Source organism: Rhodococcus sp. IEGM 1366 (genome assembly GCF_033142425.1).
In the GTDB taxonomy this organism is placed as follows: domain Bacteria; phylum Actinomycetota; class Actinomycetes; order Mycobacteriales; family Mycobacteriaceae; genus Rhodococcus_F; species Rhodococcus_F globerula.
In genome coordinates this window covers 201948-304406 of record NZ_JAWLRZ010000009.1, presented here as the reverse complement: position 1 = coordinate 304406, position 102459 = coordinate 201948, and the positions used below count along the sequence as shown (strand labels likewise).

Here is a 102459-nt window from a genome sequence, read left to right as displayed (position 1 = left end):
GTACAACCTCGTGTCACTCACCCTCGCAGGTGGGAGTCGGTGTCCGTGTCGCTCTGACCTGGAATAAGTTACGCGAAAATCAACACAACACCAAATCGCCTGGTCACAGCGCTGCGAATAGTTAACAGAGGGAAATACTCAGCAAGATCCCCGCTCCCCCGATGATTTTCTGCGTCTCGGATGGTCTGCATCTGTGAAAGGAACCAAACAACAGCGGTTCCACCCGACAGCAAGGAGTACCTGATGTCCCGACTGCTCTTCGTCAACATGCCTGTGAAGGATGTTTCCGCCACCCGCTCTTTCTTTGCCGGGCTCGGCTTCGAGTTCAACGACATGTTCAGTGACGAGAACACTGTGTCGATGATCGTCAGCGATGCGGCGACTGTCATGTTCCTGAACGAGCCCCGATTCGGCGACTTCATCGCGGACGACATCTGTGACACGTCGAAAGCCCGCGAAGCCCTCATGTGCATCTCTGCAGAGAGCAGAGAAGAGGTGGACAGCTTTGTCGATGCAGCCATCGCGGCCGGCGGCACCAAGTGGATGGAGCCTCAGGATCACGGCTTCATGTACGGACGTGCATTCCGCGACCTCGACAATCACGTCTGGGAGGTCATGTGGATGGACCCGGCTGCGGCAAATCCCCAGTAGTGGCGAATCCGCAGTAAGACTGCAACCGTCAGGGGTTGTGCGCGGGTTTCGCGTGCAACCCCTGATTTATTACAGCTCGGCTGGTAGACCGAACCTGGGAAACAGGCTGAGATCGAAGAAGCAGGTCACATGCGATATCCCCGACTCGGTGACGTCGAGAACATGCAGCTGGAAGGCATGGTGAATGCCGTCCTCCTGACGCATGTAGAGCCCGAACGCCGGCTGACCGTTGGCCGATGTAGGTAGTAGACGCATTGCCCCTGGCCCGTCGGCCGGGCATTTGTCCCCGATGAGCTGGCCGATCGCCTCGGGGCCGCGGTACCAACCCTCGAACGGCGGCATTTCCCAGACCGCGTCGCGCGTGAACAGCGCGACGATGGCGTCGACGTCGTAGCTCTCGAAGCTACGGACGTATTCACGCAGCAATGTTCGCGCTTCCCCGGAACTGGGTTCGATGAGAGTGTCTTCGGTAGGCGCGATATTGCTGATCTGTGCGCGCGCTCGTTGTAGAACGCTGTTGACCGCGGTCGTGGTGGTATCGAGGGCTTCGGCTACCTCTGCCGCTTTCCACTGCAACACGTCGCGCAACACCAATACCGCTCGCTGCCTCGGAGAGAGATGCTGCAGCGCCGCGATCAATGCCAACCGCACCGAATCTCGCTGCACCACCATGACGGCCGGATCGTTCACATCACCCAGCGACGAGTCGGCGATAGGTTCGAGCCAGGCGATCTCATTGCGCTCGATCAACTCGTCGGATGGATCCGAACTGGGCGCACCCAACCCTGTCGGAAGTGGTCGCTTGGCGCGCCCTTCCAAGGCGGTCAAACACGTATTCGTCGCGATACGATAAAGCCAGGTTCGAAACGACGATTGGCCGCGGAAACCGTCGAACCCCCGCCACGCGCGGATGAATGTTTCCTGGACCTGGTCCTCAGCATCATGGATGGAACCCATCATGCGATAGCAGTGCGCCAGAAGCTCTCGCCGATACGGATCGGCAAGTGTCAGAAAATCGCTGTCCAACGCCTGATCGACTGTCATTTCCTCAGACTAGTTGCCAAAGCCGAGATACACAGGAGGACTCGAGGCAACAACACATGTCATTTCCTGCCCCACAAACGAGAGGTTCCTATGCACGACACCACATCGATCAGCCGCACTTTCGACGCTATCGCTCTCAAAGAGATGGACCCAGCACTCCTTGCGCTCGCAGTCTTGGAGGCAGCGGAGCGGGCGTCCATTTCCGTCGAAGCCTTGCAGCAAGCGATGAATGTAGCCGCGCTCGCTCACATCGACCAGAACCGCAAGAACGGAATCAAAAACCCGGAGGACCCCTATATCGTCCACCCGTTGCGCAATGTTCTCAGGCTCCTCCGATACGGATGCGTCGATGCCGACGTTCTGGCGGCCACGGCTCTCCACGACACGGTGGAAGATCAACCCCGCGCCGTTATCGAACTGTTGTCCGGCCACCCGACCTCCGAAGAGGACAAATCCTTACTCCAACAGTTAGCGTCACAGGCCATTTCGAATACCTTCGGCAGTCGAGTAGCGAATATCGTTGCAGCCGTTACTAATCCGATCAACGACAGTCAAGATGGAAATACTGTCAGTTATCAGGATCATGTCGTGGCGGCAATTGAAGATCCCGCCGTATTTCTCGTCAAATTCAGCGATTTCGTCGACAACGCGGGCAGCGTGAAGCATCTCGGCGAGCCGACGCGAACAAGGCTGTCCGCCAAGTACGCCCCCCTGGTCCGGTATTTCCGCACGGGGGCAAGCACACTCGGTAACCAGTTGAATCTTCCCCAGTCCGGACTTGACGACATCACTCACCATCTCGACGAACTGGAGGCTCGACTTCCGGTTGAGAGCTCAGATCCCCGCGAGCCCGAAAGCACTTCTACAGCAACGTAACTGGCAGTCATCGCAGTGAGGCCTGGGTTGAACCCTTGCCGCGAGTCACTCGGGGCCGCGCCGGGGTAGATCCGATTAAACCTGTGAGACGCAATTTCCTTGCTCTGCATTTGCGTGGCGTTAACGTACTCGCCAGTAGTACCGACGGGTAACACTGGCCAGTAGCATAGGGCAAATTCAAAACTACTGCGCCAGAATCGAATTTGTTACCCACGAGTATTCATTTTCGGCCCCGACTCGGCACTCCGTGATCCGCATCACAACGCCGAAAGTGTCTGTGGCACAGCCAATTAAACGATAAGCGTTACCGCAGTTCACGTTGACTAATATTCTTGAATTCGCCCAGGTGACATGTGGGCGCACATACTGCATCCTTAGATAAACCAGGGACTCCCTGGAGGCAGAAACACTATGTTGCTATTTCGTGATTGGAGCGGTTCTGAGTCCATGCCACAGGCGTGACGCGTGCACTCGGCGTCACCGGACTCACGAACCCACATGGCAAACACCTGCAGATGCGTATCCGGGGGCTAGCAATTCGCATCACCGCAGTTTTTGTCACAGCAGCAGTGCCCACAACCCGGAGCAAGTCAAAACCACAGCATGACGGTATGTGACGCACGATCAGCCCATATCGCGTCGTACGCGACGTATGAATCTCATCAAGGACGGTGGCAGTGACAATGTTCAAACGAATCGCAGTGGTCAATCGAGGTGAGGCCGCAGTCCGCCTGATCAGGGCAGTACGCGAACTGAATGCTGAACACGACTACGGCATTCGCGTCATTGCACTGCACACAGAGGCCGAGCGTCGGGCCATGTTCGTTCGCCAGGCAGACGAGGGCGTAACGCTGCGCAGCACCGGGACCGGCAGCCCGTATCTCGACTACGTCGAACTCGAACGGGCGTTGCTGGCAGCCAAGGCCGACGCAGTCTGGGTCGGCTGGGGCTTTGTCGCCGAAGACCCGGCCTTCGCGGAGATCGTGGCAAAACTTGGCATCACGTTCATCGGCCCCAGTGCCGACGCCATGCGACTGCTCGGTGACAAGGTTGCCGCAAAGATCCTCGCTGAGAAGGTCGGCGTCCCCGTCGCGCCGTGGAGCGGTGGACCAGTCGACACGCGCGCCGACGCTCGTCGCCACGCACAGGCCATCGGCTACCCGCTGATCATCAAGGCTCGCAGTGGCGGTGGTGGACGTGGAATCCGCAAGGTCTGGGCCGAGGACGAACTCGAAGTTGCGCTCGAGCGCACCCAGGGTGAAGCCGAGCGTTCATTCGGCGATCCCGTCGTCTTCCTCGAACGCCTGGTCACCGACGCCCGCCACGTCGAGGTGCAGATCATCGCCGACAACCACGGCAATGTCTGGGCCCCCGGCGTCCGCGACTGCTCGATTCAGCGTCGCAACCAGAAGGTCATCGAGGAATCCGCCTCCCCCGTCCTGACCGAAGAGCAGTCGAACCACCTCAAAGAGGTGTCGGCAGAACTCGTCAAGGCCGCGGGATACCAGGGCGCAGGCACAGTCGAGTACCTCTATCAGCCCGAGAACAAGCTGTTCACGTTCCTCGAGGTCAACACGCGCCTGCAGGTCGAGCACCCCATCACCGAGGTCACCACGGGCATCGACCTGGTCAAGCTGCAGATCCTTGTTGCCAGCGGTGAGGAATTGGTCGGCGATTGCCCTCCCGCATTCGGTCACGCCGTCGAGGCTCGTCTCAACGCCGAAGACGCCGACAACGATTTTGCGCCGGCACCCGGCACCGTCCAGTTGCTGAAGTTCCCCCTCGGCTCGGGTATCCGCGTCGACACCGGAATCGCAGCCGGCGACGTCATTCCGCCCGACTACGACTCGATGGTCGCCAAGGTCATCGCCTGGGGACGCACCCGTCCGGAAGCCCTAGCACGCCTGCGCACGGCGTTGCGGGAAACCACCGTCGTACTCGACGGCGGCACCACTACCAAGTCGTTCCTCCTCGATCTTCTCGATCGTGACGAGGTCATCTCGGCGTCCGCCGACACCGGTTGGCTGGACCGCACCGGCGCTCTGGATTCCACGACGCGTCGCGCCGACGTCGCGCTTGTCGCCACCGCGATCGACGCCTACGACGCCGAGGAATCGCTAGAGCGCGCAGCATTCCTCGCGTCCGCCCGTGGTGGCCGTCCCCGCGCCAACCACGCGATCGGCCGCACGGTCGAGCTGAATTACCAGGGTCAGGCGTACAAGCTGACCGTCGGCCGTACCGGTCCGCACAGCTATCGCGTCGACGGCGATGCCGGTGATGTCGAGGTGGACGTCGATCGGCTCGGCGACTTCGAGTCACGCCTGGTCATCGGTGATCGACGTTTCCACATTGTCTCCGTCGCAAGCCCGTCGCGCTACCTCGTCGAGGTCGACGGCATCAGCCACCAGATCAGCCAGGACGACGCCGGTGTTGTCCGCGCGCCCGCTCCCGCTGTGGTTGTCGCAGTGCCGGTTTCCGTCGGTGACGACGTCGAAGCCGGTTCTACCCTTGTGGTTCTCGAATCCATGAAGATGGAAACCGCGGTTCGCGCGCCGTATGCCGGAAAGGTCCGCGAGGTCCTTGCGACGGTCAACTCGCAGGTCGACGCGGGAGCACCGCTGCTGCGTGTCGATCAGGTAGGCGACGAAGCTGTCACCGAGAAGGCTCCGCGCGTCGAATTCGATCTGTCCGCTTCGACTTCCGGTTCGGACACCCGCTCCGACGCTCTGGCCCAGCTCGAAGCTCTGACCGCGATGATCAGCGGTTACGACGTCAGCGGCAAGCATGCAAATGCGGTTCTCGCCGAGTACGACGCACTGCGCAGCGCTCTCGAGTCGGAAGATCGCGAACTGGTGCAGGCGGAACTTGCCGTTCTGACCACGTTCGCCGATATCTGCGAGCTCTCCCGCAACAAGCCCACGTCAGGCGAGACGGAGAAGGACGAGTCCGTCCACAGCCCGCGCGAGCATTTCCACACGTTCCTGCATTCGCTGGACGTCGAACGTGAGGGCGTCCCGGCGTCGTTCCGCACTCGCCTCGAGCGCGCCCTGCGCCACTACGACGTCACCGATCTCGACGATCGTGTCGCCGTCGAGGAAGCTGTCTACAGACTCTTCCTCGCGTTGCAGCGCATGGAAGCCCAGATCCCGGTCATCGCAGCACTTCTCGAAGGCTGGCTCGCAGGCGACAAGGCACCCGGTTGCTCGGCGCAGGAACTGAACGAGGTCCTCGACCGGCTGATCGTGGCAACGCAGGTGCGCTTCCCGGTTATCGGTGACGTCGCCCGCAACCTTCGATTCCGGTTCTTCGACGAGCCGCGCATCCGCAAGGTTCGCGAAGACGTGTACGACGGTGTGCGAGGAAACATCGCGTACCTCGAAGAGCAGCCGGACGCTGCAGACCGCGCCAAGCGGATCGCCAATCTCGTGGCAACGCCGGAACCGCTGCTCGATCTCTTGGGCCGCAAGATCGGTCTGGGTAGCCGTGACGGCGGACCGTTGGTCGAGGTCATCACGCGCCGCTACTACAAGATTCACTCCTTCGAGGACGTGCGGGCATTCGAGCATGTCGACCGCCGCTTTGTCACCGGCAACTTCGACCTCAAGGGTGACGGCCTCCATCTGGTCTCGACCGTGGCCGAATTCGACGCTCTCGGAACCGCTCTCGACGACGTCACCACGATCGCGCAGGACGCCCCGGCCGGTCGCGGTCTGGTGATCGACATCTACCTCGACTGGCCGAATCAGCCGGCCGACGGTGACACTCTTGTCGAGACACTCCGAACTGCGCTCTCTCGCAACGAGACCGTCAACCGCTCACGCCGCGTGACGGTCATCGTCTGCAACCCGAACGGTGATCCGGTCCGCTGGGTCACGTTCCGTCCCGTTGGCGGAGAACTGGTCGAGGACCAGATCATTCGCGACATGCACCCGTTGACCGGTCAGCGTCTCGACATGTGGCGTCTGAAGAACTTCAACGGCAAGCGCCTTCCCGCCCCGGAGAACACCTACCTGTTCCACCTCTCCGCCAAGGAAAACCCGTCGGACGAGCGTCTGATCGCGCTGGCCGAGATTCGCGACGTGACACCGCAACTCGACGACGAAGGCCGGATGGTTGCGCTTCCCGCAATCGAACGCACCCTCGCCGCGTGCCTCGACGGTATCCGCCGCGCCCAGAGCCAACGCGGCGACAAGCGTCGTCTGGCCGCCAACCGGGTTGTTCTCTACGTGTGGCCACTTGCCGACGTTCCCGCTGATCGATTCTCCGTGATCGCACAGAACGCCGCCCGCCTGACCGTCGGCGCCGGAATCGAAGAGATCACCTTGATCACGCGTCTCAAGGATCCCAAGGGCGGAGCGCCCGAAGAAGTTGCGTTGCGCTTCTCGTACCGCGCCGGCGCCGGAGTGGTCATCAACAAGACCACCCCGCCCACCGAGCCGCTGCTCCCCCTCGACTCCTACGCCCAGAAGGTGCAGAGCTCACGCGCTCGCGGCACCGTCTACCCGTACGAACTGGTGCCACTCCTCACCGGCAACAAGGGCACGTTCGTCGAGCACGATTTCGACGACGCCGGAGTTCTGGCTCCCGTCGACCGCCCGTTCGGCCTCAACAAGGCCGGAATTGTTGTCGGACTTGTCAACACGCCGACGCCTCGTTACCCCGAGGGCATGACCCGCGTCGCGCTGTTCGGTGATCCCACGAAAGCACTGGGAACTGTTGCCGAGGCCGAGTGCTCCCGCGTTGTCGCTGCCATCGACCTGGCGGAAAAGCTGAACGTGCCCGTCGAGTGGTTTGCACTGTCCTCCGGTGCCACCATCTCCATGGACAGCGGCACCGAGAACATGGACTGGGTCTCCCGCGGCCTGCGCCGGATCATCACGTTCACGCAGAACGGCGGCGAGATCAACATCGTTGTCACCGGCATCAACGTCGGCGCGCAGCCGTACTGGAACGCCGAAGCCACGATGCTCATGCACACCAAGGGCATTCTGGTGATGACCCCGGACAGCGCCATGGTTCTGACCGGCAAGCAGTCACTGGACTACTCCGGTGGTGTCTCGGCTGAAGACAACTTCGGCATCGGCGGCTACGACCGCGTCATGGGCCCCAACGGCCAGGCACAGTACTGGGCACCCGACCTCACGGCCGCGTGCGAAATCCTGTTCCGCCACTACGCGCACTCGTACCTCGCTCCCGGAGAACGCTTCCCGCGTCGGGCGAACACCGCCGACCCGGTCGACCGTGACGTGCGTAGTTTCCCGCACACCCACCCGTCGAGCGACTTCGAGACCGTCGGCGACGTCTTCTCGTCCGTCAAGAACCCGGATCGCAAGAAGCCCTTCGACATTCGGACGGTCATGCGTTCGGTGGTCGACCAGGACCACTCCGTGCTCGAGCGGTGGGCCGACATGGCCGGCGCAGACACCTCCGTGGTGATCGACGCGCACCTCTCCGGATACCCGGTCACCGTTGTCGGCATCGAGTCTCGCGCAATTCCGCGTAAGGGACACTTCCCCGCCGACGGTCCGGACACCTGGACGTCGGGAACGCTGTTCCCGAACTCGTCGAAGAAGACGGCCCGCGCCATCAACGCTGCAAGTGGCAACCGTCCGATCGTGGTGCTGGCCAACCTGTCCGGCTTCGACGGCTCCCCCGAGTCGCTGCGCAACATTCAGCTGGAATACGGCGCCGAGATCGGCCGGGCCATCGTCAACTTCGACGGCCCGATCGTGTTCTGCGTCGTCTCCCGCTACCACGGTGGCGCGTTTGTGGTGTTCTCCGGAGCACTCAACGACAACATGGAAGTTCTGGCCGTGGAAGGATCGTTTGCGTCCGTCCTCGGCGGCGCACCCGCCGCAGCGGTGGTGTTCACTCGCGACGTGAACACCCGCACCAACAAGGACCCGAAGGTTCAGCAGCTGGAATCGGATCTTGCCGCAGCGAAGGACGACACCGAAAAGGCACGCCTGCGAGTCGAACTGAGTGCCCAGCGCATCGCAGTGCGCTCCGACAAGCTCGGCGAGGTGGCAGCGGAGTTCGAGGCCATCCACAACATCCAGCGCGCCCGTGAGGTCGGATCGGTGGATGCGATCGTGCCTGCCGCCGAACTGCGTCCGCAGATCATCGCGGCCGTCGAGCGTGGCATGAAGCGCGCAGTCGCGCAGCAGTAATCACAGCAGACAGATGGCCCCCGTCGGATAAATCCGGCGGGGGCCATCTGTGTTTCAGCTCTTGTTCTCGGGCAGCACCAACCGCTCGATGACGGGCGAGGCGACGGCCGCTAGAGTCGTTGCGCCGCAAGCACATCCGATTGCCTGTGCCCAGGCAAGCGGACCGAGTGGAGTGCAACCGAGGAACTGGCTCACGACCGGGGTACTGACAAGAATGCTGAGCACTCCAACGGACCCCACAGCCGTCGCGACTACCAGTGGACTTCTCGATTCGATCAAGGTTTGGCCGAGCTGAGTACCCACCAACGCCACCAGAGCCACCGTCGACGCACGCCGCGCTCGACCGGTCATCCGGGCAAGAATCCACGCGGACAGAGCACCGGCCGCGGTTGCGCCGCCGCGGACGGCAATGGTGCGCCACAAAGCGTCTGCGTCCGTGGCCGGCGTATCGCTGCGGCCTTCGGCAGTCGGCGTACTCACTGCCAATGCCGCGGCGGGCAACGCATCGGTCATAAGATTGACCAGCAACATCTGCCGCGCATTGAGCGGAGATATCCCGGACAAGGCGCTACCCATCAAGGCAAACGCCACTTCACCCGCGTTACCGCCGAGCAGGACACCCACCGCGGAGCGCACCCGCTGCCATAACTGCGCTCCTTCGTCGAGCGCGTCGATCAGTCCACTGACCCGACCTTGCAGAAGGACGATGTCCGCGGCGCCCCTGGCGGGATCGCTTCCGCTGGACGCAACTCCGATACCCACGCTGGCAGCGCGGATCGCGGCCGCGTCGTTAGCGCCGTCGCCCACCATCGCGCACACCGAGCCACTGGACTCCAGGGCGTGGACAACCTGCACCTTGTGCTCAGGTGTCATCCGCGCGAACACAGTTCGTTCCGCAACCGCTGCCTCCTTTTCGGTGTGGGACATGTTCTCCCACTCCGAACCGGTGAGCACGTCATCCGGGTCCACGTCCAACCCCAACTCCCCCGCAACCGCTGCCGCGGTCAGTGGATGATCGCCGGTAATGACCCGCACGCCCAGTCCCCGATCGCGAAGTTCCGCGACAAGTTGCCCGGCATCGGAGCGGAGGGTGTCGGAAAGCCCGAGCAGTCCGACCGGCTCCAGATCATGTGCGCAGCACTCTTCCAGAAACTCGGGATCGTGCGCAGCACGCTGCGCGGCCGACTCGGACAGCTCACGCTGAGCCACCGCGATGACCCGGAGTCCGCGCTTTGCCATCTTCTTGACATGCCCTGAGGACACACGCTTTTTCGATGCGGCTGCATGCGAAACGAACTCGGGTGAACCTTTGAGGGCAATCCGATGCCCGATCAACGCGGCAGAATACGGCCGGCCGGATCGGAACGGCACCATCGCCGACGCTTCCGCATCCTCGAATACAAGTGGATGCGCCAAAACGTCGTCGGCTGCACTGACAACAGCCGCGTCGGTCGAGTGAAAGACCTGATCTCCACTGTTACTCAAGGCACTTCGCGCGGCAACTTCCAGAATCCGATTTCCCCGCCACCCGTCGACCCGCTCTACTGCCGCGACGTGCAGATGGTTCTCGCTCAGCGTTCCGGTTTTGTCGAAGCACACCACGTCCACACGACCCAGCGCTTCGATCGAACGCGGTGAACGTACCAGCGCTCCCACCGAGGTCAGTCTCCGCGCAGCGGCCTGCTGCGCCAGCGTGGCAACCAACGGCAGACCTTCCGGCACAGCGGCAACGGCAACAGCGACGCCACCGGTCACCGCCTGCCGTAGCGCTGTGCCACGTAGCAGTCCTAGCGCGGTCACCAACGCCCCGCCGCCGAGACTGACGGGGAGCGTTTTTCGGGTGAGATCTCGGAGTCTGTGCGTCAATCCCACTTCGGGGCCACGCTGCGGTGCCCGGACATCGACTTTGCGCGCTTCGGTCTGCGACCCCACGGCGGTCACCACTGCGCGAGCCGCGCCGGCAACGACGGTTGTGCCAGCGTAGATCATGCAGCTTCGCTCGGCCACCGGCACCCCCGGAGTGGGGTCGGTCTGTTTCTCGACCGGCATGGATTCTCCGGTCAAAGAGGATTCGTCGACCTCGAGCGAATCGACGTCGAGAAGCCGAGCGTCGGCAGGCACCACATCTCCGGATTCGAGAACGAGGATATTGCCGATTCCCAATTGATCTGCCGGAACCCGCTCGGGCTCCGACCCGTTCGATACCCGTCGCGCCAACGGCTCCTGCACCCGAAGGAGTTCACGAACAACATGTTCCGAGTGCAGTCGCTGTATCGCAGACAGAGTGGCATTGCCGGTCAATACGGAGCCCACCAGAAATGCATCGATCGGCGAGCCCAGAATTGCACTGGCCGCCGATCCCGTCGCCAGCACCGGCGTCAAGGGATCCGACAACTCGGATCGGACTGCATCCAGAACGTCACGGCCCACCCGGACCGGCGCAGCGACGCGCGCCAATCTTCCGGATCGAGTTTCAGCCGGCGCCTTCTCGTCGGGCGACGGTAGTTCGTGTAGCACTTCGTCGGTACCCAGTTCATGCCAGTCGTTACGCGAGGAACCTTCGGGTACTTCTACACCGACTGCCGAGCGCGCCAACCTGAACCCGGTCCACAGCGCGGCGCCTGCCCCGACCGTAATCGGCCCCGGCCCGCGTCCGCGTACGCCGGGAAGCATGACCAATGCACCCAGGACCGAAGCACCGCTGGATAATTCGACGCCGCGTCTCGTCGCCGCCCGCGCCGCCGGCAGAGCATGCAGCACGCGCCATACTCCGGCAAGGTCGTGTTCGAGGATATCCGCCGACGGCGGCGCCCGATCAGGCTCGGCCACACCGATCCTGAGCTCAGCGGGCCCATAGAGGCGGACTGAACTGACCACGCAGACATGTGCGCCGGCTTCCGACAGCGTCGTCAGCGCCGATTCCAAGGCCCGGTCGACGTCTCGGTCGCTGTCGCCGGGAGCCTCGAGGAGTTCGTCGAAACCGCCGCGCAGAGACCCGAGAGTGTCGACATCGAGGCTGACGGCGCGCACCCCAGCAGTCCGCAATTCTGCTACTACGGCTTGTGCCAACGGTTTTCGGGTGGGACGAACAAGCACATCCGCGCCGCCGATCCGATGCCAGCCAACAGTAAGCTTGTCGTTTCCCAGTTTTCGCCGCGAACGGTTCCAGATATGAACCCGGTCCGAGTCAGCGACACCGCGGATGTCTGCCACCCGAAGCTCCTGCGTGAGGAGTACACGCGGATCGATCAGAACTGTGTCGACCCGGTCGAGCCGCCGAGCGGCACCGGGGTCGACAACCAGCGATCCCTCGCGCTGCCACAGCTCCCTCGTCAGTACTGCGGCAAACGCCTCTCGGGAAATCTGCAACGCCCGCGGCGCCGCAACGCGCACTGCCGTCGATGCGATCTCGGAATTCTGTGTGACAGCACCGATCACAGCACCACTTGCCAACTGGGCCAGCGCTACTCGCTCCGCGTGACGCTCACCTTGCCCGCGGCTCTCACCGTCCGGCACCTCCGACGACACGGCAACACCCCACTCCTGCGATGCATTACGCAGGCTCCAGGCCTCGCCGAGCAGCAGCGACCGCATGCCGAGATCAACCGTCAACGCCGCAGGGGCCTGTGTCACCACGTCGGTCACCGACTTGGCCGATTCGAGGATCAGATCGGTCAATTCGCGCCCGAGCATACGTTCCAACTGCTGACGCAGAGCCGGTTGATGATGCAGGACCGAGACGCCGGCCGCGAGCAACGACGATCCAGGCAGGTTCGGTACCCGCGTCACCGAGCCTGCCAGTGCCGGAACAATTCCCGCGGCCGCAATGGCCGTACTGAAGGCCCGTCCGATCAATTGGCGCTCGGCCGTGGATCGAAACGGCGTGGACAGAAGTCCGGTGAGTCCGGCTGGGAACATACTCACGCCACCGGTCCCGGTTTGGTCGTATATTTTTCCGGCGTGCCCACACCTGCCACCTGCGCAGAACCCGGCGTCTGGGCGGCACCCAGTTCCGCTCTCGCAGTCTTTTCGATTTTCTTCGGCTCACCTTCTCTCTCACCGTCGTGACGATCCCGCTTACCCTCGGGACGATCCCACTGCCGTAGCACGACGGCCGCGCCACCCACGCCCAGTAGGATCGGCCACTCGACCAAACCGGCAGCACCCATCGCCGCGAGTGTGAGAACAGCCGTCGGCGTCGACTTGCTACCCGCTCGCATACCGTTGCGCATGCCACCGACGGCGCCCCGGATTCCGCCGTTCACTCCTCCGACAACGCCACCACCCACGGCTCCCACCGCACTGGTGGTCACGCTCGCCGCGCCCGTTACTACCCGCGTCGCTTCACTGACCATCGACATCGGACTCTCCTTCTCACAGTCCGTCGAACAAGGTTCATTACCAATTGGCCATACCCCACACCGCCAGAGGCAATCACGAACAGCAACGATTTCGACCCGCTCTCCGGACGCCACACCCCCTACAGGACTGCTACGCGGTACGGTTCGAACGTCGGCGAATGGCGTCGACGTTGCATCGACGGGAGTTCTGCGCAGTGGCGAAAATCGGCAGCTCGGATATCGACATTTTTCGGTTGTCCTTGGGCGGCAACCCCTTCGGGTGGACCGCTGACGAGGCGACGTCCTTCGAGATACTCGACGCCTTTGCCGAATCCGGCGCGAACTTCATCGACACCTCGGACTCGTACACCGCCTCCGCTCCGGGTAACTCCGGCGGAGAATCCGAAACCATCATCGGAAAGTGGATCACCGATCGTGGCCTCCGGGACGACATAGTCGTTGCCACCAAGGTCGGCAGCCACCCCGATTTCAAGGGGTTGAAGGCAGAAACCATCGCCGCGGCAGCGGACGCGTCACTTCGCCGCCTCCAAGCCGACCGCATCGATCTGTACTACGCACACTTCGACGATCCGAGTACACCGCTCGAGGAAACTCTCGAAGCGCTCAACGCACTGGTCGAGAGCGGCAAGGTTCGATACCTCGGAATCTCGAACTACACCCCCGAACGCGTGCGCGAATGGTTGCGAATCACCGAGGAGAACGGGTACGCGCGACCCATAGCGCTGCAGCCCCACTACAACCTGGTGCACCGGAAATCGTACGAACCGGAGCTCGCGAAGATCGCCACCGACAACAACATCAGCGTCTTTCCCTACTTTGCACTCGCGTCCGGGTTCCTCACCGGAAAGTACCGAACCCGCGCGGATATCGACGGAAGTCCCCGCGAACGCATCACGGCAAGTTACTTCAGCGACGCAGGCCTGGCGGTGGTCGACGCGATTGCCGAGATCGCCGAAAATCACACCTGTGAAATGTCGACCGTCGCTTTGGCCTGGCTGCTGACCCGGCCCGGTATCACCGCGCCCATTGCCAGCGTCAGCCGAGTGGAACAGCTTCCGGCGCTACTCGACGCACCGGATCTGGTGCTCACGTCGGATGAGCTCGACCTGCTCGAACAAGTGTCTGCAGCAGTGGGAGCTTAGGCGCAGTGACGGGAGCTTAGGCGCAGTGACGGGAGCTTAGGCGCTTCGGCGGTGCCGCGAACCCAACGCGGCGCCGTCGACAGTCCAGAACACCCAACCGTCGTAGCTCTCGATATCTCCGGAAATATGTCCGGTGACAGCATTCGCAGCAGCTGTCGGGTTGGGGAACCTTCGTCCCTCCATGGGGCCACGCATGATTTCGAGTACACCGCTCGTTTCGTCGAATCGACCGATCCAGCGGTACCCGTGGCAATCGGCGCTCACCTCGACGCGCAGATCGATCACCGGGATCTCGTCGTCGGCGGCGCTCGCACGACGCTTCTTGACGACAACCGCAGCCTTCGCGCGCTTCGGTGCTACCGGCGCTGCAACCTGGATGCTCGGATCCTTGACCGCAGCGACGCCCAGAACGTCCCAGCGGTCATGACCGTGGGCAACCCGTCCACGCGCAATTGCGTGATGCCCCGTCCGGGTGCGACCAGGGGTGTCCATCATCCACAGATCGACCTCGGACCGGATATCGTCCGCCACCTCCACCGACGGCAGCATGAAGAACTGGTGAGGCGTAATCGCAAGATCGACAAAAACCCAGAACTCGGAGCGAGTGTCGTCGCTCTCGATCGACTCGTCCTGGCGCCTGGCCTGCCAATCACCATCGAGCTTGGACCGAACCCGGACGATGCGGGTACTGCCGTCATTGCCCGTCACCTGCACCGGGTTGCGGCGCGAATGCGTCAACCGCACGGCCTGGCCCCCACGCTGGGTTACTTCGGAAATGAACGCGTTGATGCCACGACTTGCGGTGTCTTCCATGGTCGACTTTCTTGAAGCTGTTGCGCCCGGTATCGCCAGATCGGCCTGCGGGTGAGGCGCCAGCGAACAATTGTCGCGTCCAACGCCCGGCGAATCCGGCTCACGGCCGGCTACTTACCTCGACCTTACCGCGCCCTCGCTTCAACACCTAAGGTGCGGGCCGCTCGTTCCCAGAGGTCAGAAGTGCGATGTCGCCGTACAGCGCCGCACGGTGGGCGAACATCAACTCCTCGACACCGTCGAATTGATCCCCGACATAGTGCGTGTTGGCTGCCGACAACTCCCGCGATCCGGACCGCGCGAGCAGGTCGTCGATGCGGCTGTCCAAGCTCGCGGCATGTGCCACCGCGCGCTGCGAACTCAGCTGATCTTCGGCCCGGGAGACCAGGTCACCGATCCGCGCCAATGCCGCAACTCGCTCGACCAACTGATCCCACACTGCGCCGAGGGCCCGTATTCGCGACTCGATCGACGCTCGGGTTGCCTCGTCGCGCGCAAGGTCAGCGGCCTCGTCGAGTTCGGCGAGAATCGACCGCAACGCAACCGTATCCACGGATATCTGGGTGATCTCGTCGGCAAGGTCAAGTTGATTGCGTTGGACGACAAAATGATCGGAATGCCAGGCGTTCGATGACTCGATGCGGTCGTACACGTTGCCGGCCAGATAGAGTAGCGCGTCATATTTCCCGGCCAGGCCGCCGTCGTCGTGGGGCGCCAAGCCGTCGAGCACCTCGGCCACACGACGGCCGGCGTCGGCGAGGACTCCGGAACCCTCGATACTTGCCAACCGTCCGGCGAGTTTGTCGAGTGCCGCGCTCCCGCTACCGGCAACGGAGCCCAGTCCAGTAGTCGACTTCGCCGGAACCGGCGTACGCGTGAGTCCGACGAACAGGGCTTCGCGCTGCTCCACGTCGAGATGTAATCCGTCACGCCGATCCTTGCGAATAGCGCGGACGCTGCTGGCAAAATGGCGATTGGACCGAACGACCGCCGAGCGCGCGGTGTTGACGCGTTTCTCCAGGGCCTGCACACGTCGTTCCAGAACAACCTGCACCGGACCGATTCGGGCAGCGCTCAGCCGTCGACATGTTCGCGTGTACTCGTCCGTCAGGTACCTCAGTTCGGACCAACCACCGATATCCGGGAACGACCGTCCGACCGCGCGGCGATCGGCCATGATCGCCCGGGTCTCGTCGTCGACGTAGCCACCGGCCAACAACAGCGCGACTTCGGTGGACAACTCAGGGCGATTCGATTCGACGATTCCTGCTTCACACCAGGTTCGAACATGGCTGGAAATCAGGGCACGACGTTCGGCAACCGACACATCTGCACCACTGTTAACTTCCGCCCCACTGGTTCCATCACCCACCGTGACGCCGTGAATTTCTGCCATGTCAAGCCTCCCAGGTGCCGAGGTCCACTCTCCCAGAATCTCGACATCCGCGCCGATACCCCGAGTGAAAGTCGACACACCCCTGCCTTACCGTAGGCAAGTGACCTCGCTGCGATCCGCCGGAACGGCAGAGCGTCCGACGCTCCCCGCGTCGGCGATCACGCACATGACGTCACTGCTCGAGACACGGTCACCGTCATTACCCGAGTGGTTCGAGGTTGCCGAGACCTACCGATACGTTGCCCCCGCACCAACTGTTCCCGCGCTCATGGAAGCGGCGCGCACCCACCTCGAACATCGCGAGGCACTCCTTCGGCTCGCCGGCCCGCGCGGACAGTATCTTGCAGACCACAATCCTGCTTGGGCGCAATTGCGTCGGGTCGGGTCACGTCGCGACGAACTGTGGCTCTCACCCGACCCGGACGACCGCCTTGCCTGGTTCGACTACATCCGAACAGTTGACCCCGCACTCGCAACGGAAGAACTCGACATCGCGTGGGACAACGAACCCGCAGATTTACGGCGTGAGTTCCTGAGCCGGTTGAGCGTCGGCCTGGGCGAGCACGACTACGACATTCTCGAACGCGGACTCGACGATCCGTCGCCGCCGGTCCGTGAGCGTTCGATCCAACTGCTCCGCCAACTTCCCGAGTCCCCGTTTGCCGAACGTATGGCTACCCGGGCTCACACCTGGGTGCGGCTCGAGACCAAACCCCTGCGGCCTCGCCTCGTCATTCGGCTGCCCGGTTCACTCGACGACAAAGCCCCACGCGACGGTATCGAAGATGTCGGGGCCCAGTACAAGGGAATCGGCAAATGGTGGCTGCGGCAAGTGGTCACGGCTACTCCCTTGGCATTATGGGAAGCGATGATCGGTTCACCACACGACGTTCTTCGCATTCCCATCGAGAAACAATGGCACGAAGTGATGACCGAATCGTGGACCGCCGCAACAGTTCTGCAGAAGAACCCGGCCTGGGCATCGGCTTTACTCGAGCGGGACGGCCGAAACACCGACCGCCGCGTCGTCGCAATTGCACATCCCCGCGAACGGATCGCGTACATCCTTGCCGGCCATGCCGACAGCTACCTTCTCGGCGTCGACGGCAGTGCCCTGCTGGACGGCATCGACCGCCCCTGGCCTCTGGCGATTGCCCACAAACTTGTCAGCGCCCTCGAATGCGAAGCCGCCAAACACGCTGCCTCCGGCGAAGAATTGGGCATCCACTCTCGCCACAGCCATTACTCGACGCTGCGAAGCGCGCAAGCCAGGTTCCCCCTCGAGGCCGGTGCACTACTGCTGGACGCGGCCGAGCGCACTGCGTCCACCGACTGGCAACGGGCGTTCACCGAGACCGCCGCACACATCGAAGCGCGCCGAATCCGGTTGGACGTGCTGCGGGGCGGACAGTAACAAAATCGGGGCCGCACCCCGCGACTGCGGAATGCGACCCCGATCAGCTCTCGTGAAAGATCAGACCGCAGTGACCATTTCATGGTCGGCAACGCCCGCAGCCAACACACGCAAGTGATCCTCGGTGCTGCCGAGAGTGTGTTCGATGGCAACGAGCCTGCTGACGTAATGACCCACCGGATACTCCGCCGTCATACCGATGCCGCCGTGCATCTGAATTGCTTCCTGACCGATCATCCGCGCCGATCGCCCGATCTGCAACTTGACCCGAGACGCGATGACCGGATCGACCACACCGTCGGCCAGCGACATAGTCGCGTACAAACTCATGCTGCGCGCCAACTCGAGTGACACGTACAGGTCTGCTGCGCGATGCGTCAGCGTCTGGAACTTGGCCAGCGGAACCCCGAACTGCTTGCGGGTCTTGAGGTATTCGGTGGTCAGGCGCAGTGCCTCTTCCATCGCCCCGACAGCCTCGGCACACAAGGCGGCCTGCTCACGGATCTGAGCGGCCTGGATCAGCGCCGAAGCGTCGCCGCCCTCACCGAGCGCCTCGGCGGGAGTATCAGTGAACTCGACCTGCGCACCACGCAAACCGTCGTGAGTTGCGTATGACTTGCGCACCAGACCCGATGCGTCACTCTTGACCAGGAACAGGCCCACTCCGCCGCTCGGCAAGCTCGCGCTCACAACCAGGATGTCCGCAGTCCCACCGTGGCCGACCGGATTCTTGATGCCGGTGATGCTCCAGCCGTCACCTGCCGGCGTTGCCGTCGTCGCGCGCTGCGTTGCAGGCCAACGAATTCCAGGTTCCTGATCGGCAAACGCCAGGAACGTGACACCTTCGGCGACTCCAGGAAGGATGGACGATCGCTGCTCGGCGCTGCCGCCTTCGGAGATCAGTCCACCCGGCGTCACGACTGCGTCCAGAACCGGCTCGGGCGCAAGTCTGCGACCGATCTCGGTCATGACGGCACCGATCTCGACGGGACCCGCGTCCATTCCGCCGTCGTCCTCCGAGAACGTCAGACCAAGTAGTCCGACCTCCGCCAACTGCTTCCACACCTGCGGGCTCCACCCAGGCTCTGCGTCGGTAGTGGCATTTCGTTTTTCCGCGTCGTAGCTACGTGCGAGAAGATCCTTGGTGGTGTCACGAAGAAGCTTCTGTTCGTCATTGAGTTCGAAGTCCATGCCACGCCTCACAATCCGAGGATCGAGGAGGCGATGATGCTGCGCTGCACTTCGCTCGATCCGCTGTAGATGGATACCTTGCGGTAGTTCAGGTAAGCCGGGGCCGAGTGCTGTGCCCAGCCCGCCGACGCGATGTCGGTGCCCGCGTCGAACGGCAGCGAATCGGGGCCGGCGACGTCCATCAGCAACTCGGTGCTGGCCTGCTGTAATTCGGAGCCACGCAACTTCAACAAGGAGGAAGCCGGGTTCGGCTTACCGTCCGCGGACCCTGCGACAACACGCAGTTGGGTGAGCTCCAGCGCAAGCAACTCGTTTTCGAGCTCGGCCAGGCGCGCGGCGAACAAGGGGTCTTCGAGAAGCGTCCCGTTCCCGACCTTGACTTCGGCTGCACGCGCTTTTGCCTGAGCCACACGAACTTTGGAGAAACCGACGCGGGTGACGCCGGTGCGCTCGTTGCCGAGCAGGAACTTGGCGTAGCCCCAGCCCTGATTCTCCTCGCCGACCAGATTCTCGCTCGGAACGCGGACGTCCTCGAAAAAGACCTCGTTGACCTCGTAGCCACCGTCGATCAGTTTGATGGGACGGACCGTCACACCCGGCGTCTTCAGATCGACCAGGATGAACGAGATTCCCGCTTGCCGCTTGGGCGCATCGGGATTGGTGCGAACGAGGCAGAAGATCCAGTCTGCGTGCTGACCGAGCGTGGTCCAGGTTTTCTGGCCGTTGATCACCCAGTCGTTACCGTCACGGACAGCGCGAGTCTTGAGCGACGCGAGATCGGAACCTGCCTCTGGCTCCGAAAATCCTTGGCACCACCAGATATCGAGGTTGGCCGTCGCGGGGAGGAACTTCTCTTTCTGTTCCTGCGAACCGAAAGCCGCGATGACCGGTCCGACCATGTTCGCGTTGAACGCAAGTGGCTCCGGAACAGACGCCAACTGCAGCTCGTCGAGCCAGATGTTGTGCTGAACCGGAGTCCAATCCTTACCGCCCCACTCGACCGGCCAGTGCGGCACGGCCAGGCCGTGGGCGTTGAGGATTTGCTGCGACTCGACCATCCGGTCGCGCCCCAGCTCTTCCCCGTGGGCGTACGCGTTCCTGGTCGATTCAGGAATCTGTGTGCGGAAGAAAGTCCGCATTTCGTCCCGGAACGCCAGTTCCTCGTCGGTCAACGCCAGATTCATCGTGATTCCTTCGCACTCGAAACCGGATTCATGTTCGACTCGACCGTACCCCGATCGCTCACGACAAGGCTAGGACACCCGGAGAAAAGGCGGACCGAATCCGACTACACGGTTTTCAAAACCAAAAGGAACCCACCACCAGCTGGGTCGATGCTCGTTTCGACGTTCAGATCCGGGGCCAATCGCGAGAGCCGATCGAGCAACCACTCCGACGCGTCCTGGGCGTCGTCCTTGCCGGGGCAGCGTGCAACCGCGACCCGGCCACCTTTACGTTCGAGTTGCTCCACAACACCGATGATCGGCGCGGGATCAACCACGAACAACCGATCCGGCCACGCCACAACAGGTTTGACAGCACCCTTCTTGGTGTTGCACGCGCGGTGTGCGAGTCGCTCCACACCGCCCTTGGACTTGCCGCCCTTCTTGGCGGTGTTGATGCTGTCGACACTCGGGCCACGCGGATCGTTCACCGACATATCGGGGTCGACGGGCTCGTCACACAGCCAGCAGCGCCAGGATTCACGATCGCCGACTTCTTGAAGAGTAATCATGGGTAGCAACGCTACCCGTGCGCACTTTTGGCATCGTGAACAGCCAAAAGTGCGCACGTGCGGCTCCGCCGCCTAGAGGTCCGCAATCGCCTCCAGCGGCTTCGTCTTGGCCGCTCGATTGGCCGGCCACAGTGCCGCGAGCACACCGACGATGCCGGAACCGACCAGCATCAACGCAACCTGACCCCACGGAATCGTGATCTCGCCCAGGCCCTGGTCCCGGAGCGTGCTGACGAATCCCCAACCGAATCCGATGCCGAGCACCACGCCGACGGCCGCGCCGTAGACCGCGATGAGAACGGATTCGAGGTAGATCGTGCGCCGCATCTGAGCCCGCTGCATACCGACCGCCCGCAGCATGCCGATCTCTCGACGGCGTTCCACAACCGAAAGAGCCAAGGTGTTGATGATGCCCAGAATCGCGATCACCACCGCCAGCGCCAGGAGTCCGTACAAAATCGCAAGCAACGTATTGATCTGCTGCCCTTGGGTTCCCTTGAACTCCTCACGATCCTGAACCTGGACAACCACGTACTTTTCCGTGGCCTGCTCGAGTTCGCCGCGCAAGGCCGTCACATCGGCACCCGGCTTCGCTTTCACCAGAACCGCAAAATCAGGCAGGCTGGTTACCGGCATCAAGGCCTGATACGCCTCGTCCGAGACGATCCACGAACCGATCAGCTGGTTGTCCTCGAACACTCCCGCAACAACAACCGGGTACTGGGTCCCGTCCGCGCCGACCAACGTCTGCGTCGATCCGACTGTCCACCCGTTGTCGGTCGACGTGGTCTGCGAGACCATCATGTTGTTTCCGGACAGGTCGGCAGTTCCGTCGACGATGTTGTAGTCGAGCACCCCGTCGATCGGACCGTCCAACGACGCGCCCTGCTCGTCCTGTCCGTTCACGGTCGCCCGAACCCCGTGCAGCGACGTTGCACTCTGCACATCCGGGAGCGCGCGCACTGCATCGGCTGCGCCTCGCGGCACGCCCACCGCGTTGGGACCCGTCAGGATGTAATCCGCGGTCACGCCAACGTCGATCAGTGCATTGATACTCGCCTTGGCCGAAGAGCCGAACACGCCGATGACTGTCACCAGCATCAAGCCCAAGGTCAGGGCAAAGGCCGTGGCCGCGGTACGACGAGGATTGCGGACCGCATTGGTACGCGCCAGACGGCCCACCGAGCCGAACGGTTTCGCGAAGACAACACCGAGCGCACCCACGATGGGCTGCGACAGCGCAGGAGAACCGAGCAGAACTGCGATGATCAGCGCAAAGGCTCCGCCGCCGACGGTCAGCGCCGCCCCCTGACCGGTGCCCCTCGAACCGACAACCACCAGGACGACGCCGAGAACACCGAGAATTGCGCCGATCAGCGTCCGGACACGGAGCGAGTCACCGGTAGAAGCGAACTCCTCGCGCATCGCGGCAACCGGCGGAACCTTGGACGCCCGCCGCGCAGGCGCATAGGCACTGAGCGTCGTCACGACAACGCCGACAACCAACGCGACAACAACCGTCCGTGGGCTGACCTGCAGCGAGCCCTCCGGCAATCCGACGTCGAAGGCATTGAGCAACCCGCGCAAACCGTAGGCCAGTCCGATACCGGCCAGCAATCCGATGACGCTGCCGATCAATCCGACGATCAGCGCTTCGGTGACGACGGATCGGCCGACCTGAGCCCGGCTCGCACCCACGGCACGCAACAGTGCCAATTCACGCAGCCGCTGCGCCACGATCATCGAGAAGGTGTTGTAGATGATGAACGTGCCGACCAACAGAGCAATAGCGCCGAACGCCAGCAGGAAGTAGTTGATGAAGCTGAGCGCGGTATCGACCTCGGCCTTGGTCTCCTCACGGACCTCGTCTCCGGTCTGCACCTGCAAGTCCGGGAAGACCTGCTCCACCCGTTGTTGCATCTCGGTCTGCGACAGACCGGTACCGGCTACGTCGATGTAGTCGACATGCTTACCGTCCGTGAACAGGCTGCGTGCCTGCTCGTCGGTGAACAACGCTCCGATGAAACCTCCGGTGTCACTACCGGACCCCTCGTAGATACCAGTCACCGTGACATCGACGATTCCTCGCGCCGGCACCAGTATCCGAGCCTGGTCACCGACCGACAAACCCGCTTTCTCCATCGCACTCGCATTCAATGCGATATCTCCGGCAGCCTCAGGTGGGCCACCTTCCGAGTACGGATCGGGCGGTGTGATCGCCCGCTCTGCCGGCAAGTACGACGTACCGATGCTCGGAGCGCCACCTGTTTGCACGGCACCACCGTCTGCGTTGATCAGAACGATCTGTCCACTCACGGCAGGTGCCACGGCACGAACTCCGTCGATGGCTGCCAGCTTGTCGACATCCTCGATCGGAACGCCACTGGTGTTGCGATCCGGCATCGACACCCGGACGTCGACGCCCTGAGCAGTGTTCTCGAAAATCGAGTCGAACGTCTTCTGCAACGTATCCGTGAACACAAACGACCCGGCGACAAACGCCGTACCAAGCACCACCGACAACACGGTGAGCGCCAACCGCACCTTGTGCGCCGCCAGGTTACGCAACGACACCTTGCGCATCGGCGAATTGGTTATCGAAGCCATATCGTCAAGCTCCGGCTTCTACGTTGACCGGAACCTGCGGAGCATCCAGACGCTTCATCCGATCCAGAACGGAATCGGCCGTCGGCTCACGCAGTTCGTCGACAATCTTGCCGTCCGCCAGAAATACGACGCGATCCGCATACGCAGCAGCGCGCGGATCATGCGTCACGATCACCACGGTCTGACCGAACTCGTCCACCGCGGACCGCAGAATCGACAGAACCTCACCGGAGGAACGCGAATCGAGATTGCCCGTTGGCTCATCACCGAAAATGATCTCGGGCTGACCGGCTAGAGCCCGCGCACACGCAACACGCTGTTGCTGCCCACCTGACAACTCACCCGGCCGGTGATCCAGGCGGTCCTTCAAACCGAGCTTCGTCAGTACATTGTCCAACCACGCCGGATCGGCCTTGCGCCCCGCGATATCGAGCGGCAACGTGATGTTCTCGAGTGCCGTCAGCGTCGGCACCAGATTGAACGCCTGAAAAACGAATCCGATGCGGTCGCGTCGTAGCGCCGTCATCTGTTTGTCCGACAGTCCGGTCAATTCGGTGTCACCGATGAGCACCGAACCGGAACTCGCCGAATCCAGACCCGCCAGGCAATGCATCAGCGTCGACTTGCCCGAACCCGACGGGCCCATGATCGCCGTGAACTCACCCCGAGCAAAATCGGCGGATACAGCGCTGAGTGCATGCACCTGGGTATCCCCGGTGCCGTACGTCTTGGACAGGCCGACAGCGCGGGCCGCGACATCTTGGGCGTGCGAACTCATGATCGCCTTTCGTCTTCACTTCGGTGGGTCTTCGTCGGTGGAACTTCTTCGATGGAACTTCTTCGGTGGATCGAGCACCCCACAGCACGCGGGCGCCAACTGGCACTGCTCCATCCTGTCGTCTACTCGGCGCCACCGCTATCAGGGACCACCCTGATTTCCACAGGGACTCCCCTGAGTTGTCAACGGAAAACACACATGCGGACGCCAACCGCCCACTAGCCTTGTGACACACATCACTCGAGAAAGGTGGTCCGATGTCCGACGCCGCCACTGCAATCATCTTCGATCAACTCGAACACTGGGCGAGCGTCAAACCCGAAGAACCGGCCGTGACGTTCCAGGAAACCACCTATACGTGGGCCCAGTGGCACGGTCGCATCCTGCGCATCGCTGGCGCACTCGCCGAATCCGGGATCGGACCGGGAGACACCGTCGCCTTCCTGGACAAGAACCATCTCTCCTGTCTCGAAATCACTTATGCCGCTTCACTACTCGGGGCGGCAAATGCCATTCCGAACTGGCGGCTCGCCGGCGAGGAACTCGACTACATCCTTGGCGACTGCGGGGCACGCATCCTATTTGTCGGTAACGAACTCCTCCCTCAGGTCGTTGCCATGCGCGATCGCCTCACCGCCGTCGAACTGATCATCGCCGTCGGTAGCGAGAACGACGAATTCGAACCGTGGCTCGACGAAGCCCCGCCGTTGGCAACTCGTCCCGTAGTTACCGCCGACAGCACAGCCCTGATCCTCTACAGCTCCGGAACGACCGGACGCCCCAAGGGAGTTCAACTCACTCACCGAAACCTGTTCGCGCACAGCAACAATGTCCTCGAACTCCTACCGAAACACGATGACGACATATTCCTGGTCGCCATGCCGATGTTCCACGTCGGAGGAACCTGCTACGCCATCATGGCAATTCACGCAGGCGGACGCTGTTATTTCACCCGCGAGGCTGACGGACCGTCGATCTTCGCCGGCCTCGCCGCAGGCGCAAACATCGCATTCCTGGTGCCACCCGTCATCGCCGGTGTCCTGGCAGCAGGCGATCAGGCCGTCGCCGCCTTCCGCGCCTTCAAACGCATCACCTACGGCGCAGCCCCTATGCCTCTGCCTTTGCTGCGAGGAGCGCTGGCGGCCTGGCCGGACACCGAGTTCGTCCAGGTCTACGGCATGACCGAAATGGCCGGTGTTGTCACCGCTCTCATGCCTGACGTCCACCGCGACGAATCGCAAGTCGAACGCATGGCATCGGCGGGCACTGCCATTCCGGGGGTCGAGATGCGCATCGTCGATCCCGTCACTCTCGAGGACACCCCCGCCGGAACCGTCGGAGAACTCTGGTGGCGATCGGAGCAATGCACGCCGGGATATCTCAACAAGCCCGAAGCCACTGCTGAAACAATCACACCGGACGGTTGGCTGCGCAGCGGCGACATGGGCCGCGCCGATTCCGAGGGATTTGTCTTCATCGAAGATCGCCTCAAAGACATGATCATCACCGGCGGAGAGAACGTCTACTCACCCGAAATCGAACGAGTCCTCGTCGAGCACCCCGCCGTCGCCGAAGTCGCCGTAATCGGCGTACCGGACAACCGGTGGGGCGAAACCGTCAAAGCCGTGGTCGTCCTGCATGCCGACACCCAGATCGCCGAAGCCGAACTGATCACGTACACCCAGGGGCGTCTCGCAAAGTTCAAGTGCCCCACCAGTATCGATATTGTCGAGATACTCCCGAGGAATCCGACGGGCAAGATCCTCAAACGAGATCTTCGTAAGCCGTACTGGGACAACCACGAAAGCAAGCTGGTCTGAGCTCGCGTGCTGTAATGGGGTGGTGACCTCACGCCGCCCCATTACCGCCCAACTCTGCCCGTGTGGCACCGGCAATTCCGTCGCCGACTGCTGCGGCAAATATCTCGAGGGTGGGGCGTCCGCACCGACCGCTGAAACTCTCATGCGCTCGAGGTACACGGCATTTGCCCTCATGGACACCGACTATCTGAAACGGACCTGGCATCCCGATCACCGTCCCGCCACATTGGATCTGGACCCGCACCAGCGTTGGACCGGGCTCGAGATTCTTTCCACCGAGCGCGGAAGCCTGTTCGATTCCGACGGCACAGTCGAATTCCGCGCCCACTACTCCTACGGGACCGAACGCGGAAACCTCCACGAGCGCAGCAGATTTGCTCGAATCGACGGCCGCTGGCTCTACGTCGACGGCGATATCGGTTAGGTAACTCCGCGCACGCCGTCGCAGAGCCACTGACCGAGAGTCCTACGATCGAACCATGACAACGAACCGGACTAAATCAGTTGCCGCCATCGCTGCCATCATCGTGGGGGCCGGCCTGACCGCGTGCTCACAGACCGCAGAGACCACACCGACCGCCGTCACCACCTCGGTCTCCGCGACCACGAGCGCCGCAGCCGCAGAACCCGCGCCAACCGACAGCTCGGACAAAACCGCCGCAGCCGTCACAGAATCGAAGCTGACCGTCACCGACGTCCGGATCGGCTCGCACGAGAACTTCGACCGCGTCGTGTACGAGATGGGTGGAACCGGGACCCCCGGATGGCGCGTCAAGTACGTCGACGCGGCTGTTCAGGAAGGCAGCGGCAAGCCCACGGAGATTGCCGGCGGCGCAATAATCCAGGTGCTGATCGACGGTTCCGCCTACCCGTTCGACAGCGGCGTGGAACAGTACTCCGGCCCCAACCCCGTCCCCGGAATCGCTGGTGGAGTTGTCACCGAAGTCAACGGGTCGTCGGTCTTCGAAGGTGTCACACAGTCGTTCGTCGGCGTAACGGAAAAGCAGCCATTCTCGGTGACGCTGCTGACGAACCCCACGCGTGTGGTGGTAGACGTAGCCAAGTAGTGGGCTTGACCTCAAGCACACTCGAGGTTTTACCTTCGTGTCGTACCGGCCGCGTAATCTTCGTGGCCGGCGACCGAAGGGCCTGACACATGAGTATGGAAGTCACCGCGTGGAACGCGATGTACAACGCGATGCACGCGCAAGACGACAAGCGGCCTTTTTCGAAGGCGACGCTGAAAAGAATCGCGACGTTCGCGATTCCGCAGAAACGCAACCTCAGCTGGTACCTCCTTCTGAGCGTGGTGACGGCGGCACTCGCCGTCGCAACACCGGTCCTGGCAGGCCGGGTGGTCAACGCGATAGTCGGCGGCGACGCCGTCAAGGTTGTGGTCATCCTGGCGGTGTTGATTGCGATTGTGGCGATTCTCGAAGCCGCACTCGGACTGCTGACGCGCTGGCTCTCCGCGAGTATCGGCGAAGACCTGATCTTGCTCCTGCGGACCACGGTGTTCGACCACGTCCAGAAAATGCCTATCGCGTTCTTCACCCGCACGCGCACGGGAGCTTTGGTCAGCCGCCTCAACAACGACGTCATCGGCGCCCAACGCGCGTTCAGTGACACCCTGTCCGGAGTGGTCAGCAATCTGGTCACGCTGGTGATCACGCTGATCGTCATGCTCGGCATCTCCTGGCAGATCACCGTCCTCGCACTACTGCTCCTGCCGATCTTCGTGATTCCGGCCAGGCGCATGGGTGCCCGGCTGGCGGCTCTCAATCGTGAAGCCGCCAACCATAATTCGGTGATGAGCACCCAGATGACCGAGCGTTTCTCGGCGCCGGGCGCAACGCTGGTCAAACTGTTCGGACGCCCGACACAAGAGTCGGTCGAGTTCGCGGTGCGTGCCCGACGCGTGCGCAACATCGGCGTGCGGACGGCCATGCTTCAGTCCGTTTTCGTCACGGCCCTGACGCTCGTCTCAGCCTTGGCTCTAGCCCTCGTCTACGGCCTCGGCGGCTACTACGCCTTGCGCGGGCAGTTGGACGCCGGTGCCGTTGTCTCGATGGCGTTGCTGCTGACTCGGCTGTACTCCCCGCTGACGGCTCTCGCGAGCGCCCGAATGGACGTCATGAGCGCCCTCGTCAGTTTCGAGCGAGTCTTCGAAATACTCGATCTCGCGCCGTTGATCACCGAGAAGCCCAACGCTGTCGCTGTACCGGACGGGCCCGTGTCCGTCGAGTTCAAGAACGTGAAGTTCGCATATCCGTCGGCGGACAAAGTGTCCCTCGCATCGCTCGAAGAAGTGGCGATTCTCGACAGCCGCGGCGGCGAGAACGTACTCCATGAACTGTCCTTCCGCACCGAAGCCGGCCAGATGGTTGCGCTCGTCGGAACATCCGGTGCCGGTAAATCCACCATCGCCCAAATGATTCCGCGCCTCTACGACGTGGATTCGGGTTCCGTCGAACTTGCCGGCGTCGACGTCCGCGACCTCAGCGCCGATTCCATTCGCGAAACCGTCGGTATGGTCACCCAGGACGGACACCTGTTCCACGAGAGTCTCCGGTCCAACCTGCTACTCGCACGACCTGGTGCATCCGAGACCGAACTCCGCGAGGTCCTCGAGCGAGCGCGCCTCACCGCTCTGGTCGCGTCACTGCCGGAAGGACTCGACACGGTTGTCGGCGAGCGCGGCTATCGACTATCCGGCGGTGAGCGTCAACGCCTGACCATCGCGCGGTTGTTGCTCGCCCAACCTCGCGTTGTCATCCTCGACGAAGCCACCGCCCATCTGGATTCGACCTCCGAAGCTGCGGTTCAGGAAGCACTCGGTGAAGCTCTTGCCGGCCGGACAGCAGTCGTGATCGCGCACCGCCTGTCCACCATTCGCGCGGCCGATCTCATCCTGGTTGTCGAAGCGGGCCGCATCATCGAGCGCGGAACGCACACCGAACTGCTCGCTCACAGCGGTCGGTACGCCGAGCTGTACCGAACCCAATTCAACACCGGCAGTAAAGATTCCCACGATCTCGAGCCCAGCACCCTCTGATACAGAAACAGGCTACAAAAAAACAGGCGCTGCTCCCCTTGAACGGGGAGCAGCGCCTGTTAGTTTTCGAGAAGAAGATCAGCTGTCGTAGCGATCGCGTCCGCCACCACGGCTGTCGCGTCCACCACGGTCGTCACGACCACCGCGGCCGCTCGGGCGTCCCTGCGGCGGGCCGAAGTCAGGCTGCAACTGGATCAGGACGCCGGAGATACGCGTCCGTCGCAGAGCCTCGAGGGTCTCGTTGGACAGATCTGCCGGCAACTCCACGATGGAGTGATCGGGACGAATGCTGATGTGTCCGAAGTCGCTGCGACGCAAGCCGCCCTCGTTGGCGATGGCACCGACGATGGCACCCGGCACTACGCGATGACGCTTACCGACCGCGATGCGGTACGCCGCCAACTCCTGGCCCTCGGGTCCACGCGAACGCGGAGCCGGACCGTCGTCGAATCGGCGCGGCGGACGCGGTTCGCGCGGCTCACGCTCACGACGCGGCGGTGCCGGCGGCTCGGGAGCGAGCAGGAAGGCGTCGCCGTCACGCGACTGCACTGCCAAGGCGGCAGCGATGTCGATGAGCGGAACATCGTGTTCCTGGTCGTAGTCCTCGATCATCTTGCGGAACAGCGCCAGGTTCTCCGATGCCAGGCTCTCGGTGATGGAGTCACCGAACTTGGAAACACGCTGCGCGTTCACGTCGTCGACGCTGGGCAACTGCATCTCGGCCAGCGGCTGGCGGGTTGCCTTTTCGATGGACTTGAGCAGATGACGCTCACGCGGAGCGACGAACAGCAGCGCGTCGCCCTGGCGTCCGGCGCGACCCGTACGGCCGATGCGGTGGACGTAGGACTCGGTGTCGTGCGGGATGTCGTAGTTCACGACATGCGAGATGCGGTCGACGTCCAGACCACGCGCAGCGACGTCGGTGGCCACGAGGATGTCGAGTGCACCGTTCTTGAGCTGACCGATGGTCCGCTCACGCTGCGTCTGCACGATGTCACCGTTGATGGCGGCAGCGGAGTGCCCGCGAGCGCGCAGCTTTTCTGCCAGCTCTTCGGTGGCCTGCTTGGTGCGGACGAAGATGATCATCGCCTCGAAGGCCTCGACCTCGAGGACACGGGTCAACGCGTCGAGCTTGCGCTGGTGCGCGACCTGGATGTAGCGCTGCGTGATGTTCGACGCCGTCGAGGTCTTGGACTTAACCGTGATCTCGACCGGGTTGTTCAGGTACTGCTTCGAGATGCGGCGGATGGAACCGGGCATCGTCGCGGAGAACAGGGCAACCTGCTTCTCGCTGGGGGTGTCGCGGAGGATGCGCTCGACGTCCTCCTGGAAACCCATCTTGAGCATCTCGTCGGCCTCGTCGAGAACGAGGTACTTGAGGTTGGTCAGGTCCAGAGTGCCCTTTTCGAGGTGGTCGATGACACGACCGGGCGTACCGACCACAACGTGCGCGCCGCGCCGCAGGCCGGACAGCTGGACACCGTAGCTCTGGCCGCCGTAGATCGGCAGGACGTTGAGGCCGGGGATGTGCGCGGAGTACTTGCCGAATGCCTCGGCAACCTGCAACGCGAGCTCACGTGTCGGAGCCAGCACCAGTGCCTGCGTCTGCTTGATCGACGTGTCGATCCGCGACAGGACGGGAACCGCGAAGGCCGCGGTCTTACCGGTACCGGTCTGGGCAAGTCCGACGACGTCCTTGCCTTCGAGCAGCGGCGGAATGGTGGCAGCCTGGATCGGCGAGGGCGACTCGTAGCCCACGTCAGACAGTGCCTTCAGTACCCGATCATCGATGTCGAGGTCGGCAAATGTTGGGGGTTCGGGGTCACGCTCAATATCACTCATTTGACCAGCAGTTTAGCCGAAGGAGTATAGACACGAGAACCGACCTGCTGAACTATTCCGGTGCATCCGCGTTCACCGGGCGTTTCGCCTAGCGTAAGAAGCATGACAGAAGACGCCGCCAACAGCCCCTCTCGGACCGTCGTTGCCGTTGCCCAGTTCGCCCCCGACATGAACAAGGAGGCGAACCTGAAGTCACTGCGCACTCTGGCGTCCGATGCCGCTGGTCAGGGTGCAAAAGTACTGGTCGCTCCCGAGTACTCGATGTTCACGCCGCCGCGCAGCGACGAGCGCCTGATCGAGTCCGCCGAGGACCTCGGCGGAGACTTCGGAACCGGGCTGTCCGCCATTGCCGCGGAGTTCGGGATCTTCGTCGTCGCCGGAATGAACGAACGTCTGCCCAACGTGAGCAGGATCTCCAACACGCTTGTCGCGATGGACCCGCGCGGCGAATTGGTTGCCACGTATCGCAAGCTTCACCTCTACGACGCGTTCGGCTACCTCGAATCGGCAGTGATCGCGCCTGGCGAGATCGAGGACCCACAGACCTTTCAGTGCGACGGCTTCACCTTCGGCCTCCAGACCTGCTACGACCTCCGGTTCCCCGAAGTCACCCGCAGGATCGTCGACGCCGGCGCTGACGTCCTGCTCCTACCGGCGCAGTGGGTACCCGGGCCGTTGAAGGAAGACCACTGGACCACGCTGATCCGGGCGCGCGCGATCGAGAACACCATGTACATCGCCGCAGCGGATCAAAGCGCCCGCGGCGGCGCCGGTGCCAGCATGATCGTCGACCCCATGGGTGTGGTGCTGTGCTCTCTCGGCGAGCAGGTGGGTGTGGCGACCGCGCAGGTCAGCCGCAGGCGAATCGACGAGGTCCGCGAAAAGAATCCCGCCCTCTCACTGCGTCGGTTCACAGTTACCGAACGGTGACGGGAGAACCGAGTAGCGTCGAAAGTATCGGGGTCACACCTCAATCAGGACAGCTATGGCACAGTACCGAGACCGATTTGCCGCAGGCCGGGCCCTTGCTGCGATGTTCGCCCGGTCGCTGGACGCCGCGCGACTCCACGATCCCGTCGTTCTCGGACTGCCGCGCGGCGGCGTTCCTGTCGCGATCGAGGTCGCGTCGGCGCTGGATGCACCGCTCGACATCCTCGTAGTACGCAAACTCGGCTCCCCCCGAAATCCCGAACTGGCTCTCGGTGCCATCGGCGAAGGTGACACCCGCGTACTCAACCACGACGTGATTGCCGCCGAGCGGGTATCACCGCAAGCGCTGGCGCGGGTCGAAGAGTCCGAGCGAGCAGAACTCGAGCGTCGGGCACACCTCCTCCGGGCCGGCCGCCCGGCAGTTCCGCTCAGCGGGCGAACGGCCGTCATCGTCGACGACGGAATGGCGACGGGAGCGAGTGCCGCTGTGGCGTCGGCATGTGCCCGGGCGCAGGGTGCAACGGGAGTGATCGTTGCCGTCCCCGTCGCATCACCGGAATCGATCCGCCTGCTTGCCGATTCGGCCGACCGCGTCATATGTCCCTTCGTTCCGGCGATACTCGGTGGGGTCGGCGCGGCCTTCGACGACTTCCATCAGCTGACCGACTCCGAGGTCGTTGACCTGCTCGAAGGATGAAACTTCTCGACATTTCAGAAAACTTGTGTGATGTGTGCAACATTTTGCGCCTCGGTGCCGATAGCCCGTGTGGAGCAGAAACGACACAGGCATAGCGAAGTTTTCTGGAGGACATCGTGAGCATCTCGACCGATACCGTCGACGTAGTCGCAGCAGCATGCCGCGACCGATTGGGCGACCCCTCTGCATGGGTGGCTTCCGACGCCTACCGCGCGAGCCTGGCCCTGTGCATCATCGAGTCCGTGCAGTCCAGTTGCGGCCACAGCGAAGTTGCCGTCGTCGACCGGTACCTCGCCTACCGGCAAGCTCGTGAATCCTTACCAGTGACCGACGGCGCACGTGAACTCCTCCGAACCTTCGAGGAAGCGGGCAGTTCCGACCAATGGGCCGGCAAGATCGGCTCGTACAAGCGTCGATACACCGCGACCGGCGTTCCGATCGAGGCACGACACATCCAGCAGGTCGCCGAGCGCTTGCATCACCTGCACATCAACTCTGTCGAGGATCTTCTCGCTGCCGCTGATTCCGATCACTCACTCGACGCCGTCCGGCAAGCGTGGACCGAAGCGTGCGGCGACGACGCGGAAGTCACCTGGGCACATCTGCTGATGCTGGCAGGTATCCCCCACACCGATCTGGGCACCGCCGCCGACACGTTCATCAGCACAACACTCGGCACGACGGAACCTCTGACGGACGCGGCCGAGATACTCGCAGCAACCGCGGAGCAACTGGGAGTGGATTCAGACAGATTGGACTACGCAATCAGGCGCTGGCTGTCGATGCACGGGCGGTCGTTGGAGCGCGCGGCATAAGTAACCCGCAACATCGAGTAACACTAATTCCCTGGTCGGGGCCCAACTGGATCTACCGAATAGTAACGACAGTGCAAAATAACGACTAATGTGATGCAATGCACATCGAAGTTATCGGTAGTCACTGGAGGGGTCAAAGTGCGTGAGTTTTCAGTTCCACAGACGTTCACAATTCCGGAGAACGCGTCAATGGCGGATTCGGTGTTCCGGCACGCCAGCGAAGACCCCACATTCGTGCCGTTCCAGCGACTCGTCAACGGCGCGTGGGTCGATGTCACAGCAGCCGAATTCGCCAAGCAGGTCTCGGCCGTAGCGAAGGGGCTGATCGCGTCCGGAGTCGAGCTCGGCGACCGCGTCGCTATCCTCTCGGCAACACGCTACGAGTGGGTTGTCACCGACTACGCGATCTGGACAGCCGGCGGCTGCACCGTCGCCATTTACGAAACCTCTTCCCCCGATCAGGCGCAGTGGATCCTCGAGGATTCGGCTACGTCTCTGCTGATCGTCGAGACTGCCGATCACGCCACGAACATCAAGGACGTCACCGAAGCCGCCGCGGCGCTTCGTGAGGTCCTCGTCATCGAATCAGGCGCTCTCGAAGACCTGACGAGTCGCGGTGCCGCAATCACCGACGAAGAACTCGAAACCCGTCGTCACCAGGTCACGGCCGCATCGCCGGCAACGTTGATCTACACCTCCGGCACCACTGGCCGCCCCAAGGGCGTCCAGCTGACACACGCCAACTTCTACGCAGAGTCCGCCGCGTGCCGCCTGGCCATGCCGGAATCCATGGTTCCCGGCAAGAAGACCCTGATGTTCCTGCCGCTCGCTCACGTCTTCGCGCGGGCAATCTCCTTCGGCGCCTTCGACTCCAAGGTCACCGTTGGCCACACGTCGGACCTCACGACACTCCTCGAGCAGTTTGCCGTGTTCAAGCCGACCTTCATTCTCTCGGTTCCGCGAGTATTCGAGAAGGTGTTCAACTCGGCACGCCAGAAGGCAGTCGACGGCGGCAAGGGCAGCATCTTCGACAAGGCAGCAGCAACGGCCATCGAGTACAGCGAAGCGCTCGAAAAGGGCGGCCCCGGCATCGCACTCAAGCTCAAGCACGCTGTGTTCGACAAGCTTGTGTACTCGAAGCTGCGCGCGGCCCTCGGCGGCGACTGCGAACGTGCAGTCTCCGGCGGCGCTGCACTCGGAGCCCGCCTGGGTCACTTCTTCCGTGGCGTCGGCATCCCGATCTACGAGGGCTACGGCCTCACCGAGACCAGCGCCGCCATCACGGTCAACACCTCCGCCGCGCAGCGCGTGGGAACCGTGGGCAAGCCGATCAACGGTCATGCCGCTCGCATCGCAGACGACGGTGAACTCCTGGTACAGGGTCCGGTGGTCTTTGCCGGCTACTGGCACAACGAGAAGGCCACCGCGGAGTCGATCATCGACGGCTGGTTCCACACCGGTGACCTCGGATCGATCGACAACGAAGGCTACGTCTCGATCACCGGGCGCAAGAAAGAAATCATCGTCACGGCAGGCGGAAAGAACGTCGCTCCGGCCGGTCTCGAGGATTCACTCCGCGCCCACGCTCTGATCAGCCAGTGCCTCGTGGTCGGTGACGGCCAACCGTTCATCGGCGCGCTGATCACACTGGACCTGGAAACTCTGCCCGGTTGGGTCGAGCGCAACGGCCTGCCGGCCGGAAGCCCCATCGCCGATCTGATCAAGAATGCCGATCTCATCGCCGAAATCGACTCTGCGGTCGCGGACGCGAACAAGAAGGTCTCGAACCCGGAGCAGATCAAGAAGTACACGATCCTCGAGGTCGACTTCACCCAGGAGGGCGGCGAACTGACCCCGACGCTCAAACTCAAGCGAAACATCATTCACGAAGCACACAAGGGTGCGATCACGGATCTGTACGCCTGATCTCACAGCCAGCATGTGGCCCGGTTCGCCAATGATTCAGATCGTTGGCGAACCGGGCCATTTCTGTATGACTGCTCAGATACCGCGACCGGGGTTCAGGATGTTCCTCGGGTCGAAGGCGGCTTTCACCGAGAGCATCAACTCACGTTCGACGGAACCGATCATGTCGGACATGTACGGCGCCTTGAGAACTCCGATGCCGTGCTCACCGCTGATCGTGCCGTCCAGTTCGAGTGCCGCATGCACGATGTCGTCGAACGCCCCACGCGCGCGATCCTGCGCGCCCAGTTCCCCGGCGTCGAACACGATGGTGGGATGGAGATTTCCGTCTGCCGCATGACCGAAGGTTCCGATGGTCACCGAGTGCCGCTCAGCCGCGTCCTGGATACGTTCGAGCATTCGGGGCAACGCCGGTACCGGGACGGCAACGTCGTCGAGTAGCACGGTTCCCATCGCCTCGAGCGCCGGCAACGCCATGCGACGCGCGGCGGTGAACGCGTCACCTTCCTCGGGATCGTCGGTGTGGAACACCTCGGTTGCGCCGACGCGCGTGCAGGCCGCCGCGCAGTCTGCCGCTTCCTGCACGGCAGATCTACCGTCGCACTGAATGAGAAGCATCGCCCCCGCCGATTCGTCGAGCCCCATTCTCGTGAAGCGGTTTACAGCGTCGATGGTCACTGCGTCCATCAATTCCAACTGACACGGTTCGGCAACCGCGGCGACGGCCAGGACGGCCTCGATCGCTTTCTCCGCCGAGTCGAAGAACGCAACAACCGTGGTTGCAGCCGTGGGCGCGGTCCGCAGCCGCATCGTGGCTTCGACGATGACGGCAAGCGTCCCCTCGGAACCAACCAGGAGATGGGTCAGGTCCAGACCGGCCACATTCTTGCGAGTCTTTGCTCCGGTGCGAATCACGCGACCGTCGGCGAGAACTGCGGTGAGCGCCGCGACATGGTCGCCGGTGACTCCGTATTTGGCGCAACAGATACCACCGGCATTGGTGGCCAAGTTACCGCCGATACTCGAGATTGCCCGGCTACCGGGGTCCGGAACATACCAAAGTCCTTGTGCGCGAGCCGCCTCCGCAAGATCGCCGTTGATCACACCAGGCTCCACTGTTGCCGTGCGGGCCGCGGCATCTATGTCGAGAATGCGATTCATACCCGCAACGCTGAGCACAATGCACCCGTCGAGAGCATTGGCAGCACCGGCCAAACCGGTTCCTGCACCGCGGGTCACGACCGGAACGGAGAGTTCGTGGGCAACCGTCATCGTCGCGGCGACATCATCGACGGACGTTGCCTTGACCAGAGCCGCCGGAACACCGGCGGTGGTCAGCAAGGATTGGTCCCGGGAATAGGCGCCCATCCGATCGGGATCCGTGGTCGCCTTCTCCCCCAGCACTTCCCGCAGTCGGTCTCCCAACATGTCCACCGTTGTCGTCATTTCGTGTGTCCTTCGTAGAAACCTCGCACATGCTTCTCGACAAGCTGTGCCGCATAATCGGATTCACCGGCCGCAATCGCATCGGCGATCGCTTCGTGCTCCGCGAGCAGTACCCCGAGAGTGGCCGCCGAGTCCTCGACCGCCTCGAGTTCACTCATCAGATAGCCGGCGATAGACTCGCGCAGAACCGTCATCACCAGCGCAAAGGCGCGGTTCCCACCGGCACCCGCCAAGGCGACGTGAAAGTCGACATCCGCGTCGTGGAACGCGGACGCGTTGTTGTTCTCGGTGGCCCGACGCATCTCCTCGATGGCAACGCGCGCAGCACCAGGAACCTCACGGACACCGCGCAGTGCCGCGGCTTCGAGGAGCACCCGCAATTCGACCAGGTCCGGAAGCGGAACGGCACCCACCTGCACAGCCGTGCTCAACGCCGTGGCTGCAGAATCGGCTGTGTTCTCGTGCGTCACCTTGGGACGCGCTGTCGACACGGTGTCGGCACCGGTCACCAACCCTTGCGCCTGAAGTACGCGCAGCGCTTCGCGGACGGTGGAGCGGCCCACCGAAAAAGCCTGTGCCAGTTCCTGCTCCGTTGGCAAGGACTCGCCGACCGGTAGAGACCCGTCGAGAATCGCGTCTCGGAGCCTGCCGGACACCGCAAGGCTCAGCGGGATACGCGAGAGCGGAGTTATGTCCATGTCGCCGACGCTACCTCTTGCCTGCTTGTCAGACAAACTGTTTAATAGAAGTGGCCCGAAACACACAACCAAAGGTGTCGACATGACCGAAAAGCTCGAGTTGGATCCCGCAACCACCGCAGTCGTGCTCATCGAATACCAGAACGACTTCACCACCGAAGGCGGCGTCCTTCATGACGCTGTCGCCCCCGTGATGGAATCGACCGGACTACTGGCGAACACCACGGCACTGGTCGAGGCCGCTCGCTCCGCCGGCGTCACAGTTATGCACGCGCCGATCACGTTTGCCGAGGGATACAACGAGATCACCTCGCACCCGTACGGAATCCTCAAGGGCGTCGTGGACGGAAAGGCATTTGTCAAAGGCAGTTGGGGAGCCGCAATCGTCGACGAACTGACTCCACAGGACGGCGATATCCTCGTCGAGGGCAAGCGCGGCCTCGACACTTTTGCAAGCACCAATCTCGATTTCATCCTGCGCAGCAAGGGAATCCGCACGATCATCCTCGGCGGATTCCTGACCAACTGCTGTGTCGAGTCCACCATGCGCACTGGCTACGAAAACGGTTACCGCGTCATCACTCTCACCGACTGCGTCGCTGGAACCTCAGCAGCAGAACACGAGAACGCCATCACCTACGACTACCCGATGTTCTCGCACCCGGTGACGTCCAAGGATGTGCTCGACGCACTCGCCTGATTCAACGACTGTGCGCGAGAAGGAAATCGCGGCTCACCGCAGTGACGCTGGTGTGTACCTTCTCGTGCAACAGGTCGTGGCCGGCATCCTCGAATTCCCGCATCTCCACATTCGGCAGCGCCGACGCCCAGGTGCGCACCGGCTCGATCGGTGCCATCCGGTCGTCGACGCCGTGCACCACCAGAACCGGGATCCCGGAATCGGCCAAGTCCGCCCACCCGCTCTGGGCAACCGCGTTGCGCGGGATTCCACACAGGACAGCCGACACAAAATGATGATCCTGATGCGTCAGCATCGACAGCGCGGTCACGGCGCCGAGGGAATGCCCCATCACCGCCTGCGGGATACCTGGTTGCGCTTCTCGGGCGATATCCGCCAAGGTCGCGGCATCAGCGGCGAGATCGGACAACGGCGCCGCCACGCCCGGTTCCCCTTCGGACAGTCCGTGCCCGGTGTGGTCGATCGCCCAGACCTCGATGCCGGAAGACGTGAGAGCGTCCGCAAATCGGTGGTACTGACCGCTGTGTTGCCCCAGCCCGTGCAGGAACACCAGTGACATCGCCAGCGACTCGTCGCAGGAAGCGGGCCACCGCCGAAAATGGACCTGACCGCGTCGACCGTCAAAAAAGGGCATGGTGGACATTCTGCCTGGCTCACGGGCATTGCGACGTGCCTGACATGTCCAACCCGCCGTTTTGTCGGTCATCGCTGGCACAATCGCCCCTGTGTTCCTCCTCGATGATCAGATCATCTACAGCGCCAGTGACCTCTCGGCGGCCGCTACATGCGAATTCGGCCTACTGCGGCGACTCGACGCGCGGACCGGGCTGATCAAGGCGGAGGGCGTCGACGCCGATCCGATGCTGGAACGAACGTCCGCGCTCGGTCAACACCACGAGCGCGAACAGTTGGAGCGGTTCATCGCCGAACACGGCGACGGTGTGGTTGTCATGGAACGGCCCGAACACACCCGCGCCGGGCTTACCGAAGCAGCACTCGCCACCGTCGAAGCCCTACGCTCCGGTGCCCCCGTCATCTACCAGGGAACGTTCTTCGACGGCCGGTTCCTGGGGTTCTGTGATTTCCTGGTGCGCGAGGGCGATCGGTACGCGGTGTACGACAGCAAGCTGTCGCGGCACGCGAAGGTATCGGCACTCCTGCAGTTGGCCGCCTATGCGGACGCGCTGGGCCGCAACGCAATCGCCGCCTCCGACCAGGTGCATCTGATGCTCGGCGACGGCAGCACGTCGTCCCACGACATCGGTGACATCGCGCCGGTGTTCTCGGCAAGCCGAGCCAAGCTCGAGCAGGTTCTCGACGAACATCACGCTGAGGGAACACCCGCCGAGTGGCTCGACGGCCGGTACCTGCGCTGCGGACGGTGCGATACGTGCAGCGTGGAAGTCGAGAACCATCGTGACCTGCTCCTGGTGGCTGGTCTCCGGGGCAATCAGCGGATGCAGCTGATTGCCGCCGGCATCGGGTCGATCGATCAACTGGCCGTCAGCACCGAACCCGTCGACGGTATCCGCCGCGACACTCTGGACAAGTTGCGCGCGCAGGCTGCGTTGCAGTTGCGCCAGGAACAATCCGGCGAGGCCGAGTTCCACATCTACAACGCGTCCGTGCTCGGGGGGCTACCCGTGCCGGACGACGGAGACATCTTCTTCGACTTCGAGGGTGATCCCCTGTGGGCGGAGGACGGTTCCACCGACTGGGGGCTGGAGTACCTGTTCGGCGTCGTCGAAGGTCCGGCGGAGAACTACGTGTTCAAGCCGTTCTGGGCACACGACCGCGCCGGTGAACGCCAAGCGCTCGTCGACTTTCTCGACTACGTGACCGCGCGGCGCGAGGCTCATCCGGGCATGCACGTCTATCACTACGCGGCCTACGAGAAGTCCGCACTTTTGCGACTCGCCGCGCGTCACGGCGTGGGCGAGCAGGTAGTGGACACGCTGCTGCGCGAGAGTGTGCTCGTGGATCTGTATCCGCTCGTTCGCTCGGCCATGCGAATCGGGGCTCGCTCGTACAGCATCAAGAAACTCGAACCGCTGTACATGGGAGAACACGGCCGGGACGGCGACGTCGTCAATGCCGCGGCGTCCGTGGTTGCGTACTCCGACTACTGCGAGCTACGCGAGCGCGGCAAGGACGACGAAGCCAGTGAACTGCTGCAAGGCATCTCCGACTACAACGAGTACGACTGCGAATCGACTCTCCGACTGCGTAATTGGTTGGTCGATCGAGCAGCCGAACACGACATCACCTTGCGTCAGCCAACAGGACAGATCGCCCTGCCCGTCGAAGACCTCACCGAAACCGAAATTGCATTGCGTGAATTCGCCGGGCACAAAGCCGGCCCGGCGCGAACCGCCGAGCAACACGCCGCAGCCCTCCTCGCTGCGGCGGTCGGGTACCACAGCCGAGAGAAGAAGCCGCATTGGTGGGCGCACTTCGATCGCTTGTCGGCCCCCATCGAAGATCTTGTCGATGTCCGTGACGTGATGGTGGTCGACGTGCCAGACATTCAAGCAGACTGGCACAAGAACACCGCCAGGCAGAAGCCGCGACGGCACATCCAGTTGACGGGCACCCTGGGCACCGGCACGACGTTGAGCCCCGGCACCGACATGTTCGCGCTGTACGACGTTCCCTCTCCCGACGCCGTTGCCGGCGACAATCCGGCGCAGCGCGGCACCAACGGCGTGAAGATAGTCTCGGTCGAAAAATCCGGCAATCTCGACGTTGTCACCATCGAGGAACTACTCCGAGGTGACGAGTTCTCCGAGACTCCCGTTGCGTTGGCTCCCGGACGCCCTATTCCGACGGTGCCGATGGAAAAGTCCATCGCTGCAGCGGCATCAGAAGCCTGCGACGGATTGCCCGGGTTGCCGCGCCGCGCGGCGGTCGACATTCTGCGTCGACTCACGCCTCGAACCCTGTCCGGCGACGCGCTTCCACCGGTCGGCGAAGGCAACGACTACGCGTCCGCGATCACGGCTGCCGTCCTCGATCTGGACGACTCCTATGTTGCGGTGCAGGGCCCACCCGGTACCGGTAAGACGTACACCGGGGCGCGAGTGGTCAAGGCTCTGGTGGAGCAGCACCAGTGGCGTATCGGTGTTGTTGCGCAATCGCATTCGGTGGTGGAGAACATGCTGGGCGGCATAGTCAAGGCCGGCCTCGATCCGGCTCTGGTCGCCAAGAAGGGCAGCCGGAGCCGAATTGCGGAGTGGACCGACATCACGCCCCAGGAGTTCCCCCGCTTCCTGTCCGAAGCGGAATCCACTGGTTGCGTCATCGGTGGCACCGCGTGGGATTTTGCGAACACCGATCGAGTGCCCCCTGGCAGCCTCGATCTCCTTGTCGTCGACGAAGCCGGACAGTTCGCGCTGGCCAACACCATTGCCGTTGCCGTCTCCGCCCGGAATCTGTTGCTACTCGGCGATCCGCAACAACTGCCGCAGGTCAGCCAGGGAACTCATCCCGAACCTGTTGACGAATCCGCTCTCGGCTGGCTGGCCGAAGGGCACGGCGCCCTGCCGCCGGAGTTGGGATACTTCCTCGAAAAGACGTGGCGGATGCACCCCGACCTGTGCGCGCCGGTGTCGGCCCTGTCCTACGAGGGCAAGCTGCTGTCCCAGGAATCGGTAAGCGCTGCACGGAAACTCGACGGTCTGGCAGCGGGCGTACACACGGTGTACGTCGACCATTCCGGCAACTCGACGTATTCACCCGAAGAGTCTGCCGTCATCGTGACGCAGATCCGCGAACTCCTCGGCACGCCGTGGACCGATCCCAGCGAGTTCGACGGCACCCGGCCCCTGACCGAGGCGGACATTCTGGTGGTCGCGCCCTACAACGCCCAAGTGGGCACCATCGAGCGCGATCTCACCGAAGCGGGATTCACCGACGTCGAGGTGGGTACCGTCGACAAGTTCCAGGGACGTGAAGCGGCAGTCGCCATTGTGTCGATGGCAGCGTCCGCAATCGAGGACGTTCCACGAGGCATGTCATTCCTACTTTCGCGCAACCGCCTCAATGTTGCTGTCTCACGCGGAAAATGGTGCGCCATCATCGTCCGGTCGTATGCACTGACGCAGTACATGCCGACCACGCCGGCGGGGCTGGTGGAACTCGGCGCTTTCATGCGCCTGACAGCCGGCTAGCCGAAGCACTGCCCGTCGCCGCGATACGTCGGTACCGCGGTGGCGGTGCCGTCGGCATCGACCAGATTCACGTGGTCGAAACGCTCACACAATTCGCCGGCCTTTGCGTGGCGGAACCACACTCGGTCACCGATCGCGATGTCGCCGGCAACCCGTCCTGTGACCGGCGTCTGCACCTCGCCTGCGCCTTCGTTGCGGAGCAATTTCAGACCGAGTGGGCGCATCGGTTTCGGAACCCTCGCGGCGCCGGCCGGTCCGGAGGCTATGTACCCGCCGCCGAAGAGGGTGGTGACCTTCGAGGTCGGCTTGCGAACCGCGGAGAGTGCGAAGAACAGGGCGGGGTCCGGCCGGAAGGCGCGGTACCTGTCGAAGAGCGTCGGCACATACAGCCCCGAACCCGCCGTCACCTCGGTGACCACCGGATCGGCAGAACTGACTTCGAGTGATCCGGTACCGCCACTGTTCACGATCTCGAGGGTGCCCACCGCATCCGTGACCGCAGAAACGACAGCACCTCGCCGGTGCGACAGTTCCCGGGCGGAGGCCTTCTTGACCCAGCCGATCGGCGCGCTGGTGTCCGGTAGTCCGGCGATCTGCGCTTCGTAGAACATGACACCGACGACGGAAAATCCACGGGACCGCGCACGCACAGCCAGTGCGGCAACATCATTCGGTTCGCGGAGCGGAGAGCGTCGTACCCCCAGGTGAATCGGCCCGATGCGCAGGGACGCGTCCACGTCGAGGCACACCCGAATCGGCGCAGCGCCTGGCGCAGCTGATCTGATGACATCGAGCTGAGCGTCGTCGTCGATCATCAGCGTGATCGCCGTTATCGCAACCGGATCACCGGCGAGTTCGGCCAACGCTCCACGATCCACGGTGGGATATCCCATCAGGATGTCGCGGGCGCCGAGACCGACCAACCACAATGCCTCCCGCAGTGAGTAGGCCATGATTCCGCGAAAGCCACCCTGCTCGGTGAGCCCACCGCCCAGTGTTTCCTCGAGAACGGCGCGGCACCGGACCGACTTACTCGCAACGCGCACCGGTGTTCCCCCGGCCCGGCGAATCAGATCGGCAGCATTGCTGCGCAGAGTTGTCAGGTCGAGAGCGGCCAGGGGCGGGTCGAAATCAGCAGTAGCGGATGTCAGTCGATCCAGTGTTGTGGTCACGTGTGTCCCATCGTCGCGGCGTCGCGGTCAAGTCAACACCTGAATTGGACGCATGTCCATGACGGGGTCAGTGCTGCGCCTCGATCGCCTTGCCGGCGATGACCTGAACCATTTCGCCGAATTCCGCAATGGTGGCGTCGGAATCACGATCAACGAGCCAGCGCAAGACCAATCCGTCGATCATCGCCAGACTCCATCTCGCCAACGACTGCAAAGACTCTGTCCAGACAGTTCCGGAAATCGTGGCGCATTCTTCGAGAAATGCAATGGCATGCTCGTCCATGATCCGGTACTGATCGCTGGCGACGGCACCGGCACGCTCGGCCCCGAGGTTGCGGCTACGCAGAGCTTGCGCGGTGATTTCGTAGGTCAGCAACTGCCGATCAGGCGTCACCTCGATGAGCGGCCACATCCCGGTCAACCCGATGTGCAGCAGTTCCTTCAGCCCTTGGATCCCGGTCAGATCAGGCGCGTGGCGAACCTGCCCGAAGGCATGCTGGAGCGATTCGCTGAGCTGAACAATCAACGTCTCGCCCATCGCGGCGATGAGCTCCTCTTTGCTCTCGAAACAGTAGTGAACTACGCCGAGCGATACGCCCGCCTCTTCGGCTACAGCACGGACCGTCACTGAACTCACGCCGCGCTGTTCGGCAATGGAAATGGCGGATTCGATCAATTGTGTGCGGCGCTCGTCCGCCGGAAGCCTGTTGAGCATCCCATGATGTTAGAACGGAGATCGGAAAAACTAGGCACAATGCTTGCTTGGACGAACGTCCAAGTACATGATTGTCCAATGGCTTCGGATATCTGGCAGAACTGGGCAGGCACTCAAAGGGCTTCACCGCGACAGTGGGCAACACCGCGGAACACCCGTGAACTCGCAGCGCTTGTCGTCGAAGCCGCAACGCGAGGGTGGCACGTGAAGGCAGTCGGAGCGGGCCATTCCTTTACCGGTGCGGCGGTCACAGACGGAGTTCTTGTCAGCCTCGACAACTTCTCCGGGATCGAATCGATCACCCCCACCGACGACGGGGCGCTGGTGACGGTTCTCGCAGGCACGCGCCTGCGCGCCCTCAACGAGGCGTTATGGCAACGCGGGTACGCCATGACCAACCTCGGCGACATCGACGCCCAATCTCTCGCGGGAGCGCTTGGCACCGGAACCCATGGAACCGGCGCCGCGTTCGGTGGACTTGCGACGCAGATTCACGGCCTCGAAATCGTGACAGCCGACGGAGCAATCGTCACCGCGTCCGCGGATCAAAATCCGGAACTGTTCGAAGCTGCCCGCATCGGCCTGGGCGCGATCGGCATCATCACCAAGGTCACCCTCGCGTGTTCGCCTCGGTTCACATTGCGCGCCATCGAAAAACCCGACACGCTGTCCCACATTTTGGACACCCTGGACGACGAGTGCAGGACCGTCGACCACTTCGAGTTCTACTGGTTCCCCCACACCGATCGGGTCCTCACCAAACGGAACACACGCCTGCCCGGCGACACACCGTTGAAGCCCGTCAGCGCGATCCGAACCTTTGTCGAGGACGAATTCATGTCGAACACGCTCTTCGAGGGCGTCAACCGCATCGCCACCCTGGCGCCGGCCGCGATACCCACCATCAACCAGATATCGTCACGCCTGCTCGGCGCCCGGGAATTCACCGACCGCAGCTATCGGGTCTTTGCATCGCCGCGCCGCGTGAAGTTCAAGGAAATGGAATACGCCGTCCCGGTCGAACACGTCAAAGGTCTACTCCACGAGATCAATCAGTGGCTGCAAAGGACTGGAACCAACGTCGCGTTCCCCGTCGAGGTTCGTTTTGCCGCCGCCGACGACCTCTGGCTTTCCACCGCCAACGGACGCGATACCGCGTACGTCGCCGTGCACCAGTATCACCGCCGGTCCGAGACCGAGTACTTTGCCGCAGTCGAAGCGATGGCAAAGGCCGTCGACGGCCGGCCGCACTGGGGGAAAATGCACAACCGGACCATCGACGACTTACGCCCGACGTACGACAAACTCGACAACTTCATTGCTGTGCGAGACAAGTACGACGCGGATCGTGTGTTCGACAACGACTACCTACGCCAAGTGCTCGGCGCCTGAGTTCGCTTCGCTAACGCAGCAATTCCGCTTTCCGCGATTCACTGGCGAACGACGCCTTGATGGAATTGCGGGCCAACGTCTCACGTTCGGACTCGGTCAGCCCGATTGCTCGACCGAGTTCGGCGAAGTTGTCGTCGACGTACCCGCCAAAATATGCCGGATCGTCGGAGTTGACCGTCACGATCAGCCCGAGGTCGAGCATCGTTCGCAACGGATGATCCTCGAGCTTGTCGAACACCCGAAGACGAACGTTCGACAACGGGCAGACCGTCAGCGGAATCTCCTCGTCGACCAACCGCTCGACAAGCGCCGGATCCTCGAGTGCGCGGACACCGTGATCGATACGTTCAGCACCGAGGATGTCGAGCGCCTGCCAGATGTACTCCGGCGGGCCTTCCTCACCGGCGTGGGCGACCACGTGAAGCCCCTCGGCGCGAGCCCGCGCAAACACGTCCTCGAAGAGCGACGGCGGGTTACCCACCTCCGCAGAATCGAGGCCCAGACCGACAATCGGAGCCTGCAACCGGATGATCTCCGAGAAGATCTCCTCGGCATCTCTGACGGGTTGATCGCGCAGAATCGCGGCAATCGCGCTGCTGCTGAGTCCGAACTCCCGCTCACTCGATGCAACGGCGTCCATGATTCCGTCGAGAACCTCGGTCAACGGAACGCCTCGGACCACGTGCGCTTGCGGGTTGAAGAAGAACTCGGCGTGCGAGACCCCCGCAGCGGCAGCACGGCGGAAGTACGCCCGCGTGAGATCCGCAAAATCCTCGGCTGTACGCAGAACGGCCATGTTGGCAAAGTACAGATCGAGGAACGACTGCAGATCCGAGAACTCGTACCGGGACTTCAGATCTTCGATGTCCTTGTACGGCAAGTCCATTCGATTTCGCTCGGCGAGGCGGTAGATCTGCTCGGGCTCTAGTGAACCCTCGATGTGCATGTGCAATTCGGCAACTGGTGTAGCCATGTCGTGTTACCGACCCTTCCATACCGGCGCGCGCTTCTCGGCAAAAGCCGTCGCGCCTTCACGTGCGTCCTCGGATACGAAAATCGGTGCCAACAACTGCATCTGGTTGGCAAATGCCTCGTCGTCCGACCATCCGGCGGCCTTGACCATGATCTCTTTGGTGACCGTGACGGCGAGCGGACCGTTACGGCTGATGCGGTCGGCGAGATCCAGCGCACCGTCCAACGCCTGACCTGGTTCTGTCAGTGTGTTCACAAAACCGTACGAGTGCGCTTCCTCCGCTGTGAAAGCGTCTCCGGTCAAGGCATATTCCAGGGCCTTCTGATACGGAATGCGCTTGGGTAGACGGAACAATCCGCCGGCGCCTGCGACCAGACCCCGCTTGACCTCGGGGATACCGAACTTGGCTTCGCGAGAGGCAACCACCAGATCGGTGGCCAGCACCAACTCGGTGCCGCCTGCCAAGGCAAAGCCCTCGACCGCCGAAATGATCGGCTTTCGCGGCGGCCCCTCGGTGAAACCGAGACCGCGGCCCGGAACCAGTACGTTCTCGCCGGCCACAAACGCCTTGAGGTCCATACCGGCACAGAAATTTCCGCCCGCACCGGTCAGCACTGCCAACGACAGCTCGTCATTACCGTCGAGTTCTTCGACAGCTGCTGCCAATCCGTGGCTGACCGCGGCGTTGATCGCGTTTCGTGCCTCGGGCCGGTTGATCGTGATGATCAGCGTCCGCCCACGCCGCTCGGTGAGAACCTCGTCTGCCATGCATCTCCCTCTCGTAGTCTTTCGACACCGCGCATGCTCATGCTGCGTTTCGTTCGACAATACGGACGAAGCCCTCCGCATCGATCTGTGCGGTGTCATGGGTGCAGAACCAGCCCTGCATGAAACGCGACGACGTCACTTCCGGCGAATTCCAGTACCGACGCGCGACACTCGGCCCGCGGCACCACAGTTCGCCGTATCCCCCCGGTGCATCGGGGCCGTACAACGCGACTTCCATTCCGCCAAAAGCGATTCCCACGCTCCCTAAATGTGTCGAAGCCGATTCGATCGGCAAGATCAGACCTCCGCCACACGTCTCGGTCTTTCCCCAACCCATCACATGCTGAGCGGCCGGAAACGCCGCCAGTAGCTTGTCTTCCTGCTCGGCCGTTACCGGGAACCCACTGCAGTCCACCCACTTCACCGATCGCGAGGCTGCTCGCGCCGCCGGACCCACCGCAAGCAATCGTGGTTCGAGGAGATCCTCGGGGCGCCCGGTGAGAATGTCGACGGTATGGGCGGACTCACGCCAAAAATCACCCGCCACAACAACGGTGCCGCCGATCACCAACGTGGCGAGCACATGAACAAGCTCCCGGACGGATCGAAAATCGCTGTCCACCAGAAGATTCCGCACACCCTCGACGCCGTAGTCACGCGAATGCAGAAGCCCTTCGATTGTCGAGAGCACATTCTCGTTGCTCAATTCGACGCCAAGCATCGCGCCGGACGGATCCGCCGTGTACGCCAGAACCGCCAACTCGTCCGGCGCAGCACCGTCGTCGATGAACGGAACCCCGTGCGGCAATTCCCCATCGAGCACCAACACCGATCCACTGTCCGCAATCACCGCGGAAACCTCCGCGTCGCCCCACGCCATGCCGAGAGACACCGGAACCCCACCGGCCAGAATGACTCCGAGGCACGCTTCCAGCCACCGAACGCCGGCCGCAAACCGGATGGCCACCCGATCGCCGATCTCGATTCCCCGCGACTTCAACCCGCCGGCTACCCGAGACGCTTCAGCCCACAGTTCGGCGTAGGTGACCTGTTCTCCGTGCACTTCCTCGACCGCCGTTCGCCCGGCGAACCGGTGCACCGCAACGTCGAGTAATTCCGACAACGACGGATCCAACTGCCGGTAACGCAGCAGACCGTCCGTCGCCCGACTGACTCGCGTATCCGTGAGCAGCCCATTCGAACAGTGATACTCCACAAGCCTCGACCGCATCTGTACCTCCACAGACCGTGACAAACCCACACCCGCGCCATTCGACTATATGACGTGAGTCACAGGTAGTGGAGCACTCTGGCGATACCCGTGTGCTTACTTGCCTGTGTAGACGGCCTTTCCTGGACCTACATCGAGGAAGCTGCGCACAGCGCCGCGAAGGTCCTCGGTCTCGAACAGCGCCCCCGACACTGTCGGTGTCACCGCATCGGCATGAGCGATACCGCCGGAACGCCACGCCGCCACGATCTGCTTGGTCGCGTCATGTGCCCGCGTCGGCCCGTCAGCCAACCGCGCTACCAGTGCCCGCGCGGCCGCGTCGACATCATCGTGAACGGCATTGACCACACCCCACGATTCAAGCGTCGCCGCGTCGTACAGATCGCCCGTCATCACCAGTTCGCGAGCGCGTCCGGAACCCGCACGCTCGGCCAGGCGTTGCGGCCCACCCATCGACGGCGTCAACCCGACCACTGTCTCCACCAAACCGAACTTCGCCTTGGGCGCGGCAAGAATGATGTCGCAGGCCAGCGAAATCTCGAACGCAGCCGTCAGCGTCAACCCATGCGCGGCGTAGACCACCGGACACGGAAGCGCCTCGAGTGGATGGCAGATCTGCGCAAAAAGCTCGCGCCACAACTCGGCGCCCTGCTCGGCACTCAAACCGTCGAAAACATGGACGTCGACGCCGGCCGAGTTGACCTTGCCCTCGGCCCGCAGCAACACCGCGCGCGGCGGCGCAGCCGTCAACGACGCGATATCCGCGATCACTGCGTCGAACATCGCCTGATCGAACAAATTGAGCGGTCCGTGAGCAAACGTCAGCACGGCAACCTCGGCTCCGCCATCGGTGATGATTCGCTCGAGACGGGTGGGATGCGGTTCGGAAGCAGTCATGGCCGTCACCTTGCCACACCGCGGGCGACATACGATCAGGGAGTGGACGGTCTGAGAAAAGCGCTTGCCGACGTTGTGGGACAACGGTTCGTCACCGACGATCCCGATGTTCTGCGCTCCCGCTCGGTCGATCACACGGGCAGATACAGTGGACGTGCCCAGGCCCTGGTCCGCCCGGCCGACACCTCCGAAGTGGCCGCAGCACTCAACATCTGCCGACAATTCGGCGCACCCGTCACCGTGCAGGGTGGACGCACCGGACTTGTCGCCGGAACCGTGCCCGAACACGACGACGTCCTGCTCTCCACCGAACGTCTCACGACGATCGGCGAGGTCGATGCCGCCGCGGGGAGGATCACCGTCGACGCGGGAGTGACACTCGCACAAGTACATTCCGCTGCTGCCCATGCCGGACTGAAGTTCGGCGTCGACATCGCGTCGCGTGATACCGCGACAATCGGCGGTATGGCTGCCACCAACGCCGGTGGGCTGCACACGGTTCGATACGGCAACATGGCGGAGCAGGTCACCGGACTCGAAGTTGTTCTTCCAGACGGCACCACCGTGCGCCGTGAGGTAGCCGTCCGCGTCGACAACTCCGGCTACAACCTGCCGGCGCTCTGGGTGGGCAGCGAGGGAACTCTCGGGGTGATCACACGCGTCGACCTGGCACTTCACCCCGTGCCGAAACACCGCGTCACAACACTCACCGGGTTCGATTCACTGGGCGCCGTTGTCGACGCGGGACGCATTCTGCGCACCGTCGGCGGCGTCGACGCGCTTGAACTACTCGACGGCCGCGGATTGGAACTTGCTGCGAACCGACTGGGCGCCGGCGTTCCGACGGGACGCCGATGGTATCTGCTGGCCGAGGTATCCGGCGCCCACGACCCTTCGGAAGACGTCAGCGCAATCATGGACCGGATCAATCCACCGGACGCGCCCGCCGTAGCGCTCGACACGGCCGGTTCAGCCCGATTATGGTCTGCACGTGAATGTTTCGCGGAAGTCGTAGGATTGTTCGGACCACCTCTCAAGTTCGACGCGGCACTCCCCCTTGACACACTGGCGGCATTCGCGGAGTCGGCGGTCGGCGTTGTCGCAGAATACGCACCGGAAGCGATCCCGATCCTGTTCGGTCATGTGGCCGAAGGAAACATCCATCTGAACGTCCTGAATTGCCCCGACGCCGACGCCGTCTACCTCCGCATTCTCGAACTGGTGCGTCACTACGGCGGAAATATCAGTTCCGAACACGGAGTCGGCTCGCTCAAACGCAATTACCTCGACATGGCACTCACGCCGGAGGACATCGGCGCGATGTGGGCGATCAAGCGAGCCTTCGACCCCGACGACTTTCTCAATCGTGCAGTGATGTTTCCCGACTCCCTTCGGCGCTGACTACTAGACGCTGTGGACCTTTCGGCTTCGGTTGTCCTGCAGGGCAGTCAGCGCGCACCTTGCCGCACAGCGTGCCGCGGCGAGAACCACAGGATGCCTGGCTACCGTCCACGCCCGTCTGGCAATTGACGGGGCAGTCTCATTCTGCATGTCGGCGTTCGAGTTCAGTGCCCGTGGTGAGCGTGTGCGTGCTCTGACACGGGCGCGGTCGCATTGTCGGCAGTCAGAGTGAATTCGGCCGTACGCACCACTCCGTCGTGTTTGAAGTCCAAGAACAATCGGTAATCCTCAGCGCTCGGCATGGTGGCGTAGAAGGTGATTGCCGGTCCGGCCGGGGTAACACCGTCACCGGGATGGCCGTCCGGGTGGACGTGGAGATACGCGAGGTCGGAGGCGCGCAGCGCAACCAGATGCCCATAGGCGGCGAGGTAGGGCTGCAAGTCTGTGACCGGGTGACCGCCTCGGCTGACCGAGAGCGTGAGCTTCGATGTCTGGCCGGCGTGGGCTGCGCCGTCGAGGGAGACGATGTAGCCGTCGACCGTCGTGGTGGCGGCCGCAGCAGGCAACGGCCGGGGGTCATAGGCGCCGGAAACTTGTACATCCGCACTCAGCGTGATTCCGTCGCCCCCGTCAGGAGTGAAGTCAGCGAAGACCCGATACTCCCCTGCATGCGCGAAATCTACTGAAACATGCCAGGTTCCGGACGCGTCCAGTTCGGGATGCACGTGCTGGAATCCGGTCAGGTCGCGGCCGACCACGATCAGATGTAGCTGCTTGTCGTGAGTATCCGTGTACCGGATCAACGGAGATCCGGTCGCATCCACGATCCGGAACTGCAGGGGTACGCGACTGCCGACGGCCGCCTCCGACGTTGCCAATTCCAATGTGTAGCCGTTTTCGCTGAACATCTTGCCCTCCAAAGGTTGGGTCGACGGCACTTCCGTTGCCGTCTGCGTTGGGTTCTTCACTTCTTGAAGTCGAACCTGTTGCAATTTGTACCATACCCCCCTAGGGTATGCAACGAACAAAACAAATCACTCCGAATTCACTCGAAGGAGATCCGATGCGCACCTACGCCGAGCGCCGGCCGATCGAGTTCGAAAAGCGCACTATTTCTGGGTATTTCATCGATCCGCAGCCTCGATGTCGCGACGCCTCGACTATGACACTCCCAGACCTCGCAAACATGACGCATACCCCGTACCCGTAAGGAAATCAGAATGTCCACACAACCTAGATCCACCCGTAAGTGGTGGGCGTTGGCGTTGATCGCCGCCGCTCAGTTCATGGTCATCATGGACACCTCGATCATCGGTGTCGCTCTCCCCCAGATGCAGAGCGATCTCGGCTTCTCCCAGGAAGGCCTGACCTGGGTCTTCAATGCCTACGTCATCGCCTTCGGCGGGCTGCTCCTCCTCGGCGGGCGTCTGTCGGATCTGTTCGGCGCGCGCCGAGTGTTCACCGCCGGTTGGCTGATCCTGCTGATCGGTTCCGTCGTCGCCGGTGCCGCCGGCAACGTCGCCGTCGAACTTGCCGGTCGCGCAGTTCAGGGCGCAGGAGCAGCACTCATCGCGCCGTCCGCCCTGACCCTGCTGATGATGCTGTTCGGCAGCACGCAAAAGGAGATGACCAAGGCCCTGTCCATCTACGGTGCCGCGGCGCCGGCCGGCGGTACTGCCGGAGTGTTCCTCGGCGGCGCCATAACCGAATACGCCAGCTGGCCTTGGGTTTTCTATCTGAACATCCCCATCGCAGTCATCGCATTGATCGCCACGCCCATCCTGATGCCGAATGCACCGGCACGCACGGGATCGATCGACTTCCTCGGTGCACTGGCGGTCACCGCAGGCCTCGCCGTCGGAGTCTTCGGCATCGTCAGAGCACCTGACGTCGGTTGGGGATCCGGGCAGACGTGGCTTGCGCTCGCCGTCTCGGCCGCATTGTTGGGTGCATTCGTGTTGATCCAGTCCAAGCGTCGGGAACCACTGGTGCGGCTGGGAATCTTCAAGGCGCCCAATCTCGGTGCCGCGAACGTCGCTCAGCTCGTCCTCGGCGCGGCCTGGATACCGATGTGGTTCTTCCTGAACCTGTACCTGCAGCAAGTGCTCGGATACAGCGCCTTCCCCGCCGGCGCAGCTTTGTTGCCGATGACGATCTTCGTCATGCTCGGCATGATCGTCGTCGCGCCACGGGCCATGGCGCGGTTCGGTGCAAAAGCAATGATCGTCGCCGGATTGCTGGTACTGGGAATCGGTTTGGGGTGGATGTCCTTGATCCGGCCCACCGGTAACTTCTGGGTCGACGTGCTGCCGGCATCGTTGGTGGCCGCGGCCGGTATGACGCTGGCGTTCATTCCTTCACTGGGTACGGCGATTTCGGCCGCGCGCCCGGAAGAAGGCGGATTGGCTTCGGGCATCGTCAATGTCAGTTACCAGGTCGGCTCGGCTGTCGGTCTCGCGGTGATGACTGCGATTGCTGCGGTGTTCGGCGCTGATCAACTCGGCAATCCGACCGAGCTGACGAACGGGTTCTCCGCGGTGTTCTTCGGTGCCGCCGTCATCGCAGTGGTGGGCGCAGCAATCACCGCGGTCGTGATGCGGTCGACCAAGGTCGAAGAGCCTGAAACCGTTAAATCCACCGTCAATTCTTGACCAACTCCGGTGGTGGGGGGGGGGGGGGGGGCGCCCCCGCCCCCCCCCCCCCCCCCCCCGCTTCTGGTGTCGGTGAAGCAATAGGTCGATCAGTTCACGGCTTGGTCAGATCCATTCCCGGAACCGACACCGCAACATCGGCGACCGGCGGAGCGATCGGACCCTTGCCCTTTCGCTTTCCGGACCTCAGTCGTTTCTCGACCTTGGTTGCCAGGTAAGTCAGCGAAGAGTTCAAGATGATCATGATGACAGCAGCCACCATGAGCGCCGGCAGGTAGTTCTGGAACGCAGCACCCAGCTGGGTGGACTGTCGAACAAGTTCGGTGTAGCCGATGATGTAACCCAGAGCTGAATCCTTGAGCGCAACAACCATTTGCGATATCAGTGCGGGGAGCATGGTTGTGACTGCTTGGGGTAGCAAGATTGTCACCATGATTTGAGATTTGCGCATACCGAGAGCTTTGGCGGCTTCACTTTGTCCGCGGGGGAGTGAGTTGATTCCCGAGCGAACGATTTCCGCGATCACCGATCCGTTGTAGAGCGTCAAGCTCACCACGACGGCCGTAAGAGCCAAGTAGTCGAGTTTCACGATCTTGTATTCGGCAAGAACGGCGTACATGAAGATGATCAGCAGAAGCACGGGAATCGCACGGAACAATTCCACGATGACACCACTGATAATTCGCACAACGCGGTGATCGGACAATCTGCCGATTCCGAGAATTGCGCCGAGGATCAGTGCAAGCACGATGGACAGTGCTGCCGCAATCAAGGTGCCCTTGATGCCGGGAAGCAGATACGTCGTCCAGACGTCCGCCTGCACGAACGGATCCCATTTGGCGGAGGTCAGCTGCCCCTTGTCGTCGAGCGCGCGGTACACGACATACGCGATGGCGAGGGCGAGGACGGCTACGACAACCGAAGCGAATCGGTACAGTGCCCGTGCCTTCGGGCCGGGTGCGTCGTAGAGAACCGTTGCTTGCTTAGTCATCGTGCGACCTCGAATTTCTTGGCGAGCTTACCGAAGAGCAATCCTGTCGGCAGGGTCAAGATGACAAAGCCGACTGCAAAGATTCCTGCGGTCACGAAGAGTGCGGCTTCGTTTTCGAGAATCTCCTTCATCAATTTCGATGCCTCGGACACGCCGATGACGGCGGCGACGGTGGAGTTCTTGGTCAGAGCGATCAGGACGCTTCCGAGCGGTGCGATCACAGCGCGGAAGGCCTGCGGAAGAACGATGAGTCGGAGGTTCTGCAGGAAGGTCAACCCGAGGGACCGTCCTGCTTCTGCCTGTCCGGCATGGACGGTGTTGATTCCGGCGCGGATCGACTCGCACACAAACGACGCGGTGTAGACGCTCAGTCCGAGGACGGCCAAGCGGAAGTTGTTGTCGATCACGAAGGTTGACGAACTGGTCGATGCGAGGCTGATGTCGAGAGTTTGGTACAGACCGAACACACAAAAGAGCAGGATCAGGGTGAGCGGCGTATTGCGGAAGACGGTGACATAGGCGGCGCCGAGGAATCGGGCGACAGGTACGGGAGATACCCGCATCGCGGCAACAATCACTCCGAGTATCAATGCGCCGATAGCCGAGAAGATCGTGAGCTGGATCGTGGTCCAGAACGCTTCGAGGATCTGGCTTCCGTAATCGTCGAGTATTTTCACTTACGGTCTCCCCAGTTCATGGGTCGTTGTTGAAAGTGCTTGCCCAGGTGGGGTTTCCGGAAATGGAAACCCCACCTGGAATGGCTACTGCTCAGCTGGATCAGTACCGGTTGACAGTGGGCGGAGCGGGCATCGTGTAACCGGACGGGCCGACCGTCTCGGTGAATGCTTCTGCCCACGCTCCGGACGAGATCATCTTCTCGATGGCATCGTTGATCTTGCCGCGGCCTTCGGAATCGTCCTTGGCCAAGCCGATTCCGTAATTTTCGGTCGTGAACGGCTCACCGGCGATACGGAATGCACCGGGGGACTGTGCCGCGTAGCCGGCGAGAATGATGTCGTCGGTCGTGACTGCGTCGACCTTGCCGTTACGCAGCGCTTCGACGCACGCCGAGTAGGTGTCGAATTCCTGGAGCTGGACGTCCTTGGCGTAGGTGTCCTTCACCTTCTGGGCGGGGGTGGACCCAGCCACCGAGCACAGGATCTTGCCACCGTTCAGTGATTCGGGACCGGTGATGTCGGTGTTGTCCGCATTGACGAGCAGCGACTGGCCGGCGACGAAGTACGGTCCGGCGAAGCCGACCTTTTCCTTACGAGCGTCGGTAATGGAGTACGTCGCGACGATGTAGTCGACCTCGCCGTTCTGGATCAACGTCTCACGCTGGGCGGACGGTGACTCCTTGAACGTGATGTTCTCGGGCTTGACGCCCAATTCGTTTGCAACGTACTTCGCGACCTCGACGTCGAAACCGGTGTACGTGCCGTCTGCGTTGCGCAGGCCGAGTCCTGGCTGGTCGAACTTGATGCCGATGGTGAGCTTGCCGTCAGCGGCGTTCTCGCTGACCGTCTTGCTCTCCTCGCCGCCGCCGCAGGCGGTTGCTGCGAATGCAATGGCCATGATTCCGATTCCGAAACGGACGGAACGATTGATCTTCATGGAGATCCTCTCAATTGTGTCGACATTCGAACTGTGCAGTCGAGACGGGTGTCTTGTGGACGTCGGTGCAGGACTTGATCAGTGCGTGAGGATCTTTCCGAGGAAGTCCTTGGCCCGATCCGACTTGGGGTGGGTGAAGAACTCTGTCGGGTTGGTGTCTTCGACGATCTGGCCGTCGGCCATGAACAGCACCCGATCGCCGGCCTTGCGGGCGAATCCCATCTCGTGGGTGACCACAAGCATGGTCATGCCTTCCTTGGCGAGGGAGGTCATGACGTCGAGGACCTCGTTGACCATCTCGGGGTCGAGAGCGGAGGTCGGCTCGTCGAACAGCATCACCTTCGGCTGCATCGCGAGCGCGCGAGCGATGGCGACACGCTGCTGCTGACCACCGGAAAGTTGTGCCGGGTACTTGTCGGCCTGATTGGCGATGCCGACCCGTTCGAGCAACTGCAGTGCCGTCTTCTTGGCGTCTTCCTTCTTCGCCTTGCGGACCTTCATCGGTGCGAGCATGACGTTCTCGAGAATCGTCTTGTGCGCGAACAGGTTGAAGGACTGAAAGACCATGCCGACGTCGGCGCGAAGTGCGGCAAGGGCTTTGCCCTCCTCGGGGAGGGTTTTGCCGTCGACGGCGATGGTGCCTGAATCGATGGGTTCGAGCCGGTTGATGGTTCGGCACAGTGTCGACTTACCGGAGCCCGACGGACCGAGGACGATCACTACTTGGCCCTTGGGTACCTCGAGATTGACCTCTTGCAGGACGTGAAGTTCCCCGAAGTGTTTGTTCACCGAGGTCATCGAAATCATGGATGTGGAATCGCCGGAGGTAGTCGGCGTCGTCGCATCGTCGGCTTGGGTCATAACCGAGAACCTTAGGCGTAGTTTCCGTCTGTGCCCCGCATTTCGTCAGGGTTCCGCGTAACGGTAGTGAAAATTTTACGCCGTTGACGTTTATGTGGCGCTTTGTCGGTTTACCTGGGCGTTATTACACGCCGTAGTGGACGTGAGCTAGGCTGAAGCGTGTCACTGATCGACGAAAAGACCTCTACCGCGCCTGCGGCCACCACCGCTGAAGCCTCGGCAACCACCGCAGTGCCCCCTGCCCGCACTTATGAAGTGCGGACTCACGGATGCCAGATGAACGTTCACGATTCCGAACGTCTGTCGGGACTTCTCGAAGATGCGGGTTATCGCAAGGTGGAGTCCGGTGTCGATCCCGATCTGGTGGTCTTCAACACCTGTGCCGTCCGCGAGAATGCCGACAACAAACTGTACGGAACACTCGGTATGTTGGCGCAGAACAAGAAGGCCAAGCCCGACATGCAGATTGCTGTCGGTGGATGCCTTGCACAGAAGGATCGCGAGACCGTCGTCAAGCGGGCGCCGATTGTCGACGTGGTCTTCGGAACGCACAATATCGGTTCGCTGCCCGCGCTGCTCGACCGTGCGCGTCACAATCAACGGGCCGAGGTCGAGATCCTCGACGCGCTGGAGGCATTTCCGTCGACGCTGCCCGCGAAGCGTGAATCTGCCTACGCCGGTTGGGTTTCCATCTCAGTTGGCTGTAACAACACCTGTACCTTCTGTATCGTCCCGGCGCTGCGCGGCAAGGAAGTAGATCGTCGTCCGGGCGACATCCTGGCCGAGGTGCAGGCCCTCGTGAACGAAGGCGTGTCCGAGGTGACTCTGCTCGGTCAGAACGTCAACGCCTACGGCGTGTCGTTTGCCGACCCCGAGCAACCGCGTGATCGCGGGGCTTTTGCGTCCCTGCTGAAGGCCTGCGGAAACATCGAGGGACTCGAGCGCGTTCGATTCACGTCGCCGCACCCCGCCGAATTCACCGACGACGTCATCGACGCTATGGCGACCACTGCCAATGTGTGCCCGCAGTTGCACATGCCGTTGCAGTCCGGGTCCGACAAGGTGCTCAAGGCGATGAAGCGTTCCTACCGCAAGTCCAAGTACCTCGGAATCATCGAGAAGGTGCGTGCCGCGATGCCGCACGCCGCGATCACCACCGACATCATCGTGGGCTTCCCCGGCGAAACCGAAGAGGATTTCCAGGAAACCCTCGATGTCGTACGCAAGGCGCGGTTCTCGAACGCATACACGTTCCAGTACTCCATCCGCCCGGGCACGCCCGCGGCTGAGATGGAAGACCAGATCCCCAAGGACGTGGTCCAGGAACGCTACGTGAGGCTTCTGGCGGTGCAGGAAGAAGTCAACATCGAAGAGAACCGCAAACTCGTGGGCACCGAAGTGGAGCTCCTTGTTGCGGCAGGTGAGGGCCGTAAGAATGCGGCGACGCACCGAATGAGCGGTCGCGCACGTGATGGGCGTTTGGTGCATTTCCGGCCCGAAGGCAACGTGAACACCTCGATTCGCCCCGGCGACGTCGTGACGGTGGTCATCACGCACGGCGCGCCGCACCACCTCGTTGCCGACGACGGAGTGCTCACCCATCGGCGCACGCGCGCCGGAGATTCTTTCGACCAGGGCATCACGCCCAAGACCGCACCGATCGGTGTCGGTCTCGGACTGCCGAAGATCGGTGCCCCAGCCCCACAACCCGTTCAGATGGGATGCAATTCATGAGTTCAGCACACGACAACAGAACGTCGCCTTCCGGTGACGATGCCTCGTTCGAGGAATACCGTTCCGATCTCGACGCCGTCGAGCGAAAGATTGCCGGAGAAATCGATCCGGGTGTTCGAGCGATGGTTGTTGCGATTGCCGTTCTGGTGCTCGTCGGAACGCTTGCGCTTCCGCACGCTGGGGCAGCCAACGGCTGGGACGTCTTGGCGTTCAACCAGGACGCGGTTTCCGAACGAATCGCACTGTTCTCGCGACTGTATGTCTGGTTTGTTGTGATCTTCGGCATCGGATTCTCGATGCTCGCCTTGGTCACGCGTCGTTGGTCGGTGGCGTGGATCGCGCTGGCCGGTAGTGCCGTCGCAAGTGCGCTCGGCATGATGGCAATTTGGTCGCGTCAGACAATTCCCGAAGCGTTCCACGTAGCCGGACCGTCGATCGGACTTGTCATCGGCTGGTTCACCGTCATATTCCTGACGTTCCACTGGCTCAAGGTCGTCTGGGCGCGCACGACAATCCAGTTGGCTGCCGAGGAACAGCGCCGGATCGCTGCTGCGGAAGCTGAGAAGAATCAGGAGTGGAACGCCGGCTGACCCCGCGTAACGGGGCCGGCCGACGGTAAATCCTCTCAGTCGTTCACTGCGCCTTCGGCTGCGTCTGCCCACTCTTGCCACTGCTTGGCCTGAGCGCGCGCCTTCTCCGCATCCTTGGTCTTGCCGGCAGCTTCAGCCTTGGCGGCCTGCTCCTCGAACTGCGTGACCCGTTCCTTGAACTGGGCTACGCGGGCGAGGGCCTCCGGGTCGGTACGACGCCACTGTGCGTCGACGGCGTCACGGACCTTGCTCTCGAGAGCGCGAAGCCGTGCCTCGAGGTCCTGCATGCGATCACGCGGGACCTTGCCGATGGCGTCCCACTTTTCCTGCAGGTCACGCAGTGACGCGCGGGCACTGTCGAGGCCGTGCTCGGGATCGATGTTGGCGTGCGAGGCCAACAGCGCTTCCTTGGCTTTTGCGTTCTCCTCGAACTCTGCGTCACGTTCCGCGGCCGCGGCATTACGCGCTGCAAAGAAGACGTCCTGCGCGGTCTTGAACCGGTCCCACAGAGTGTCGTCAGCCTCGCGAGGGGCGCGGCCTGCGGCTTTCCACTCGGTCAGAAGATCGCGGAACTGCCCCGCTGTCGGTCCCCATTCGGTGGACGTCGACAGCTTTTCGGCGCGCTCGACCAATTCTTCCTTGGTGGAGCGGGCGCTGGCCCGGTCGCGGTCCAATTCAGCGAAGTGGGCGCCGCGTCGTCGATTGAAGGATTCGCGGGCCTTGGAGTATCTCTTCCACAGGGCGTCGTCGACCTTACGATCGATACCCCGGATGGTCTTCCACTCGTCGAGAATTTCGCGGAGACGATCGCCCGCGGTCTTCCACTGGGTGGATTGTGTACCGATCTGCTCAGCCTCGGCGGCAAGGGCTTCCTTGCGTGCAGTATTGGTTGCCCGCGACTGCTCCTTCTCCTCCTTGGCGTGAGCTGCGGCTTCGTCCGACCCGGCAACAATGTGATCGAGGCGTGTGGCAAGAGCGTCGAGATCGCCGATCACGGCTGCCGTGGGAAGGGTTTCCAGGAGCGCAACGGCTGCGGCCTTGGTTTTCTTCGCATCACCGGCACCCGAGGTCAGTCGCGCCTCGAGCAGAGTGACCTCGGTGGCGAGGTCGTCGTAGCGGCGACCGAAGTGGGCCAGCCCCTCGGCGGCGTCACCGGCCTGCCAGGATCCGATCTGGCGTTCTTCGTCGGCAGTCTTCACCCAGGCGGTGCCGTCTTCCTCGACGCGGCCGAACTTGCTCGGGTCGCTTGCCGGGGTAGTCGGTACTGCCGGCCGACTGGCAGCCGGTCCTGGCCGTGGCGCGCCTGGTCGCGGTCCACCTGGTTTCGGAGCGCCCGGTTTGGGCGTCGACGCGCTCGGCTTGGCAGCACCGGGGGTTGGTGTGCCGGGTGCCGAGCTGGTCTCTGTTCCGGTGGTGGGTTCGCTGTTCTCGGTCATCGGTCCTCGTCTCTGCCGCGCGTCACGGCTGCCTGATCGCATTCCTGGTTCCATTGAACCCGGTACTCACGTTCTACGACTATTGAATCAGGTAACAGGGTGTCAGGTTGTCACCTCGGGTTGGACTAGCGTGGCATCTGTGTTCACAGCTGCCGCACTGGTCCCGTCACCCCCACTTCTTGTTCCCCAATTGTCGGGCGACTCGGCTCCGGCCGGCGAGGTCAGGGCGGCTGTGCTCCAGGTAGTTCAGGAACTGGCAGCCACGGCGACGCGATGGATCGCCGTGGGCGCCGACACCGAGAAAGTCCTGGAAACGGCTGGAACAGCAGGCGTGGGACGGGGAGAAGTCGGGACCTTTGCCGGCTTCGGAGCTGACGTTCGCACCCGACTCGACGGCGATGCCCGCGGGCCGGTCAATCCGGAGCTGCCGTTGACTGCTCTGGTCGCGGGCTGGCTCCGCGAGCAGGCCGGGCCGGACGTGTCCGTCGATGTACACCTGATTTCAACTAACGCGTCGGTGGACGAATGCCGCACACTCGGCGCGCGGCTGCGTGAACTCCTGGACGCCGGAGACGAGCCGGTCGGCCTGCTGGTCCTCGCTGATGGAGCGTCGACCTTGACGCCCAAGGCGCCGGGCAGCTTCGACGAGCGAGCCGCGCCACTTCAGGCAGTGATCGACGCTGCGCTCGAGCAGGGTGATCGGGCGGCGCTTCTGGACCTGGATCCTGCGCTGTGCGACGAGATAGGTGCGTCGGGCCGGGCCGCGTGGCAGGTCTTGGCGTCGGTCTTCACCGAGCAACCCGACGCGGTGGTGCACTACAGCAGTGCACCGCTTGGCGTCGGCTATCACGTCGGGATGTGGCGCCGGTGAGCAAAACCGCGGATTCCAAAACTGGAGATTGTCGACCCATCGCCGTGGTCGGTCCGACGGCTGCGGGCAAGTCCGATCTTGCGCTCGATCTGGCGCAGGAGTTCGGCGGCGAGATCATCAACATCGACGCGATGCAGCTCTATCGCGGCATGGATATCGGAACTGCAAAACTTCCACCCGGTGAACGTCGGGGGATTCCGCATCACCTGCTCGACGTGCTCGATGTCACCGAGACGGCCACTGTGGCGCGGTACCAACATGACGCCATGACAATCGCGGAGCGGCTGATGGCGGAGGGCAAAGTACCCGTCATCGTCGGTGGTTCCATGATGTACGTGCAGTCACTTCTCGACGAGTGGGCCTTCCCGGCTACGGACCCTGTTGTGCGTGCGCGGTGGGAGGCTGTTCTTGCCGACGAGGGGATTGCGGCGGTGCATGCCGCGCTGGTGGCGGCGGATCCTACCGCGGCTGCGTCGATCCTTCCGACCGACGGTCGCCGCATGGTGCGGGCGCTGGAGGTGGTGGAGTTGACCGGTCAGCCCTTCGCGGCATCAGCTCCGCAGATCGGCGAACCTCGTTGGGGTACAAGGATATTGGGTGTCGATCGGGAGACGGAACAGTTGGATGCGCGTATTCGACTGCGGACGGAGTTGATGTTCGACACCGGTTTGGTCGGTGAGGTCGAGGCGTTGATCGAGCAGGGTCTTCGCGACGGCGTGACCGCGCCGCGAGCGATCGGCTATGCACAGGTGCTGGCGCATCTCGACGGTGAGTACAACCTCGCTGAGGCGCTCGAACGTACCTTCATCGGGACTCGACGATACGTTCGGCGTCAGCGGTCGTGGTTCCGTCGCGATCCGCGAGTGCACTGGCTCGACGGCGGCGCTGACGATTTGCTGGACGCCGCGCGCGCAGCTGTGCTGGGGGAAATTCGCTAGCTGTGCGGCCCGGTGTGTAACGAATCCCCGAATTCAGCTATCTTACAGTTATGGCAATCGGTCATGGCGACCAGCTGACGAAGGGTGAAGAGAACATGGTGCAGACGGCGGCGCACGCTCGAACGCCCCGCAGGCGCAAGACAACTCTGCCCTTGGTTCTTCTCCTCGTCGTGTTTCTCGCGGCGGGTGGCATCCTCGTCTACCTGGCTGTCAGTGCCGCGGGAAAACCGATCAGCGCACCATTGCCCGATGCTCCGTTCGAGGTCGGAACAGCGCCGGACCCCGGCATTGTCTGGGCTGCGGCACCGACCGATCTGCCTCCGAACACACTCGCGATCCCGGACCTCGACGTGCGGGCCGACATCGTGACCAGTGGTCTGGGCGCCAATCGCGGCATGATCCTTCCGCACCCCGACAAGGTCTCGCACTTCCTCAACGACGTACATTTCGGTGAGCCGGACGGCACCAATCTTGTTGCCGGGCACGTCGACGACGGCGACCGCACCCACGGCGCGCTCTGGCCGTTGCACCAGATCAAACCGGGAACGCCGATCTACGCCACCGACGACGCGGGCACCATGTACACATACACCGCGGCGAGTCTGAAGCTCTACGAGAAGGTGGCGTTGCCGGCCGAGTTCTTCGAGGACACGGGTGCACCGAGGCTGGTTCTGGTTACCTGCGGCGGCCCGACGGTTCCTGATCCGTCGATGCCCTCCGGATTCACTTATGAGCACAACCTGGTGGTCACGGCCTCGCCGGCGTAAGGGTCCGGTAGGTCCGGATAGGATGGCGCTCATGGATTTCAGCAAGGGTCACGGCACTCAGAACGACTTTGTCGTGCTTCCCGATCTCGATGTCGCGATCGATCTCGAGCCGGCGCGCGTCGCCGCGCTCTGTGACCGTCGTCAGGGATTGGGCGCCGACGGGATTCTGCGTGTCGCGCGGGCCGGTGCACTCGCCGATGCCGGTGTCCTGACCGAGATTCCGACGGGAATTGCCGCCGACGACTGGTTCATGGACTACCGCAACGGCGACGGCTCGATCGCCGAGATGTGTGGCAACGGTGTTCGGGTGTTCGCGCATTACCTGACTGCCTCCGGCCTCGAGAACCGTCGCGAGTTCGTGGTCGGCAGCCGGGCCGGAGCGAGGCCGGTGGTAGTTCACGCCACAGGCGCCACCGCGGGTGATGTGACCGTAGGCATGGGAACCGTCACCGAGTTGGGGACCAGCAGCGCCAGCATCGAAGGCAGGGCCTTCACCGGGCTGGGAATCGATGTCGGCAATCCGCACCTGGCCTGCGTCGAGAAGGATCTGCACGCCGAGCAGTTGGCGGCCCTCGATCTGTCCATCGCACCGGCATTCGATCCGGCGTTCTTCCCGCATGGCGTGAACGTTGAATTCGTGACGCCACTCGAAGACGGCGGCGTCAGCATGCGGGTGTACGAGCGCGGTGTCGGCGAGACGCGCTCGTGTGGCACCGGAACTGTTGCCGCAGCCGCTGCGGCGCTGCGCCACGACGGTCGCAGCGACGGCACCGTCACCGTCAAGGTTCTCGGCGGCGCGGTTCAGGTTGCGATCGACAAGGGTGTTGCCGAGCTTCGCGGACCGTCGGTTCTGCTCGCAGCCGGATCGATCAGCGATGACTGGTGGCGATCACTTGCGTGAGCTGCGTATGCCGTGCGCGAAAAGCGGATGCGCCGCTGTGAGGTTTCGTGGGAACATGGATCTTGTATGACGAAATCACATGACAATCAAGAATCCACTGCAGACGAGTCTGCAGAATCGTTTGCTGCCGACTCAGGTGCCGACTCTTCACCGGCAGGCGAGCAGGCCGAGTACACAGCCGACGAGTCCGACTACGCAGCGTCTTCCGGTTCGGGAAACCCGTCGGTTGGCGAGATGCAGCTTTCCGAGCGTGGTGCATTGCGCCGCGTTGCGGGACTGTCCACCGAGTTGGAAGACGTCACCGAGGTCGAGTACCGCCAGTTGCGCCTCGAGCGTGTTGTCCTGGTCGGTGTCTGGACCCAGGGAACTGCTGAGCAGGCAGAGTCCAGCATGGCCGAGTTGGCTGCACTGGCGGACACGGCCGGTTCAGAGGTTCTGGACAGCTTGGTACAGCGCCGCGACAAACCCGATACGGCTACGTACATCGGCTCCGGCAAGGCCCAGGAACTACGTGAAATCGTGCTCTCGACCGGCGCCGACACGGTCGTCTGCGACGGTGAATTGACACCTGCGCAGCTCACCGCGCTGGAGAAGATCGTCAAGGTCAAGGTCATCGACCGCACGGCCCTGATTCTCGATATCTTTGCTCAACACGCCACGTCCCGCGAAGGTAAAGCTCAGGTCGCTTTCGCTCAGATGGAGTACATGCTTCCTCGCCTGCGTGGTTGGGGCGAGTCGATGTCGCGCCAGGCTGGTGGCCGTGCCGGTAGCAACGGCGGTGTGGGCCTGCGTGGTCCCGGTGAGACCAAGATCGAAACCGACCGTCGACGCATTCGTGAGCGCATGGCAAAACTGCGGCGCGAGATCAAGGCCATGAAGGCGGCCCGTGACACCAAGCGGACGCGTCGATTGCGCAGTGACATCCCCGCTGTTGCCATCGTCGGCTACACCAACGCCGGTAAGTCGAGCTTGCTCAATTCGCTCACCGGGGCAGGCGTACTGGTGGAAAACGCACTGTTCGCCACCCTGGATCCGACTACTCGTCGGGCGTCGCTCGAAGACGGCCGCGAGTACGTACTGACCGACACCGTCGGTTTTGTTCGGCACCTTCCTACCCAGTTGATCGAGGCATTCCGCTCGACCCTGGAAGAGGTTGCCGACGCGAATCTGCTGATGCACGTCGTGGACGGTTCCGATGCATTGCCCACCGAACAGATCAAAGCCGTCCGGGAAGTGATCACGGACGTTCTGCGCGAGACCAATTCGCCTGCGCCTCCGGAGTTGATCGTGGTGAACAAGATCGACGCCGCAGATCCGGTGACGCTCACGCAATTGCGTGCGTTGCTTCCCGGCGCCGTGTTCGTCTCAGCCAAGACGGGCGAGGGAATTGCGGAACTGCGAGCCCACCTTGCCGAGGTTCTGGTACGCCCCGACGTGGAAGTCGACGTTCTGGTTCCGTACCACCGCGGCGATCTGATGGCCAAGATCCATTCCGACGGAACAATTCTGGAGTCGGCTCACGAGGAATCGGGAACCCGGGTTCACGCGCGCGTTCCACAGATGTTGGCATCGGCTCTGGTCGAGTACGCACCGAGTGCGTAGTTGGTCGAGTACACACCGAGTGCGTAGTTCGCGCCTCGCGACTGTCGCCGCCACCGGTGCGCTGGTGGTCCTGCTGTCCGGAAGTGCTGGAGCGCAATCGAATACACCCGTCCCGGAGACGGGTGTATTCGAGCCACTCTGCACACCGACCGATCCCGGACTCGAGGAACTCTCCGGCATGGTGGCCGTCGGCAACCGGATCTACGGGGTCGGCGACAGTGGAAACGACGAAGTTGTCCTGGAACTGGACACCGATTGTGTTGTGCGAAACCGGATTCCCGTTCCGATCGACCCGTACGACATCGAGGATCTCGCGTGGTACGACGGATCGCTGATTCTCGCGGACATCGGCGATAACCTCAGAACCCGCGAGACCGTTGCGTTCATCACGCTCGACCCCGCGTCGGGTAGCGCGTCGTTGCATCGCGCGACCTACCCAGACGGACCGCACGACGCCGAAGCAGTGCTGGTCGATCGAAGTGGCCGCGTATTCGTCGTCACGAAGGAACTTTTCGGAACGAGCAGTATCTACACACCAGCGCAGGGCCAGAGTATTTCCGCGCTGGCCGAACCCGGGCCGACACCGCTGACGCGAGTCGGAACACTCAGCACAGGGGACGGGACTGCCGCTTGGATGTTCACCGGCGGCGCGGTGTCCGCAGACGGTTCGGTGGTGGCCCTGCGGAATTATTCGGATGTCTATCTCTACCGGGTCGGAGAGAAGGGGATCGGCGCCGCACTCACCGAGGGGCAGCCGCTACGCATCCCGACGCCGTATCAACCTCAAGGTGAGTCCGTCACCTTCACGGAAGCCGGCGATCTGGTGATCGGTTCCGAGTCGAAGGGTGAAGCGCTTCCGCCTCTGTACGTCTTGCGCGGCGCAGTCGAGATGGCACTCGCGTCGCAAAACGGAGAGTCAGCGGGCGAAGAGTCGAGCAACGCAGCGGTGTGGGGCATTGCCGGCGGTGTTGTTGTGATCGCCATAGGCGGTGGTTTGCTCGTCCGCTTCCGAAGGCACAGATAGAAGCACAGTAGATAGAAACACCAAAGCCGGACACTCATACGAGCGTCCGGCTCTGGTGACGGATATTCAGGCGTCGAGATCGGCAGCAACCAACTCGGCAACCTTCTCGAGGGCGTCGATGTCGTCGGATTCGATGGTGACTTCGGCACCCTTGGCGGCGCCGAGCGTCATGATCATCAGCGCCGAGCCTGCGTCCACGGGTTCTTCGCCGGCAACGGCGAGAGTCACGGTGGCTCCAGAGGCGCCCACCGCTTCGGCGATGAGGGCAGCGGGGCGCGCGTGGAGGCCAACTGCGGAACCTACGGCAACTGTCTTACTTGGCATGAGAACTCCTCAGGGTGGTGGTGGGTGTGATGTCGATCATGCCGCAGCGGGCACGATTTCGGGGTCCAACTCGGCGTCTGTCGGGCCACTGCGGATGAACTGTTTTGCGCCGATGACCGCCAGCGCAGCTACGACGGTTCCGGCGGCGAGAGAAACCAGGAACCAGCCGATTCCGCCGACTGCGAAGAATACGAAGATTCCGCCGTGCGGAGCGCTCAGTGTGACGTCGAATGCCATGATCAGACCGCCGGTGATGGCGCCGCCGGCCATCATCGAGGGAATGACACGCAACGGGTCGGCAGCGGCAAAGGGGATGGCGCCTTCGGAGATGAAGGCAGCGCCGAGCAACCAGGCAGCTTTTCCGTTTTCACGTTCTGCTTCACTGAACAACTGGGGGCGCAGGACGGTGGATGCAAGTGCCATTGCGAGCGGCGGGACCATGCCGGCCGCCATGACGGCGGCCATGATGCGCAGCGATGCGGGGTCGTCGACGTTCAGACCGGCTACGGCGAAGGCGTAAGCAGCTTTGTTGACCGGTCCGCCCAGGTCGAAGCACATCATCAGGCCGAGGATGATGCCGAGGAAGATGGCGGAGCTACCCGAGAGTCCGTTGAGCCAGTCGGTGAGTCCGGTGGTGATCGCGGCCAAGGGGCGGCCGAGGACCAGGAACATCAGCGCGCCGACGATCATGGTGGCGAACAGCGGAATGATCACGACGGGCATCAATCCGCGGAGCCACTGCGGTACGGAGATCCGGCCGATGTACAGCGCGACCACACCGGCGATCAGACCGCCGACGAGGCCGCCGATGAATCCGGCCCCGACAAAGACGGCTACCGCGCCGGCCGTGAAACCGGGGGCGATACCTGGCCTGTCGGCGATGGCAAAGGCTATGTAACCCGCGAGCGCCGGCACGAGGAAGCTGAAGGCCAGCGAACCGATCTGGAAGAGTACGGCGCCGAGGTAGGTGGCGAGGCCGCCGTCAGGCAGGTTGGTCAGTGAGTTGTTGAGAACGATGTCCCCGGCGGGACCGGAGATTTCGTAACCGCCGAGGAGGAAGCCGAGTGCGATGAGCAACCCACCGGCGGCGACAAACGGAATCATGTAGCTGACACCGGTCAGAAGGACCTGCCGCAGGTGCGTGCCGAACCCGACGTCGCCGGTCTCGCCGTCATCCGCGCCGGCAGCGGCAGTCCCGTCCACCGTTGCCGCTGAGGGATTGTCAGCGGCGCGGAGTGCTTCGGCCAGCATCTTGTCCGGTTCGTTGATCGCCCGTTTCACTCCGGACGCCACGACGGGTTTACCGGCGAACCGCTCGCGGCCCTTCACCCCGACATCGGTGGCAAAGATGACGGCCGCGGCACTTGCGATCAGCGACGGAGAGAGCGGTGTGCTGCCGCTCGAACCCTGTGTTTCCACGTGGACCGTGACACCGGCGCGTTCACCGGCGGCAACGAGCGAATCGGCGGCCATGTAGGTGTGAGCGATGCCGGTGGGGCAGGCCGTGACGGCAACGACGTGACGCTCGGCAGCGGCAGGCGCGGCCGGTTCCGGCGGCGTCGGCTCGGCTGAGTGTTTCGCTGTGGAAACAGCGGCAGCTGCCGGCTCTGGAGTAGACGGCTTTGCCGGTGCCGGATTGAGCACCTCGTCGACCAACCGCACGATCTCATCCGGCGTCGGGGCTTCCCGAAGGGATGTGACAAATGCGGGTCGCACCAGGGCGCGAGCCAGCGACGACAGGAGCTTCATGTGTTCTGCGCCGGCGCCCTCGGGGGCGGCGATCAGGAACACCAGGTCGGCAGGACCGTCCGGGGCTCCGAAGTCGACCTTCGGATCGAGGCGCGCAAACCCCAGCGACGCCGACGTCACGGCCTCGGCGCGGCAATGCGGGATCGCGATTCCGCCGGGTAGGCCGGTGGCGGACTGCGCTTCGCGGGCCAGGGCGGCGTCGACCAGACCGTCGGCATTGTCGGCGCGTCCCGCCGCGGTCAGTCGCGCGGCCAGCGCACGGATGACGTCCTCTTTCGAGGCGCCGAGGTTGGTGTCGAGTGAGATCAGTTCTGGGCTGATGATCGGGGAGCCGGAACTGCGTGCGGTGGGTTCGGACATGTCGATTTCCTTACGGCGTCAGGCGAGTTCGGTGGGCAGGGCGGGTGCGGATGTGGCAGACGAGATCGTGACGCCTGCAAGATCGACTTGATCTGGAGTCGGGAGGGTAGTGCCGGGGAGGGAGGCGGCAGCGCTTCCGTAGGCGACAGCGTGGCGAAGGCATTCACCTGGATCAGCCCCGGCGGTCGCCGCGAGGATGTATCCGGCAAGTGAGGAATCGCCCGCGCCGACGGTACTGACCGCGACGATCGGGGGAGCGGTGGCAATCCAGGTGCCTTCGGCGGTGACCAATACGGCTCCCGCTGCTCCGAGAGTCGCGAGCACCGCGCCGACACCGCGTTCGACCAGAAGAGTGGCCGCAGCGATCGCCGGCCCCGGATCGCCTTCTTGTGCAGCATTTTCCAGGGCATTGCCGTCGACGCCGGTGAGTTGCGCCAACTCCTCGCCGTTGGGCTTGAGGAGATCCGGCGCCGTGAGCGGAAAGTTCTCGGCAAGAGCGGACAGTGGCGCGTCGGAGGTGTCGACCGCGACCTTGCAGGGGTGATCGCGCAGTGCCGCAACAAGTTCGCCGTACCAGCCGGGATCAACGCCAGGTGGAATGGAACCGGACAGCACAATCCAGCTGGCTACATCTGCTCGTGAAACGAGTTCGCGTGCCAGGTTGTCGAGTGTCGTGCCGGAGAGGGCCGCGCCAGGTTCGTTGATCTTTGTTGTGGTTCCGTCCGGTTCGGAGACGGTGATGTTGGTGCGAGCGAGGCCCTCGGTTGCGACGCCGAGGTGGGGGATTGCGCCATCTGCAAGTGTGCTGAGAAGCGGGTCGCCCGGGTTTCCGGGAAGAATCGCGAGAACCTCGAGTTTCGCCGCGCTCAGGACGCGTGCCACGTTCACCCCCTTGCCGCCCGGATCGCTGCGCGTGGAGTGGGCTCGCAGGACTGAGCCACGCTGGAGTGGTTGCTCCAGTTGCACCGTTCGGTCGATGCTCGGGTTGGCTGTCAGGGTGACGATCATGCGATGACTACCTCGATTCCCTGGTCGTGGAACTCGGACGTGTCGGTCGGGGTGATGTCCTCGTCGGTGATGAGGACGTCAATGCTGCTCAACGGCGCGAAGCTGATGAGATGCTCGCGGCCCACCTTGCTTGAATCTGCCAGTACCACTACGTGATTGGCGGCCTTGACCATTGCTCGTTTGACTGCTGCCTCCTCGCTGTCCGGGGTGGACAGTCCGTGTCCGAGGCTGATGGCATTTGTGCCGATGAAGGCGACATCGACACGCAAGGTGCCGAGCAGTCGTAGTGCGTCCTCGCCGACCGCTGCTTGGGTGACTCCGCGAACCCGGCCGCCGACGAGGATGAGCGATACCGAGTTCATCGACGCGAGTCGCGCTCCGATCGGAACGGAATTGGTGATCGCAGTGAAGTCGAGATCGGTCGGAATTTCGGTAATCATCCGACCGGTGGTGGTGCCGGCGTCGAAGAGTGCGCTACCGCCGTTCGGCGGCAGGTACGACAGCGCGCAACGGGCGATGCGGTCTTTCTGTTCCGCGCGGGTTTGATCACGTTCGGCCATGCCGGGTTCGGTGACGTGCAGTGAAGCGGTGGGTACTGCGCCGCCGTGGACGCGTCGTACCTGCCCGATTCGTTCGAGGAAGGCCAGATCGCGTCTGACGGTTTCGGTGGTGACGCCGAAGGTCTCGGACAGTGCCGCCACGGACATGCGTCCTCGCTGCGACACCATCGTGCCTATCGCTTGTTGGCGTTCTTCCGCGTACACAGTCTCTCCGTTGCTGGTGCCGGTCGTGATTCGCGGGTGCGGTGCGAGTCACAGTCAATGTTGCTTTATGTTGTTTTACGCCCGAGTGTGTTGACATGTCAAGAGTTGCGAGTAATCTTCGTCACAACAAAGCTGAACAGGAAGTCGGCGCGGCGTGGGACCTACGGTTGGTGGCCAGTCGGGCAAATCGTTTCTAGGAGGACCGATGACCGAACAGATCGATATCGCGAGTGTGCATGGAACACCGGTTGTTCCCGGAGTCGCTTACGGCCCGGCAATCTGGCCTTCCCGGCGCCCCGAGTTGATCGCAGAAGCCCCACCGCTGGACGAGTCGGTTCGGGCAGCCGCCCAGGACGATTTCATCGCCGCGGCCAAGGCGGTGGAAGGGCGACTGCTTGCCAGGGCGGCCTCTGCGACCGGAGCTGCCGCTGAGGTGCTCACCGCCAATGCGGCTATGGCAGCTGACCGGGGCTGGATCGGAATAGCGCAAAAATCCATCGCTGCCGGGGTTCCTCCGGTTCAGGCCACTATTGCGGCGACCGAACAGTTCGTGACGATGTTCACGAAACTCGGCGGGGTGATGGCAGAGCGTGTGACGGACCTCAAGGACATTCGCGATCGGGTGATCGCCGAGCTGTCCGGACTGCCGGAACCCGGAATTCCCGCCCCCGAGACGCCGTCCGTTCTGTGCGCCGACGATCTTGCGCCGGCTGACACGGCTGGTCTCGACGCGACCAAGATCATCGGGCTCGTCACGGTTCTTGGTGGTCCCACCAGCCACACCGCGATCATCGCGCGCCAACTGGGGATTCCGTGCATCGTGGCAGTCAAGGATCTCGAGACGGTTCAAGCCGGTACTCCCGTACTGATCGACGGGACCACCGGTGAGGTGATCAGCAATCCCGATGCAGACAAGGCAAAGGCGCTGGTCGAGCAGTCCAGACTCGAGCGTGAGCGGGTCAGCACCTGGGTGGGCCCAGGGCGCACAGCCGACGGTCGGCCCGTCGACGTACTGGCCAATGTCCAGGACGGCGCGGGTGCCCGGGCGGCAGCGCTCACCGCTGCCGACGGTATCGGACTGTTTCGGACCGAACTGTGTTTCCTCGGACGTGAGACGGAGCCGACGGTCGACGAGCAGGCGGCAATCTACACCGAAGTTCTGGAAGCGTTTGCGGGCAAGAAGATCATCGTCCGCACCCTCGATGCCGGGTCGGACAAGCCATTGAAGTTCGCCAATCATCAGGAGGAGGCGAATCCCGCTCTCGGTGTTCGAGGCGTCCGAATTGCCTGGCAGGACATGGGAATTCTCGATCGGCAACTCGACGCGATCGCCGCTGCAGCAGCTCGTACGGGCTCGTCGCCGTGGGTCATGGCGCCGATGATCGCGACCCCGGCGGAAGCCAAGCGCTTTGCCGAGGCCGTCCGAGTCCGTGGCCTCGTTCCCGGCGTCATGGTCGAGGTCCCGGCTGCGGCTTTGCTCGCTGATCAGATCCTCGAGCACGTCGAGTTTCTCTCCATCGGCACCAACGACTTGGCTCAGTACACGATGGCCGCCGATCGGATGTCGTCAGAACTCGCGGAGCTCACCGATCCGTGGCAACCGGCGGTGCTCGCATTGGTTGCTCGTACCGCGCAGGCCGGTCAGGCAGTCGGCAAGCGCGTCGGTGTGTGCGGAGAGGCGGCGGCCGACCCGTTGTTGGCGTGCGTTCTTGCCGGACTCGGTGTTTCGTCACTCTCGTGTGCTGCCGCGTCCGTTGCGGGCGTCGGCGCCAAGGTCGGTTCCGTCACCATGGAGCAGTGTGTCGCTGCGGCTGCCGCAGTACTTGCCACTGGCGATCCGGCGTCGGCACGAAAGGCTGCTGCACTCGCCCTGAGTTGAACCGAATGAGGTCGCAGTACCAGCACTGACCTAGTATTTCGGGCTGTGACTAAACGAGAAACGACGACCGGGGCCAGCGGAATCGGTTGGACTGTCCACGGCGACGGTAAACGAATTGCCGACGGCGCCGTGGTGCGCCCGGACGAACGGCTCAGTTGGCCCCGAACCGTCGGCATCGGGATGCAGCACGTCATCGCGATGTTCGGCGCGACACTGCTCGTGCCGACGATTACCGGCTTTCCGGTCACGACCACTCTGCTGTTCTCGGGTATCGGTACCGCGCTGTTCTTGATCATCACCAAGGGACGGATTCCGAGTTACCTCGGTTCGTCGTTTGCGTTCATCGCGCCGCTGACGGCGTCGGCTGGGTCCGGCCCGGCCGCGCAGCTCGGTGCGGTCATGGCGGTCGGTATCGTGCTGATGCTCATCGGTGTAGCCGTGCGCGTGATCGGCGGACGGGTGATCGACGCGGTCATGCCCCCTGTGGTGACCGGTGCTGTCGTGGCGTTGATCGGTCTGAACTTGGCGCCGACCGCAGCCGCGTCGTATCAGTCGCAGCCCCTGATCGCGACAGTGACGTTGTTCTCGATTCTTCTGGTCACCGTGGTCGGACCGGGCTTGCTCGGCCGGCTCGGAATCCTTGTCGGCGTCGTGATCGGCTGGGTTTTTGCCGCAATCTACGGTGGCCTCGACAGCGAGCGCGTCACTGCACTGCGCGAGGCCGACTGGTTCGGTGTCCCGAGCCTGCACGGCCCGTCGTTCGACTGGTCGGTCATCGTATTGGCGCTGCCTGTCGTGATCGTTCTGGTCGCCGAGAACGTCGGACACGTCAAGGCTGTGTCGGCGATGACCGGCAAGTCGTTGGACGACCTGGCCGGAAACGCACTCTTTGCCGACGGCCTCGCAACTACGTTGGCCGGCGCGGGCGGAGGATCAGGAACTACGACGTATGCCGAGAACATCGGCGTGATGGCGGCTACCCGCGTCTACTCGACTGCGGCGTACTGGGTCGCGGCGGCCACGGCGGTCGTCCTGGCTTTCTCGCCCAAGTTCGGCGCGCTGGTGTTCACGGTTCCGAACGGCGTCATCGGTGGCGCGACCATGGTGCTGTACGGCCTCATCGGCATTCTCGGTGTTCGGATCTGGATGGAAGCGAAGGTCGATTTCACCGATCCGGTGAATCTCACCGTGGCCGCTGCCGCACTGGTCGCCGGTATCGGCAACCTGACACTCACCATCGGCTCGGTGGAACTCGGCGGCATCGCCTGGGGCTCGATCGGCATCCTCGTCGCCTACCCGGTCATGCGCTATCTAGCTAAATTCCGTACTTCGAGTAACAGGTAACCGGTACAGTCACGAATCGTGATCGTTCGAGTCATCGACGCGTGCTCGCAGGAGTTCTACCGTCAGAACGACAGTCAGGTGGGACGAGTGGACATCCGTTCGCCCCGTGATGCATCGAAGCAGTAGGAGCTGGCGTGGAACGTACCCTGTTCGAACCGGAGCATGACCTTTTCCGGGAGTCCTTCCAGAAGTTCTTGGCACAGCATGTTGCACCTTTCCACAATCAGTGGGAGGAGCAGAACATCGTCGATCGTGGCGTGTGGGTCGAAGCCGGAAAGCAGGGCTTTCTGGGAATGGCCGTTCCCGAGGAATTCGGTGGCGGCGGTGTAAAGGACTTCCGCTACAACGCGATCATCACCGAGGAAGCCACCAAGGGTGGGTACAGCGGGCTCGGCTTCACCCTTCACAACGACGTTGTGGCGCCGTACCTACTCGATCTGTGCAACGACGAACAGAAGCAGCGCTGGCTACCGGGATTTGCATCGGGCGAGCTGATCTCCGCGATCGCGATGACCGAACCCGGCACGGGCAGTGACCTGCAGGGCATCAAGACCAAGGCAGTTCGCGACGGTGACCACTGGATCCTCAACGGGTCCAAGACGTTTATCACCAACGGCATCAACGCCGATCTCGTCATCGTGGTGGCATGTACCGATCCAGACAAGGGCGCACAAGGCTTCAGCCTCTTTGTGGTCGAGCGCGACATGCCGGGCTTCGATCGCGGGCGCAACCTCGACAAGATCGGCATGAAGGCACAGGACACCGCCGAACTCAGCTTCACCGACGTTCGGGTGCCCGCTGCCAACTTGCTCGGTGAAGAGGGAATGGGCTTCCTCTACCTGATGAAGAACCTTCCGCAAGAACGTCTTTCCATCGCAGTGGTAGCTGCCGCGGCCATGGAATCCGTTCTCGAGAAGACCATCCAGTACTGCCGAGACCGCAAGGCATTCGGCAAGTCGATCGGCAGCTTCCAGAACACCCGATTCGTGCTAGCCGAATTGGCGACGGAGACCACCGCCGTCCGTGTTCTCGTCGACAAGTTCATCGAGCAGCTCAACGCCGAGAAACTGACGGTTCAGGAAGCCGCAATGGCCAAGTGGTGGACCACCGAGGCCCAGGTCAAGCTGATCGACCGTTGCCTCCAGCTTCACGGCGGCTACGGATACATGAAGGAATACCCGGTTGCCAAGGCGTACATGGATTCCCGCGTGCAGACCATTTACGGCGGCACGACTGAAATCATGAAGGAAATCATCGGACGGTCCCTGAACCTCTGATCGAAGCAGCGACAACTATGGCCCCGGCATCAGCCGGGGCCATAGTTGGTTTTTGATCTGTACGCGTCAGATCTTGCGCATCACGGTGACTACCTTGCCGAGAATGACGGCATTGTTACCGGAGATGGGTTCGAACAGGGGATTGTGCGGCATCAGCCACACGTCCTTCTTGACCCGCTTGAATGTCTTGACCGTCGCCTCGCCGTCGATCATCGCAGCAACGATGTCGCCGTTCTCGGCGACATTCTGCTGACGCACGACTACCCAGTCACCGTCGCAGATCGCAGCTTCGACCATGGATTCACCGACAACCTTGAGCATGAACAGCGATCCCTGCCCGACCAATTCGCGGGGGAGTGGGAACACGTCTTCGACGGCTTCTTCCGCAAGAATCGGCCCGCCGGCAGCGATGCGACCCAGGACCGGCACAAATGCAGGCTCAGGAAGCGGATCGCCCGCGGCGCTACGAATCTCCGACGCATGCCTCGTCACCGAAGCGATAGCGGTGTCGGCGGCAACCTCGTCCAGTCCTCGGACATCCACCGCTCGAGGGCGATTGGGGTCGCGGCGAATGAAGCCCTTGCGCTCGAGTGTGCGGAGTTGATGCGCGACCGACGACGTCGACGTCAGTCCCACCGCATCGCCGATCTCCCGGATGCTGGGCGGGTATCCACGCTCGCTCACCGAATCCCGGATCACTTCGAGAACGCGGCGCTGCCGCTGGGTGAGAGCTTCGGCTGACGTCGCGGCAACGCCTGCCGTTGCGGCACTTGTGGAGCGATCGTCCTTCATGGCGTTGAGCCTTCCGTGTTTGCGGTGATTGCGGTGATTGCGTGTTTGGGTGATTGCTTGTCTACGAGCGGTGGATATCAGGATTATCGGCGGTGCAGTGACTATTCGGTCGAACTTTGTTGTCCCGGTCGATCTTTGTTGTCGGTGGTGCGTGGTTCTCTGTGCGTACACGTCGCCCCGGGAGTCCCAGTTCGGAATTCCCATTGTGTGACCTGACACGAATCTAGTCGCATTTGCTCGCGGTTTCAAACATCTGTTCGACCTGTGTCGCTCGAATAGAAGACTTTGTCAGTCAGACGTGGTAGAAATTCGAACATGCGTTCCATCGAACGCAGGTTCGAACCGCTAACGAGTTCGAATGAGCCGGTGTAGATCCGCGGAGGTCAAGATGGGCAACGCAGCACTGAAGTACGACGCAGCTTTCGAGTACGACCCAGCTTCTGATCAGGCACTTCCGGATCCTCGGGTGGCGCCGAAGTACCACGCGTCGTTCTACGATGCCGCGCCATACGACGAGGCCGTCGGGGCGATGGCTTACCGCGTCCGCCGCGAGACGCCGGAATTTCGCGGACGTCGTGACTCCGTTCGTGAGCCGGTTGGTGATCGCCGATTCGATCGAGATTCGGATTCTTCACGGCCACATAGCGGGAACTTCGAACACCGCAATCGAGTGGGAGTGTCGCGGGCGCCTCATATTGTCCATGTCGATCGTGTCGGTTCCGACGGCGTTGGTTGGCGGAGTATGGCCACGGGAGTGCTGTTGACGGCCGTTGCGGTGCTCGGTTTGGTAGGGCTCGCGGCTGTGTCCACAAGTGGTGCTTCGGATCCGGTCGGTGCTACCTCCGTTGTGCGCGTCGCAGCGGGTGAATCGTTGAGCGACATCGCAGCCGATATTGCTCCCGGTCAATCGGTGGGGGTCGTCATCGAGCGGATCATGGATCTCAATGCAATGAATGATTCCAGGCTGAAAGTAGGCCAGACGCTGATTGTTCCTGCCGCGCAGGGGCGTTGACGTAAGCGCAGTGCAAGTCGAGGTCTCGCAGTGCGCGGGTGATCGGCACTCGGTGGCCGGAGAAGGACCGAGCATGCGTTCGGGTGGTGTCGAACGAGTAAGCTGTGAGCTTGACAGTCACACCACCTCGGGTGGTCGCGCATCTGCTCTGTGGATCCTCCGAAGATTTGCAGTTGGTGGGAATCTTCAATTGCGGCCATTCCTGGCAACGAAGAAGGAACCGCGATGCATTGCCCGTTCTGCCGGCACCCTGACTCCCGAGTGGTCGACTCGCGTGAGGCGGATGAAGGTCAGGCAATTCGCCGTCGTCGTTCGTGTCCCGAATGTGGTCGTCGCTTCACGACTGTCGAGACAGCGGTGCTGTCAGTTGTCAAGCGCAGTGGTGTCACCGAGCCCTTCAGCCGCGAGAAAGTCGTGAAGGGTGTGCGCCGCGCGTGCCAGGGTCGTCATGTCGACAACGATTCGTTGAATTTATTGGCTCAGCAGGTCGAGGATGCCGTGCGTGCTTCCGGTTCGGCCGAGATTCCGAGCAACGAAGTGGGATTGGCGATCTTGGACCCCTTACGCAACCTCGACGAGGTGGCATATCTCCGGTTTGCGTCGGTCTACAAATCCTTCAGCTCCGCAGAAGATTTCGAGCGAGAAATTACCGATATGCGTCATCGCGTGGATGCCAAGGCGTCCGGTGAAGAAGCTGTCGCCGTCGACTGAGTCACGTCGAGGGATCGTCCTTAGATAACGCTCCGAGAACAAATAGGGCTTTTGCCCCTATTTCTCGGCGACAGACGCCTACGCTCGACGAGTACGTTCAGCGGTCCGAGTCGGAATCGCAGCATTCGGGCCGAAAGTCCGCATCTGTCGTTACGGAGGCGTTATGCCCTTGAACGGAATTCTCGCAGTAGTCAACAGCCTGGTCACGTTAGGTCTGGCCAACACTGTCGCAACAATTGGTGGCTCGGTCGCCAATGTGAACATTGTGCAGTGAACCCCTGACGGTCAGCGTTTGATCGCCTCGATTGCTTTGAGTACCCGCTTCTCCGAGACTGGAGTTGGGGTTCCCAGAGACTGTGCGAACAGTCCCACCCGAAGTTCCTCGATCATCCACGAGATGGCGTCGACATCTTTGGCGGTACGACGCTCTTCCGGCAGCGAATTCAGCAATCTGTCGTACGCGGCGTACACCCGATCGAGAACGTCCATGGCTTGGTGGTCGCGATGAGCGCTGGCAGGAAGCGCTTCGAGCCGGAATGTCGCGGCCGCCAGGTACCGGGGTAGCTCGCGTAGTCTCGCCGAACCCAATTCTGCGACAAAGCCGGGGAAGAGGAGCGATTTCAGTTGCTCGCGAACGTCTTCGGCGGCTTCTCCGCGCGATCGCTGGAGGACGACATTCAAGCGGTGTGATTGTTCGAGGATCGGAACGATCATGCGCAGTATCGCGGACACGCGCCCGGCCAACTCCGATCGGGCTGCTTTGACGAGTGCCTCGAAAGCCTCCGGTGTCCGTACCGGTCCACCTTTGGCAGCGATGATCTCGTTGGCTGCGGCTACACGGCAGTCCTCGACCAACGCTTCCAGGCTTCCGTTCGGATTCTGTCCCAGCATGAGTCGGTGTGTATTCGACAGCCCTGATGTGACTGCCTTGAGTTGGGTTGGCACCGCCGCGAGAAGAAGAGCCCGAGTGCCCTCGCGCATCGCCTGTGCCTGCGCTGCAGGGGTACTGAGAACCCGTACTGCCACACCGCCGTTTTCCGGCACCAGCGCCGGGTATCCGGTGACCTGCTGGCCGCCGATGTTCCTGGTGATGGTCGGCTCCAGTGCGCCCAGCGTCTCGGAGGTCCACACCGTCGAGGCTGCCCGCTCGGTACCGGTCGCTGCTTTGGCAACTTCCTTCTGAACTCGCGGGGCGAGTGTGCGTCGTAGCTGAGCCAGATCCTTGCCCTTGGCCAGAACTTTTCCGGATTCGTCCTCGACCACAAACGTCATTCGAAGGTGATCAGGAAGGGCGCTCGGATCAAAATCCTTCGCGTCGATGTGCGTTGCGCCCAGACGCGACAGCTCGCGCGCCATTGCCGTGAGCAGTGGTTCGGATCGTGGTTTCACGGAAGCCAGTGCTGCGCTTGCATAGTCAGGCGCCGGAACAACCTGCCGCCGGATGGTCTTGGGCAGCGTCTTGATCAATGCCGACACCAATTCGACACGCATGCCCGGTACCAGCCAGTCGAACCCGACGGGTTGGAGTTGTGCGAGGAGACCGACGGGAATGTGCGCGGTGACGCCGTCGTCGTCCTTGCCTGGTTCGAATTGATAGGTCAGTGGCAACAGCATGTCGCCCTGACGCCAGGCATCGGGGTATTCGCCGCCCAGAACCGTTGCGGCATCGGAATTCACGACGGTTTCGGGCGTGAACGTCAACAGGTTCGGGTCTTGCCGGCGTGCTGTCTTCCACCACTTGTCGAAGTGTCGCGCGGACACAGCTTCGGCGCCGACGCGTGAGTCGTAGAACTCGTAGAGCGTCTCGTCGTCGACCAGGATGTCGCGTCGGCGGGCCCGGTTCTCGAGTTCTTCGACGTTGTCGAGCAGTGCGCGATTTTCGTGGAAGAACTTGTGCTGTGTAGTCCATTCGCCCTGCACCAGCGCATGGCGAATGAACAATTCGCGCGAGGTTTCCGGATCGATCGACGAGTAGGTGACAGCGCGTCCGGTGACCAGGGGTACGCCGTAGAGCGTCACGCGCTCGTACGCCATGGCCGAACCACGCTTGGAGGACCAATGCGGCTCGGAGTAGGTTCGTTTGACCAGGTGTGGTGCCAGTTTTTCGGCCCATTCCGGTTCGATGCGCGCGGACATGCGGGCCCAGAGCCTGGTTGTCTCCACCAGTTCGGCGGCCATTACCCAGCGGGGTGGCTTCTTGAACAGGCCCGAGCCGGGGAAGATCGCAAAACGGCTTCCGCGAGCACCGAGGTAGTCGCGCTTTTCGCCTTCGCGAAGTCCGATGTGGGAGAGCAGGCCGGCCAGCAAGGATTGGTGGACCGAATTCTCGGATGCGGGAAGTTCGTTGACCGACCAGCCGAGTCCGCGAGTGATCTGACGCAACTGCCCGTGCAGATCCTGCCATTCGCGGATGCGTAGCCAATGCAGGAACTCGTTGCGGCACATCTTGCGGAATTGGCTCGAGGACAGATCGTTTCGCTGTTCGCGGAGGTAGTCCCACAACTTCAGATAGGCGAGGAAGTCGGAGTTCTCCACCGTGAAGCGGGCGTGCTTCTCGTCGGCGGCCTGCTGGAACTCGGCGGGCCGCTCTCGTACGTCCTGAATGGACAGTGCAGCGACGATGACGAGCGTCTCGTGCAGCGCTCCGTTTGTCTTGGCTTCCACCAACATTCGAGCCATGCGAGGGTCGACGGGAATCTGCGCCAGTTCGCGGCCGATCGGAGTCAGTTCCGGATGCGACGCGTCGGATCCTCGTGCGATAGCGCCCAGTTCTTCGAGTAGTCCGATGCCGTCTTTGATGGCTCGCGAATCCGGGGGCTCCACAAACGGGAATGCGGCAATATCGCCGAGACCCAGCGCCGTCATCTGCAGGATCACAGACGCGAGGTTGGTGCGCAGGATCTCCGGTTCGGTGAACGCCGGCCGGGCTTCGAAGTCCTCTTCGGAATACAGCCGGATGCAGATGCCCTCGGCGACACGGCCACAGCGACCGGACCGCTGACGCGCTGATGCCTGGGAAATCGGTTCGATCGGCAGCCTTTGCACCTTGGTGCGGACGGAATATCGCGAGATGCGCGCTGTTCCGGGATCGACGACGTAGCGAATGCCGGGAACCGTCAGAGATGTTTCGGCGACGTTGGTGGCCAGGACAACTCGTCGGCCGGTGTGCGGAGAGAACACTTTGTGCTGTTCGGCTGCCGACAGGCGTGCATACAGTGGAACGATTTCGGTGTTGCGAAGCCTGCGGTCGCGCAATGCATCTGCGGTGTCACGAATCTCGCGTTCACCAGACAGGAAGACGAGGATGTCACCCTCGCCCTCTGCGCTGAGTTCGTCAACAGCTTCGCAGACGGCGTCGACCGGATCTCGGTCGTAGCTGATATCTCCGGATTCGACAGTCAATGGGCGGTAACGCATTTCCACCGGGAAGGTTCGCCCGGACACCTCGACGATCGGCGCGGGCTTCCCGTCGACGGCAAAGTGCTGAGCGAACCGCTCGGGGTCGATGGTCGCCGAGGTGATGATGACCTTGAGGTCGGGTCGGCGGGGGAGTAGCTGCGCCAGATACCCGAGGATGAAGTCGATGTTGAGGCTGCGTTCGTGAGCCTCGTCGATGATGAGAGTGTCGTAGCGGCGCAACATCTTGTCGCGCTGAATCTCCGCAAGCAGAATGCCGTCGGTCATCAACTTCACGTACGTGCGGTCGGAAACTTGATCGGTGAATCGCACTGTGTAGCCCACGGCGTCGCCGAGTTCGGTGTCGAGTTCTTCGGCTATTCGCTCGGCGACCGTTCGCGCGGCAAGGCGCCGGGGCTGAGTATGGCCGATCAGTCCGCGAACTCCGCGTCCCAGTTCGAGGCAGATCTTCGGGATCTGAGTGGTCTTGCCAGAACCTGTCTCGCCGGCGACGATCACCACCTGGTTTTCGGAAATCGCGCGGGCAATGTCGTCTTTGCGTTGACTGACCGGCAGTGCCTCGGGGTAGGACACTGCGGGCACGTTCGCCGAGCGTTCGGCCAGCCGGATGCGCGCGGATTCGATCTCCTGGGCCAGTGTGGCCAGGTTCTCCGGCGTGCGGGCGCGGTCGAGTTTGCGCCGCAGACGGTTCTCATCACGGAATGAGACTTCGGACAGGGCGCGTTTCAGGTCGCTTCGTCGTGGTGAGAGCGGGGCCGGTGGTGTTGTAGACATGCTGACGGACAGCTTATCGAACGCCGGGAAATCTCACTCCCGCAGCGTGCGTTGTGACACGATCGGGCAGTGACGACATTTGCGACATCCACTCCGATGGCGGTACGCATTCTCCGCCTTGCGTTTGCGGTCTACGGGCTGACCGCCTTGTTATGGATCCCGCTACGCAACGCCGAGGGATTCTCCCTGGTGAACTACCTCAGCTACTTCACTATCGAGAGCAATATCGCCGCAGCCGTCGTACTGATTGTCGGAGGGCTGCGGGATCCGCAGTCGCGCACCTGGCAGACGGTTCGAGGCGCCGTGACGCTCTACATGGTGATCACGGGCATCGTCTACGCGGTGCTGCTCTCGGATGTCGATGTGACGCTGAACGACACCTGGATCAATGTCGCCCTGCATCAAGTACTGCCGTTGGTGATGCTTGCCGACTGGGTGTTTTCGCCCTCGCGCCACCGCATCTCCGAAGGGTCGGCGTTGACGTGGCTCGCCTTTCCCGCCCTGTACGCCGTGTATTCGCTGGTTCGTGGAGCGATAGTCGACTGGTACCCGTATCCCTTCCTCGATCCGCGAGCCCATGGTTACGTAGCCCTGGTGATCGGGCTTGTCGTGCTTGCCGTGGCAATGGCGCTGATGGCGCTGGCGGTCAACGCCGTCGGCAAGCTGGGGGCGCGGTGGCGGTACGGCGACGCCGACCGGGACTCTGTCGCGATGTGAGATGTGGACCGCGGGCTGCTACTCCGCCGGAACTTCCTGCAGTCCGAGAGTGTTGCCGCTGGCAAGAACCTGATCGAGACGGTCGATGTTGGGGTGCTTGCCGCGGTTCGCGCGGGCATCGTCTGTGTGCTCGGCAAAAATCGCCAGCGCAGCCGTTGCGGCCTCAGGAGTGATTGCGCCGTAGACCTGGGCGAGGTGGTTGTAGACCTTGACCGAACCGGATTTGCCCGGCTTGTTCTCCACGGTGTCGATGACGGTGCCGTCGGTGTCGAGCACGTTGATGGCGGCGAGGTGATCGATCGAGGGGAGGGCAGCAAGATTCTCGGCAAAAGTCATGGTGATGAGATTACGTGCCCAGGGCGGCGATCCCCACGCAGGGCAGCATCACGCGGGGGACGATTTGTGGTGTCGATATAGTTGCTGCACATCGTGTGCACACCAGCATCGTTGGTATTCGTTTGGACTCGAAGGGGAAAAAGATGGCTTCGGCACTGTGGCACGGGTTCGCGGATATGGGCGCGGTCGAGAAGAACGGCGCATTTGTCGTCTCTCGTGGTGAAGGCGCGTACATCTGGGACTCGCAGGACAATCGGTACCTCGACGCAACTGCCGGGCTCTGGTTCACGAATGTGGGCCACGGCCGCACCGAGATCGCCGACGCCGTTGCCGCTCAGCTGTCGAAGATCGCTCACTTCTCCAACTTCGGCGATTTTGTCCCCGAAACCACGCAGGCACTGGCTGAGCGGCTCGCGAAGATCGCGCCGGTTGCAGGCAGCAAGATCTTCTTCACCTCCGGTGGTTCCGATTCCGTCGACACCGCAGCGAAGTTGGCGCGTCGGTACTGGCATGAGGTCGGCCAGCCCGACAAGAACATCATCGTCGGACGCCAGAAGGCCTACCACGGAATGCATGTTGCGGGAACAGCTCTCGCCGGTATCCCCGTCAATCGCGAGGGGTACGGCGAGCTGATGGCCGATGCTGCCACCGTCGGCTGGGACGACGCCAAGAGCCTCCTCGAACTGATCGAGAAGGTCGGCGCGAACAAGATCGCCGCATTCTTCGCCGAGCCCATCATCGGTGCCGGCGGCGTGTACCTTCCGCCCGAGGGATACCTGGCCGAGGTCCGAGACATCTGCCGTGAACACGACATACTGTTTGTCGTCGACGAGGTTGTCACCGGTTTCGGTCGTATCGGTGGCGAGTGGTTTGCATCCACTCGCTTCGATCTGCAGCCCGACATGATGACCACAGCAAAGGGTTTGACCTCCGGATACGTTCCGATGGGTGCCGTGTTCATCGCACCTCGCGTCGCCGAGCCGTTCTACAACGGTGCTTGGTGGCGTCACGGCTACACCTACGGCGGGCACGCCGGAGCGGCAGCTGCAGCCATGGCAAACCTCGACATTCTCGAGCGTGAGAACCTCCTCGCCGAGTCCAAGCGGCTCGAAGCGTCGTTGCACACGCACTTGCAGCCGCTGGCCGAGCATCCGCGGGTTTCCGAGGTCCGCAGTGGGCTCGGGGCCGTCGCCGCCGTTCAGCTGGCAGACCCGGCCGAGGCACTGCCGTTCGTGAAGACGCTGCGCGAGCACGGAATTTCAGGTCGCGCGGCAGGTCAAGGAGCTATGCAAATTTCCCCGACGTTCGTGATGACGGACGATCAGGTGGCCGAGATGGCTGCGGGAATCCTCGCCGCTCTCGGATAAATTTGCGAACTAGCTGCGGCGTCGGAAGAGTTTCTTCATCCGGCGCCGCAGTGTGCTCGGTACCGGCTCCAGTTCGATAGTGTCCTGCTCTGACGCCCTGGCGTACGCCTGCGTGTATCGCTCGTGGAGGACGGAGCGAATCTCGTCGGGGGAGTACGCCCGACGCGCACGCTCGTTCCGCACAGCGAGGACTCCGGTGGCCGCGACCCCCATAGCGCCGGCGAGGCCCACGAGCTTCCATATGTGCGAGGCACGAAGTGTCATGCCTCTAGGCTAAAGGTTATGGACCGACGATCACGCTCTCAGGTGACCCTCGACGAGGCAGCCAGTGTCACCCGCACTGGCGATATCTGGATCTTCCGCGGAGATTCCACGGCCGACAAGGCAATTCAGACGCTCACTAACAGTCCGGTCAACCACGTCGGCATGTCGGTGGTGATCGACGATCTGCCACCGCTCATGTGGCATGCAGAGCTCGGTCATTCGTTGCAAGACATGTGGACCGGTCGTTTCCAGCGTGGCGTTCAGCTCCATGATCTGAAGGCCGCCGTGCAGGTGTGGGGAGCCAAGTACGGGCAGCAGGGTTGGCTTCGGCAGCTCGACACCCCGGTGACCCGTGAACAAGAGGATGCGCTGCTGCGCACCATAGCCCGCCTGGACGGCACGCCGTTTCCCTCCACCGCCAAGCTCGCGTCACGATGGTTCGGCGGGCGCGTCCCGAAGTTCCGGAAGAAGCCCGAATCGCCTGCGTCGGGCATCGAAAGTGCCTACTGCGCCGAGGTTGTCGCGCAGACGTACGAGGCAATGGGCCTGATGGTGGGAAACCGTCGCATCAACTGGTTCGATCCCGGCAAGTTCTGGAGCGGCGATCAACTGCCGCTTGCACCCGGAGTGGCACTCGGCGACGAAATTGCCGTGACGCTCAGCGCCGCAGACCTCGAGGCAGGACGGAATCCGGCAGGGCAGTCACAAAGTTCGTGACTGCTCGGCAACCACGCGTCCGCCCACTTCGAGCCATCCTTCGGGTGAGTAGGTGGTGTGCAGGATCGATCCCCGTCCCTGGGTGATCCGAAGCGATTTTCGCAGGTGATCAGTGATGCGCAGGGCTGCCGAGCCGGTAGCTTCGTCCTCGGGGATTCCCGTTTCCGGAGCGAACATCCGTGAGCGGATGGACGATTCGAGTTTGTCCTGCCACGCCCACAGGTAGGAGTGATCGGTTTCGTAGTCCGACGGAACCGCGTCGATTACGTCATCCACCGTTTCCAAGGGGTAGAGAGCAAACTCCGGTGCCCATTCGGCGCGGGCGCGAACCCATGTGAGGTTACTGCTGCGGCGTACGTCGAGTTCGCCGGCGGGGACACCGAGTGTGGTCACCGGCCGTGCCTGATCGTGCAGCCACCAGGTGAGGCCGACCGTGGGATGACCGGCAAAGGGGAGTTCTGCTGCCGGAGTGAAGATCTGGGCACTCGCCCGAGCGGCGCCCACTTCGGGGAGATCGACAAAAATCGTTTCGCTGTACCCGAGCGTCGCGGCGACTTCTTGCCGTTCGGATAGTTCGACCAGTGATGCGTCGACAATCCCGAGTGGGTTGCCGTGCTTTCCGTTCTCGTCCGTGAAGACCCGGACCACACTCACTTCGATGCCCATCGGTCCAGGGTAGCGCGCCGGAAAAACGAATAAACCCTCCCCACCATGGAAGGCGGGGAGGGTCTTTCGTCTACTGCGTCGGTCTGGGATCAGACCTGTGCGGCAGCGAGGATTTCATTGGCCTCGACAGCCTGCGCGACACCCATGACGATGGAACCGGCACGGATCGCTTCGAAGATGACCTCGCGGGAAACGCCTTCCTGACGGAGGGTGTTCTCGTGAGCTTCGAGGCAATGGTTGCAGCCGTTGATCGCGGAAACCGCGAGCGACCACAATTCGAAGTCGGCCTTGTCGACGCCCGGGTTGCCGATGATGTTCATCCGCAGGCCCGCACGAAGGTCGTCGTACTTACCGTCAAGGTAGCCCTTGGTGCGGTAGAAGACGTTGTTCATGCCCATGATCGCCGCTGCGCCGAGCGCTGCGTTGTACGCCGCAGCGGACAGGTTGTCTGCCGCCTCGGCTGCGATTTCCTTGAGCGTGGTCGCCGACTTGGTTGCAGCGGCCGTTGCGAGGAGGGTGCCCCACAGCTGCTGCTCGTTCAGAACCGTGGTGCGCGCAATGGAACTCAGGTTGAGCTTGAGATCCTTGGCGTACTCGGGAAGCGAATCTTTCAGGTTGTCGACGCTCATGATCAGACGCTCGCGTTCAGCAGCTCGCCGGCGTTGATCGTCGGGTCGCCCTTCTTCCAGTTGCATGCGCACAGCTCGTCGCTCTGCAGAGCGTCGAGAACGCGGAGAACCTCGTCGACGTTACGGCCGACGGAACCGGCTGTGACGGAGACGAACTGGATCTCGTTGTTGGGGTCGACGATGAACGTCGCGCGGTCTGCAACGCCGTCAGCGTTGAGGACGCCGGTGGCCTCGGCAAGCTCGCGCTTGAGGTCCGAGAGCATCGGGAAGGGGAGGGTCTTGAGCTCGTCGTGCTGTGCACGCCACTGGAAGTGAACGAACTCGTTGTCGACGGAAGCGCCGAGAACCTGTGCGTCGCGGTCTGCGAACTCGTCGTTCAGCTTGCCGAATGCTGCGATCTCCGTGGGGCACACGAACGTGAAGTCCTTGGGCCAGAAGAAGACGATGCGCCACTTGCCTGCGTAGTCGTCGCTCGTGATCTGAGTGAAGTAGTCGTCGGGCTGCTGAGCGTCGACCTTGGAGAGGTCGCCGCCGATAACGGCCTTCAGGTTGTATGCCGGGAACTGGTCGCCGATTGTCAGCAGAGCCATATGTCTCGTCCTCCTACTTGTCTTGTGAACAGGTTTTTCTCACACGCACGATCACGAATGTTTGTGATCGAAAGTTCTCGATACCGTCGAAGCGGGTCTCACCGTCATGGTGCGTGACCGGCGCTTTTTGGTATGAGTCCATTCTGCATCAAAGTGGTCAAAAGGTAAAGGTGATAGGTGGCACTACACTGATAGCCATGGCTGATCAGACTTATCAACCTTCCTTGTCACAGCTGCGTGCCTTCGTATCGGTGGCCGAACATCGGCACTTCGGCACCGCCGCAGCACGTTTGAGTGTGAGCCAACCCACACTCTCGCAGGCGTTGGCCGCACTCGAATCGGGCCTCGGCGTGCAATTGATCGAACGCAGCACCCGGCGTGTCCTCGTCACAGGCGACGGTCAGCGCCTTCTCAGCCAAGCGAAACTGATTCTCGAGGCTGCCGACGGATTTGTCGCGAGCGCCGCCGGAATGGGGGATCGATTGGCCGGCCCACTTCGGATCGGGCTGATTCCCACTGTCGCGCCGTACATCCTGCCGTCACTGCTGCCGGCATTGCGGACGTCCATGCCAACGGTTGCACCTCACGTCATCGAGGACCAAACCGCACGACTGCTCGACTCGCTCCGCTCCGGTGCCCTCGATCTGGCCTTGCTCGCCCTGCCGGCTGGTGCGCCTGGGTTGATCGAGATACCGCTCTACGACGAGGATTTTGTTCTGGTCGTCCCAGCAGACCACGCACTGGCAGGACGCAGCGATCTCACCGCTGACGTCCTCGACGAACTGCCCTTGCTGCTTCTCGACGACGGGCATTGCCTGCGGGACCAGACACTGGATCTGTGCCGTTCCGTCGACGCCCACCCGCTCTCCGGGGATACGCGGGCAACATCCTTGGCGACGATCGTGCAGTGTGTTGCCGGCGGGCTCGGGGTGACCTTGGTCCCTGAATCGGCTGTGCCGGTGGAGAGTCGGCGGGGTGAACTCGCCACGGCGACATTCACCGCACCCGCCCCTGGTCGGACTATCGGACTGGTATTTCGCTCGTCCAGCGGCCGCGCCGAAGGGTTCAGGCAGTTGGCGGAGCTGGTGAAATCCGTGGCGCCGGGGCAGCCGATCCCTCAGTGACACTGTCATTGAGGCCGGAACCAATACTGTTTGATTCCCTCAGATCAGTATTTGACGGGTTTGGCATCCGGAAACCCCGGAAGAAACTCCGGAGCCTTGTGGAAATTCCACATCTCTCCGGGTTCAATGGTCTTGGCGTCGAATGTAGCCGGATTGGCCTCGAGGATTGGCCGACGAGGTGCAGTGTTGCTGTTCAGTCGGCGAATAGGCCTATTTCGTATTCGCGGTTCTCTGTTATCTCGATGGGTTTACAAGTGTATTTCGCGAACTCGAGTACTTTGTCGAGGGGAACGCCACTCTGACGGGAAATTTGGAGTCGTGTCGTCGATCCCGAGGATTTCCTTCACGATCTCAACAGCCATATCATGCAGAGCGTAATCTTTGACTAATCGATTATTTCCATTGTCGAAAGCTTCGAGATGCCACATGTTTCACTTTCCATGTCTGCGGCTGGCGTCGGCGGGTTTAGTCGGGCGATCCGGCATTGGAGTCGAAATCGCCTAGATGCGTGCCGTTCTTACAGTACTCAGTCAGCGAATAGTCCAACGAAATATTCGCAGTTTTCGATTACGTCGATAGGTTCGTGGGTGTACTTCGCGAACTTGAGAACTTTGTCGAGTTGAACGCAACTGAAACGTGCGACGACGGGTAGATCGAAGTTGTTGTCGTCGATGCCGAGGATTTCCTTCACGATCTCGGCAGTCATGTCGTGCAAGAGGTATTTTTCGGTGCGAAATTCGGTCTCGTTGTCGAAAGCTTCGAGGTACCACATGTTTCACTTTCCTGCTCGACGACTTGGTGCGGCGCGGATGGTCTGGCCGCATCAATTGAACTTGTCGGGTTCGAGCTGACAATCGAGGCCCAGGCTCGGTTCAATCCGTTAGATCTGAGACTTCAAACTCACTATTTCGGTCTATCTTGAAGGGTTCGTTAATGTATTTAGTGAACTCGGGCACTTTGTCGAGGGGTACGTCATTCTAGGATCCAGACGGGTAAGTCGAAGCCGCTGTCGTCAACGCCGAGAATATCTTTCACGATTTCGGCAATCATATCGTGCAAAAGGTAGATCTCGGTTTGTAATTCGGCGTCGTTGTCGTAGGCCTGGAGATGCCACATAAACTTCTCTCCTGGTTTGCGGGTGGAGTGGCGGGTCCGGAGTCGTGAAGTCGATCTGATGAACCGTCGGGCTCGACTGGTATTCGAACTCTCGATGGTTGTTACTCAGTTAAGAATGCTACTTCGTATTCACAATTTTGGTCTATCTTGAAGGGTTCGTTAATGTATTTAGCGAACTCGGGAACTTTCTCAAGAGGTACGTCATTTTGACGTATCCCAACGGGTAATTCGAAGTCGCTGTCGTCGATATCGAGAATTTCTTTCACGATCTCAACGGACATTTCGCGTAAGAGGTACTCCCCGGCTAATAATTCAGTATCGTTGTCGAAAGCTTCTAAATACCACATGTCTCACCTTTCTGTTCGGCGGCTTGGGTCGGCGGGTTTGGTCTGTGTGCCTGTATTCGCATCGTATTCTCCTAGATGCGTGCCGTTCTTGTTGTATTTCTCGACGGCACCGTGCTGATAGTCCCATTCGTAGATGTTGCCTTTGTCATCTTTCCAGCGCTTTCGCTCGTTCATTCTCTTGACTAGTTTGGCATTCGGGAATCCGGGGAGGTGCCGCGGTGCGGGATAGTAACCGAGCGTGTTTCCTCCGCCGCCGGTGTTGGCATTGAAGGTAGTCGGGTTGGCTTCGAGCAGTGGTTGCAGCTCGTTGACCGCACCCACAGCAGCAGCCCCCGCCGCGGCGACGCCACCGACCACCGCTACGGTGACCGCGTCCACGGCGCCGAGTACCCCAACGACGCTGGCAGCGATCACACTTCCCGTCGCTCCGGCCGCGGCGACGGTACCAGCACCGAGGGTAAAGAGTGCGGTGACTGCGCCGGCCAAAGCCCCGACGATGATGGCTTTGCCGACGATGTCGAGGATCTTGCGGTGAGCCTCCTCGATTGTCTGTGCCCACTCGTCGCAGGCGGCGGCCAGTGTGTCGTACTGATCGGCGACGGCGTTGGTAGTGACGAAGACATTGTCGAGTTGAGCCAGGACCTGCGGCATCTCGTCGGAGTCGAGTTCCTCGAGGGCGACCCACGCTGTACCCGTTGCATCGTTTGCATCGCGCAACCCCTCGGCGGCTGTGCGCCACGCTCGCCCGAGTGCTTTCAATTTGTCGGGGTTCCCGTTGGGCCACATGTGTCCCTGCAGCCACGCAGTAATCAACTCCCACCCGAGCGGCGGGTCGGTATCGCCGCCGAGCGCCCCGTAAAACGCCGGCGCCGACACGGTCGGAAGCTGCAACGCCGGCCCCTCCGGGGGCTCCGGCGGGTTGGTATTCGATCGCTCGGTGTTGGCGTGGTTGACACCGGTCGCCGCGAGCAGATCGTGCAGTTTGCTGAACGCGTTGACAATGTTTGTTCCGGCGGCGACGGCATCAAATGCGGCGGGGTCATAGCTCGCGGCCCACCCGGCTCCCGCGTTGTCGGTTCCGGCGCACCCCCAATTGATTTGGAGCGTTTCACCGAGCAGGCGGATCACACTGTCAGTGCTGTTGCTGACCGTTTTGTACTGTGCCGCAGCGTCGATGAGGACTGCGGGGTCCATCGTGATCGGCGCCATCAGGGCCACATCCCACTGTTGTGTCGCGCGTTGGCGAGATAGCGATCGTGCGCGCCCCTGGCCATCGATTCGAGTTCGGACAGTGCAGTGCGCATGTCTTTCAGTTCGCGGTGCAAGGTTTCGTGTTTAGTGCGGTGGGCGTCGGCGGCATCGCCGTCCCAGTCCACGTTGAGGGCCGCGACTTCCCGTTCGACGTCGGTGATGCGGGCTTCGACGCGCATGCCGATCTGCTTCGCCCTGCCGACGAGACCGAGGATCTGCTCGGTGTCGGCAGAGTATCGGCCCATCAGAAGTCCATGTTCAGTCGAGTACCCGAAATGCTGCCGGCATTCTGGTCGTCGGTCCTTCTGTACTCGGTAGCTGCTTGATGCAGCAGGCCGGCGTCCTCGGTGAGTGCGCCCGCGACCTGCCGGGCGGAGTCGACCCACTCAGCCCACAGTGCGGCATGGGTTCGGGCGGCGTCACCGGTGTCGCCGTCGCGTGCATCTGTTCGGGATCGCAGCGCATCAGTACCTGCCAATTGAATTCTGGTACAGGTGATTTGCCGCTTTGGTGCTGTTTATCCCCACGATGGATCTACGCATTTACTGGTCCCCCCGGTCAGTGTAAATCTCGACGGAGTGTAGACGAATGTGACTGTATGCCACCAATTCGTGGTGTTGACGGAGTGCGCACGCAGAATTTTGGCAATGCGAATTTCGCCGCCGGGCGTCAGCAAAAGTGGACTCGCGACGCGTGACTACTTCGCAGCGATGACCGCTCCGGGATTGAGAATTCCTAGGGGATCAAGCGCATCTTTGATTTTCCGGTTCAACGCCATGACGTCCTCGCCCAGCTGAGCTGGCAACCAGTCGCGCTTGATCCGGCCCACACCGTGTTCGCCGGTAATGGTGCCGCCCAGTGCAATTGCGAGATCCATGACCCGACCGAATGCGATCTGGGCGCGCTCGGTCATATCGGGATCAGACGGATCGAACACGATCAGTGGATGAGTGTTTCCGTCGCCGGCGTGCGCCACGGTGCAGATAAGGACATCCAGGTCCGCGGCGATGGCTTCCACCCCCGTGATCAATCGTGGCAGCGCTCGCATCGGAACGCCGACATCTTCGAGGAGCAGATTCCCCAACGCCTGAACAGCTGGAAACACCGCCCGTCGGGCCGCAGTGAACGCATCACCCTCGGCCTGGTCGTCTGTCGCGAAAACTTCGGTGGCCCCGTTGTTTTCGCACGCTGCGACAATGCTCTCGATCTCGAGTACACCAGCGGCGCCGTGGGCATCGGATTGGGCCAGAATCAGTGCGCGAGCCTTCCGGTTGAGCCCCATCCGCACAGAATCCTCGACAGCGTTGATGCTGGCGTGATCCATGAACTCGAGCATCGCCGGACGCATTTTGCCGGTGATCGCCAAGACTGCGTCGGCAGCTTCCTCGACGGAATCGAACGACGCGACGACAGTTGAAGCGGGCGGCTGCGCCGGAATCAGACGCAAGGTGATCTCAGTGATGATGCCGAGAGTGCCTTCGCTGCCGACAAACAGTTTGGTAAGTGAGAGTCCTGCAACATCTTTCAGGAGCGGGCCGCCCAGTGACACTGCAGTGCCGTCGGCGAGCACTACCTTCAGGCCGAGCACATAGTCGGTGGTGACGCCGTATTTCACACAACAGAGTCCACCGGCGTTGGTAGCGGCATTGCCACCGATGGAACAGATCTCGAACGACGACGGGTCAGGCGGGTACCAGAGCCCATGCTCTGCGGCAGCTTTCTTGACCTCGGCGTTCATCAAGCCGGGCTGAGTTACGGCCACCCGAGCTACCGGGTCGATGGTGATCTCGCGCATTCGCTCGGTGCTGACCATGATGCAACCGTCGACGGCGCTGGATCCACCGGAGAGTCCTGATCCGGCACCGCGCGGAACCACGGGAATGCGATGTTCGGTGGCCCAGCGCATCACGGCCTGGATATCTTCGGTGCAGGTGGCCCGGACAACGGCCAGCGGGTTGCCTGCATTCGGATCGGCTGCCCAGTCTTGGCGGTAACCGGCCGTCAGGTCCGGATCGCGCAGGAGCGCACCATCCGGCAGCGCAGCGATCAGTTCTGCCAGGACCGTCGAATCAACCGAAGTCATAACTCCATCATGCGCGCAGAACTTGGGGATGCGAGGTGAGTTGGCGGAACTCCCCGCTAGCGGCCCTTCGGTTTGCCCGTGAACCGGCCACCCGAACTCTTGGTGCCGCCCGACTTGCCGCTACCCGCTTTGCCGCCGGCCTTGGCTTTGCCGCCGCTGGTATTGCGGCCCGAGACGCTCTTTGCCGTTCCGGCACTCTTGGCTTTGTGATCGGCTTTCGCGGCCTCGGCACGACGTTCCTTCGCTGCCTGCTTGGCCTTGACCGAACCCTTGATCTTCTCGGCCGGCTGACCATTGCGTCCGCGTGAACTCTGAGCGGTACGTCCTCGCACGATGCCGATGAGTTCTTCGACCAATTCTGTGGTCTTGGACTCCAGCCAAGCCAAAGCAATAGGGGACTCGGGAGCACCGGCAACAGGACGGAAAGTCAGATCCTTGCGGTGGTGCAACCGCGCCACCGAATGCGGAACAACAACAACGCCGATGCCGGCCGCAACCAACTCGATGGCGTCGGCGATCGTTTCCGGCCGCTCGGCTGCTGCCTTACCTGGACGTGTCGGCCACTCGAGGGTGTCTTCGAGAGGGTTGAGCACAATCTCGTCGCTCAGATCGGCGACGGAAATCTGGTCTACAGCGGTGAACACGTGATCTTTGGGGATCACCACGACCGGCGTCTCCGCATATAAGGAGATCGCGCTGAGCTCAGTGCGATCGATCGGCAACCGAACCAGGCCGGCGTCGGCTTCGCCCGCCCGTAGCGCTGCCACAACCTCGAGAACCGGAAACTGGATCAACTCGAGACGGACGTCCGGAAGCCGCTCGTGCCACACTCGAATCCACTTGGTCGGCGTTACCCCGGGGGCATACGCGAGTCGAAAAATTGCCGGACTATCCGCGTTGCTCACCCGGCAAGGTTACCGCCTTGGTAAAACGCGACGCGATGGCTGGCTACTCTTGTTGCATGACGTCGAACAAAACGCCCCAGACGATGAAGCCGACGACGGCTGCCAAGAAGCTGGGTGTGTACCTGGAAGCAACACCGAAAGAGTTCCAGGAAGGCGACGTGACCCGTGAAGAACTGACCGCGCTTCAGACCGAAGCTCCGGAGTGGCTGCTGGAACTGCGCCGCACCGGCCCGCACCCGAAGCAGGTCATCGCCGCAAAGCTGGGCATCTCCATCGCCGGGCTTGCTCGCGGCGGCGTCGAAGAGGCGCTCACCACGGATCAAGTTGCTGCCCTGCTGGAAGAAAAGCCCGAGTGGCTGGAGAAAGAACGCGCACTGCAAGCGGAGGTGCGCGCCGAGAACCTCCGTATCAAGGAGAAGCGCGCTTCGCGCCGCAATCAGCCGCGCAAGGCTCGTAGGGGCTAAAGCCCCCGTGCGCCTTTTTGGTAGTGCCCACTACCAGAAAGGCGCACAGGGTGTCAGCCCTCGACGATGCTGAGCTCGTCGAACACGATTTCACCCAACGCGTCGGACTCCGGGATATCGACGACACCGAGCAGTGCCCAGCCGTGATCACCTTCCGGGTCCTCGAGCACCTGACGCACTCGCCAGAACTCGCCTTCCTCGACTACCTGGAACAACGCCGGCCCACGCGCCGACGGTCCCGTTCCGATCGAGCTGTACTCCTCGAAGTAGGGGAGCAGTTGCTCTTCCCACTCGGCGGCGTCGATACCGTCGTCGAGGTTTTCCAGTTCGTTCCACTGTCGCCGCGACGCGAGGTCGATCCGACGGAACATCGCGTTGCGCACCATGACGCGGAACGCGCGCGGGTTTGCCGAGATCGGGCGCGGAATGTCGGCGCCGAATGCAACCTCTTCGGTGTCGGCTTCGGCTCCGGGGTCGGTCAGCGACTCCCACTCGTCTAGCAGGCTCGAGTCGACTTGTCGGATCAACTCACCCAGCCACTCGATGATGTCTTCGAGTTCTTCGGTGCGCGCTTCGGTGGGCACGGTCTGGCGCAGGGCGCGGTAGGCGTCCGCGAGGTAACGCAGAACCAGTCCTTCGGAGCGGGTGAGCCCGTAGTGACTGATCAATTCGGCAAAGGTCATTGCGCGTTCGATCATGTCGCGTACGACGGATTTGGGGGAGAGCGCAAATTCGGTGATCCACGGATGGCCGCCGCGGTACATCTCGAAGGCGGGGAACAGTAACTCCGCCAACGGTTTCGGCCAGGTGACCTCTTCGAGGAGTTCCATACGCTCCTCGTACTCGATGCCGTCCGCTTTCATCTGGGCAACAGCCTCACCGCGGGCGAAGTGCTGCTGACCCATCAACACCTGACGGGGGTCGTCGAGCGTCGATTCGATGATGGACACGACATCGAGTGCGTACGTATCGGATTCGACGTCGAGGAGTTCGAACGCAGCGAGAGCAAACGGCGAGAGTGGCTGATTCAAGGCGAAGTCGCGCTGCAAGTCCATCGTCAACCGCGCCATCCGGCCGTGCTCGTCCGGTTCGTCGAGGCGTTCCACGATGCCGGCGCTGAGCAATCCGCGGTACAGCGAGATCGCCTTGAGGATGTGCTTGCGCTGCGCCGGACGTGATTCGTGGTTGTCCTCCAACAGATGTCGCATCGCGTCGAAGCAATTACCCGGTCGGGCAATGACATTGAGCAGCATGGAGTTGCTGACGGAGAACCGCGACACCAAGGGTTCCGGTGATGCCGCAACCAGGCGGTCGAATGTCGCTTCGCTCCACGAAACAAATCCTTCGGGAGCCTTCTTGCGTTGAATTTTCTTGATCTTCTTCGGATCGTCGCCCGCCTTGGCGACTGCTCGCAAATTGTCCACTTCGTGTTCCGGCGCCTGCACCACGACGGTACCCATCGTGTCGTAGCCGGCGCGGCCGGCACGACCTGCGATCTGATGGAACTCACGAGCCTTGAGGTGGCGGGTGCGGACGCCGTCGTACTTGGCCAGACCCGTCAGCAACACAGTGCGGATGGGGACGTTGATGCCGACGCCGAGTGTGTCGGTACCGCAGATGACCTTGAGCAGACCGTCCTGGGCAAGGACTTCGATGAGCCGTCGGTACTTGGGCAACATGCCGGCATGGTGAACGCCGATGCCGTGGCGAACCAACCGGGAGAGTGTCTTGCCGAATCCCGTCGTGAAGCGAAATCCGCCGAGCGCCTCGGCAATTGCTTCCTTCTCCGTCTTGGAGCAGAAGTTGACGCTCGTCAGCGCTTGCGCTCGTTCGAGAGCTGCGGCCTGCGTGAAGTGCACGATGTACACGGGGGCCTGGTTGGTGGTGACCAACTCTTCGATGGTCTCACCGACCGGTGTGGTGGCGTACGAGAACATCAGGGGGACAGGGCGTTCGGTACCAGACACGACGGTGGTGGGCTTGCCGGTGCGACGCGTGAGGTCCTCGGAAAAGAAGTCCACCTCGCCCAGAGTTGCGGACATCAGTAAGAACTGGGCGTGCGGTAGTTCGATCAGGGGAACCTGCCACGCCCACCCGCGATCCGGTTCGGAGTAGAAATGGAACTCGTCCATCACTACCTGGCCGATATCGGAATCGGGACCCTCCCGCAACGCGAGATTGGCGACGATCTCCGCTGTGGCACAGATGATGGGAGCCGACGAGTTGACGGCAGCGTCGCCGGTCATCATGCCGACGTTCTCCGCGCCGAACACCTCGCAGAGCGCAAAGAACTTCTCGCTCACCAACGCCTTGATGGGCGCGGTGTAGTACGTGCGCTTGCCCTGGGACATCGCGTAGAAGTGCGCGCCGATCGCCACCATCGACTTTCCGGAACCGGTGGGTGTAGCCAAAATGACGTTGGCACCCGAGACCAGTTCCATCACAGCCTCCTCCTGGGCAGGATAGAGCGTCAAACCACGCTCGATGGTCCAGGATAAGAAGGCGTCGAAAACGGAATCGGGATCCGCGTTGTCGGGGAGCAGTTCCGTCAGCAGCACTTGTACAGGTTAGCCGCTGGCGGTGATCAGGTTGCGCTGCGCTCGTCCGAGCCCATCGCATCGAGTACCGCCATGCGTGTCGACGACGAGCCGGTGATGGTGTTTTCACCAACCCCGGCAATCAGCATGTGCCGCCAGTGCGCCTCGTCGAATACCAGTGGCGCGGTGCTCGCGAGGAACTCCTCGATCACCTGAAGGAAATGCATGGGGTCGTCGCGGAAGGGGAAGTGTCCGGATCCACGGAAAACTTCGAGTCGGGAGTTGGGCATCGCCGCATGCGCGAGGTGCGCGTGCGAGACGGGAATCACGGAATCCTCGTCACCCCAGATCAACTGAACCGGCAGATTCTCGGTCAGGTAACACCGATCGAGCATCGTGACGACCTGACCTCGCCAGTCGACTACTGCTCGCAACGTCCGCAGGTATGCCTCGTAGGCAGTGGGGTCTGGTAGTTCGGCGAGAACACGAATCAGGTCAGGAGTGTCGTGCAGCATGGTTCCCGGGCGCAGGTTCGATCCGTGAACGGCGCCGGCGAGACTACCGGCGAAACGCACGATCGGCATCGCTCCGGGAATGCGCAGAAGTTTGAGGACCTCGTTGACCACCGGCACCGACATCAACCGAAGAATCGGATGGACGTCTTTGGTGATGCCGCCGGTCGAGACCAACACGAGTCGATCGACCATGTCGGGGAACTGGTATGCAAATTGCATCGCCACGCCGCCGCCGAGTGAATGCCCGATGACACTGACGTGTTCGATGCCCAGAGTGGACAACAGATCGCGCATGCCGTTGGCGTAGGCCGCTACCGAGTAATCGGCACGAGGCTTGTCGGAGCGACCGTGCCCGAGAAGATCGGGGGCGATGACGGTGTAGTTCTTGGCCAGATGGGGGATGATCTCCGTCCACGTGGACGAGTTGTCGCCAATGCCGTGCAGGAGCAGAACTGCAGGGCCGTCGCCGGCAATGCGAAAAGCTCGACGGTAACCGTGAATCGTCCGAAACATCATCCGCGGTTCCTCGTCGGGAACTGGCCGGAGCTGCCGCGTTCGGGGTCTGCTCATGTCGCCTCCAGTATCAGCGCGTGACCGCCGTTGACTGAATCGCTCCGATTTGTTGAGCCGTCAACAAAAGTCACGCAGAATTTGAGGCTATCCGACAGATGTATCGAGAACAACATCTCAGGTAACGACGAGGTTGCGGAATGCGCACGATGTGCGCAATTCCGCAGCTCATATGTCAGTTTCGGTCGGATTCGCCGTCATCCGGCGTGTCGAACTCTCCATTGCCTGCCTGTTCGGCCAGGAACCGCTCGAATTCGGCACCGATCTCGTCTCCACTGGGAAGGTCGGCCTCACCGGCGAGCAGTGACGCCTGCTGTTCCTGCGCTGTCACGAAGGTGTCGTACTGGCGCTCGAGAGCATGGACCACGGTCTGAACTTCTTCGTTTCCGGCAATGTGCTCGTTAACCTGTTCGAGGACGCGCGCCGAAGCCTCACCCAGAGCGGCGAGTGGCAATTCGAGCCCGGACACCTCTGCCACATTCTCCAGCAAGGTCTCGGACGCAGCCGGGTAATCGGTCTGTGCCAGGTAATGGGGAACGTGAACGGAGAAACCGACGGCTTCGTGGCCGTGCTGGCTCATCCGGAATTCCAGCAGCGACGACGCACTGCCGGGAACCTGAAGTTCGCCGGACCAGCGCTGGTGGTCGCCGATCAGGTCCTTGTTCGTGGAATGAGCCGTCAAGCCCAACGGGCGGGTGTGCGGAATCGCCATCGGGATCGCATTGAGCCCGATGGTCTGGCGCACGCCCAGCTGTTCGGCGAGCAAGCGGACAGCGGTGGTGAATCGCTCCCACTTGAGATCGGGTTCCATACCGGCAAGCAGCAGGAAGGGCGTTCCCACCGTGTCACGAAGCGCGTAAAGGTTCAGAGAGGGGGCGTCGTAGTCCGAGAAGTGATCGGCCTTGAACGTCATCGTGGGGCGGCGTGATCGGTAGTCGATCAACTCGTCCACGGCAAACGACGCGACAAGTTCGGTTTCGAGGCTCTCGCGCAAATGCTTCGTCGCAAGTTTCACGGCGTGACCCGCGTCGGAGTAGCCCTCGAGTCCGTGGATGAGAACCGGGCCCTGGCCGTCGGCAGCCGACAACTGGGGCGCCGGGAATTCCAGCTCGTACATTTTCGACTGGTCGTCCATCGCAGTCCCCTTCTTTCACGGTGCTTGTTTCCAGTGTCCACTATCGGCGGTTGCCGATTCGCAGTGGAGTCGGCAGTGGAGTCGTCTTTCGCCGAGGTTCCTTTGGTGGAACGTGTCCGACGGGCTCGGGCATTCCCGAATTCCGACGCGGATGCGTTCGCCAGGAGCGAAGCGTGCGGGTCAGGGTTCGACTTTTGGGGTTCGACGTTTGGGGTTCGACACCGTCGCGCAGTGGGCGGAGATCCACGATCCGGGAGATAGGACATGGCAGAGTGACGAACAGGTACTGCCGTGGTGGATTTCTCCCATTCGGCTGCAGCCGAATGGAGGCACACGTGATGGTCGGTCGGGGATCGGGCAGGTCGAGGCTCGCAGGCGTCGTGGCTGTGGTTGCTGCGCTCGGATTGTTATCGGGGTGTTCCTCGTCGATTTCCGGGGAAGCTCAGCCTGATGCCGGCGGACAGACACCCGCCGTAGCGGGGTCGAGCGCTCCCAGTGCGGCAGGGTCGACGCCACCAAGCACAACGGCTTCATCCAAGGCTGCGCCGCTAGCGGACCTGTTGCTGACTCCTGCAGAGTTTCCGCCGCCATTCGACGCGGTAGTACTTCCCGCGCAAGCTGTTCCGATGGCCGCGCCGGATCTGGTGGGTGTTCCGCGCGGAGCAACCGTCGACCCCGCAGACTGCGCCCCACCCGAACAGGACTACGGGCCGACGGGCACCGTCATGGCTGTTGGCACCGACAATGCGAGTAGGTCGACAATCTCGGTGGAGCTCACTCGGAGTGACACCAGCCTGACCTCGTTGGAAGCGCAGACCGAAGACTGCACCTCGATGAAGGTGACCGCAAACGGAGTGACGTCGACGGTCACGACGGTCATTTTGCCGCCTTCGCCGATCAATGCCGATCAGACGTTGTCCTTGCGGCGGACGGTATCCACACCATCCTCGGCCACCGGGGACCAAACGATGTTGACGCTGATGGCCCAGGTCGGTGATGTGCGCATTGCTGTCACGCTGATGACATTCGGTGCAACCGAGCCGTCCACCGCGCCGCTGGACGAGGCTTTCACCGCCGCTGTTCAGAAGGTTCGCGCGGGCAGCTGAGAATCATGCACGACGCACCGACACTCATCACGTAGTCGGTGCCTGTGTTCGTGATTCATCCACAACAAAATTGGTTCTGCACAGCTGAGCTTCATGAGCTTCGTTTTGCCAGGTCGAGCGCCGCGGGCGGGTGGTTGCTCTTGCCATGGTTTACCCATGACAAAATCACCGTTTTCCCGGGAATTCGAATCCTCCGACGACCAGGCGCAGAGTTGGGTGTCGCGTGAGTCCGAACACCTTTCGGAACCAGGCGAGCTGATCGCTGCGATCCCAGCGTTGATGGGGTTCAGCCCCGAAGACTCCGTCGTCGCGTTGTGCCTGATGGACACCACACCAAAAACACTCGGACCGATCATGAGACACGACTACTTTCCGAACATCGGCTCCGAGCTGGCTCCGGCGATGCGCTCGGCCCTCGAGCAATTTGTTCGAGTCTGTGCGACAGAGGGAACAGTCGCGGTGATCCTGGTCATGATCGGAGACCATCCGTTGGGGGAATTATTCGACATCGCAGCGGACTTCAACGACATGCTTACCGGCAACGGCGTCGAACTCGTCGATGTGTTCGCAGTACCGGTGATCGCGAGGGGTCGCGACTGGATGAGCATCCTCGCGCCGGATCGGTATGGGCGCCTGCCCGATCCCGGTTCGTCCTCTGTCGCGGCCGCCCAGGTCCTCGGCGGCCGTGTCATCCGAGCGTCGCGGAGCGAGTTGGTGCGCTCGGTTCGTGGGCAATCGAGTAACCACGCGACGATCGGGTCGTTGATCGACCGGGGGCGCGCGCAGATCGCGTCGGCGCGGTGCGAGGCGCACTGCTCGAACGATCCCTTCGCTCAGGTGCGCCGGGAGGTCGAGGAAGTTCTGGCGTTTGTCGGGCGGATGCGGCGCGGAGTATTTCCCGACCCCAGTGAATGTGCGCACCTGGCACTGGTGTTGTCGGACGTGCGCGTTCGGGACACTGTCATGGGTCTAGCGGCAACGGAGTACGCAGATTCCGCGGAAGCGTTGTGGATGATCTTGACGCACGAACTTCCGGTTCCCGAATGTTCTTATCCCGCTACACTTCTGGGATTCTTTGCCTATGCCCGCGGTGATGGCCCACTCGCCGGTATCGCGCTCGCATATGCACTGGAAGCGGACCCTGAATACAGTCTGGCCGGCTTGCTCGACAACTCGCTGCAGGCCGGCATGCGACCGGACGGAATTCGCAGGCTGGCGGAAGTCGGACTCGACCTCGCCAGGGACTTCGACGTGAGTGCGATGCCCGAGGCGAGGTGAGTTGGACCTGGAGGACTTAAGCGTCGCAGATCTACCGAGCGGAGTGCGATGCAGAACCGAGGTCTTGCAGGAACTGCCAAGCATCCGCGACGATCACGTCGAGATCGGTGCGCGTCGGGGTCCACCCGAGTTCGGCAATTGCCTTGTCGCTGGACGCGATCAAGACGGCCGGGTCGCCGAGACGGCGTGGAGCGTCCTCGACATTGATCGGAAGTCCGGTCACCCGAGCACACGAAGCAATGACCTCGCGGACGCTGAATCCGGCACCGCTACCGAGGTTGTAGATGCGATGCTCGGACGGCGTGGACTTCTCCAAGGCGAGGAGATGGGCCTCGGCGAGATCGAGCACGTGGATGTAGTCCCGCACGGCAGTTCCGTCGGGCGTGGGCCAATCGGTGCCGAAGACCGAGATCTTGTCCCGCTGCCCCAGTGCAACCTGCAGCACCAACGGGATCAAATGTGTTTCGACAACCCGGTTTTCACCGGCAGACTTGTACGCACCGGCGACATTGAAGTAGCGCAAGCT

General features: G+C 62.3%; 86 protein-coding genes (1 of these 86 cut by a window edge). 38 read left to right on the top strand and 48 right to left on the bottom strand.

What is annotated here, in order from left to right; all coding sequences use genetic code 11:
* The first annotated feature begins 243 nt into the window (after positions 1-243).
* Complete coding sequence (locus R4P64_RS27490; protein WP_033236742.1) at positions 244-651, top strand: VOC family protein; 408 nt, start codon at positions 244-246, stop codon at positions 649-651.
* Between the two features lie 69 nt (positions 652-720).
* Here the strand turns inward: R4P64_RS27490 and R4P64_RS27485 are convergent, their stop codons facing one another.
* Entirely contained in the window at positions 721-1695 is a 975-nt protein-coding gene (locus tag R4P64_RS27485) for a sigma-70 family RNA polymerase sigma factor (protein ID WP_045069594.1), read from the bottom strand.
* Between the two features lie 174 nt (positions 1696-1869).
* On the opposite strand from R4P64_RS27485, the gene R4P64_RS27480 reads away from it, so the two are divergent.
* Both R4P64_RS27480 and R4P64_RS27475 read left to right on the top strand, forming a co-directional pair.
* A complete protein-coding gene (locus R4P64_RS27480) occupies positions 1870-2571 on the top strand; it encodes an HD domain-containing protein (protein WP_172937465.1) in 702 nt (233 codons plus the stop codon).
* Between the two features lie 683 nt (positions 2572-3254).
* Positions 3255-8741, top strand: a complete 5487-nt coding sequence (locus tag R4P64_RS27475; RefSeq protein WP_317823412.1) for a carboxyl transferase domain-containing protein — start codon at positions 3255-3257, stop codon at positions 8739-8741.
* Positions 8742-8795: 54 nt separating this feature from the next.
* Here the strand turns inward: R4P64_RS27475 and R4P64_RS27470 are convergent, their stop codons facing one another.
* Together R4P64_RS27470 and R4P64_RS27465 are read right to left on the bottom strand one after the other, a co-directional pair.
* Positions 8796-12659, bottom strand: a complete 3864-nt coding sequence (locus R4P64_RS27470; RefSeq protein ID WP_317823411.1) for a cation-translocating P-type ATPase — start codon at positions 12657-12659, stop codon at positions 8796-8798.
* Between the two features lie 2 nt (positions 12660-12661).
* Complete coding sequence (locus R4P64_RS27465) at positions 12662-13102, bottom strand: hypothetical protein (RefSeq protein ID WP_317823405.1); 441 nt, start codon at positions 13100-13102, stop codon at positions 12662-12664.
* Positions 13103-13296: 194 nt separating this feature from the next.
* Here R4P64_RS27465 and R4P64_RS27460 point away from each other — a divergent pair, with 194 nt between their 5' ends.
* Positions 13297-14244, top strand: coding sequence for an aldo/keto reductase (locus R4P64_RS27460; protein ID WP_084702989.1), 948 nt, complete (start codon positions 13297-13299; stop codon positions 14242-14244).
* 36 nt (positions 14245-14280) lie between these two features.
* Here the strand turns inward: R4P64_RS27460 and R4P64_RS27455 are convergent, their stop codons facing one another.
* Both R4P64_RS27455 and R4P64_RS27450 read right to left on the bottom strand, forming a co-directional pair.
* Positions 14281-15057, bottom strand: a complete 777-nt coding sequence (locus R4P64_RS27455) for a hypothetical protein (RefSeq protein WP_045069586.1) — start codon at positions 15055-15057, stop codon at positions 14281-14283.
* Positions 15058-15205: 148 nt separating this feature from the next.
* On the bottom strand, positions 15206-16453 hold the full coding sequence (locus tag R4P64_RS27450; RefSeq protein ID WP_239654785.1) for a hypothetical protein: 1248 nt from the start codon (positions 16451-16453) through the stop codon (positions 15206-15208).
* 100 nt (positions 16454-16553) lie between these two features.
* Between R4P64_RS27450 and R4P64_RS27445 the strand changes: the two genes are divergently transcribed.
* Entirely contained in the window at positions 16554-17867 is a 1314-nt protein-coding gene (locus R4P64_RS27445) for a DUF5691 domain-containing protein (protein WP_045069584.1), read from the top strand.
* Positions 17868-17927: 60 nt separating this feature from the next.
* Here R4P64_RS27445 and R4P64_RS27440 read toward each other — a convergent pair whose 3' ends face one another.
* The 5 genes from R4P64_RS27440 to R4P64_RS27420 all read right to left on the bottom strand — a co-directional run bounded on the left by R4P64_RS27440 (position 17928) and on the right by R4P64_RS27420 (position 24178).
* Positions 17928-19058, bottom strand: a complete 1131-nt coding sequence (locus R4P64_RS27440) for an acyl-CoA dehydrogenase family protein (protein WP_317823404.1) — start codon at positions 19056-19058, stop codon at positions 17928-17930.
* 8 nt (positions 19059-19066) lie between these two features.
* On the bottom strand, positions 19067-20242 hold the full coding sequence (locus R4P64_RS27435) for an acyl-CoA dehydrogenase family protein (RefSeq protein ID WP_317823403.1): 1176 nt from the start codon (positions 20240-20242) through the stop codon (positions 19067-19069).
* Between the two features lie 104 nt (positions 20243-20346).
* Positions 20347-20793 (bottom strand): hypothetical protein, encoded by a 447-nt coding sequence (locus R4P64_RS27430; protein WP_045069580.1) that lies wholly within the window; start codon positions 20791-20793, stop codon positions 20347-20349.
* A gap of 72 nt (positions 20794-20865) precedes the next feature.
* Positions 20866-23400, bottom strand: a complete 2535-nt coding sequence (locus R4P64_RS27425) for an ABC transporter permease (RefSeq protein WP_033236734.1) — start codon at positions 23398-23400, stop codon at positions 20866-20868.
* A gap of 4 nt (positions 23401-23404) precedes the next feature.
* Positions 23405-24178, bottom strand: coding sequence for an ABC transporter ATP-binding protein (locus R4P64_RS27420; RefSeq protein ID WP_033236733.1), 774 nt, complete (start codon positions 24176-24178; stop codon positions 23405-23407).
* Between the two features lie 257 nt (positions 24179-24435).
* Between R4P64_RS27420 and R4P64_RS27415 the strand changes: the two genes are divergently transcribed.
* The 4 genes from R4P64_RS27415 (at position 24436) to R4P64_RS27400 (ending at position 29053) form a co-directional block, all read left to right on the top strand.
* Positions 24436-25998 (top strand): long-chain-fatty-acid--CoA ligase, encoded by a 1563-nt coding sequence (locus R4P64_RS27415; protein WP_172937462.1) that lies wholly within the window; start codon positions 24436-24438, stop codon positions 25996-25998.
* A 22-nt stretch (positions 25999-26020) separates the two neighbouring features.
* A complete protein-coding gene (locus R4P64_RS27410; protein WP_033236749.1) occupies positions 26021-26422 on the top strand; it encodes a YchJ family protein in 402 nt (133 codons plus the stop codon).
* 55 nt (positions 26423-26477) lie between these two features.
* Positions 26478-27065, top strand: a complete 588-nt coding sequence (locus R4P64_RS27405; RefSeq protein ID WP_317823401.1) for a hypothetical protein — start codon at positions 26478-26480, stop codon at positions 27063-27065.
* An 89-nt stretch (positions 27066-27154) separates the two neighbouring features.
* A complete protein-coding gene (locus tag R4P64_RS27400) occupies positions 27155-29053 on the top strand; it encodes an ABC transporter ATP-binding protein (RefSeq protein ID WP_033236730.1) in 1899 nt (632 codons plus the stop codon).
* A gap of 78 nt (positions 29054-29131) precedes the next feature.
* Here R4P64_RS27400 and R4P64_RS27395 read toward each other — a convergent pair whose 3' ends face one another.
* On the bottom strand, positions 29132-30895 hold the full coding sequence (locus R4P64_RS27395; protein ID WP_033236729.1) for a DEAD/DEAH box helicase: 1764 nt from the start codon (positions 30893-30895) through the stop codon (positions 29132-29134).
* 102 nt (positions 30896-30997) lie between these two features.
* Here R4P64_RS27395 and R4P64_RS27390 point away from each other — a divergent pair, with 102 nt between their 5' ends.
* The 4 genes from R4P64_RS27390 (at position 30998) to R4P64_RS27375 (ending at position 35263) form a co-directional block, all read left to right on the top strand.
* Entirely contained in the window at positions 30998-31825 is an 828-nt protein-coding gene (locus R4P64_RS27390) for a carbon-nitrogen hydrolase family protein (RefSeq protein WP_092807304.1), read from the top strand.
* A gap of 55 nt (positions 31826-31880) precedes the next feature.
* Positions 31881-32522: a phosphoribosyltransferase gene (locus R4P64_RS27385; RefSeq protein ID WP_045069571.1), complete on the top strand. Its 642-nt coding sequence runs from the start codon at positions 31881-31883 to the stop codon at positions 32520-32522.
* Between the two features lie 116 nt (positions 32523-32638).
* The gene (locus tag R4P64_RS27380) at positions 32639-33337 is read left to right on the top strand and encodes a heme peroxidase (protein WP_317823400.1); all 699 of its coding nucleotides are present in this window, start codon (positions 32639-32641) and stop codon (positions 33335-33337) included.
* Positions 33338-33475: 138 nt separating this feature from the next.
* Positions 33476-35263, top strand: a complete 1788-nt coding sequence (locus R4P64_RS27375; RefSeq protein ID WP_033236726.1) for an AMP-dependent synthetase/ligase — start codon at positions 33476-33478, stop codon at positions 35261-35263.
* A 75-nt stretch (positions 35264-35338) separates the two neighbouring features.
* Here R4P64_RS27375 and R4P64_RS27370 read toward each other — a convergent pair whose 3' ends face one another.
* Together R4P64_RS27370 and R4P64_RS27365 are read right to left on the bottom strand one after the other, a co-directional pair.
* Complete coding sequence (locus R4P64_RS27370; RefSeq protein WP_317823398.1) at positions 35339-36709, bottom strand: FAD-binding oxidoreductase; 1371 nt, start codon at positions 36707-36709, stop codon at positions 35339-35341.
* Positions 36706-37407 (bottom strand): FadR/GntR family transcriptional regulator, encoded by a 702-nt coding sequence (locus R4P64_RS27365; RefSeq protein ID WP_317823397.1) that lies wholly within the window; start codon positions 37405-37407, stop codon positions 36706-36708. The genes R4P64_RS27370 and R4P64_RS27365 overlap by 4 nt, the downstream gene beginning before the upstream one ends.
* 82 nt (positions 37408-37489) lie before the next feature.
* Here R4P64_RS27365 and R4P64_RS27360 point away from each other — a divergent pair, with 82 nt between their 5' ends.
* Positions 37490-38107, top strand: a complete 618-nt coding sequence (locus R4P64_RS27360) for a cysteine hydrolase family protein (protein WP_141486230.1) — start codon at positions 37490-37492, stop codon at positions 38105-38107.
* Position 38108: 1 nt separating this feature from the next.
* Here the strand turns inward: R4P64_RS27360 and R4P64_RS27355 are convergent, their stop codons facing one another.
* Positions 38109-38750 (bottom strand): alpha/beta hydrolase, encoded by a 642-nt coding sequence (locus tag R4P64_RS27355; protein ID WP_317544994.1) that lies wholly within the window; start codon positions 38748-38750, stop codon positions 38109-38111.
* Positions 38751-38832: 82 nt separating this feature from the next.
* Between R4P64_RS27355 and R4P64_RS27350 the strand changes: the two genes are divergently transcribed.
* Positions 38833-42276 carry a TM0106 family RecB-like putative nuclease gene (locus R4P64_RS27350; protein WP_317823396.1) on the top strand — a complete coding sequence of 1148 codons (3444 nt, stop codon included), beginning with the start codon at positions 38833-38835 and terminating at the stop codon, positions 42274-42276.
* On the opposite strand, the gene R4P64_RS27345 is transcribed toward R4P64_RS27350, so the two are convergent.
* Together R4P64_RS27345 and R4P64_RS27340 are read right to left on the bottom strand one after the other, a co-directional pair.
* Positions 42273-43448 (bottom strand): amino acid deaminase/aldolase, encoded by a 1176-nt coding sequence (locus R4P64_RS27345; RefSeq protein WP_317823395.1) that lies wholly within the window; start codon positions 43446-43448, stop codon positions 42273-42275. The genes R4P64_RS27350 and R4P64_RS27345 overlap by 4 nt on opposite strands.
* Positions 43449-43515: 67 nt before the next feature.
* Positions 43516-44163, bottom strand: coding sequence for a TetR/AcrR family transcriptional regulator (locus R4P64_RS27340; RefSeq protein WP_033236720.1), 648 nt, complete (start codon positions 44161-44163; stop codon positions 43516-43518).
* Between the two features lie 78 nt (positions 44164-44241).
* On the opposite strand from R4P64_RS27340, the gene R4P64_RS27335 reads away from it, so the two are divergent.
* Complete coding sequence (locus tag R4P64_RS27335) at positions 44242-45555, top strand: D-arabinono-1,4-lactone oxidase (RefSeq protein WP_033236719.1); 1314 nt, start codon at positions 44242-44244, stop codon at positions 45553-45555.
* Between the two features lie 10 nt (positions 45556-45565).
* Here the strand turns inward: R4P64_RS27335 and R4P64_RS27330 are convergent, their stop codons facing one another.
* From R4P64_RS27330 to R4P64_RS27315, 4 genes are all read right to left on the bottom strand, one after another.
* A complete protein-coding gene (locus R4P64_RS27330) occupies positions 45566-46528 on the bottom strand; it encodes an adenosine deaminase (protein WP_045069556.1) in 963 nt (320 codons plus the stop codon).
* 6 nt (positions 46529-46534) lie between these two features.
* Positions 46535-47296, bottom strand: coding sequence for a crotonase/enoyl-CoA hydratase family protein (locus R4P64_RS27325; protein ID WP_033236717.1), 762 nt, complete (start codon positions 47294-47296; stop codon positions 46535-46537).
* A gap of 37 nt (positions 47297-47333) precedes the next feature.
* A complete protein-coding gene (locus tag R4P64_RS27320) occupies positions 47334-48527 on the bottom strand; it encodes a class I adenylate-forming enzyme family protein (RefSeq protein WP_317823394.1) in 1194 nt (397 codons plus the stop codon).
* Between the two features lie 96 nt (positions 48528-48623).
* Entirely contained in the window at positions 48624-49424 is an 801-nt protein-coding gene (locus R4P64_RS27315) for an enoyl-CoA hydratase/isomerase family protein (protein ID WP_317823393.1), read from the bottom strand.
* A 42-nt stretch (positions 49425-49466) separates the two neighbouring features.
* On the opposite strand from R4P64_RS27315, the gene R4P64_RS27310 reads away from it, so the two are divergent.
* The gene (locus tag R4P64_RS27310; protein ID WP_033236746.1) at positions 49467-50825 is read left to right on the top strand and encodes an FAD-binding oxidoreductase; all 1359 of its coding nucleotides are present in this window, start codon (positions 49467-49469) and stop codon (positions 50823-50825) included.
* A gap of 164 nt (positions 50826-50989) precedes the next feature.
* On the opposite strand, the gene R4P64_RS27305 is transcribed toward R4P64_RS27310, so the two are convergent.
* Positions 50990-51793 (bottom strand): hypothetical protein, encoded by an 804-nt coding sequence (locus R4P64_RS27305; RefSeq protein ID WP_033236714.1) that lies wholly within the window; start codon positions 51791-51793, stop codon positions 50990-50992.
* Between the two features lie 252 nt (positions 51794-52045).
* Between R4P64_RS27305 and R4P64_RS27300 the strand changes: the two genes are divergently transcribed.
* Positions 52046-53476, top strand: coding sequence for an MFS transporter (locus tag R4P64_RS27300; protein ID WP_317823392.1), 1431 nt, complete (start codon positions 52046-52048; stop codon positions 53474-53476).
* 94 nt (positions 53477-53570) lie between these two features.
* Here the strand turns inward: R4P64_RS27300 and R4P64_RS27295 are convergent, their stop codons facing one another.
* From R4P64_RS27295 to gluA, 4 genes are all read right to left on the bottom strand, one after another.
* On the bottom strand, positions 53571-54467 hold the full coding sequence (locus R4P64_RS27295; protein ID WP_172935332.1) for an amino acid ABC transporter permease: 897 nt from the start codon (positions 54465-54467) through the stop codon (positions 53571-53573).
* Positions 54464-55144: an amino acid ABC transporter permease gene (locus R4P64_RS27290; protein WP_033234831.1), complete on the bottom strand. Its 681-nt coding sequence runs from the start codon at positions 55142-55144 to the stop codon at positions 54464-54466. Before R4P64_RS27290 ends, R4P64_RS27295 begins: the two co-directional genes overlap by 4 nt.
* A 100-nt stretch (positions 55145-55244) precedes the next feature.
* Positions 55245-56081: a glutamate ABC transporter substrate-binding protein gene (locus tag R4P64_RS27285; protein ID WP_172935333.1), complete on the bottom strand. Its 837-nt coding sequence runs from the start codon at positions 56079-56081 to the stop codon at positions 55245-55247.
* 78 nt (positions 56082-56159) lie between these two features.
* Positions 56160-56888 (bottom strand): glutamate ABC transporter ATP-binding protein GluA, encoded by a 729-nt coding sequence (gluA, locus tag R4P64_RS27280; protein WP_080711761.1) that lies wholly within the window; start codon positions 56886-56888, stop codon positions 56160-56162.
* Between the two features lie 285 nt (positions 56889-57173).
* Between gluA and miaB the strand changes: the two genes are divergently transcribed.
* Both miaB and R4P64_RS27270 read left to right on the top strand, forming a co-directional pair.
* A complete protein-coding gene (miaB, locus tag R4P64_RS27275; RefSeq protein ID WP_219112761.1) occupies positions 57174-58676 on the top strand; it encodes a tRNA (N6-isopentenyl adenosine(37)-C2)-methylthiotransferase MiaB in 1503 nt (500 codons plus the stop codon).
* Entirely contained in the window at positions 58673-59266 is a 594-nt protein-coding gene (locus tag R4P64_RS27270) for a hypothetical protein (protein WP_033234997.1), read from the top strand. Before miaB ends, R4P64_RS27270 begins: the two co-directional genes overlap by 4 nt.
* 35 nt (positions 59267-59301) lie before the next feature.
* Here the strand turns inward: R4P64_RS27270 and R4P64_RS27265 are convergent, their stop codons facing one another.
* Positions 59302-60702 (bottom strand): DUF349 domain-containing protein, encoded by a 1401-nt coding sequence (locus R4P64_RS27265; protein ID WP_317823391.1) that lies wholly within the window; start codon positions 60700-60702, stop codon positions 59302-59304.
* Between the two features lie 139 nt (positions 60703-60841).
* Between R4P64_RS27265 and R4P64_RS27260 the strand changes: the two genes are divergently transcribed.
* From R4P64_RS27260 to R4P64_RS27235, 6 genes are all read left to right on the top strand, one after another.
* Positions 60842-61573, top strand: coding sequence for a class III extradiol dioxygenase subunit B-like domain-containing protein (locus R4P64_RS27260; RefSeq protein ID WP_095886068.1), 732 nt, complete (start codon positions 60842-60844; stop codon positions 61571-61573).
* Positions 61570-62511, top strand: a complete 942-nt coding sequence (miaA, locus tag R4P64_RS27255) for a tRNA (adenosine(37)-N6)-dimethylallyltransferase MiaA (protein WP_317823389.1) — start codon at positions 61570-61572, stop codon at positions 62509-62511. Before R4P64_RS27260 ends, miaA begins: the two co-directional genes overlap by 4 nt.
* Positions 62512-62561: 50 nt before the next feature.
* Positions 62562-63278: a class F sortase gene (locus R4P64_RS27250; protein WP_317823388.1), complete on the top strand. Its 717-nt coding sequence runs from the start codon at positions 62562-62564 to the stop codon at positions 63276-63278.
* A gap of 31 nt (positions 63279-63309) precedes the next feature.
* Entirely contained in the window at positions 63310-64179 is an 870-nt protein-coding gene (gene dapF, locus R4P64_RS27245; RefSeq protein ID WP_033234994.1) for a diaminopimelate epimerase, read from the top strand.
* A 66-nt stretch (positions 64180-64245) separates the two neighbouring features.
* Complete coding sequence (gene hflX / locus R4P64_RS27240) at positions 64246-65781, top strand: GTPase HflX (protein ID WP_092808422.1); 1536 nt, start codon at positions 64246-64248, stop codon at positions 65779-65781.
* 19 nt (positions 65782-65800) lie between these two features.
* The gene (locus tag R4P64_RS27235; RefSeq protein ID WP_317823387.1) at positions 65801-66805 is read left to right on the top strand and encodes a hypothetical protein; all 1005 of its coding nucleotides are present in this window, start codon (positions 65801-65803) and stop codon (positions 66803-66805) included.
* Between the two features lie 66 nt (positions 66806-66871).
* Here R4P64_RS27235 and R4P64_RS27230 read toward each other — a convergent pair whose 3' ends face one another.
* From R4P64_RS27230 to R4P64_RS27215, 4 genes are read right to left on the bottom strand one after another with little or no spacing between them, the layout of a single operon-like run.
* Positions 66872-67129 (bottom strand): HPr family phosphocarrier protein, encoded by a 258-nt coding sequence (locus R4P64_RS27230; protein ID WP_033234824.1) that lies wholly within the window; start codon positions 67127-67129, stop codon positions 66872-66874.
* A 36-nt stretch (positions 67130-67165) separates the two neighbouring features.
* Positions 67166-69238: a fructose-specific PTS transporter subunit EIIC gene (locus R4P64_RS27225; protein ID WP_287162422.1), complete on the bottom strand. Its 2073-nt coding sequence runs from the start codon at positions 69236-69238 to the stop codon at positions 67166-67168.
* Between the two features lie 18 nt (positions 69239-69256).
* Positions 69257-70246, bottom strand: a complete 990-nt coding sequence (gene pfkB, locus R4P64_RS27220; RefSeq protein WP_317823386.1) for a 1-phosphofructokinase — start codon at positions 70244-70246, stop codon at positions 69257-69259.
* Entirely contained in the window at positions 70243-71010 is a 768-nt protein-coding gene (locus R4P64_RS27215) for a DeoR/GlpR family DNA-binding transcription regulator (protein WP_045067396.1), read from the bottom strand. The genes pfkB and R4P64_RS27215 overlap by 4 nt, the downstream gene beginning before the upstream one ends.
* Before the next feature lie 205 nt (positions 71011-71215).
* On the opposite strand from R4P64_RS27215, the gene R4P64_RS27210 reads away from it, so the two are divergent.
* From R4P64_RS27210 to R4P64_RS27200, 3 genes are all read left to right on the top strand, one after another.
* Positions 71216-72889: a phosphoenolpyruvate--protein phosphotransferase gene (locus R4P64_RS27210; protein WP_317823385.1), complete on the top strand. Its 1674-nt coding sequence runs from the start codon at positions 71216-71218 to the stop codon at positions 72887-72889.
* Positions 72890-72934: 45 nt separating this feature from the next.
* Complete coding sequence (locus R4P64_RS27205) at positions 72935-74233, top strand: uracil-xanthine permease family protein (RefSeq protein WP_045067399.1); 1299 nt, start codon at positions 72935-72937, stop codon at positions 74231-74233.
* Between the two features lie 134 nt (positions 74234-74367).
* Complete coding sequence (locus R4P64_RS27200; protein ID WP_317823384.1) at positions 74368-75510, top strand: acyl-CoA dehydrogenase family protein; 1143 nt, start codon at positions 74368-74370, stop codon at positions 75508-75510.
* A gap of 66 nt (positions 75511-75576) precedes the next feature.
* On the opposite strand, the gene lexA is transcribed toward R4P64_RS27200, so the two are convergent.
* Complete coding sequence (lexA, locus tag R4P64_RS27195; protein ID WP_033234818.1) at positions 75577-76302, bottom strand: transcriptional repressor LexA; 726 nt, start codon at positions 76300-76302, stop codon at positions 75577-75579.
* Positions 76303-76690: 388 nt separating this feature from the next.
* Here lexA and R4P64_RS27190 point away from each other — a divergent pair, with 388 nt between their 5' ends.
* The gene (locus tag R4P64_RS27190; protein WP_051730546.1) at positions 76691-77314 is read left to right on the top strand and encodes a LysM peptidoglycan-binding domain-containing protein; all 624 of its coding nucleotides are present in this window, start codon (positions 76691-76693) and stop codon (positions 77312-77314) included.
* Between the two features lie 225 nt (positions 77315-77539).
* The gene (gene nrdR / locus R4P64_RS27185; protein ID WP_033234817.1) at positions 77540-78025 is read left to right on the top strand and encodes a transcriptional regulator NrdR; all 486 of its coding nucleotides are present in this window, start codon (positions 77540-77542) and stop codon (positions 78023-78025) included.
* A gap of 285 nt (positions 78026-78310) precedes the next feature.
* Here nrdR and hrpA read toward each other — a convergent pair whose 3' ends face one another.
* Positions 78311-82216 carry an ATP-dependent RNA helicase HrpA gene (gene hrpA / locus R4P64_RS27180; RefSeq protein WP_317823383.1) on the bottom strand — a complete coding sequence of 1302 codons (3906 nt, stop codon included), beginning with the start codon at positions 82214-82216 and terminating at the stop codon, positions 78311-78313.
* A 96-nt stretch (positions 82217-82312) separates the two neighbouring features.
* On the opposite strand from hrpA, the gene R4P64_RS27175 reads away from it, so the two are divergent.
* Complete coding sequence (locus R4P64_RS27175; RefSeq protein ID WP_033234815.1) at positions 82313-82933, top strand: Pr6Pr family membrane protein; 621 nt, start codon at positions 82313-82315, stop codon at positions 82931-82933.
* 18 nt (positions 82934-82951) lie between these two features.
* Here the strand turns inward: R4P64_RS27175 and R4P64_RS27170 are convergent, their stop codons facing one another.
* Positions 82952-83269, bottom strand: coding sequence for a DUF2322 family protein (locus R4P64_RS27170; RefSeq protein WP_033234814.1), 318 nt, complete (start codon positions 83267-83269; stop codon positions 82952-82954).
* Between the two features lie 143 nt (positions 83270-83412).
* Here R4P64_RS27170 and R4P64_RS27165 point away from each other — a divergent pair, with 143 nt between their 5' ends.
* The gene (locus tag R4P64_RS27165; protein ID WP_033234813.1) at positions 83413-84636 is read left to right on the top strand and encodes an aspartate aminotransferase family protein; all 1224 of its coding nucleotides are present in this window, start codon (positions 83413-83415) and stop codon (positions 84634-84636) included.
* Between the two features lie 9 nt (positions 84637-84645).
* On the opposite strand, the gene R4P64_RS27160 is transcribed toward R4P64_RS27165, so the two are convergent.
* Positions 84646-84900 (bottom strand): hypothetical protein, encoded by a 255-nt coding sequence (locus R4P64_RS27160; RefSeq protein WP_033234812.1) that lies wholly within the window; start codon positions 84898-84900, stop codon positions 84646-84648.
* A gap of 18 nt (positions 84901-84918) precedes the next feature.
* Here R4P64_RS27160 and R4P64_RS27155 point away from each other — a divergent pair, with 18 nt between their 5' ends.
* The gene (locus tag R4P64_RS27155; RefSeq protein ID WP_033234811.1) at positions 84919-85617 is read left to right on the top strand and encodes a hypothetical protein; all 699 of its coding nucleotides are present in this window, start codon (positions 84919-84921) and stop codon (positions 85615-85617) included.
* On the opposite strand, the gene R4P64_RS27150 is transcribed toward R4P64_RS27155, so the two are convergent.
* The 3 genes from R4P64_RS27150 to R4P64_RS27140 form a co-directional block, all read right to left on the bottom strand.
* On the bottom strand, positions 85603-86283 hold the full coding sequence (locus R4P64_RS27150) for a PhzF family phenazine biosynthesis protein (protein WP_141485961.1): 681 nt from the start codon (positions 86281-86283) through the stop codon (positions 85603-85605). The two genes, R4P64_RS27155 and R4P64_RS27150, sit on opposite strands and share 15 nt — an antisense overlap.
* An 89-nt stretch (positions 86284-86372) precedes the next feature.
* Positions 86373-86912: a carboxymuconolactone decarboxylase family protein gene (locus tag R4P64_RS27145; protein WP_317823382.1), complete on the bottom strand. Its 540-nt coding sequence runs from the start codon at positions 86910-86912 to the stop codon at positions 86373-86375.
* A gap of 2 nt (positions 86913-86914) precedes the next feature.
* Positions 86915-87502 carry a peroxiredoxin gene (locus R4P64_RS27140; RefSeq protein WP_033234808.1) on the bottom strand — a complete coding sequence of 196 codons (588 nt, stop codon included), beginning with the start codon at positions 87500-87502 and terminating at the stop codon, positions 86915-86917.
* A 197-nt stretch (positions 87503-87699) separates the two neighbouring features.
* Here R4P64_RS27140 and R4P64_RS27135 point away from each other — a divergent pair, with 197 nt between their 5' ends.
* Positions 87700-88626 (top strand): LysR substrate-binding domain-containing protein, encoded by a 927-nt coding sequence (locus R4P64_RS27135; RefSeq protein WP_092808412.1) that lies wholly within the window; start codon positions 87700-87702, stop codon positions 88624-88626.
* A gap of 526 nt (positions 88627-89152) precedes the next feature.
* Here R4P64_RS27135 and R4P64_RS27130 read toward each other — a convergent pair.
* The 7 genes from R4P64_RS27130 to R4P64_RS27100 all read right to left on the bottom strand — a co-directional run bounded on the left by R4P64_RS27130 (position 89153) and on the right by R4P64_RS27100 (position 94328).
* The gene (locus R4P64_RS27130) at positions 89153-89398 is read right to left on the bottom strand and encodes a hypothetical protein (RefSeq protein ID WP_033234806.1); all 246 of its coding nucleotides are present in this window, start codon (positions 89396-89398) and stop codon (positions 89153-89155) included.
* A gap of 200 nt (positions 89399-89598) precedes the next feature.
* Positions 89599-89742: a hypothetical protein gene (locus R4P64_RS27125; RefSeq protein WP_155276686.1), complete on the bottom strand. Its 144-nt coding sequence runs from the start codon at positions 89740-89742 to the stop codon at positions 89599-89601.
* A 350-nt stretch (positions 89743-90092) separates the two neighbouring features.
* Positions 90093-91298, bottom strand: coding sequence for a colicin E3/pyocin S6 family cytotoxin (locus R4P64_RS27120; RefSeq protein ID WP_317823380.1), 1206 nt, complete (start codon positions 91296-91298; stop codon positions 90093-90095).
* The gene (locus tag R4P64_RS27115; RefSeq protein ID WP_317823379.1) at positions 91298-91585 is read right to left on the bottom strand and encodes a WXG100 family type VII secretion target; all 288 of its coding nucleotides are present in this window, start codon (positions 91583-91585) and stop codon (positions 91298-91300) included. Before R4P64_RS27115 ends, R4P64_RS27120 begins: the two co-directional genes overlap by 1 nt.
* Positions 91585-91818, bottom strand: coding sequence for a type VII secretion target (locus R4P64_RS27110; protein WP_317823378.1), 234 nt, complete (start codon positions 91816-91818; stop codon positions 91585-91587). Before R4P64_RS27110 ends, R4P64_RS27115 begins: the two co-directional genes overlap by 1 nt.
* A 219-nt stretch (positions 91819-92037) precedes the next feature.
* On the bottom strand, positions 92038-93423 hold the full coding sequence (locus tag R4P64_RS27105) for an FAD-binding oxidoreductase (RefSeq protein ID WP_033234801.1): 1386 nt from the start codon (positions 93421-93423) through the stop codon (positions 92038-92040).
* Between the two features lie 56 nt (positions 93424-93479).
* A complete protein-coding gene (locus tag R4P64_RS27100) occupies positions 93480-94328 on the bottom strand; it encodes a LysR substrate-binding domain-containing protein (RefSeq protein ID WP_141485960.1) in 849 nt (282 codons plus the stop codon).
* 56 nt (positions 94329-94384) lie between these two features.
* On the opposite strand from R4P64_RS27100, the gene R4P64_RS27095 reads away from it, so the two are divergent.
* Positions 94385-94792 (top strand): DUF5997 family protein, encoded by a 408-nt coding sequence (locus R4P64_RS27095; protein WP_033234799.1) that lies wholly within the window; start codon positions 94385-94387, stop codon positions 94790-94792.
* Positions 94793-94845: 53 nt separating this feature from the next.
* Here R4P64_RS27095 and R4P64_RS27090 read toward each other — a convergent pair whose 3' ends face one another.
* The 3 genes from R4P64_RS27090 to R4P64_RS27080 all read right to left on the bottom strand — a co-directional run bounded on the left by R4P64_RS27090 (position 94846) and on the right by R4P64_RS27080 (position 99549).
* Positions 94846-97350, bottom strand: a complete 2505-nt coding sequence (locus R4P64_RS27090) for a DEAD/DEAH box helicase (protein ID WP_033234798.1) — start codon at positions 97348-97350, stop codon at positions 94846-94848.
* A gap of 26 nt (positions 97351-97376) precedes the next feature.
* On the bottom strand, positions 97377-98414 hold the full coding sequence (locus tag R4P64_RS27085; protein ID WP_033234797.1) for an alpha/beta fold hydrolase: 1038 nt from the start codon (positions 98412-98414) through the stop codon (positions 97377-97379).
* Between the two features lie 175 nt (positions 98415-98589).
* Entirely contained in the window at positions 98590-99549 is a 960-nt protein-coding gene (locus tag R4P64_RS27080) for a proteasome assembly chaperone family protein (protein WP_033234796.1), read from the bottom strand.
* Positions 99550-99887: 338 nt separating this feature from the next.
* Between R4P64_RS27080 and R4P64_RS27075 the strand changes: the two genes are divergently transcribed.
* Complete coding sequence (locus R4P64_RS27075; protein ID WP_116104002.1) at positions 99888-100655, top strand: DUF5642 family protein; 768 nt, start codon at positions 99888-99890, stop codon at positions 100653-100655.
* A gap of 156 nt (positions 100656-100811) precedes the next feature.
* Positions 100812-101933 (top strand): DUF4192 domain-containing protein, encoded by a 1122-nt coding sequence (locus R4P64_RS27070; protein WP_317823377.1) that lies wholly within the window; start codon positions 100812-100814, stop codon positions 101931-101933.
* A gap of 31 nt (positions 101934-101964) precedes the next feature.
* Here R4P64_RS27070 and galE read toward each other — a convergent pair whose 3' ends face one another.
* On the bottom strand, positions 101965-102459 hold the 3' portion of the coding sequence (gene galE, locus R4P64_RS27065) for a UDP-glucose 4-epimerase GalE (protein WP_317823376.1). The gene runs 489 nt beyond the window's last position; 495 of the gene's 984 nt are visible here — the last part of the coding sequence; its start codon lies beyond the right edge, outside the window; the stop codon is at positions 101965-101967.

Excerpts from the sequence above, each read along its gene's own strand:
- R4P64_RS27490 (WP_033236742.1), top strand. The coding sequence starts at position 244 with ATGTCCCGACTGCTCTTCGTCAACATGCCTGTGAAGGATGTTTCCGCC.
- R4P64_RS27485 (WP_045069594.1), bottom strand. The coding sequence starts at position 1,695 with ATGACAGTCGATCAGGCGTTGGACAGCGATTTTCTGACACTTGCCGAT.
- R4P64_RS27475 (WP_317823412.1), top strand. The coding sequence starts at position 3,255 with ATGTTCAAACGAATCGCAGTGGTCAATCGAGGTGAGGCCGCAGTCCGC.
- R4P64_RS27470 (WP_317823411.1), bottom strand. The coding sequence starts at position 12,659 with ATGTTCCCAGCCGGACTCACCGGACTTCTGTCCACGCCGTTTCGATCC.
- R4P64_RS27465 (WP_317823405.1), bottom strand. The coding sequence starts at position 13,102 with ATGTCGATGGTCAGTGAAGCGACGCGGGTAGTAACGGGCGCGGCGAGC.
- R4P64_RS27455 (WP_045069586.1), bottom strand. The coding sequence starts at position 15,057 with ATGGAAGACACCGCAAGTCGTGGCATCAACGCGTTCATTTCCGAAGTA.
- R4P64_RS27450 (WP_239654785.1), bottom strand. The coding sequence starts at position 16,453 with ATGGCAGAAATTCACGGCGTCACGGTGGGTGATGGAACCAGTGGGGCG.
- R4P64_RS27440 (WP_317823404.1), bottom strand. The coding sequence starts at position 19,058 with ATGGACTTCGAACTCAATGACGAACAGAAGCTTCTTCGTGACACCACC.
- R4P64_RS27435 (WP_317823403.1), bottom strand. The coding sequence starts at position 20,242 with ATGAATCTGGCGTTGACCGACGAGGAACTGGCGTTCCGGGACGAAATG.
- R4P64_RS27430 (WP_045069580.1), bottom strand. The coding sequence starts at position 20,793 with ATGATTACTCTTCAAGAAGTCGGCGATCGTGAATCCTGGCGCTGCTGG.
- R4P64_RS27425 (WP_033236734.1), bottom strand. The coding sequence starts at position 23,400 with ATGGCTTCGATAACCAATTCGCCGATGCGCAAGGTGTCGTTGCGTAAC.
- R4P64_RS27420 (WP_033236733.1), bottom strand. The coding sequence starts at position 24,178 with ATGAGTTCGCACGCCCAAGATGTCGCGGCCCGCGCTGTCGGCCTGTCC.
- R4P64_RS27415 (WP_172937462.1), top strand. The coding sequence starts at position 24,436 with ATGTCCGACGCCGCCACTGCAATCATCTTCGATCAACTCGAACACTGG.
- R4P64_RS27405 (WP_317823401.1), top strand. The coding sequence starts at position 26,478 with ATGACAACGAACCGGACTAAATCAGTTGCCGCCATCGCTGCCATCATC.
- R4P64_RS27400 (WP_033236730.1), top strand. The coding sequence starts at position 27,155 with ATGAGTATGGAAGTCACCGCGTGGAACGCGATGTACAACGCGATGCAC.
- R4P64_RS27395 (WP_033236729.1), bottom strand. The coding sequence starts at position 30,895 with ATGAGTGATATTGAGCGTGACCCCGAACCCCCAACATTTGCCGACCTC.
- R4P64_RS27390 (WP_092807304.1), top strand. The coding sequence starts at position 30,998 with ATGACAGAAGACGCCGCCAACAGCCCCTCTCGGACCGTCGTTGCCGTT.
- R4P64_RS27385 (WP_045069571.1), top strand. The coding sequence starts at position 31,881 with ATGGCACAGTACCGAGACCGATTTGCCGCAGGCCGGGCCCTTGCTGCG.
- R4P64_RS27370 (WP_317823398.1), bottom strand. The coding sequence starts at position 36,709 with ATGACGACAACGGTGGACATGTTGGGAGACCGACTGCGGGAAGTGCTG.
- R4P64_RS27365 (WP_317823397.1), bottom strand. The coding sequence starts at position 37,407 with ATGGACATAACTCCGCTCTCGCGTATCCCGCTGAGCCTTGCGGTGTCC.
- R4P64_RS27360 (WP_141486230.1), top strand. The coding sequence starts at position 37,490 with ATGACCGAAAAGCTCGAGTTGGATCCCGCAACCACCGCAGTCGTGCTC.
- R4P64_RS27355 (WP_317544994.1), bottom strand. The coding sequence starts at position 38,750 with ATGTCCACCATGCCCTTTTTTGACGGTCGACGCGGTCAGGTCCATTTT.
- R4P64_RS27340 (WP_033236720.1), bottom strand. The coding sequence starts at position 44,163 with ATGCTCAACAGGCTTCCGGCGGACGAGCGCCGCACACAATTGATCGAA.
- R4P64_RS27335 (WP_033236719.1), top strand. The coding sequence starts at position 44,242 with ATGGCTTCGGATATCTGGCAGAACTGGGCAGGCACTCAAAGGGCTTCA.
- R4P64_RS27330 (WP_045069556.1), bottom strand. The coding sequence starts at position 46,528 with ATGGCTACACCAGTTGCCGAATTGCACATGCACATCGAGGGTTCACTA.
- R4P64_RS27325 (WP_033236717.1), bottom strand. The coding sequence starts at position 47,296 with ATGGCAGACGAGGTTCTCACCGAGCGGCGTGGGCGGACGCTGATCATC.
- R4P64_RS27320 (WP_317823394.1), bottom strand. The coding sequence starts at position 48,527 with ATGCGGTCGAGGCTTGTGGAGTATCACTGTTCGAATGGGCTGCTCACG.
- R4P64_RS27315 (WP_317823393.1), bottom strand. The coding sequence starts at position 49,424 with ATGACTGCTTCCGAACCGCATCCCACCCGTCTCGAGCGAATCATCACC.
- R4P64_RS27300 (WP_317823392.1), top strand. The coding sequence starts at position 52,046 with ATGTCCACACAACCTAGATCCACCCGTAAGTGGTGGGCGTTGGCGTTG.
- R4P64_RS27295 (WP_172935332.1), bottom strand. The coding sequence starts at position 54,467 with ATGACTAAGCAAGCAACGGTTCTCTACGACGCACCCGGCCCGAAGGCA.
- R4P64_RS27285 (WP_172935333.1), bottom strand. The coding sequence starts at position 56,081 with ATGAAGATCAATCGTTCCGTCCGTTTCGGAATCGGAATCATGGCCATT.
- gluA (WP_080711761.1), bottom strand. The coding sequence starts at position 56,888 with ATGATTTCGATGACCTCGGTGAACAAACACTTCGGGGAACTTCACGTC.
- R4P64_RS27270 (WP_033234997.1), top strand. The coding sequence starts at position 58,673 with ATGAGTTCAGCACACGACAACAGAACGTCGCCTTCCGGTGACGATGCC.
- R4P64_RS27265 (WP_317823391.1), bottom strand. The coding sequence starts at position 60,702 with ATGACCGAGAACAGCGAACCCACCACCGGAACAGAGACCAGCTCGGCA.
- R4P64_RS27250 (WP_317823388.1), top strand. The coding sequence starts at position 62,562 with ATGGCAATCGGTCATGGCGACCAGCTGACGAAGGGTGAAGAGAACATG.
- dapF (WP_033234994.1), top strand. The coding sequence starts at position 63,310 with ATGGATTTCAGCAAGGGTCACGGCACTCAGAACGACTTTGTCGTGCTT.
- hflX (WP_092808422.1), top strand. The coding sequence starts at position 64,246 with ATGACGAAATCACATGACAATCAAGAATCCACTGCAGACGAGTCTGCA.
- R4P64_RS27230 (WP_033234824.1), bottom strand. The coding sequence starts at position 67,129 with ATGCCAAGTAAGACAGTTGCCGTAGGTTCCGCAGTTGGCCTCCACGCG.
- R4P64_RS27225 (WP_287162422.1), bottom strand. The coding sequence starts at position 69,238 with ATGTCCGAACCCACCGCACGCAGTTCCGGCTCCCCGATCATCAGCCCA.
- pfkB (WP_317823386.1), bottom strand. The coding sequence starts at position 70,246 with ATGATCGTCACCCTGACAGCCAACCCGAGCATCGACCGAACGGTGCAA.
- R4P64_RS27210 (WP_317823385.1), top strand. The coding sequence starts at position 71,216 with ATGACCGAACAGATCGATATCGCGAGTGTGCATGGAACACCGGTTGTT.
- lexA (WP_033234818.1), bottom strand. The coding sequence starts at position 76,302 with ATGAAGGACGATCGCTCCACAAGTGCCGCAACGGCAGGCGTTGCCGCG.
- R4P64_RS27190 (WP_051730546.1), top strand. The coding sequence starts at position 76,691 with ATGGGCAACGCAGCACTGAAGTACGACGCAGCTTTCGAGTACGACCCA.
- nrdR (WP_033234817.1), top strand. The coding sequence starts at position 77,540 with ATGCATTGCCCGTTCTGCCGGCACCCTGACTCCCGAGTGGTCGACTCG.
- hrpA (WP_317823383.1), bottom strand. The coding sequence starts at position 82,216 with ATGTCTACAACACCACCGGCCCCGCTCTCACCACGACGAAGCGACCTG.
- R4P64_RS27175 (WP_033234815.1), top strand. The coding sequence starts at position 82,313 with ATGGCGGTACGCATTCTCCGCCTTGCGTTTGCGGTCTACGGGCTGACC.
- R4P64_RS27170 (WP_033234814.1), bottom strand. The coding sequence starts at position 83,269 with ATGACTTTTGCCGAGAATCTTGCTGCCCTCCCCTCGATCGATCACCTC.
- R4P64_RS27165 (WP_033234813.1), top strand. The coding sequence starts at position 83,413 with ATGGCTTCGGCACTGTGGCACGGGTTCGCGGATATGGGCGCGGTCGAG.
- R4P64_RS27160 (WP_033234812.1), bottom strand. The coding sequence starts at position 84,900 with ATGACACTTCGTGCCTCGCACATATGGAAGCTCGTGGGCCTCGCCGGC.
- R4P64_RS27155 (WP_033234811.1), top strand. The coding sequence starts at position 84,919 with ATGGACCGACGATCACGCTCTCAGGTGACCCTCGACGAGGCAGCCAGT.
- R4P64_RS27150 (WP_141485961.1), bottom strand. The coding sequence starts at position 86,283 with ATGGGCATCGAAGTGAGTGTGGTCCGGGTCTTCACGGACGAGAACGGA.
- R4P64_RS27145 (WP_317823382.1), bottom strand. The coding sequence starts at position 86,912 with ATGAGCGTCGACAACCTGAAAGATTCGCTTCCCGAGTACGCCAAGGAT.
- R4P64_RS27140 (WP_033234808.1), bottom strand. The coding sequence starts at position 87,502 with ATGGCTCTGCTGACAATCGGCGACCAGTTCCCGGCATACAACCTGAAG.
- R4P64_RS27135 (WP_092808412.1), top strand. The coding sequence starts at position 87,700 with ATGGCTGATCAGACTTATCAACCTTCCTTGTCACAGCTGCGTGCCTTC.
- R4P64_RS27130 (WP_033234806.1), bottom strand. The coding sequence starts at position 89,398 with ATGTGGTACCTCGAAGCTTTCGACAACGAGACCGAATTTCGCACCGAA.
- R4P64_RS27125 (WP_155276686.1), bottom strand. The coding sequence starts at position 89,742 with ATGTGGCATCTCCAGGCCTACGACAACGACGCCGAATTACAAACCGAG.
- R4P64_RS27120 (WP_317823380.1), bottom strand. The coding sequence starts at position 91,298 with ATGGCGCCGATCACGATGGACCCCGCAGTCCTCATCGACGCTGCGGCA.
- R4P64_RS27115 (WP_317823379.1), bottom strand. The coding sequence starts at position 91,585 with ATGGGCCGATACTCTGCCGACACCGAGCAGATCCTCGGTCTCGTCGGC.
- R4P64_RS27105 (WP_033234801.1), bottom strand. The coding sequence starts at position 93,423 with ATGACTTCGGTTGATTCGACGGTCCTGGCAGAACTGATCGCTGCGCTG.
- R4P64_RS27095 (WP_033234799.1), top strand. The coding sequence starts at position 94,385 with ATGACGTCGAACAAAACGCCCCAGACGATGAAGCCGACGACGGCTGCC.
- R4P64_RS27085 (WP_033234797.1), bottom strand. The coding sequence starts at position 98,414 with ATGAGCAGACCCCGAACGCGGCAGCTCCGGCCAGTTCCCGACGAGGAA.
- R4P64_RS27080 (WP_033234796.1), bottom strand. The coding sequence starts at position 99,549 with ATGGACGACCAGTCGAAAATGTACGAGCTGGAATTCCCGGCGCCCCAG.
- R4P64_RS27075 (WP_116104002.1), top strand. The coding sequence starts at position 99,888 with ATGGTCGGTCGGGGATCGGGCAGGTCGAGGCTCGCAGGCGTCGTGGCT.
- R4P64_RS27070 (WP_317823377.1), top strand. The coding sequence starts at position 100,812 with ATGACAAAATCACCGTTTTCCCGGGAATTCGAATCCTCCGACGACCAG.